The 112,989-nt window shown below is 62.4% G+C and carries 109 protein-coding genes, 1 tRNA gene and 1 pseudogene (2 of these 111 cut by a window edge); 57 read left to right on the top strand and 54 right to left on the bottom strand.

Annotated features, from left to right (window positions below):
• Positions 1-603, bottom strand: partial view of an RNA polymerase sigma factor RpoH gene (gene rpoH, locus AC13C2_RS06895; protein WP_092763964.1) — the 5' portion only. It extends 294 nt beyond the left edge of the window; only the first 603 of its 897 coding nucleotides appear in the window; it begins with the start codon at positions 601-603; its stop codon lies beyond the left edge, outside the window.
• A gap of 332 nt (positions 604-935) precedes the next feature.
• Positions 936-1,916: an RluA family pseudouridine synthase gene (locus tag AC13C2_RS06900; protein ID WP_092763962.1), complete on the bottom strand. Its 981-nt coding sequence runs from the start codon at positions 1,914-1,916 to the stop codon at positions 936-938.
• A 43-nt stretch (positions 1,917-1,959) separates the two neighbouring features.
• Between AC13C2_RS06900 and AC13C2_RS06905 the strand changes: the two genes are divergently transcribed.
• Complete coding sequence (locus AC13C2_RS06905; protein ID WP_245737628.1) at positions 1,960-2,259, top strand: DUF6476 family protein; 300 nt, start codon at positions 1,960-1,962, stop codon at positions 2,257-2,259.
• 39 nt (positions 2,260-2,298) lie between these two features.
• On the opposite strand, the gene AC13C2_RS06910 is transcribed toward AC13C2_RS06905, so the two are convergent.
• Positions 2,299-2,895, bottom strand: coding sequence for a LysE family translocator (locus AC13C2_RS06910; RefSeq protein WP_482886319.1), 597 nt, complete (start codon positions 2,893-2,895; stop codon positions 2,299-2,301).
• 72 nt (positions 2,896-2,967) lie between these two features.
• Here AC13C2_RS06910 and AC13C2_RS06915 point away from each other — a divergent pair, with 72 nt between their 5' ends.
• Together AC13C2_RS06915 and AC13C2_RS06920 are read left to right on the top strand one after the other, a co-directional pair.
• A complete protein-coding gene (locus tag AC13C2_RS06915; RefSeq protein ID WP_092763960.1) occupies positions 2,968-3,420 on the top strand; it encodes an Lrp/AsnC family transcriptional regulator in 453 nt (150 codons plus the stop codon).
• Positions 3,421-3,742: 322 nt separating this feature from the next.
• A complete protein-coding gene (locus AC13C2_RS06920; RefSeq protein WP_482886320.1) occupies positions 3,743-5,638 on the top strand; it encodes a PhoX family protein in 1,896 nt (631 codons plus the stop codon).
• A gap of 239 nt (positions 5,639-5,877) precedes the next feature.
• Here AC13C2_RS06920 and AC13C2_RS06925 read toward each other — a convergent pair whose 3' ends face one another.
• On the bottom strand, positions 5,878-6,444 hold the full coding sequence (locus AC13C2_RS06925) for a DNA-3-methyladenine glycosylase I (RefSeq protein ID WP_092763956.1): 567 nt from the start codon (positions 6,442-6,444) through the stop codon (positions 5,878-5,880).
• Between the two features lie 328 nt (positions 6,445-6,772).
• Between AC13C2_RS06925 and AC13C2_RS06930 the strand changes: the two genes are divergently transcribed.
• The 4 genes from AC13C2_RS06930 to phbB all read left to right on the top strand — a co-directional run bounded on the left by AC13C2_RS06930 (position 6,773) and on the right by phbB (position 10,591).
• Entirely contained in the window at positions 6,773-7,606 is an 834-nt protein-coding gene (locus AC13C2_RS06930) for an EAL domain-containing protein (protein WP_482886321.1), read from the top strand.
• A gap of 182 nt (positions 7,607-7,788) precedes the next feature.
• Positions 7,789-8,964: an acetyl-CoA C-acetyltransferase gene (locus tag AC13C2_RS06935; RefSeq protein ID WP_092763954.1), complete on the top strand. Its 1,176-nt coding sequence runs from the start codon at positions 7,789-7,791 to the stop codon at positions 8,962-8,964.
• Positions 8,965-9,006: 42 nt separating this feature from the next.
• On the top strand, positions 9,007-9,846 hold the full coding sequence (locus AC13C2_RS06940; RefSeq protein WP_482886322.1) for a patatin-like phospholipase family protein: 840 nt from the start codon (positions 9,007-9,009) through the stop codon (positions 9,844-9,846).
• A 22-nt stretch (positions 9,847-9,868) separates the two neighbouring features.
• Entirely contained in the window at positions 9,869-10,591 is a 723-nt protein-coding gene (phbB, locus tag AC13C2_RS06945) for an acetoacetyl-CoA reductase (protein WP_092763950.1), read from the top strand.
• Between the two features lie 84 nt (positions 10,592-10,675).
• Here phbB and AC13C2_RS06950 read toward each other — a convergent pair whose 3' ends face one another.
• A complete protein-coding gene (locus AC13C2_RS06950; protein ID WP_175495901.1) occupies positions 10,676-10,816 on the bottom strand; it encodes a hypothetical protein in 141 nt (46 codons plus the stop codon).
• 111 nt (positions 10,817-10,927) lie between these two features.
• Here AC13C2_RS06950 and gcvA point away from each other — a divergent pair, with 111 nt between their 5' ends.
• Positions 10,928-11,869, top strand: a complete 942-nt coding sequence (gene gcvA / locus AC13C2_RS06955) for a transcriptional regulator GcvA (RefSeq protein WP_482886323.1) — start codon at positions 10,928-10,930, stop codon at positions 11,867-11,869.
• Between the two features lie 89 nt (positions 11,870-11,958).
• Here the strand turns inward: gcvA and AC13C2_RS06960 are convergent, their stop codons facing one another.
• Entirely contained in the window at positions 11,959-12,135 is a 177-nt protein-coding gene (locus AC13C2_RS06960; protein ID WP_092763946.1) for a YdcH family protein, read from the bottom strand.
• Between the two features lie 172 nt (positions 12,136-12,307).
• Entirely contained in the window at positions 12,308-12,523 is a 216-nt protein-coding gene (locus AC13C2_RS06965; RefSeq protein ID WP_092763944.1) for a putative signal transducing protein, read from the bottom strand.
• Positions 12,524-12,570: 47 nt separating this feature from the next.
• Between AC13C2_RS06965 and AC13C2_RS06970 the strand changes: the two genes are divergently transcribed.
• On the top strand, positions 12,571-13,575 hold the full coding sequence (locus AC13C2_RS06970) for a polyprenyl synthetase family protein (RefSeq protein WP_339644119.1): 1,005 nt from the start codon (positions 12,571-12,573) through the stop codon (positions 13,573-13,575).
• 4 nt (positions 13,576-13,579) lie between these two features.
• Here AC13C2_RS06970 and AC13C2_RS06975 read toward each other — a convergent pair whose 3' ends face one another.
• The 3 genes from AC13C2_RS06975 to AC13C2_RS06985 all read right to left on the bottom strand — a co-directional run bounded on the left by AC13C2_RS06975 (position 13,580) and on the right by AC13C2_RS06985 (position 17,816).
• On the bottom strand, positions 13,580-14,395 hold the full coding sequence (locus AC13C2_RS06975; RefSeq protein WP_482886324.1) for a 4-(cytidine 5'-diphospho)-2-C-methyl-D-erythritol kinase: 816 nt from the start codon (positions 14,393-14,395) through the stop codon (positions 13,580-13,582).
• Positions 14,396-14,399: 4 nt separating this feature from the next.
• Entirely contained in the window at positions 14,400-16,079 is a 1,680-nt protein-coding gene (locus AC13C2_RS06980; RefSeq protein ID WP_482886325.1) for a tetratricopeptide repeat protein, read from the bottom strand.
• Between the two features lie 90 nt (positions 16,080-16,169).
• On the bottom strand, positions 16,170-17,816 hold the full coding sequence (locus AC13C2_RS06985) for an electron transfer flavoprotein-ubiquinone oxidoreductase (protein ID WP_482886326.1): 1,647 nt from the start codon (positions 17,814-17,816) through the stop codon (positions 16,170-16,172).
• Between the two features lie 209 nt (positions 17,817-18,025).
• Between AC13C2_RS06985 and AC13C2_RS06990 the strand changes: the two genes are divergently transcribed.
• The 3 genes from AC13C2_RS06990 to AC13C2_RS07000 are packed head-to-tail and all read left to right on the top strand — an operon-like array spanning position 18,026 to position 22,210.
• Positions 18,026-18,334, top strand: coding sequence for a DUF2834 domain-containing protein (locus tag AC13C2_RS06990; RefSeq protein WP_482886327.1), 309 nt, complete (start codon positions 18,026-18,028; stop codon positions 18,332-18,334).
• Positions 18,334-19,602 (top strand): diaminopimelate decarboxylase, encoded by a 1,269-nt coding sequence (gene lysA / locus AC13C2_RS06995; RefSeq protein WP_092763934.1) that lies wholly within the window; start codon positions 18,334-18,336, stop codon positions 19,600-19,602. Before AC13C2_RS06990 ends, lysA begins: the two co-directional genes overlap by 1 nt.
• A 40-nt stretch (positions 19,603-19,642) precedes the next feature.
• Positions 19,643-22,210, top strand: coding sequence for a DUF4175 domain-containing protein (locus AC13C2_RS07000; RefSeq protein WP_482886328.1), 2,568 nt, complete (start codon positions 19,643-19,645; stop codon positions 22,208-22,210).
• 19 nt (positions 22,211-22,229) lie between these two features.
• Here AC13C2_RS07000 and AC13C2_RS07005 read toward each other — a convergent pair whose 3' ends face one another.
• On the bottom strand, positions 22,230-23,255 hold the full coding sequence (locus AC13C2_RS07005; RefSeq protein ID WP_482886329.1) for a zinc-ribbon domain-containing protein: 1,026 nt from the start codon (positions 23,253-23,255) through the stop codon (positions 22,230-22,232).
• A 221-nt stretch (positions 23,256-23,476) separates the two neighbouring features.
• Here AC13C2_RS07005 and AC13C2_RS07010 point away from each other — a divergent pair, with 221 nt between their 5' ends.
• From AC13C2_RS07010 to AC13C2_RS07030, 5 genes are all read left to right on the top strand, one after another.
• On the top strand, positions 23,477-24,151 hold the full coding sequence (locus tag AC13C2_RS07010) for a cell division ATP-binding protein FtsE (RefSeq protein WP_482886330.1): 675 nt from the start codon (positions 23,477-23,479) through the stop codon (positions 24,149-24,151).
• Positions 24,152-24,177: 26 nt separating this feature from the next.
• Positions 24,178-25,047: a cell division protein FtsX gene (locus AC13C2_RS07015; protein WP_092764289.1), complete on the top strand. Its 870-nt coding sequence runs from the start codon at positions 24,178-24,180 to the stop codon at positions 25,045-25,047.
• A 26-nt stretch (positions 25,048-25,073) separates the two neighbouring features.
• Complete coding sequence (locus AC13C2_RS07020; RefSeq protein ID WP_482886331.1) at positions 25,074-25,859, top strand: lysophospholipid acyltransferase family protein; 786 nt, start codon at positions 25,074-25,076, stop codon at positions 25,857-25,859.
• Between the two features lie 19 nt (positions 25,860-25,878).
• Complete coding sequence (locus AC13C2_RS07025) at positions 25,879-27,330, top strand: cobyric acid synthase (RefSeq protein ID WP_482886332.1); 1,452 nt, start codon at positions 25,879-25,881, stop codon at positions 27,328-27,330.
• 79 nt (positions 27,331-27,409) lie between these two features.
• Positions 27,410-28,216, top strand: a complete 807-nt coding sequence (locus tag AC13C2_RS07030; RefSeq protein ID WP_482886333.1) for a lytic murein transglycosylase — start codon at positions 27,410-27,412, stop codon at positions 28,214-28,216.
• A gap of 236 nt (positions 28,217-28,452) precedes the next feature.
• On the opposite strand, the gene AC13C2_RS07035 is transcribed toward AC13C2_RS07030, so the two are convergent.
• The 4 genes from AC13C2_RS07035 to AC13C2_RS07050 all read right to left on the bottom strand — a co-directional run bounded on the left by AC13C2_RS07035 (position 28,453) and on the right by AC13C2_RS07050 (position 31,564).
• Positions 28,453-29,013, bottom strand: coding sequence for a L,D-transpeptidase (locus AC13C2_RS07035; protein ID WP_092763922.1), 561 nt, complete (start codon positions 29,011-29,013; stop codon positions 28,453-28,455).
• A 273-nt stretch (positions 29,014-29,286) separates the two neighbouring features.
• Positions 29,287-30,384, bottom strand: a complete 1,098-nt coding sequence (gene ychF / locus AC13C2_RS07040) for a redox-regulated ATPase YchF (protein WP_474520790.1) — start codon at positions 30,382-30,384, stop codon at positions 29,287-29,289.
• Positions 30,385-30,715: 331 nt separating this feature from the next.
• Positions 30,716-30,907 (bottom strand): hypothetical protein, encoded by a 192-nt coding sequence (locus tag AC13C2_RS07045; protein ID WP_482886335.1) that lies wholly within the window; start codon positions 30,905-30,907, stop codon positions 30,716-30,718.
• Between the two features lie 471 nt (positions 30,908-31,378).
• On the bottom strand, positions 31,379-31,564 hold the full coding sequence (locus AC13C2_RS07050) for a hypothetical protein (protein ID WP_092764287.1): 186 nt from the start codon (positions 31,562-31,564) through the stop codon (positions 31,379-31,381).
• An 82-nt stretch (positions 31,565-31,646) separates the two neighbouring features.
• Between AC13C2_RS07050 and AC13C2_RS07055 the strand changes: the two genes are divergently transcribed.
• The 3 genes from AC13C2_RS07055 to AC13C2_RS07065 all read left to right on the top strand — a co-directional run bounded on the left by AC13C2_RS07055 (position 31,647) and on the right by AC13C2_RS07065 (position 33,595).
• Positions 31,647-32,048 (top strand): VOC family protein, encoded by a 402-nt coding sequence (locus AC13C2_RS07055; protein WP_339646062.1) that lies wholly within the window; start codon positions 31,647-31,649, stop codon positions 32,046-32,048.
• Between the two features lie 164 nt (positions 32,049-32,212).
• A complete protein-coding gene (trpA, locus tag AC13C2_RS07060) occupies positions 32,213-33,004 on the top strand; it encodes a tryptophan synthase subunit alpha (RefSeq protein ID WP_092763917.1) in 792 nt (263 codons plus the stop codon).
• 75 nt (positions 33,005-33,079) lie between these two features.
• Positions 33,080-33,595 (top strand): NYN domain-containing protein, encoded by a 516-nt coding sequence (locus AC13C2_RS07065; protein ID WP_482886336.1) that lies wholly within the window; start codon positions 33,080-33,082, stop codon positions 33,593-33,595.
• Between the two features lie 6 nt (positions 33,596-33,601).
• Here the strand turns inward: AC13C2_RS07065 and AC13C2_RS07070 are convergent, their stop codons facing one another.
• Together AC13C2_RS07070 and AC13C2_RS07075 are read right to left on the bottom strand one after the other, a co-directional pair.
• Positions 33,602-33,949, bottom strand: a complete 348-nt coding sequence (locus AC13C2_RS07070; RefSeq protein WP_092763913.1) for a hypothetical protein — start codon at positions 33,947-33,949, stop codon at positions 33,602-33,604.
• 88 nt (positions 33,950-34,037) lie between these two features.
• Positions 34,038-34,727, bottom strand: a complete 690-nt coding sequence (locus tag AC13C2_RS07075) for a DUF599 domain-containing protein (RefSeq protein ID WP_092763911.1) — start codon at positions 34,725-34,727, stop codon at positions 34,038-34,040.
• 116 nt (positions 34,728-34,843) lie between these two features.
• Here AC13C2_RS07075 and AC13C2_RS07080 point away from each other — a divergent pair, with 116 nt between their 5' ends.
• The 7 genes from AC13C2_RS07080 (at position 34,844) to AC13C2_RS07110 (ending at position 41,576) form a co-directional block, all read left to right on the top strand.
• A complete protein-coding gene (locus AC13C2_RS07080) occupies positions 34,844-36,274 on the top strand; it encodes an FAD-linked oxidase C-terminal domain-containing protein (protein ID WP_482886337.1) in 1,431 nt (476 codons plus the stop codon).
• 68 nt (positions 36,275-36,342) lie between these two features.
• Positions 36,343-37,464: an FAD-binding protein gene (locus AC13C2_RS07085; RefSeq protein ID WP_482886518.1), complete on the top strand. Its 1,122-nt coding sequence runs from the start codon at positions 36,343-36,345 to the stop codon at positions 37,462-37,464.
• 3 nt (positions 37,465-37,467) lie between these two features.
• Entirely contained in the window at positions 37,468-38,871 is a 1,404-nt protein-coding gene (gene glcF, locus AC13C2_RS07090) for a glycolate oxidase subunit GlcF (protein WP_482886338.1), read from the top strand.
• A gap of 58 nt (positions 38,872-38,929) precedes the next feature.
• Entirely contained in the window at positions 38,930-39,766 is an 837-nt protein-coding gene (locus AC13C2_RS07095; RefSeq protein WP_482886339.1) for a trypsin-like serine peptidase, read from the top strand.
• Between the two features lie 107 nt (positions 39,767-39,873).
• Positions 39,874-40,683 (top strand): trypsin-like serine peptidase, encoded by an 810-nt coding sequence (locus AC13C2_RS07100; protein WP_482886340.1) that lies wholly within the window; start codon positions 39,874-39,876, stop codon positions 40,681-40,683.
• Positions 40,684-40,748: 65 nt separating this feature from the next.
• Positions 40,749-41,306 (top strand): tetratricopeptide repeat protein, encoded by a 558-nt coding sequence (locus tag AC13C2_RS07105; protein ID WP_482886341.1) that lies wholly within the window; start codon positions 40,749-40,751, stop codon positions 41,304-41,306.
• A gap of 184 nt (positions 41,307-41,490) precedes the next feature.
• Positions 41,491-41,576, top strand: a tRNA-Leu gene (locus AC13C2_RS07110).
• 168 nt (positions 41,577-41,744) lie between these two features.
• Here the strand turns inward: AC13C2_RS07110 and AC13C2_RS07115 are convergent.
• Genes AC13C2_RS07115 through AC13C2_RS07125 form a run of 3 tightly spaced genes read right to left on the bottom strand, consistent with a single transcriptional unit; the run spans position 41,745 to position 44,942 of the window.
• On the bottom strand, positions 41,745-42,659 hold the full coding sequence (locus AC13C2_RS07115; protein WP_482886342.1) for a dihydrodipicolinate synthase family protein: 915 nt from the start codon (positions 42,657-42,659) through the stop codon (positions 41,745-41,747).
• 18 nt (positions 42,660-42,677) lie between these two features.
• Complete coding sequence (locus tag AC13C2_RS07120) at positions 42,678-44,201, bottom strand: malonate--CoA ligase (RefSeq protein WP_482886343.1); 1,524 nt, start codon at positions 44,199-44,201, stop codon at positions 42,678-42,680.
• 42 nt (positions 44,202-44,243) lie between these two features.
• Positions 44,244-44,942 carry a GntR family transcriptional regulator gene (locus AC13C2_RS07125; protein ID WP_339644834.1) on the bottom strand — a complete coding sequence of 233 codons (699 nt, stop codon included), beginning with the start codon at positions 44,940-44,942 and terminating at the stop codon, positions 44,244-44,246.
• A 110-nt stretch (positions 44,943-45,052) separates the two neighbouring features.
• On the opposite strand from AC13C2_RS07125, the gene AC13C2_RS07130 reads away from it, so the two are divergent.
• Genes AC13C2_RS07130 through AC13C2_RS07140 form a run of 3 tightly spaced genes read left to right on the top strand, consistent with a single transcriptional unit; the run spans position 45,053 to position 47,538 of the window.
• Positions 45,053-46,267 (top strand): CaiB/BaiF CoA transferase family protein, encoded by a 1,215-nt coding sequence (locus tag AC13C2_RS07130; protein ID WP_092763897.1) that lies wholly within the window; start codon positions 45,053-45,055, stop codon positions 46,265-46,267.
• A 21-nt stretch (positions 46,268-46,288) separates the two neighbouring features.
• The gene (locus AC13C2_RS07135; protein WP_339644828.1) at positions 46,289-47,074 is read left to right on the top strand and encodes an enoyl-CoA hydratase; all 786 of its coding nucleotides are present in this window, start codon (positions 46,289-46,291) and stop codon (positions 47,072-47,074) included.
• Complete coding sequence (locus AC13C2_RS07140) at positions 47,074-47,538, top strand: PaaI family thioesterase (protein WP_482886344.1); 465 nt, start codon at positions 47,074-47,076, stop codon at positions 47,536-47,538. The genes AC13C2_RS07135 and AC13C2_RS07140 overlap by 1 nt, the downstream gene beginning before the upstream one ends.
• Here AC13C2_RS07140 and AC13C2_RS07145 read toward each other — a convergent pair.
• From AC13C2_RS07145 to AC13C2_RS07160, 4 genes are all read right to left on the bottom strand, one after another.
• Positions 47,535-48,596 (bottom strand): Ldh family oxidoreductase, encoded by a 1,062-nt coding sequence (locus AC13C2_RS07145; protein WP_092763891.1) that lies wholly within the window; start codon positions 48,594-48,596, stop codon positions 47,535-47,537. The genes AC13C2_RS07140 and AC13C2_RS07145 overlap by 4 nt on opposite strands.
• Positions 48,556-50,079 (bottom strand): tripartite tricarboxylate transporter permease, encoded by a 1,524-nt coding sequence (locus tag AC13C2_RS07150; protein ID WP_339644822.1) that lies wholly within the window; start codon positions 50,077-50,079, stop codon positions 48,556-48,558. Before AC13C2_RS07150 ends, AC13C2_RS07145 begins: the two co-directional genes overlap by 41 nt.
• Before the next feature lie 39 nt (positions 50,080-50,118).
• A complete protein-coding gene (locus tag AC13C2_RS07155; RefSeq protein WP_092763887.1) occupies positions 50,119-50,571 on the bottom strand; it encodes a tripartite tricarboxylate transporter TctB family protein in 453 nt (150 codons plus the stop codon).
• An 84-nt stretch (positions 50,572-50,655) separates the two neighbouring features.
• Positions 50,656-51,648, bottom strand: a complete 993-nt coding sequence (locus AC13C2_RS07160; RefSeq protein WP_482886345.1) for a Bug family tripartite tricarboxylate transporter substrate binding protein — start codon at positions 51,646-51,648, stop codon at positions 50,656-50,658.
• 476 nt (positions 51,649-52,124) lie between these two features.
• Here AC13C2_RS07160 and AC13C2_RS07165 point away from each other — a divergent pair, with 476 nt between their 5' ends.
• Together AC13C2_RS07165 and AC13C2_RS07170 are read left to right on the top strand one after the other, a co-directional pair.
• Positions 52,125-52,865, top strand: a complete 741-nt coding sequence (locus tag AC13C2_RS07165; protein ID WP_482886346.1) for an SDR family NAD(P)-dependent oxidoreductase — start codon at positions 52,125-52,127, stop codon at positions 52,863-52,865.
• 978 nt (positions 52,866-53,843) lie between these two features.
• The gene (locus tag AC13C2_RS07170) at positions 53,844-54,269 is read left to right on the top strand and encodes a hypothetical protein (RefSeq protein ID WP_482886347.1); all 426 of its coding nucleotides are present in this window, start codon (positions 53,844-53,846) and stop codon (positions 54,267-54,269) included.
• 90 nt (positions 54,270-54,359) lie between these two features.
• On the opposite strand, the gene AC13C2_RS07175 is transcribed toward AC13C2_RS07170, so the two are convergent.
• Entirely contained in the window at positions 54,360-54,749 is a 390-nt protein-coding gene (locus AC13C2_RS07175) for a hypothetical protein (protein ID WP_482886348.1), read from the bottom strand.
• Positions 54,750-54,900: 151 nt separating this feature from the next.
• On the opposite strand from AC13C2_RS07175, the gene AC13C2_RS07180 reads away from it, so the two are divergent.
• From AC13C2_RS07180 to AC13C2_RS07225, 10 genes are all read left to right on the top strand, one after another.
• Positions 54,901-56,418 (top strand): recombinase family protein, encoded by a 1,518-nt coding sequence (locus AC13C2_RS07180; protein WP_482886519.1) that lies wholly within the window; start codon positions 54,901-54,903, stop codon positions 56,416-56,418.
• Positions 56,415-57,329, top strand: a complete 915-nt coding sequence (locus tag AC13C2_RS07185; RefSeq protein WP_482886349.1) for a plasmid partitioning protein RepB C-terminal domain-containing protein — start codon at positions 56,415-56,417, stop codon at positions 57,327-57,329. Before AC13C2_RS07180 ends, AC13C2_RS07185 begins: the two co-directional genes overlap by 4 nt.
• Entirely contained in the window at positions 57,326-58,222 is an 897-nt protein-coding gene (locus AC13C2_RS07190) for a plasmid partitioning protein RepB C-terminal domain-containing protein (protein ID WP_482886350.1), read from the top strand. The genes AC13C2_RS07185 and AC13C2_RS07190 overlap by 4 nt, the downstream gene beginning before the upstream one ends.
• A 422-nt stretch (positions 58,223-58,644) precedes the next feature.
• Positions 58,645-60,900 carry an AAA family ATPase gene (locus AC13C2_RS07195; RefSeq protein WP_482886351.1) on the top strand — a complete coding sequence of 752 codons (2,256 nt, stop codon included), beginning with the start codon at positions 58,645-58,647 and terminating at the stop codon, positions 60,898-60,900.
• On the top strand, positions 60,897-62,189 hold the full coding sequence (locus AC13C2_RS07200; RefSeq protein WP_482886352.1) for an McrC family protein: 1,293 nt from the start codon (positions 60,897-60,899) through the stop codon (positions 62,187-62,189). The genes AC13C2_RS07195 and AC13C2_RS07200 overlap by 4 nt, the downstream gene beginning before the upstream one ends.
• A 280-nt stretch (positions 62,190-62,469) precedes the next feature.
• On the top strand, positions 62,470-63,375 hold the full coding sequence (locus AC13C2_RS07205) for a BrxR family helix-turn-helix transcriptional regulator (RefSeq protein WP_482886353.1): 906 nt from the start codon (positions 62,470-62,472) through the stop codon (positions 63,373-63,375).
• Position 63,376: 1 nt separating this feature from the next.
• On the top strand, positions 63,377-66,226 hold the full coding sequence (locus AC13C2_RS07210; RefSeq protein ID WP_482886354.1) for an SNF2-related protein: 2,850 nt from the start codon (positions 63,377-63,379) through the stop codon (positions 66,224-66,226).
• A gap of 29 nt (positions 66,227-66,255) precedes the next feature.
• Positions 66,256-69,636: a site-specific DNA-methyltransferase gene (locus AC13C2_RS07215; RefSeq protein WP_482886355.1), complete on the top strand. Its 3,381-nt coding sequence runs from the start codon at positions 66,256-66,258 to the stop codon at positions 69,634-69,636.
• 3 nt (positions 69,637-69,639) lie between these two features.
• A complete protein-coding gene (locus AC13C2_RS07220) occupies positions 69,640-72,888 on the top strand; it encodes a DEAD/DEAH box helicase (protein WP_482886356.1) in 3,249 nt (1,082 codons plus the stop codon).
• Between the two features lie 208 nt (positions 72,889-73,096).
• Entirely contained in the window at positions 73,097-75,907 is a 2,811-nt protein-coding gene (locus tag AC13C2_RS07225) for a UvrD-helicase domain-containing protein (RefSeq protein ID WP_482886357.1), read from the top strand.
• On the opposite strand, the gene AC13C2_RS07230 is transcribed toward AC13C2_RS07225, so the two are convergent.
• The 11 genes from AC13C2_RS07230 to AC13C2_RS07280 all read right to left on the bottom strand — a co-directional run bounded on the left by AC13C2_RS07230 (position 75,904) and on the right by AC13C2_RS07280 (position 85,201).
• Positions 75,904-76,152 (bottom strand): hypothetical protein, encoded by a 249-nt coding sequence (locus tag AC13C2_RS07230; protein WP_482886358.1) that lies wholly within the window; start codon positions 76,150-76,152, stop codon positions 75,904-75,906. The genes AC13C2_RS07225 and AC13C2_RS07230 overlap by 4 nt on opposite strands.
• A 162-nt stretch (positions 76,153-76,314) precedes the next feature.
• Positions 76,315-76,989: a YcbK family protein gene (locus AC13C2_RS07235; RefSeq protein WP_482886359.1), complete on the bottom strand. Its 675-nt coding sequence runs from the start codon at positions 76,987-76,989 to the stop codon at positions 76,315-76,317.
• Between the two features lie 72 nt (positions 76,990-77,061).
• The gene (locus tag AC13C2_RS07240) at positions 77,062-77,352 is read right to left on the bottom strand and encodes a DUF6127 family protein (RefSeq protein ID WP_482886360.1); all 291 of its coding nucleotides are present in this window, start codon (positions 77,350-77,352) and stop codon (positions 77,062-77,064) included.
• Complete coding sequence (locus AC13C2_RS07245) at positions 77,349-78,344, bottom strand: FscB (RefSeq protein ID WP_482886361.1); 996 nt, start codon at positions 78,342-78,344, stop codon at positions 77,349-77,351. Before AC13C2_RS07245 ends, AC13C2_RS07240 begins: the two co-directional genes overlap by 4 nt.
• Positions 78,341-81,682, bottom strand: a complete 3,342-nt coding sequence (locus AC13C2_RS07250) for a phage tail protein (protein WP_482886363.1) — start codon at positions 81,680-81,682, stop codon at positions 78,341-78,343. The genes AC13C2_RS07245 and AC13C2_RS07250 overlap by 4 nt, the downstream gene beginning before the upstream one ends.
• A gap of 1 nt (position 81,683) precedes the next feature.
• Positions 81,684-81,902 carry a hypothetical protein gene (locus AC13C2_RS07255; RefSeq protein ID WP_482886364.1) on the bottom strand — a complete coding sequence of 73 codons (219 nt, stop codon included), beginning with the start codon at positions 81,900-81,902 and terminating at the stop codon, positions 81,684-81,686.
• On the bottom strand, positions 81,899-82,147 hold the full coding sequence (locus AC13C2_RS07260; protein ID WP_172321706.1) for a hypothetical protein: 249 nt from the start codon (positions 82,145-82,147) through the stop codon (positions 81,899-81,901). The genes AC13C2_RS07255 and AC13C2_RS07260 overlap by 4 nt, the downstream gene beginning before the upstream one ends.
• Positions 82,148-82,388: 241 nt before the next feature.
• Positions 82,389-82,595 (bottom strand): hypothetical protein, encoded by a 207-nt coding sequence (locus AC13C2_RS07265; RefSeq protein WP_201455605.1) that lies wholly within the window; start codon positions 82,593-82,595, stop codon positions 82,389-82,391.
• Between the two features lie 67 nt (positions 82,596-82,662).
• Positions 82,663-83,154: an asparaginase domain-containing protein gene (locus AC13C2_RS07270; protein ID WP_201455604.1), complete on the bottom strand. Its 492-nt coding sequence runs from the start codon at positions 83,152-83,154 to the stop codon at positions 82,663-82,665.
• Between the two features lie 60 nt (positions 83,155-83,214).
• Positions 83,215-84,312 (bottom strand): o-succinylbenzoate synthase, encoded by a 1,098-nt coding sequence (menC, locus tag AC13C2_RS07275; protein ID WP_482886365.1) that lies wholly within the window; start codon positions 84,310-84,312, stop codon positions 83,215-83,217.
• Positions 84,313-84,328: 16 nt separating this feature from the next.
• The gene (locus AC13C2_RS07280) at positions 84,329-85,201 is read right to left on the bottom strand and encodes a MurR/RpiR family transcriptional regulator (protein ID WP_482886367.1); all 873 of its coding nucleotides are present in this window, start codon (positions 85,199-85,201) and stop codon (positions 84,329-84,331) included.
• Between the two features lie 146 nt (positions 85,202-85,347).
• Here AC13C2_RS07280 and AC13C2_RS07285 point away from each other — a divergent pair, with 146 nt between their 5' ends.
• The 7 genes from AC13C2_RS07285 to argE all read left to right on the top strand — a co-directional run bounded on the left by AC13C2_RS07285 (position 85,348) and on the right by argE (position 92,972).
• On the top strand, positions 85,348-86,889 hold the full coding sequence (locus AC13C2_RS07285; RefSeq protein ID WP_482886368.1) for an ABC transporter substrate-binding protein: 1,542 nt from the start codon (positions 85,348-85,350) through the stop codon (positions 86,887-86,889).
• A 76-nt stretch (positions 86,890-86,965) separates the two neighbouring features.
• On the top strand, positions 86,966-87,886 hold the full coding sequence (locus AC13C2_RS07290; RefSeq protein WP_057821003.1) for an ABC transporter permease: 921 nt from the start codon (positions 86,966-86,968) through the stop codon (positions 87,884-87,886).
• Between the two features lie 11 nt (positions 87,887-87,897).
• Positions 87,898-88,818: a nickel transporter permease gene (nikC, locus tag AC13C2_RS07295; RefSeq protein ID WP_082647549.1), complete on the top strand. Its 921-nt coding sequence runs from the start codon at positions 87,898-87,900 to the stop codon at positions 88,816-88,818.
• Positions 88,815-89,867, top strand: coding sequence for an ABC transporter ATP-binding protein (locus tag AC13C2_RS07300; RefSeq protein ID WP_236553397.1), 1,053 nt, complete (start codon positions 88,815-88,817; stop codon positions 89,865-89,867). The genes nikC and AC13C2_RS07300 overlap by 4 nt, the downstream gene beginning before the upstream one ends.
• Entirely contained in the window at positions 89,864-90,850 is a 987-nt protein-coding gene (locus AC13C2_RS07305) for an ABC transporter ATP-binding protein (RefSeq protein ID WP_482886369.1), read from the top strand. Before AC13C2_RS07300 ends, AC13C2_RS07305 begins: the two co-directional genes overlap by 4 nt.
• Positions 90,847-91,788: a DUF6963 family protein gene (locus AC13C2_RS07310; RefSeq protein WP_482886370.1), complete on the top strand. Its 942-nt coding sequence runs from the start codon at positions 90,847-90,849 to the stop codon at positions 91,786-91,788. The genes AC13C2_RS07305 and AC13C2_RS07310 overlap by 4 nt, the downstream gene beginning before the upstream one ends.
• A gap of 2 nt (positions 91,789-91,790) precedes the next feature.
• Entirely contained in the window at positions 91,791-92,972 is a 1,182-nt protein-coding gene (argE, locus tag AC13C2_RS07315; protein WP_482886371.1) for an acetylornithine deacetylase, read from the top strand.
• 97 nt (positions 92,973-93,069) lie between these two features.
• Here the strand turns inward: argE and AC13C2_RS07320 are convergent.
• The 8 genes and pseudogenes from AC13C2_RS07320 to AC13C2_RS07355 all read right to left on the bottom strand — a co-directional run.
• Positions 93,070-93,180 (bottom strand): annotated as a pseudogene (locus AC13C2_RS07320) (IS6 family transposase); the annotation flags it as partial.
• Positions 93,181-93,290: 110 nt separating this feature from the next.
• A complete protein-coding gene (locus tag AC13C2_RS07325; protein ID WP_482886372.1) occupies positions 93,291-94,139 on the bottom strand; it encodes a phage BR0599 family protein in 849 nt (282 codons plus the stop codon).
• A gap of 13 nt (positions 94,140-94,152) precedes the next feature.
• Complete coding sequence (locus AC13C2_RS07330) at positions 94,153-95,274, bottom strand: hypothetical protein (RefSeq protein WP_482886373.1); 1,122 nt, start codon at positions 95,272-95,274, stop codon at positions 94,153-94,155.
• Positions 95,267-97,753 (bottom strand): phage tail tape measure protein, encoded by a 2,487-nt coding sequence (locus AC13C2_RS07335; protein WP_482886374.1) that lies wholly within the window; start codon positions 97,751-97,753, stop codon positions 95,267-95,269. Before AC13C2_RS07335 ends, AC13C2_RS07330 begins: the two co-directional genes overlap by 8 nt.
• Complete coding sequence (locus AC13C2_RS07340) at positions 97,746-97,931, bottom strand: DUF7697 family protein (RefSeq protein ID WP_482886375.1); 186 nt, start codon at positions 97,929-97,931, stop codon at positions 97,746-97,748. The genes AC13C2_RS07335 and AC13C2_RS07340 overlap by 8 nt, the downstream gene beginning before the upstream one ends.
• Before the next feature lie 29 nt (positions 97,932-97,960).
• Positions 97,961-98,410 carry a hypothetical protein gene (locus AC13C2_RS07345; protein WP_482886376.1) on the bottom strand — a complete coding sequence of 150 codons (450 nt, stop codon included), beginning with the start codon at positions 98,408-98,410 and terminating at the stop codon, positions 97,961-97,963.
• Entirely contained in the window at positions 98,410-99,348 is a 939-nt protein-coding gene (locus AC13C2_RS07350) for a phage tail tube protein (RefSeq protein ID WP_482886377.1), read from the bottom strand. Before AC13C2_RS07350 ends, AC13C2_RS07345 begins: the two co-directional genes overlap by 1 nt.
• Positions 99,349-99,372: 24 nt before the next feature.
• Positions 99,373-99,792, bottom strand: coding sequence for an acyl-CoA transferase (locus tag AC13C2_RS07355; protein WP_482886378.1), 420 nt, complete (start codon positions 99,790-99,792; stop codon positions 99,373-99,375).
• A 99-nt stretch (positions 99,793-99,891) separates the two neighbouring features.
• On the opposite strand from AC13C2_RS07355, the gene AC13C2_RS07360 reads away from it, so the two are divergent.
• The 4 genes from AC13C2_RS07360 (at position 99,892) to AC13C2_RS07375 (ending at position 102,546) form a co-directional block, all read left to right on the top strand.
• Complete coding sequence (locus AC13C2_RS07360; RefSeq protein ID WP_482886379.1) at positions 99,892-100,143, top strand: helix-turn-helix domain-containing protein; 252 nt, start codon at positions 99,892-99,894, stop codon at positions 100,141-100,143.
• A 76-nt stretch (positions 100,144-100,219) separates the two neighbouring features.
• Entirely contained in the window at positions 100,220-101,941 is a 1,722-nt protein-coding gene (locus AC13C2_RS07365) for a SulP family inorganic anion transporter (protein WP_482886380.1), read from the top strand.
• Positions 101,941-102,189, top strand: a complete 249-nt coding sequence (locus tag AC13C2_RS07370; protein WP_482886381.1) for a winged helix-turn-helix transcriptional regulator — start codon at positions 101,941-101,943, stop codon at positions 102,187-102,189. Before AC13C2_RS07365 ends, AC13C2_RS07370 begins: the two co-directional genes overlap by 1 nt.
• 9 nt (positions 102,190-102,198) lie before the next feature.
• Complete coding sequence (locus AC13C2_RS07375; protein ID WP_482886382.1) at positions 102,199-102,546, top strand: hypothetical protein; 348 nt, start codon at positions 102,199-102,201, stop codon at positions 102,544-102,546.
• Positions 102,547-102,555: 9 nt separating this feature from the next.
• Here the strand turns inward: AC13C2_RS07375 and AC13C2_RS07380 are convergent, their stop codons facing one another.
• Genes AC13C2_RS07380 through AC13C2_RS07410 form a run of 7 tightly spaced genes read right to left on the bottom strand, consistent with a single transcriptional unit; the run spans position 102,556 to position 107,749 of the window.
• Positions 102,556-103,191: a DUF6441 family protein gene (locus AC13C2_RS07380; protein ID WP_482886383.1), complete on the bottom strand. Its 636-nt coding sequence runs from the start codon at positions 103,189-103,191 to the stop codon at positions 102,556-102,558.
• Positions 103,188-103,499 carry a head-tail joining protein gene (locus AC13C2_RS07385; protein ID WP_482886384.1) on the bottom strand — a complete coding sequence of 104 codons (312 nt, stop codon included), beginning with the start codon at positions 103,497-103,499 and terminating at the stop codon, positions 103,188-103,190. Before AC13C2_RS07385 ends, AC13C2_RS07380 begins: the two co-directional genes overlap by 4 nt.
• Entirely contained in the window at positions 103,499-104,512 is a 1,014-nt protein-coding gene (locus tag AC13C2_RS07390) for a major capsid protein (RefSeq protein ID WP_482886385.1), read from the bottom strand. Before AC13C2_RS07390 ends, AC13C2_RS07385 begins: the two co-directional genes overlap by 1 nt.
• A 25-nt stretch (positions 104,513-104,537) precedes the next feature.
• A complete protein-coding gene (locus tag AC13C2_RS07395; RefSeq protein ID WP_482886386.1) occupies positions 104,538-104,903 on the bottom strand; it encodes a head decoration protein in 366 nt (121 codons plus the stop codon).
• A gap of 4 nt (positions 104,904-104,907) precedes the next feature.
• On the bottom strand, positions 104,908-106,002 hold the full coding sequence (locus AC13C2_RS07400; RefSeq protein WP_482886387.1) for a head maturation protease, ClpP-related: 1,095 nt from the start codon (positions 106,000-106,002) through the stop codon (positions 104,908-104,910).
• A 4-nt stretch (positions 106,003-106,006) separates the two neighbouring features.
• The gene (locus AC13C2_RS07405) at positions 106,007-107,530 is read right to left on the bottom strand and encodes a phage portal protein (protein ID WP_482886388.1); all 1,524 of its coding nucleotides are present in this window, start codon (positions 107,528-107,530) and stop codon (positions 106,007-106,009) included.
• Positions 107,531-107,533: 3 nt separating this feature from the next.
• Positions 107,534-107,749: a phage head-tail joining protein gene (locus tag AC13C2_RS07410; RefSeq protein WP_482886389.1), complete on the bottom strand. Its 216-nt coding sequence runs from the start codon at positions 107,747-107,749 to the stop codon at positions 107,534-107,536.
• Positions 107,750-107,814: 65 nt separating this feature from the next.
• Here AC13C2_RS07410 and AC13C2_RS07415 point away from each other — a divergent pair, with 65 nt between their 5' ends.
• Entirely contained in the window at positions 107,815-108,708 is an 894-nt protein-coding gene (locus AC13C2_RS07415) for a DUF1186 domain-containing protein (RefSeq protein WP_482886390.1), read from the top strand.
• Between the two features lie 38 nt (positions 108,709-108,746).
• Here AC13C2_RS07415 and AC13C2_RS07420 read toward each other — a convergent pair whose 3' ends face one another.
• On the bottom strand, positions 108,747-110,747 hold the full coding sequence (locus AC13C2_RS07420) for a phage terminase large subunit family protein (protein ID WP_482886391.1): 2,001 nt from the start codon (positions 110,745-110,747) through the stop codon (positions 108,747-108,749).
• Positions 110,695-111,255: a hypothetical protein gene (locus AC13C2_RS07425; RefSeq protein WP_482886392.1), complete on the bottom strand. Its 561-nt coding sequence runs from the start codon at positions 111,253-111,255 to the stop codon at positions 110,695-110,697. The genes AC13C2_RS07420 and AC13C2_RS07425 overlap by 53 nt, the downstream gene beginning before the upstream one ends.
• Before the next feature lie 111 nt (positions 111,256-111,366).
• Between AC13C2_RS07425 and AC13C2_RS07430 the strand changes: the two genes are divergently transcribed.
• The 3 genes from AC13C2_RS07430 (at position 111,367) to AC13C2_RS07440 (ending at position 112,537) form a co-directional block, all read left to right on the top strand.
• Positions 111,367-111,636 carry a hypothetical protein gene (locus AC13C2_RS07430; RefSeq protein ID WP_482886393.1) on the top strand — a complete coding sequence of 90 codons (270 nt, stop codon included), beginning with the start codon at positions 111,367-111,369 and terminating at the stop codon, positions 111,634-111,636.
• Between the two features lie 14 nt (positions 111,637-111,650).
• Positions 111,651-111,869, top strand: a complete 219-nt coding sequence (locus AC13C2_RS07435) for a hypothetical protein (RefSeq protein ID WP_482886394.1) — start codon at positions 111,651-111,653, stop codon at positions 111,867-111,869.
• Positions 111,870-111,964: 95 nt separating this feature from the next.
• Positions 111,965-112,537 (top strand): DUF3489 domain-containing protein, encoded by a 573-nt coding sequence (locus AC13C2_RS07440; protein ID WP_482886395.1) that lies wholly within the window; start codon positions 111,965-111,967, stop codon positions 112,535-112,537.
• A gap of 57 nt (positions 112,538-112,594) precedes the next feature.
• Here AC13C2_RS07440 and AC13C2_RS07445 read toward each other — a convergent pair whose 3' ends face one another.
• Positions 112,595-112,989: the 3' portion of a class I SAM-dependent methyltransferase gene (locus tag AC13C2_RS07445; protein WP_482886396.1), read on the bottom strand. Its footprint extends 235 nt past the window's final position; only the last 395 of its 630 coding nucleotides appear in the window; the start codon falls outside the window, past its right edge — the gene reads right to left on this strand; it ends in the stop codon at positions 112,595-112,597.

A 112,989-nucleotide genomic window follows, 5' to 3' on the forward strand; every position in this document is an offset into this window, starting at 1 on the left:
CTGGGTCGAGCCTTCGCCGTCCGATCCGACCGTCACATTCAGCGAAGCATCGCCGCCCGACATGCGTCGGTTCATCGACGTCACCTCGGCTTCGGTCACGCCCAGGTCGGTGGCGATACGCTTGACGTTTTCGGGACGCAGATCGCCCTCTTCCAGCGCGCCGATACGGTTCTTGGCCTTGCGCAGGTTGAAGAACAGTTTTTTCTGCGCGGACGTCGTGCCCAGTTTGACCATAGACCAGGACCGCAGGACGTATTCCTGAATCGCAGCGCGAATCCACCACATGGCATAGGTCGCCAGACGGAAGCCCTTCTCCGGATCGAATTTCTTGACCGCCTGCATAAGTCCCACATTCGCCTCGGAAATCACCTCGGCTTGCGGTAGGCCATAGCCGCGATATCCCATCGCGATCTTGGCGGCGAGACGCAGGTGCGACGTCACCATCTGATGAGCGGCTTCTGTATCGCCCTCTTCGACCCAGCGCTTGGCAAGCATGTATTCCTGCTCCGGTTCCAGCATCGGAAACTTGCGTATTTCCTGAAGGTAACGGTTCAACCCGGCTTCGGGGTTGGGTGCCGGAAGGTTGGCGTATGTGGCGGCCATGTCTGGTCTCCCTAATGTTAACAGGCTTAACACCCCGTTTATCTGGATGTGGGGTCGGCCTGTCGGGACTTCAAGTTCGGGCTGGTCACGGGACGGTGATGCCGCCCCCGGACCAAGGGAATAGGTGTTTAGCATGCGTCGTGCCGGTGCGACAGGGCTGGAACGGCGGGGGGTCTGTGCTGCTTCGCACGACAAACGTAAAAAATGCGTCAACCGTTCCTTGCGGCAGGGAGGCCACCCGCCGCGATAGCCTGTGCCGCCTGGGAAAACCGCCATGCACCCCCCGTACACCCCCCGTACACCCCCCGTGCAGACGGGGCGTGCAGACGGTTTCAGGCCTTCAGCGCCTTCAGCAGCCCTGCCATGTCGTCTGGCAAATCCGATGTGAAGCGCATTGCCGAACCCGTCACGGGGTGGTCGAAGCCCAGCGTTTCCGCGTGCAGGGCCTGACGCGGGAACGCCGCGACAACCTCCGCCGCCGGGTGGTCGCGGGGCAGCCTGCGCGATCCGCCATAGGTCGGGTCGCCGATCAGGCCGTGCCCGGCATGGGCCAGATGTACCCTGATCTGATGCGTGCGCCCGGTTTCCAGCCAGCATTCGACGAGGGCCGCCCCGGCGAAAGCCTGTATGGTTCGGGCACGGGTCACGGCGTGACGACCGCCCTCCCAGCAGACGGCCTGCCGCTGGCGGTCGGTACGGTGCCGCGCCAGCCGGGTGGTGATCTTGAGGATGTCCCCTTCCTCCCAACTCACGCCCCTTGTGCCGCGCAAACGCGGGTCGCCTGCATTCGGGACGCCGTGACAAACGGCAAGATAGCGGCGTTCCACGCTGTGCGCCTCGAACTGTGCGGCCAGACCATGATGCGCGGCATCGGACTTGGCGACCACCAGAAGGCCCGAGGTCTCCTTGTCGATGCGGTGGACGATACCGGGGCGTTTCTCGCCGCCGACCCCCGAGAGCGCGCCGCCGAAATGATGCAGCAACGCGTTGACCAGCGTGCCACCGGGCGATCCCGGTGCGGGGTGCACGACCATGCCCGCAGGTTTGTCGACAACGATCAGATCGGCGTCTTCATGCACGATGGTGAGCGGTATATCCTCGGCCCGCGTTTCGGGATCGTCGGCCATCGGCACTGTCACGACGATCTGCGCGCCCCACTCCACCTTGTCACGCGCGCGCGCCACGCGCCCGTCGACGGTTATCCGCCCCTCCTCCAGCAGGCGGGCGAGGCGGGAGCGGGACAGATGTGCCTCGGCTGGCACGTCGCGGGCAATTGCCTTATCGAGACGCGACGGCGGATCGGCCGCAATCATGAAGGTGACGGTCGTGGCGGAAACGGACGTGGAGGAAATGGGCGTGTCGGACACTGAAAACTCCGTTGATCCCCGGTTGCCGCCGGACCTGCGCTTTCTGAAGGCACTGGTGACGGTTCTGACCGGCGTGATGATCGCCGGGCTGATAACGGTCGTGGCACTGCTTGTCACGCGGCTGCCGGGCAAGGCGATCACAATACCCGACCAACTGGCGGTGCCCGGGGACGCCAGCATCGTCGCGGTAACCCAGGCCCCGAGCTTCTGGCTGGCCACGACCGACGACAATCGCGTTCTGATCTTCAACCCGGACGGCAGTTTTCGCCGGGACCTGCCGCTGAACTGACGTCTTTGCACGGCAAATATTCCCGCCGGAGGCCCTGCGTCACAACAGGGGAGCGACCGAGGGCCAGAGCGATGCGACCAGCAAGACCGCCATCGTCCAGTTGAACGCGCGAAGCCGTGCCGGCGAGGTCAGGAACCGGCGTATTTCCCGCCCCAGAACCGTCCAGCTTGCGATGCAGGGAAGGCTCAGCGCACCGAACGTGCCCGCGACGATCGCCGCCGACAAGACACCGCACGATGCGTAGAGCGTGATCGCGGTCAGCGCCATCGTCCAGGCTTTCGGATTCACCCACTGAAACGCGGCGGCCTGCAGAAACGTCAGCGGCGTGCCCCCGGCATCGCCACCTTCAGGGGCCGCGGCGTGCGCGATCTTCCACGCCAGAACCAACAGGTATCCGACCGACAGCACGATCAGGACGACCCTTGCCCCGGGCACGCGCCCGAATACCTGTCCCAGCCCCAGCCCGACCAGAAGGATCATGAAAGTGAATCCGAAGGTGATGCCCAGAAGATGCGGCATCGTTCGCGCCAGCCCGAAGTTCGCGCCCGATGCCATGACCATCATGTTGTTTGGACCCGGCGTGATCGTGGAAACGAAAGCAAAGCCCGCGAGGGCAAGGAGAATCTCTAGGCTCATGATCTGAAATTCGCCGATTTTACACGGGATGTCCTTGCGAAATGCGCGCGGCAGCAGCATGTTTCGCAAGGTATGACCGATATTGACGAAATCGACGGCAAAATCTTGCGCGCCTTGAGGCGTGATGGCCGGATCACCAATCAGGCGCTGGCGGGTCTTGTGGGCCTGTCGCCCTCGGCGACCCTGCGCCGGGTGCAGACGATGGAAGCGGTCGGATTGATCCGTGGGTATCGCGCCGTTATCGACCCCGAGAAGGCCGGGATCGGCTTTACCGCCTATATCACGGTCGGTCTGAACGATCATACCAAGTCCGGACAAGAATCCTTCGAGCGCGCCGTGGCGCAGGCCCCTCTGGTCCGCGAATGTCATAACATCACAGGCAATGTCGAATACCTGCTGCGGGTCGAGGCGTCGGACCTGATCGCCTACAAGCATTTCCACACCGAGGTTCTGGGCGTGCTGCCGCAGGTGGCGCGGCTGACGACTTATGTCGTCATGGGCAGTCCGAAGGACGAACGGGCGTAACCGGACGCCGACACGCGGAGGCGAACCGGGGCCATATCCTGCATGCCGAACGCTGCCTTTCGGGTGGTCGGGTCAGCGACCGGGTGGCGGGGATCGCCCTGCCCCCCGCCGCGAGACGGGAAGGGCCACACCGATGATGACGCGAGGCCGGGCGCGGATCGGTTTGCCCGGCATGGACCTGCGGCAATCCGCCCGAAGACCGGGCTGCACCGTCAACAGACTGTCACGAATCTCTTTTAGTGGAGATGCTGGAACAACGGGCGGAACGGTCCATGCCGGGCCAGCTTCCGTTGTTTTACCCATTTTCAGAGAGAGAGCGATCATGACCGACCTTAGCCATCTCAGCGCCGACGATTGGGACGAAATCAAATTTCCGCGCCCCGACACGAACGAATTCGATGATGTCGTCGAGCGCGCCCTGTCGCGCCGCGGTTTCCTGTCGGGTGTCGTCGCCTTCGGGTCCGGCGCGGCAGTGATGGGCACCGGCGTCGGCAGCCTGCTGTCGACCACTTCGGCCGCGCGCGCCGACGCCCATGCGGCAAATTTCGCCTTCGACGGCATCCCGATCCAGACGGACGCCACGATCCACGTTCCCGAAGGCTACGACTGGAACGTGCTGGCCCGGTGGGGCGACCCGCTGTTTTCCGATGCAGAGCCGTTCGACCCGGTCAACGGTATCCCCGTCGCATCTTCCGACAGGGTGTTTGGCGAAAATACCGACGGCATGGAACTCTTCGCGGTCGACGGCAAGCAGCTGATCGCCGTGAACCACGAATATCCCAACATCGACACCAACCTGCCGAACAAGGGCGAGAACGGCTTCACCGCCGATGACGTGACCCTGTTGCAGAACATACAGGGCGTTACCGTCATGGAAGTGGCCGAAGGTGCGGACGGCTGGGAAATCGTGATCGACAGCCCCTACAATCGTCGCATCCATCACAACACGCCAATGACCTTCGCGGGGCCCGCCGCCGGTCATGACATGTTAAAGACATCGGCCGATCCTGACGGCATGACGGTGCTTGGCACGATGAACAACTGCGGATCGGGCATCACACCGTGGGGCACCTATTTGACCTGCGAAGAGAATTTCAACGGCTATTTCGGCGTCGCAGATCCGGAAGCGGAATTCTCGGCCAGCGAAGGCTTCGCGCGCTATGGTGTGGGGGCAGAAGGCCGCTATGGCTACGAGCTGCACCAGGCACGGTTCGACGTCTCCAGGGAACCGAACGAGCCGAACCGTTTCGGATGGGTCGTCGAAATCGACCCGGCGAACCCGGACAGCACCCCGGTCAAGCGCACTGCGATGGGCCGTTTCAAGCATGAGAACGCCGAAGTGGTCATCGCAGCCAGCGGGCAGGTCGTGGTTTACCTGGGCGACGACGAACGGGGCGAGTACCTCTATAAATATGTCTCGAACGGCACCTATACCGAAGGCGGCTCGACCGAGGGCCTGCTGGACGACGGCAAACTGTTCGTCGCCAGCTTCAACGACGACATGACCGGCACCTGGCTGGAGCTGACGCCCGAGGCGACGGGCATGGATGCGGGCGAGATCCTGATCCATACGCGCATGGCCGCCTCTGCCGTCGGGGGCACAACGATGGACCGGCCCGAATGGGTCGCCGTGAACCCGGTCGCCGCACAGGCCTATGTGTCGCTCACCAACAACAAGAACCGCGGCATCAAGGCGAATGCCGGTGGCGACGAGACCCCGGTGAACGGTCCCAACCCGCGCGAGGCCAACAACTACGGCCAGATCGTACGCTGGATGCCCGATGGCGACGACCATGCCGCACCCGGCTTTGCCTGGGACCTGTTCGTGATGGCCGGAAACCCGACCAATCAGGATGGTCTCTACAAAGGCTCGGACAACGTGAATTCAGGCAACCTGTTCAACTCGCCCGATGGCATGCAGATCGACACGACAGGGACGGTGTGGATCCAGACGGACGGCGACGACAGCAACGAAGATGAGTTCGACGGCATGGGCAACAACCAGATGCTGGCGGGCGATCCGGCAAGCGGCGAGATCCGCCGCTTCCTGACAGGTCCGAACGGGTCGGAAGTGACCGGCCTGACGTGGTCGAGCGATCTCAGGACAATGTTCGTCGGCATCCAGCACCCCGGTGCGCCCTTCCCCGATGGTCAGGGCTCACTGCCCCGGTCGACCGTCGTGACGATCAAGCGGTCGGACGGCGCGGCGGTCGGCTGACGCGCAGGTTACGGCGGTCCGGCTGTTCCCCCCAGCCAGACCGCCGGTAGGGCCGGCATTTGCCCGACATCCCCCCGGCCCATTGCGAAGGGGCGCCCCGAAGGGTGCCCCTTCTGCCTTCCTGCAGAGTCAGTCATGTCTGCCCTGTCGCCAGCACTGCCTGATCCGGCGGATGTCCTGACGCACCCGGTCCGGACCATCGGCAAGATGACCGACCTTTGTGGTTCTGATCGGAGACCTCAGCGAAGACGAGATACGCCTTCGTGGCAATGACAGGTCACCACATGATCGTTCACCATCCCGACAGCCTGCATGAAGGCGTAGACGATGGTTGGGCCGCAGAACTTGAACCCCGCCTTTTTCAGGTCTTGGGAAATCTGCCTCGACAGGGGTGTCTCGGTCGGCACCTCGGCCAATGATGCCCAATGGTTCTGGATCGGCGCGCCGCCCACGTAATCCCACAGGAAACGGTCGAACCCCTGCGCATCCCGGATGCGAAGATAGGCTTGCGCATTGCCGATGGTCGCTTCGATCTTGCCCCTGTGGCGGATGATGCCCGCATCCTGCAACAATCGCGCGACCTCGGCCTCGCCCCAGTTTGCCACGATCTCCGGGTCGAACCCGGCGAAGGCCGCCCGGAAATTGTCGCGCTTCCTCAGGATGGTGATCCATGACAATCCTGCCTGAAACCCGTCAAGGATCAATTTTTCCCACAGCGCCCGAGGATCGTGTTCGGGCACACCCCATTCGGTATCGTGGTAGAGTTCGTAGATCGGGTCGGCGCCGACCCAGCCGCATCTTTCCATCACGAAACGTCTCCTTGCGGTCCCTGCACGACGTCCGCCTGATTGAAGGCACCCGTCAATGCCAAGGAGCATAGACGTGCCTGCCATCCAAGATGGGCCTGCGCTGATACCTTGTGATTCATGTCTACGATGTGTCCCTGTCCGAGGGACACGCAAGCAGCGCGACGGATCATGCGGTTTGCGAAGGACACCGCCACCCGCCGTAAACCCCGATGATTTGAACGGCATTGTCGCCAAGATTGCCGAAGAAGGCGCCACGAATGGTGCAGCGATTAACGAAGCGTTCAATTTCTGCATGTCATCTGGTCCCAATCCCGAGGGGACAACGATGGCACGCAAATCCTTCTCCGAACCCGGAACCGAAGACCCGATCACCTTCGCCGTAACGGAGCGGGACAAATCTATCCTGCAAATGGTCCGGGAGGCGTTGGCCGACGGGCGAACGATGCTGGCCTATCAACCAGTCATCGGTTCCATAACGGGAGAGCCCGCATTCTACGAAGGCCTGATCCGCATCGCCGACGACACAGGCCGGATCATCCCGGCATCGCAATTCATGGAGGTCGTCGAGACACAGGACCTGGGGCGCGAAATCGATTGCGCCGCATTGCGTTGCGGGCTTGGCGCATTGGGACGCACGCCCGGACTGCGCCTGTCGATCAACATGTCGGCACGGTCGATCGGGTATCCGAAATGGATGCAGATCCTCAAACGCCACCTGGGGCGCGACGACACCATTGGCGAGCGCCTGATCCTGGAGATTTCCGAACGGTCGGCGATGCTGGTGCCGGAACTGGTCAAGACCTTCATGACCGACCTTCAGGACCGGGGCATCACCTTCGCCCTGGACGATTTCGGGGCCGGCCAGACCAGTTTCCGCCATCTCAAGGAATTCTACTTCGATGTCCTAAAGATCGACGGGTCTTTCGTGCGCAACTGCGATGTCGATTCCGATAATCAATGCATTCTGCATGCGCTGATCAGCATCGGACAGCAATTCGACATGTTCACCGTCGCCGGGGCCGTGGAAACCGGGGCCGAGGCACAGTTTCTGGTCGAATCGGGGGTCGACTGCATGCAGGGGTATTATTACGGCGCGCCCGAAATCCGCCCCGACTGGTTACCGCCCGCCCATCGCGACGGGCTGCGCGGGACTGGATAGATCATATGGCGGCGGCCTTCGGGCGAACGCTCGCCAGCCGGTCGAACCACAGGCGCGACCGGCTGGCGAACAGTATTTGCCCCGGTGCGCGCCTCAGGCTAGTCATGAGATGATACGCGGCGGGGGTATCCCGTCGGGGCCGATCGTCCCGCCCTCCGCCACGCGCCGAAAGGATACCTGCCATGACAAATGTTGTAATCGCCTCAGCCGCCCGGACCCCCGTCGGATCGTTCCTCGGAAGTTTCGCCAACATCCCTGCGCACGATCTGGGCACCGCCGTCCTTGAAGAAGTCGTGGCCCGTGCAGGCGTCGACAAGTCCGAGGTTTCCGAGACCATTCTGGGTCAGGTGCTGACCGCCGGCCAGGGCCAGAACCCCGCCCGCCAGGCGCACATCAATGCGGGTCTGCCGCAGGAATCCGCAGCCTGGGGCATCAATCAGGTCTGCGGTTCGGGCCTGCGCGCCGTGGCACTGGGCGCGCAGCACATCATGCTGGGCGATGCCGCGGTGGTCATTGCGGGCGGCCAGGAATCGATGTCGATGTCGATGCACGCCCAGTCGATCCGCCAGGGTCAGAAGATGGGCGACATGAAGCTGGTCGACACCATGATCAAGGATGGGTTGTGGGACGCGTTCAACAACTACCACATGGGCCAGACCGCAGAGAACGTCGCCGAAAAGTGGCAGATCAGCCGTGATCAGCAGGACGAATTCGCCGTCAGTTCGCAAAACAAGGCCGAGGCCGCGCAGACCTCCGGCAAATTCGCCGACGAAATCGTCGCCTACACGGTGAAGGGCCGCAAGGGCGACACCGTCGTCGACCAGGACGAATACATCCGCCATGGCGCCACGATGGATGCGATGCAGAAACTGCGCCCGGCCTTCACCAAGGACGGGACGGTGACGGCGGCCAACGCGAGCGGCTTGAACGATGGTGCGGCGGCGACACTGCTGATGTCGGCGGAAGACGCCGAAAAACGCGGGATCGAGCCGCTGGCCCGTATTGTCAGCTATGCCACCGCCGGTCTGGACCCGACGATCATGGGGGTCGGCCCGATCTATGCGTCGCGCAAGGCGCTGGAAAAGGCCGGATGGAAAGTCGGGGACCTCGACCTGATCGAGGCGAACGAGGCCTTTGCCGCCCAGGCCTGCGCCGTGAACAAGGACATGGGCTGGGACCCGTCGATCGTGAACGTCAACGGCGGCGCGATCGCCATCGGCCATCCCATCGGCGCCTCGGGCTGTCGCGTCCTGAATACGCTGCTGTTCGAGATGAAGCGGCGCGATGCCAAGAAGGGCCTCGCCACGCTGTGCATCGGGGGCGGCATGGGCGTGGCCCTCTGCGTCGAACGAGATTGATTTGACGGAACGGGGGCGGGCCATGCGGCCCACCCCATAACGATGGCACGCCTTCCATACGATCAGCTTGTCTTTTCCGGCGGCGGGCTTCGATGCTTCTGGCATGGCGGCTTTCTGTCCGCCCTGGAAGAAGTCCACGATCTTGCCCCGGTCCGCGTTACGGGCAGTTCAGGCGGCGCGCTGTCGGCGGCCGCCTGGATCGCCGGGGTCGAGCAGGAGCTTTTTGACCGCTTCAAGCGGGCGATCGCTGAACAGGATGATAATGTCACCCTGCGCGCCATGGGCGACGACCACGGGCGCTCCCCCCATCAACGGATATACGCCAGGATCATCACCGACGTTATCGATGCCGACGCCATGGCGCGCATCGCCGACGGCATGGCGTTCCAGATCAACCTGTCGACGCCCGGCGTATCCGTCGCTCCGACCTTGCGTGCGCTGATCGGCGGCACGCTGTATCACGCGGAACAGGCGGTTGCGGCCACCCCGCGTCCCCGGCTGGCCTCCATAACCGGCATGAAACAGAGACTGGTCGATGCGCGCGCTGCCGCCCGCGATGGCACCCTTCCGGAACTGATACGCATGGCAGCGACCGTGCCCCCCGCCTTTCGCGCGGACCGCTGGAAAGGCGAGGTCGTGTTCGACGGCGGTATGGTGAACAAGGCACCGTTGCCAGACCCCGACGATGGACAGACGCTGATTTTGTTGACCAAAAGGTTCCGCATTCTGCCGGACGATGACGGTGGGCGTATCACCTATGTCCAGCCATCGCAGGATGTCCTGTCTGGGGACAAACTGAACTTCACCGATCCTGAGCTGCTGGTAAAAGCCTGGAAGCAGGGCGAGGAGGATGGACGCCGATGGCGAAACAAGATTACCTAGAAGAAACTGAGGAGGAAATATCATGACCCGTATTGCACTTGTTACCGGAGGCTCGCGCGGTATCGGCGCTGCTATCGCGCAGTCGCTCAAGGCCCAGGGATGCGAGGTCGCCGCGACCTATGCCGGAAACGATGAGAAGGCCGCCGCCTTCACCAAGGAAACCGGTATCAGGACCTACAAGTGGAATGTGGCGGACTATGACGCATGCAAGGACGGCATCGCCCAGGTCGAGGCCGACCTTGGCCCCATCGACATCCTGGTGAACAACGCGGGCATCACCCGCGATGCGCCGTTTCACAAGATGACACCCGAGCATTGGCACGCTGTGATCGACACCAACCTGAACGGCGTTTTCAACATGACGCATAACGTCTGGGGCGGAATGCGCGAGCGCAAGTTCGGGCGCATCGTCACGATCAGTTCGATCAACGGTCAGAAGGGACAGTTCGCGCAGGTGAACTATGCCGCGACCAAGGCGGGTGACATCGGTTTCACCAAGGCCCTGGCACAGGAAGGCGCGCGCGCCGGGATCACGGTGAACGTGGTCGCCCCCGGCTATATCAACACCGACATGATGGCGACGATTCCCGAAAAGGTGATGGAGAGCATTGTCGGCGCGATTCCCGTCGGCCGATTGGGCGAGGCATCGGAAATCGCGCGCTGCGTAGCCTTTCTGGCCTCGGACGATGCCGGGTTCATCACCGGATCGACGATTTCCGCGAATGGCGGACAGTACATGTCCTGACCACCGATCTGGTCCGGGACAGACGATAAGCGACAAGCGGGGCATCGAAGGGTGCCCCGTTTTCGTGTCGAACTGGCGGTCCCGTCAGGTCGTCGTGGTAAGACGCAGCGCGTTGCGACGCGGCAGACGGAAGAACGAGAGCAGGACGCGGAAGGCTTCGGAGCGTTCCCGGCGGGCACGGGCAAAAGCTTCGTCATAGGTGGTGGAGATATGTGTTTCGAACATGGCAGCCATTCCTTGGGATCAATTATCTTTCATTGATAGTAATGTGTGCCTGCATGAACATTATTACAAACGAGACTTTTCATAATTTCACATAAGATATACTTACCTGTTATGTCCGATCGTCTCCCCCCGCTGACCGCATTGCGTGCCTTTGAGGCAGCCGCCCGCCATCTGTCGTTTCAGGCGGCCGCAAGCGAACTGAATGTTACGCCCGCCGCCCTGTCGTTCCAGATCAAGTCGCTAGAGGAACATCTGGGTGCGCCGCTGTTTCGCCGTCTGAACCGGCGCGTCGAACTGACCGATGCCGGATCGGCGCTGGCCCCGCAGGCGTCCGAAGGGTTTCAGACGCTGACGACGGGATGGCGGGCGGCGAAACGCGTCCTCGACAATGGCATCCTGACCATCACGGCAGGCCCGGCCTTCACCGCCAAATGGCTGGCCCCGCGCCTGTTCGACTTCGCCGGGTCGCACCCCGAGATCGAATTGCGCTTCGCTGCGACCCTGCGGATGCTGGACTTCGCGATCGACGATATCGACATCGCGATCCGGTTCGGGTCTTCCGATCAACCGGACGATCCCACGCTGCATCGGGCCCTGACAATCGCGGAATGGGTGACGCCGATGATGCACCCGGACCTTACGGCGCGATATCCGACGCCCGCAAGTCTGTTGGATGCGACGATCATCTTCGACGATTCAATCACTTTCCTGAAGAATTCCGTCAGCTGGGCCGACTGGTTCGCGGCCCACGACATCGCCTCACCGGACCTGCACGGCCCGCATTTCAGTCAGGCGGACCATGCCATCGACGCCGCACAATCGGGTGCGGGTGTCGTTCTGGGCCGGGTTTCGCTGGGCGAAGCGGCACTGCGACAGGGCCACTTGGTCGCGCCGTTTCCCATCGCACTGGTGCCGCGTGCGCAATTTCGCGTGCTCTGTCCGAAGGGTGCGGAAACACGACCCGCCACACGCGCGTTTCTGGACTGGCTTGAGCGGGAAGCCGGGCGCATGGAGAGCCATCGGGCCGGGCGGCGCATGGTCACAGCCACCTGAAAACCGCAGGCGACAGCCGCAGAGCGGAAAAACAAAAGGCCCGCTGCCGGACAATCCGGCACGGGCCTTCGCTAAAAAATCCAGAGAAGTCAGTGGGTCGCTGTAACGCTCAGCTTTTCGATCTGTTGCTTGATCGCGAGTTTCCGTTTCTTCATTTCGGTCAGCGCGATACTGTCGGTGGCGGGGTTTCGGGCCCCTTCCTCCACCTTTTGGGAAAGGACTTCATGTTTCTTGCGCAGTTCCGTCAGATGGGACGTGAGCGACATGGCATTCTCCTCTGGGTCATTGTGACAGATTCAGGACACCACATCATAGGGCGATCTGTCACGGTTTTTCACGGCGGGTCAGCGGATTGTTGCATCGGATTTGAAGGGTATCGGCGAAATTGCCCATGTCCAAAGCGTTCCTGCCTCGGCATCGGGCATGTTTGGACCGTTTTCAGGTGGTGATGGCAACGCCATTGTCGCGCATCGCGTTTTGCGCGTCCTCCAGGTCGGCCTCGGCAACCATCATGCGACGCGGCAGGATTCCGATCGATCCCTCCAGCACCGAGATGTTTGCATCCAGCACGAAGCAATCTATACCCTCGCCGTCCAGAAGGGCCGTGGCGAAGGCGATGACCGTAGGGTCGTTGGTGCGCAAGAGTTCTTTCATGGACAGACAGCTATGGGCGCACTCCGCGCTTGTCGAGGACCATAACCATGACTGACGCCACTCCGATCCAGCAAACCGCCCGTCCGCACGACCGTCTGGCCAACGCGCTGGCCGATGACATGGCGGCGGTGGGGCGGCTGATCTCGACCCGGATGGCCTCGGAACATGCCCCCCGTATCCCCGAAGTCACCGCCCACCTCGTCGGGGCGGGCGGCAAGCGCGTACGCCCGCTTCTGACGGTCGCGGCGGCGCGACTGTGCGGATACCAGGGCGACGATCACATCAAGCTGGCCGCGACCGTCGAATTCATTCACACCGCTACCTTGCTGCACGATGACGTGGTCGATGAAAGCGCACAACGCCGGGGTCGTCCCACCGCGAACCTGCTTTGGGACAATCAAAGCAGCGTATTGGTCGGGGATTACCTGTTCGCCCGGTCCTTCCAGCTGATGGTCGAATGTGGGTCGCTTCGGATTCTGGATATCCTGTCGGGTGCCGCCGCGACCATCGCCGAGGGCGAGGTGTTGCAACTGACCGCCGCGCGCAATCTGGCGACGACCGAGGAAACTTATCTCAAGGTCGTGCGCGGCAAGACGGCGGCGCTGTTTCAGGCGGCCTGCGAAAGCGGTGCTGTGGTCGCGGGCGCGCCTGAAGATCACGTCAGCGCGCTGGCGGAGTTCGGCGACGCCATGGGCATCAGCTTCCAGATCATGGATGACTGGCTGGATTACGGTGGCGCGGGAGACGCCATCGGCAAGGATCTGGGCGACGATTTCCGCGAAGGCAAACTGACCCTGCCCGTGATCCGTGCGCTGTCCAGAAGCAGCACGGAGGAACGGGTCTTCTGGCGCGATGCGCTGGAGCGGGGGCGGGCCGACGATCTGGATCGGGCTCGTGCAATTCTAGAGCGGCATGGAACGCTGGAGGAGACGCGGGCCGAAGCCCTGATCTGGCGTGACCGGGCCAAGGCGGCGTTGCACCGCCTGCCCGCTAGCGACCTGCGGGACATGCTGGGCGACCTGGCGGATTACGTGGTGGTCCGGGCGCTCTGACCGCTCAGGACAGGACGCAGGCGCGCACCCACCAGCCGGGGCGGTCCAGGCGTTTGGCAGCGGCCTTCGCCGCGGCGACATCGGGGTAAAGCCCGAAACAGGTTGCCCCCGATCCGGACATGCGCGTGACGGCGGCCCCGGTTGCACGGATCGCGCCCAGCACGCCGACGATATCCGGTGCCACCGTGATCGCAGGACCCTCCAGATCGTTGCGCTGCGGGATCAGCCAGTCGATCAGGGCATCCGTATCGGCCCAGCCGGGCAAATCGTCCATTCCCGCGTTTCGGGATGTTTCAAGTGCTGCAAAGACTTGCGGGGTGGCTACTGACAGGCCGGGGTTGACCAGAACGGCGTGGAGCGGTGGCAGGGTCACGGGCGTCACCCGGTCGCCGATACCCCGCATCCGGGCGCCGCGTCCAATGGCACAGACCGGAACATCGGCCCCCAGCGCCAGAAGGTCGCCGACCGGCAGGTCAGCCCCGACCAGACGCAGGGCTGCGGCCGCATCGGACGACCCGCCGCCCAGACCCGCCGGGTGCGGCAGTTGCTTATCGAGGGTGATCGCACGCGCGCTGCCTGCCAGCCGTAATGCACGGCGGATCAGGTTTTCGTCTCCAACAGGCACGCCCGCCGCAAACGGTCCCGTGACCGTCAGACCGTCGCCGGGCGCGCTTGTCAGATGATCACCGACATCGGCAAAGGCCACCAGACTGTCCAGCAGGTGATAGCCATCCGCACGACGCCCCGTGACATGCAGCGTCAGGTTGACCTTTGCCGGTGCGAAACCGGCTAGCCTGGCACAGGCGGGCCCGGCAGACACCGGTCTATTTGTCGGAAGTCTTGATAGGACCGACGCCGCCCTCTTCCTCAAGGACGACATCCAGACCAACGTCCAGCTTGCGGCGAATACGCTCCACCTGCTCCTGCGGGTCCAGAGACAGGGCGCGTTTCCACTGGAACCGGGCTTCGCGCTTGCGGCCGACGGACCACAGGACATCGCCCAGATGATCGTTGATCAGCGGGTCCAGCGGTTCCAGCTGCACAGCCCGCTCCATCGGTGCAACGGCTTCGTCGTAGCGGCCCAGCCGGTACAGGACCCAGGCCAGCGAGTCGGTGATGAACCCGTCGTTCGGGCGTGCTGCGACGGCGCGTTCGATCATTCCCAACGCCTCGTCCAGCTTGATCCGCTGTTCCACCAGACCGTAGCCAAGATAGTTCAGGACATTCGGGTTTTCGGGGTTCAGAGTCAGCGCCTGACGGAAATCGGCCTCGGCCCCCGTCCAGTCGGAAAGGCGTTCGCGGGCGATACCGCGCGTATAGAACAGCAGCCAGTTGCGCGGCGTCACCTCGGACAGCATGGCGATGGCGCGATCATAGGCCTTGGCCGCGGGGGCGAAACGTTCGAGGCGGCGCAGCGCATCGGCGTAGGCGGCCCAGACTTCGATCTTGTCCGCGTCCGACCGGGTCAGGGCCGCCAGAACCTCGAGCGCCGCCTCGTTCTGGTCTGAAGCCAGCAGGATTTCAGCGCGTGATATTTCCGCTTCATAGAAGGCCGGATCATCGCGCGGAACACCTGCAAGCACGTCCGCGGCCAACTTGTGTTGGTTCTGATCCTCAAGCAATTCGGCGGTCATCACCAATGCTTCGACATGATCGGGCCGAAGCGAAATGGCGGCGCGCGCATTGATCAGGGTGAAGGTGGTCGAGGAATCCGAGGCAAGCAACGCGGCGAACACGAAATAGGCTTCCGCCATTCCCTGCAACGGGGTCGCGACAATATCGTAGGCGATCGTTTCACCCGCGGTGATCCGCGCTTCGAGATCGCGCAGAAGCGCACTGCTCGTCGCTTCATTGGCTTTCTGCAGAAGTTCTGCCGCGGCATCCCGTTGGTCCAGTTGCACGAGGATCTGGGCGTGGGCCGCAACGCCCCGCGCCGTCGCATTCAGGACACCGTAGGCCCGCCCCGACAGGATATCGTCCGCCCCTTCGTAGTCGCCGACGGAAGCCAGGGCGTAGGCCTTGTGCAGATAAGCGAAAGGCGCAAAGGCCTCGGTCTGGCCCAGGGTATCGAACGCGGCCAGCGCATCCGAGGTGCGGCCCTGCGCCGCAGCAATCCAGGCCGTCAACAAACCATCCAGAAGCGGACCGGCGATGCTGCCCTCGTCCAACAGGGCGGCGGCATCTTCCCAGCGCTCATCGCTCAGGGCCTTGACCATGCGACCGCTTGCCGAAAACTGGCTCGATTGTCCCGTCGCGTCCAGCGTGTCGGCGACGGCGGTGGCGGCGTTGAAATCGCCCAGCACCGAATAGATGATCATCGCATTTTCAAGAATGCGGGCATCGTCTTCGCCTTGCGCCAGAAGATCGCGGTAATACTGGCCCGCGGCGCTGTAGTCGTTCGAAAAGCCGGCGATCCGCGCAGCCAGATAAGGGCCGGCAATTCCCTGTGACAGCGCCGGGAGCGGAGTCAGAAGCGTGGCGGCCAGAAGAAGCGAACGAAGCATGGCGAAATCCTTTTTGGCACGCTAAGCGCGCCGCGACGGGGATGCAACGCGCGCCATCGCCGATCCCCGGCCGAAAGCGAATTTCAGTCATCACATATTCGGGTAGTTCGGTCCGTCCCCACCCTGCGGCACCGTCCAGACGATATTCTGTGACGGGTCCTTGATGTCGCAGGTCTTGCAGTGGACACAGTTCTGGAAATTGATCTGGAACCTGGTGTCCGCCCCCTCGCCCACGAATTCGTAAACCCCCGCCGGGCAATAGCGTGTCGACGGCCCGGCATATTTCGGCAGGTTCACCGCCACCGGAATGGCGGGGTCCTTCAGCGTCAGATGCGCAGGCTGGCTTTCCTCGTGGTTGGTGAAGCTGAACGCCACGTTGGTCAGCCGGTCGAAGGACAGCTTGCCGTCGGGCCTGGGATAATCGATGGGCGTATGCTTCGATGCTTCCTCGGTCGCCTCGGCGTCGGATTTTCCATGCTTGGACGTGAAAGGCGACCAGCCGGTCAGGTTGTTGAGCCACATCGACGCGCCGCCCACCGTCAGCGACGCCGCCAGTCCATAGTTCGACCAGAGCGGTTTGACGTTGCGGACGCGCTTCAGGTCCTTGCCGATGGGACCGCTGCGGACCTCGGTGTCGTATTCGTCCAGCACATCGCCCTCGCGACCGGCCTTGATGGCGTCATGCGCCGCCTCGGCCGCGGCCTTGCCCGACAGCATGGCGTTATGGTTGCCCTTGATGCGCGGCACATTGACCATGCCCGCCGCACAGCCCAGCAGAACGCCACCGGGAAAAGCGGTCTTGGGCAGCGACTGCCAACCGCCTTCGGTGATTGCCCGCGCGCCGTAAGCCACGCGCTTTCCGCCTTCCAACAGTTCCGCCACCATCGGGTGATGCTTGAAGCGCTGGAACTCCATATAGGGGAACACATAGGGGTTCTTGTAATTCAGGTGGACGACAAAACCGACATAAACCTGATTGTTGTCAATGTGGTAGATAAAGCTTCCGCCACCCGCATTCTTGCCCAGCGGCCAACCCATCGTATGGACCACCTTGCCGGGTTGATGCTTTGCCGGATCGATCTCCCAGATTTCCTTCATGCCGAGACCGTATTTCTGCACGTCCGACTCGGCGTCCAAATTGTGCCGGGCGATAACCTGCTTGGACAGGCTGCCGCGCACGCCTTCGGCCAGCATGACGTATTTGCCGTGCAGTTCCATCCCCGGCTCGTACGACGGGCCCGGCGTGCCGTCGGAATTACGCCCGAATTCGCCCGCGACGACACCCTTCATCCTGTCGCCATCCCAGACAATTTCGGAACACGACATGCCCGGAAACACTTCGACGCCAATCTCCTCGGCCTGTTCGGCCATCCAGCGGCAGACATTGCCCATCGACACGACATAATTGCCGTGGTTCGACATCAGCGGCGGCATCGCGGCGTTCGGAACGCGCATGCGCCCGCCTTCGCCCAGAACGAAAAAACTGTCGGATGTGACCGGAACGTTCACCGGCGCGCCCTTGTCTTTCCAGTCGGGGATCAGCGCATCAAGACCGACCGGGTCCAGCACCGCCCCCGACAGGATGTGCGCCCCGACTTCGGATCCTTTTTCCAGCACGACCACCGACAGGTCCGCGTCCAGCTGCTTGAGCCGGATTGCCGCCGACAGGCCCGCCGGACCCGCGCCGACGATAACCACATCGTATTCCATCGCTTCGCGTTCGATCGCATCGGACATGGGCGGTTCCTTCTCAAGGCTCGTGCAAAATCTGACTTGGTATGGCCACGGCGCTCCCTAGGGTCAATCGTGACGCAACATCATATCGCGCTGCTCCGGTCATGCCTTCCCGGTCTCTTTGCTCCGGAAATATTCCTGCCGGAGGCTCCGCCAGTTTCCACCCGCGCCGACCTTGGCTAAAGAGGCGCGACCCTAAGCAGGAGCCGCCCATGTCCCCGATCCGCATCCTCTGGCTCATCCTCTGCGTGGCGGGGGTGATCCTGCCGTTTCGCTATTTCCTGAAATGGTTCGCTGAAAACGGCTGGGACATCGGCTTGATGGTCGACGCCTGGCACGCGAATGCCGCCTCGTCCGGTCTGGTCTGGGATCTGACCGTCGCCGCCGTCACGCTGACGATCTGGATCGTCTGGGACTGCACGCGCAAACGCGACTGGCCGGGTCTGATCGCGATCCCGGCGACCTATCTGGTGGGGGTCTCGCTGGGCCTGCCGCTCTACCTGTTTTTGCGGAGCCGCTGATGGATCATTTCCTGTATCGCGACGGCATACTTCACGCCGAAGATGTCCCCCTGTCCGAGATTGCGCGCACTGTCGGCACGCCTGCCTACGTCTATTCCGCCGCGACCCTGCTGCGGCATTTCCGTCTGTTCGACGAGGCGCTGGCCTGGGGTCCGCATCTGGTCTGCTATGCCGTCAAGGCCGCCAGCAACGTCGCCATCCTCAAGCTGCTGGGCGACGCAGGCGCGGGGATGGATGTCGTGTCCGAAGGCGAATACCGCCGCGCCCGTGCCGCAGGTATCCCGCCGGACCGGATCGTGTTTTCCGGCGTCGGCAAGACCGCAGCCGAGATGCGCCACGTCCTGCGCGAAGGGGTCCGTCAGATCAATCTGGAGAGCGAACCGGAGATGCGCTTGCTGTCGCGCGTCGCCAGCGAACTGGGCGTCGAGGTGCCCGTCACCGTCCGCGTGAACCCCGATGTCGACGCCAGGACGCACGAGAAGATCGCGACCGGCAAATCCGACAACAAATTCGGCATCCCGATCAGCCGCGCGCGCGCGGTCTATGCCGAAATCGCCACTCTGCCCGGACTGCGCGTCATCGGCATCGACGTCCATATCGGCTCGCAACTGACCGACCTCGAACCTTTCCGGCTGGCCTATCGCAAGGTCGCGGACCTGACCGAAGTCCTGCGCGCCGATGGCCATGCCATCGAACGTCTCGACCTTGGCGGCGGCCTCGGCATTCCCTACGCCCGCTCGAACCTCGCGCCGCCTGTGCCGCTGGAATACGGGCGGGTCATCCGCGAGGAAGTCGGCCATCTGGGATGTGAAATCGAGATCGAGCCGGGCCGCCTGATCGCGGGAAATGCGGGCATCCTGCTGACCGAAACGATCTTCGTGAAACACGGCGAGGGCCGCGACTTCCTGATCGTGGATGCCGCGATGAACGACCTGATCCGCCCCGCGATGTATGGCGCGCACCACGACATTGTGCCTGTCATCGAGCCCGCCCCCGGTGCGGATCAGCAGGCCTTCGATATCGTCGGCCCGATCTGCGAGACCGGCGATACGTTCGCTAAGGCCCGCCATATGCCGCCAGTGGCTCCGGGCGACCTGATCGCCTTTCGGTCAGCGGGTGCTTACGGTGCGGTGATGGCAAGCGAATACAACTCCCGTCCGCTGGTGCCGGAGGTGCTGGTGCAGGGCGATCAATACGCGGTGATCCGCCCGCGCCCGACCTTTGACGAGATGATTTCGCGCGATATGGTTCCCCATTGGCTCGAATGACCCTAGTTTGAAGCACAGGCATGCCAGCGGGGACAGCCGTTTGACCGACCGACAGCCACCTATCGCGCGCGCCATCGCGCTGACCCGTATCGGCCTGTGGGCCGAACGCATCACGCAGGCCTTCTGGCCCGCGTGGACGGCAGTGCTCGCTGCGGTCGCCGTCTGGGCGTCGGGCCTGGCCGGGCCACTCTGGGAATTCAGCCTGATCGGGGCACTGGCGATCCTGGCGCTGGTTCTGGTCGTGATCGGGATGCGGGGGTTCCGCGCCCCGACCCAGGCCGAAGCGCGCGCCCGCCTGGACGAAACGTTGCCCGGTCGGCCGCTTGCGACGTTGGACGACGATCTGGCGATCGGGTCCGGCGACGCCGGGTCCTCCGCCGTCTGGGCCGCGCATCGACGCCGCATGGCCGCGCGGTTGTCGGGTGCGAAAGCGGTGCCCGGCGATCTGCGGGTGGCACGCCGCGACCCTTATGCGCTGCGCTACATGGCGGTGTTGCTGGCCGCCATCGGCCTGTTGTTCGGCACCCTCTGGCGGGTGCCCGAAGTCCCCGCCCTGCCCGGCATCGGCGGACAGGTTGCCACCGGCCCCGCGTGGGAAGGATGGCTGGAGCCACCGCGTTACACCGGCCTGCCATCGCTCTACCTCAACGAGATCGAGCCGGGCACGGTGGATGTGCCCGAGGGCACGCGCGTCGTCCTGCGCCTCTATGGCGAGACAGGGGCGCTGTCGGTTACCGAAACCGTTTCGGGCCGCAATGCCACCACACCGGGCGAGCCGCTGCAGGACTTTACCGTCGTGCAATCGGGAACGGTTGCCATCGACGGCGCCCAGGGCGCGCCGGTCTGGACGCTGACCGCTTCGCCCGACACCGCACCGACCGTTGCGCCGGATGGCGATGCTGCGTTCGAATTCCCCGATCAGGTAACGCTGCCGTGGCGCGCCGCCGACGATTACGGCGTGACGGCTGCGGAGATCACCATTGCCCTGGATGCGGACGGCACTGACCGCCGCTATGGACTGGAGGTCGAACCGGAACCGAGACAGCCGCACGTTCTGGACATGGCCTTGCCGATTGCAGGCGACCGCAGCGATTTCACCGAAGTGTTTCGCGCCGATCTGACGCAGAACCCATTGGCCGGAATGCCCGTTATCGTGACGCTGAGCGCGACAGATGCCGCCGGTCAGGATGGCACCGCCGAGGCGCGGATGATCCTGCCGGGGCGCGCATTCTATGACCCCATCGCCAGCGCCCTGATAGAACAACGGCGCGATCTGAACTGGTCGCGCGCCAACCGTGTCCGGGTCGCCCGTCTGTTGCGCGCGATCACCTGGAAGGCAGACGGCACGTGGAATGCGCCGACAGCTTATCTGATTACGCGCATGGCGATCCGGCGTCTGGATCAGGGCCCCCTGACGCTGGAACAGCGGGACGAAATTGCCGAGATGCTGTGGCAGGCCGCCACCCGGATAGAGGATGGATCGCTCGACAGCGCGCTGGAACGCCTTCGCGAGGCGCAGGAACGGCTGGCCCAGGCAATTCGTCAGGGCGCATCCCCCGAGGAGATCGAGCGTCTGATGGCCGAAATGCGCCGCGCGATGGACGACTACACCCGTCAGCTTGCACAGCAGCAGGGTCAACAGGGCCAGCAACAGCAGCAGGCGCAAGGCGATACCCAGGAAATCACGCCCGACATGCTGGACGAGATGATGCGTCGTATCGAGGAGTTGATGCAGCAGGGCCGCACCGCCGAGGCGCAGGAATTGCTGCGCCAGCTTCAGGACATGATGGAGAACATGCAGGTCACCCAAGGCCAGGGCAGCGGTCAGGGCCAGCCCGGCGAAGGCGAACAGGCGATGGACCAACTGCGCGACCAGTTGCGCGAACAACAGGACCTGAGCGACGAAGCCTTCCGCCAGTTGCAGGAACAGTTCGGCAGGCCCGGCGAACAGGGGCAGCAGGGTCAGGACGGCCAGCAGGGACAACCCGGTCAGCAAGGGCAGCCCGGAGAGGGCCAGCAAGGCCAGGATGGACAAGGCCAGCAGGGGAACCAGCAAGGCCAGCGACCCGACGGCCGCGGCGAGAATGGCGAGGGTGGCAACGATGCCCAAAGCCTGGCCCGACGTCAGGAAACCCTGCGGCAAGGTCTGGAGACACTGCGCCGGAACCTGCCGGGTGCAGGATCGGAGGCCGGCGATGCCGCCCGCGAAGCCCTTGGCCGTGCGGAAGGCGCGATGCAGGACGCCGAGCGCGATCTGGCGGATGGCAACCTCGGCGGCGCACTGGACGATCAGGCCCGCGCGATGGATGCCCTGCGCGATGGAATGCAGGAACTGGGCCGCGCCTTGGCGGGCGACCGTCCACAGGGCATCGAGAACCAGCAACGGGGCGAGGCCGGAGGTCGCGACGGACGTGGCCTGAACCGCGATCCGCTGGGACGGCAATCGGGTCAGGGCGGGCAATTGGGATCGCAGGAAAGCCTGGGCAAAGGCCCGGATGCCGCCCGCCGCGCCCGCGATCTGATGGACGAAATCCGGCGCCGGTCGGGGCAACGCGACCGGCCCAAGGTGGAACTCGACTATCTGAAACGGCTGCTGGAACGCTTCTGACGGTTCAAGCGGTGCGCGATCAGCTTTCCGGCGTGATCCGGGCGGTCAGCGCCTCGGCTGCGGCGGCAAGGGCGATCCGCTGGGCATCCACCCAGGCGACATAGCGGGCCAGCGCGTCACCGGCCTGCGGCACCATCTCGGCGATCGGTCCGGCAAAGACATAGACACCGACGGCAATCGCGATACTGGCGGCAATCACCAGAAAACCGATGCGGAACCCACTGCTGCGGCGCATCTCGGCCGGGCTGTCATCGACCCCGCCATTGGCCTCGGCCTCGGCTTCGGCGGCGCGCTCGTCCGGTCGCAGGGACGAGTTGATCTCCTCGATATCGGGCAACAGCTCGCGCCGCGCCGACTTGGCCTCGGATGGAACAGCGCCGGACCGGGCCACCGGGAATGGCGTCTCGTCCTCCGCCTCGTCCTCGGTCGCGGAGGCATCGCGCAAAGTGGCTGCGATGGCGTTGCTGACATCGTCGTCTTCCGGCGGCGGGGGGGCCGAGTCCGGATCATTTTCATCGTCGAAATTTTCGTCGTCGAAATCGTCCTCCAGCGAGGGTGCGACGTCGGCATCGCGGGCGCGGGCCAGCGTTGCAGCGGCGGCCATGCGCGCACGCTCGGCCGCGGCCTGTTCACGCGGGTCGGGTTCGGTGGCCGGCTCGTCCGAGGTGACAGGCGCGGAGGCGCGAGTGTCCGTGCGCAGGCTGTCTTCCCGCTCCCGCTCCTTGCGCAGGACATCAAGGGTTTCATCGTCGATCGTCGGACGGCGATGGCGCGACGGGAAAACAGGTGCGACTTCGGTCTGGTCATCGGGTGTATCGTTGTCCGATGCTTCGGTTGCCGCGTCCTGCGCAGTTTCATCGACCTTCGGCTCCTTGCGGCCCGGACGGCGGACGGCACGCGCCTCGACCGCAGTCGCAGCACGGGGGCGGCCTTCCTGAAACCACGTGGTTCCACAGTTCGAACATTGCACGTCACGTCCCTCTGAAGGGATCATGTCGTCGCCGACTTCGTACTGAGCGTTGCAATTCGGACAGGTGATGCGCATGGGCCGGAAGTTCTCGTCCTTTGTCGTGCATGGTTGACAATTTCGCCTACCGCGCCTCATTGACTCCGTTCTGTCAACCCTGACGGCCTGCCTGGGACCTTCGATGTGACCTGAACGCAAGGATTGGCAGAGATTGCGTCGAAATGATGGCTGAGGCAGAAGGACCCGAAGCGGGATCGGGCGATGAAACAGACCCGAAACAAGCGTAGGGGCATAACCAGGTGATCGAGCTTCGGGGGGTCGGATATTCCTATGGCGGTGGCAATCTTCTGTCCGGGCTGGACCTTGAGCTGACGCCGGGATCGTTCCATTTTCTGACCGGCCCTTCCGGCGCGGGCAAGACGACTCTCCTCAAGCTGTGCTATGGCGATCTGAAACCCACGGCGGGTGCGGTGACGATCGACGGGCGCGACAGCCGCCGCATGGACCGGGACGCACTGGCGCGGATGCGGCGGCGGATCGGCGTCGTGCATCAGGATTGCCAGTTTATCGACCATCTGTCGATCCACGAGAACGTCGCCCTGCCGCTGACCGTCGCGGGCCGGGATGTGGCCGTCGAGGCCGCTAACCTGGAACAGCTTCTGGGTTGGGTCGGTCTGTCCCGGCGCGCCAATGCCCTGCCACCGGAACTGTCCGGCGGCGAGCGCCAGCGTGCCGCATTGGCCCGCGCGATCATCATGGATCCGGATGTCATCATCGCGGACGAACCCACGGGCAACATCGACTGGGACATGTCGAAACGCCTTCTGTCGCTGCTGGCCGAGTTGAACCGCATGGGCAAAACCGTGCTGGTCGCGACCCACGACCTGGCCCTGATACGGGCGGCGAAGGCGCAGGTCACGGCCCGTGTCCTGCGGCTGGCGGGCGGCACGCTGTCGGCGGGAACCGAGTTGTGAGGCGTCTGCAGGCCCTTCTGGACGCGATGTGGGGCGATCGCCAGGCCGACCGGGTCGTGCCGCCGACGGGTCACACCGTCTGGCTGACCGTGCTGACCTCGGGGGCGATGGCATTTCTGGCGGTCTTCGCGCTGGCGTTGTCACTGGCCACCGGGCGGCTGGCAGAGCGCTGGGGCGACAGTCTGGCGCAGGCCTCGACCATCCGCGTTTCCGCGCCTGCCGAACAGGCCGACGCGCAGGTCGAAGCCGTCATGGCCATCCTGGTGACGACCCCCGGCATCGCCGACGCACGCGCGCTGGACCCCGCCGAACAGGCCGCCCTGCTGGAGCCGTGGCTGGGCCCCGACCTGCCGCTGGATACCATTCCGCTGCCCCGCCTGATCGAGGTGACAAGCGATGGCAGTCTGGACGCAGAAGGCCTGCGCCTGCGCCTGACGGCCGAAGTGCCGGGCGCGGTCTATGACGACCACACCCGTTGGCGCGAACCGCTGGTGGCCGCCGCCGACCGCCTGCGCGCCCTGGGCTGGACCGCGCTTGCACTGATCGCGGGCACGTTGGCGGCAATGGTCACGCTGGCGGCACAATCGGCGCTGGCGGCGAACCGGCAGGTAATCCGCGTGTTACGTCTGGTCGGCGCGCGCGACGTCTATGTGGCCCGCGCCTTCACGCGCCGGTTCACGCTGCGCGCGGCCCTGGGCGCGACCCTGGGTGCCGCCTCCGGCGGGCTGGCCGTGGCCTTCCTGCCTGCGGCGGACGCGGCGGGCGGGTTTCTGACAGGCCTGGGGTTTCAGGGGGCCGGATGGTTGCTGCTGCCGCTGATTCCGATCTTTGCGGGCGGTGTCGCCTTCCTGGCCACCCGCAGTGCGGCGTTTCGCGCACTCGCCCGTTTCGAGTAACCGCGCGACCTGCTAGGACAGCCAGCATGCAATATATCCGATCTCTGTTCTTCAACATCGCCATGTACGTCTGGATGGGGGTGATTGGCCTGATCTATGCGCCCTGGGCGATTTTGTCGCCCGCCGGGGCGCGGGCGGCCTGCGACATCTATGCCCGCCATACGCTTTGGATGTTGCGTGTCTTCGTGGGCCTGAAGACGGAAGTCCGCGGCACGCCGCCCGTCGGTCCGGCCCTGCTTGCCGCCAAGCACCAGAGCTTTCTGGATATCATCTTGATCTGGGCGTCGATCCCGCGCGGGTTCTTCGTGATGAAATCCGTGCTGCGGTACGCGCCCGTCCTTGGACAGTATGCGCTGCGGCTGGGCTGCATCCCGGTTCACAGGGGCAAGCGGACCGAAGCGATCAAGTTGATGCTGACCGAGATACGCTCGGGCAAGCGCAAGGATGGCCAGTTGATGATCTATCCGCAGGGCACGCGCGTCGCGCCGGGTGCAGTGCGACCCTACAAGGTCGGCACCTTCGCAATGTACGAGATACTGGGCCAGCCCTGTTATCCGGTCGCTACCAATGTCGGACTCTTCTGGCCCAAACGCGGATTGCTGCGAAAGCAGGGCGTGGGTGTGGTCGAGTTTCTGGACCCGATTCCCGCCGGCCTGGACCGTCCCACGTTCATGACCGCGCTCGAGGAGCGGATCGAAACCGCCTCGAACAGTTTGATGGAGGAAGCGGGGTTTCCCGTCACGCTGCATCCGGAAATCATCGGCGATCCGGTGGCCAAAGCCGTGCGGGACGTCGCCCGGCCCAAGACCTGACCCGCGCGGGCGGCGGAGGATGGCGCGGGCGATCATGATACAGGGCGCGGGGTCCAACGTCGGGAAATCGATGCTGGTCGCAGGAATCTGTCGTCACTTCGCGCGGCAGGGTCTGCGCGTGCGTCCCTTCAAGCCGCAGAACATGTCCAACAATGCCGCCGTTACCGCCGATGGCGGCGAAATAGGGCGGGCGCAGGCGTTGCAGGCGATGGCCTGCGGGGTCGAACCTGTGGTCGATATGAACCCGGTGTTGCTCAAGCCTGAAACCGATACCGGCAGTCAGGTGATCGTGCAGGGCCAGCGACTGGCGACGGTGCGCGCGCGGGATTATGCGGCGCTCAAGCCGCAACTGCTGGCCGCCTGTCTCGACAGTTTTCGACGTCTGGCGCGGGACTGCGACCTGATCGTCGTCGAGGGCGCGGGCAGCCCGGCCGAGATCAACCTGCGCGCGGGCGACATCGCCAACATGGGCTTCGCCCAGGCCGCTGGCGTGCCGGTGGTGCTGGTGGGTGACATCGACCGGGGCGGTGTGATCGCGCAACTGGTCGGCACCAGGGCAGTGCTGGACGCAGGCGACTCCGACCGGATCAAGGGATTCCTCGTCAACAAATTCCGGGGCGACGTGACCCTGTTCGACGACGGCACCCGTCAGATAGCCGCGCGCACCGGCTGGACCGCGCTGGGCACGGTGCCGTGGTTCGCAGACGCATGGCGGCTTCCGGCGGAAGACATCATGGATATCCGGTCGTCACGGCGCGATGCGCCCTTCCGCATCGCCGTGCCGTGTCTGAACCGGATCGCCAACTTCGATGACCTGGACCCGCTCTCCGCCGATTCCGCGCTGTCGGTCGAGGTGATCGCGCCGGGCCGCCCCCTGCCCGTCTGCGACCTGATCCTGATCCCCGGCAGCAAATCCACCATCGCCGATCTGGCCAGCTTTCGCGCCAACGGCTGGGATATCGATCTTGCGTCGCATCACCGGCGCGGCGGACATGTTCTGGGAATCTGTGGCGGCTATCAGATGCTGGGCCGCACCATCGCCGACCCGGACGGACTGGAGGGTGCGCCGGGCGAAATCGCGGGACTGGGCCTTCTGGACGTCGCCACGATCATGCAGCCGCGCAAACATCTGGCCCGCGTCACAGCCACCGATATCGACAGCGGAACGCGTGTCGACGGCTATGAAATCCATCTGGGCGTCACGACCGGTCCGGACGCCGACCGTGGCTGGCTGCGGCGCGATGGCGTGGCGGTCGGTGCCGCCAGCGGCGATGGACGTGTGCGCGGCTGTTATCTGCACGGTCTGTTCGCGGGCGATGCCTTCCGCGCCGCCTATCTTGCGCGACTGGGCGCCACCGGCGCGCCGACGCAATACGGCAACGGGGTCGAGACGACGCTGGACGCGCTGGCCGATCATCTGGCCGCCGCACTGGACATGGAGGCCTTGAGCAGGATTGCCGTCGATATCTAATAGCGAACGCAAATCATTGCCGCGCTGCCCCGGCGTGTTAGCTTCAGCCAGAAGCCGCCGATCGAGTCAGGAGTTTTCGATGTTCCCCAAGTCCGTATTTCGTATTGCAGCCGTATTCGCCGCATTTATCGCATCCCCCGCTCTGTCCGCCCCATGCGGCAACGACGCGAGTGGGTTTGAGCGCTGGAAAAGCCAGTTCGCACAGGAAGCCGCCGCCGCCGGAATTCAGCAACCCGGCCTGAACGCGCTGGCCGGTGCGCGTTACGCCACCCGCACTATTGCCGCCGACCGCAACCAGAAGGGCGTGAAATATGCGCTTGACGATTTCATCCGCATTCGTCTCGGCTCGCTCGACAGTTTCGCCGCACAGGCGACCCGTCGCCTGAACCAGAACCGCGCATTCTTCCAGTCGCTGGAACAACGCTATGGCGTGCCCGCCGGTGTGCTTCTCGCGATCCACGGGATGGAGACCGGCTTCGGACGGAACATGGGCTCCGAGAACGTCGTCTCCTCGATTCTGACGGTCGCCTATGATTGCCGCCGCAGCGATTTTTTCACGCCACACGCGCTCGCGGCATTGCAGATGGTAGATCGCGGCATGTTGTCGCCCAGCCAGAACGGCGCGGCCCACGGCGAGTTGGGACACACCCAGTTTCTTCCCGGCAACGCCCTGCGCTACGGGCAGGACGGCGACGGTGACGGACGGGTCGATTTATACACCATGCCCGACGCCATGGCCTCGACTGCAAATTATCTGCGGCAGAAGGGCTGGCAACCGGGGCAGTCCTTCCAGGAGGGAACCGCGAACTTCCGCGTGCTGGACGAATGGAACGCTGCGACAGTCTATCAGAAGGCCATCGCCCTGTCCGCAGAACGCATCCGCTGACCGGGGTGTCAGGCCCCGGCCTTTCGAGCGACGGTGTGCAGGTGATCCCGCGCCCTCGGGATCGGTTCATACGGCCCGAAAGCGGGCTTGCGACGTTGCGCTGCCTTGGAGCGGTGATCGCCGCATTACGGAGATTGCTCGGGGCAGACAGCAGAACGCTCTCACCCGGTTCACAGGTGAGAGCGACGATTTTTACATAAGGTCAGCGCAGCCAAAAACCGCGCCTGTCCATCATGTCAGGCGGATTTCGGATACAGCACGACGCGCGATTTCATCGGCACTTTGGCGTAAAGCTCCTCGATCTGATCGTTTACCAGCCGGGCACAGCCATTCGATACCGCCGTGCCGATCGTGTTCGGCGCATTGGTGCCGTGAATACGCAGATAGGTGTCGCCACGGGTTGGCGTGAACAGATAAAGGGCACGCGCGCCCAGCGGGTTGTTGATGCCTCCGGGGACGCCGTCCGCGTATTTCGCATAGACCTCCGGTTCGCGGCGGATCATCGAGGGCGTAGGCGTCCAGCTTGGCCATTCCTTCTTGGCACCGACATAGAATTCACCAGGCTCGTACAGACCCGGACGTCCGACGCCGACCATATAGCGCATCGCGCGACCGCCGGGCATCGTCCAGAACAACATGAAACTGTCGGGCACCACGTGGATTTCGTTCGGGGCGATATCGGGGCGGATGGCAACCTCGACCGGCATGAATTCGGGGCGCAGGCCCTGGGCCATGACCGCGCTACTTCCGAACAGCGAAAGGGCGGCCCCTCCCAAGATCAGTTGACGTCTGTCCATCGTGAAATCTCCTTCAGCAAACTCTTTCCGGAACGAAGCATGGGTGCTCATTCAGTTACATAACGCACTCGCCCATAAATTTGGCCGTTTCTCAAGTTCACAACCCTGTGTGCGGGGCTTTCCCATGCCGACCGTTGCGGCGCGGTCCCGGAATCGGGGGGGCGTCTTGGACATTCCAAGCCGTCCGGCGGGACGGCCTTCGATCCGCCACCGAACTCGGGGCAGATCAGTGCAAACGGCGGAAAGGATTCGCGCGCCTGCCGCCCCGTCCGGTCAGGTGTTGAACAGGAAGTGCAGCACATCGCCGTCCTTGACGGTATAGGCCTTGCCCTCGGCGCGCATCTTGCCCGCCTCCTTGGCCGGCTGCTCACCGCCCAGCGTCACGAAATCGTCGTAGGCGATGGTTTCGGCCCGGATGAACCCCTTTTCGAAATCCCCGTGGATCACCCCCGCCGCCTTTGGCGCGCTGGTGCCGTGCCGGATCGTCCAGGCGCGGGCCTCTTTCGGGCCGACGGTGAAATACGTCTCCAGCGACAGAAGCTCGTATCCGGCTTGGATCAGACGATCCAGCCCCGGCTCCTCCAGCCCCATCTCGGACAGGAATTCGGTCGCCTCCTCGTCGGACAGTTGCGCGATTTCTTCCTCGATCTGGGCGCTGATGACCACGGTCGACGCGCCCTGCGCGGCGGCCATCCCGGCCACGGCGTCCGAGAACGCGTTGCCCGTCGCCGCCGATCCCTCGTCCACGTTGCACACATACAGGATCGGCTTCGCGGTCAGCAGTTGCAGCATGTTCCACGTCCTGCGGTCGTCGGCCGCCACATCGACGGTTCGCGCGGGCTTGCCGTCGTTCAACACGGCCAGTGCCGCCTTCAGCAGGCGTTCCTGTTCGACCGCCTCCTTCTCGCCGCCACGCACTTTGCGCGACAGGCCCTGAAGGCGTTTCTCGATGCTCTCCATATCGGCGATCATCAGTTCGGTCTCGATGATCTCGGCATCCTCGACCGGATTCACCCGATCTTCGACATGCGTGACATCACCGTCCTCGAAACACCGCAGAACGTGGGCGATGGCATCGGTTTCGCGGATATTGGCCAGAAACTGATTGCCCAGCCCCTCGCCCTTGCTCGCGCCCTTCACCAGCCCGGCAATGTCCACGAAGGTCATGCGCGTCGGGATGATCTGCTTCGATCCGGCAATCGCCGCCAGCTTGTCCAGCCGCGCATCGGGAACGGCCACGTCACCCACGTTCGGCTCAATGGTGCAAAAAGGAAAATTCGCGGCCTGCGCAGCGGCGGTTTTCGTCAGCGCATTGAACAGGGTCGACTTGCCGACATTCGGCAGACCCACGATGCCCATCTTGAAACCCATGTTCTCACCCCTTGCGCTGATCGCCGTCCGTCTACGTCGCGGCGCGCGGCACGGCAAGGTGGCGCATTTTCGAGACCGGGCGGCAGCTTCGATTGGGAATGAAGGCACGTCTGCCGGATCGACTGAAATGGCCGCTGGGAGCCCAGAGTGACTGATGCTGCGTGATGCTGCGTGATGCACGAATGCCCGCTAACGCAGGAGAGGCAAAAGCCTTCAACAACTGTTTGGGTTTTGAACGGGGTTTGTGGCGGCGGAAAACAGGCCTTTTCCAGCCTTCCAAAAACGAGGGTTTTTGGAGCATTTAGACTATAGAATTCTAAGCGAGCGCGACTTAGTCGCAGGCATCACATAGCGCGGCTTCGTAGCCGTCAGGAATATCACGCCCAAGGGGAGTGCCGCAATGAATACAGGTATTGCCACTCACGGAAAAAATTCCTGCGTCTGCATCGCCTTGGCTTTTGTGGCGGCGGTCATCGTGCCATGCGGCACGTTCTTTGTCTATAAAGTTACTTTTCTTTGTCATCGTCATCTCCTGCCGCCCGTTATGTGAATAAAAAAGCCTCTCGGTTCATAATTGAAAGACTACCCAAAAAATGGGTAGCCATAAGAGTATTACTTACCTTTGCCCCCGCTGGACGATCCGTTTGAACGGCCGCCTCCAGATGGGTTTCCTGTCTGACTTGGCCAGCCACCACCGTTACCTTGACCTTTTCCCATTTTTTAGTCCTCCAATTTCACAATGTCAGTTAACTGAATTTGGTGAGTATGGACGCCATCTACAATCCGAAGACCAAGAAACTAACTGTTTCGTAATCATAAGTTAGGAAGCGAGCGCAGCCTTCCAAAAAGGACCGTTTGTTGAACGGTTCCCCGAAAGCGGAAATTGGTGCTTTTGCAGAGAACTCACACTATGTCCGCACAGCGAACATTATATCGGTAACTAACGGACGACCTTCCGTGGCAAACGAAATCTCTCGGACCTGCCCTCCGCCAATCACGCCCGCTTGTTGCGACGCTCGAAAATGACGAACCACGCCAGCAGGATAAACATCGGGTGGGTAAGCCCGCCTGAAAAGAACAAGGCGGGAATCCAGATCAGGAAGGTGATGACCCCGAGGATCGGGCGACCGGCCAGAAGGATCGACAGAGGCGGCAGCAGGATGGCGAGAATATAGTTCATGCCATGCAAATGGGTCGGGCGGTGCTTTTGTTCCAGTCCTGTGGCATGTTTTGTCGACGGCCACGGGCGGGGAGGACCGGACATGCAGCTCAACACCTATCTTCATTTCGACGGCACCTGCGAGGCGGCGATGACATTCTATGCCGACGCGCTGGGCGGGACTGTCGTGTCCAGGATGCGATTCCGCGACATGCCCGATCATTCGATAGTACCCGAAGATCGTCTCGATCTCATCGCCAACATGGAACTTCGGATCGGGGACCGGACGCTCATGGGCTCCGACGGGATGCAGGCACCCAAGGGTGGCCACTCCGGCTATTCGCTGCAACTGGCCCTGGCCGATCTGGCGGAGGCAGAGCGGATCTTCACGGCCCTCACCCGCGACGGCAGCCAGATGATGCCTTTCGCGCCGACCTTCTGGGCGCGGGGTTTCGGCATGGGAACCGATCGTTTCGGCGTCGACTGGATGGTAAACTGCGACTGATGCAGAGCGCGCGCGGACCCGAAACTGCCTCCGACGCAGATCACCCGTAAATCACCCGTGGATCACCCGTCCATCCGTACCGGTTTTTTGCCGCATGCCGCGCGCCAAGGCGATTGACCTCAGGACCCGCCTGTCGCACTCCGGAGCCAGCAGAAAGAGGCCGCATGACCCGCATAGACGACACCTTCGCCCGCCTGTCCGCCGAAAACCGCAAGGCCTTCGTGACCTACGTCATGGCCGGCGATCCCGACGCGGCGACCACGACCGAAATCGTCAGGGGCCTCCCCGGTGCAGGCGTCGACATCATCGAACTGGGCCTGCCCTTCACCGACCCCATGGCAGACGGTCCGACGATCCAGCTGGCCGGTCAGCGCGCGCTGGAAGGTGGCATGACCCTGCAAGGCACGCTGGACATCGTGCGGGCCTTTCGCAAAGGCGACACCACGACCCCTATCGTGTTGATGGGATACTATAATCCGATCTATTCACGGGGCGTAGACCGGTTTCTGGCCGATGCTCGGGAGGCCGGGATCGATGGGTTGATCATCGTCGATCTGCCCCCCGAGGAGGATAGCGAACTCTGCATTCCGGCGCAGGCCGCGGGCCTGAACTTCATCCGTCTTGCCACGCCCACGACCGATGAAAAGCGTCTGCCGAAGGTGCTGCAGAATACGTCCGGCTTCGTCTATTATGTCTCGATCACCGGCATCACCGGATCGGGTGTGGCGGACGCCGCCAAGGTCGGACCCGAGGTCGCACGTATCAAGCAATCGACCGACCTGCCGATCATCGTTGGCTTCGGCATCAGGACGCCCGACGCCTCCCGCGATATTGCCGCGGTCGCCGACGGCTGCGTCGTAGGCTCGGCCATCGTCGACCGCATTGCCAAAGGCGACAGCGTGCAAGACGTTCTGGCCTATGTGAAATCGCTGGCCGACGGCGCTCATTCGGCCTGACAATATCCGGGGTTTCCGATACTTTTTCTGATCCTCATCGCGTTCGTCTCGCTCGTCGGAATCGCCGTCGCCTTCGTGGCTCCCGGCTGGTCCGACCTTTTGCTACTGGCCGGGCCCACCGCCTTGGCGGCCCTGTTCCTGCTTGTGCAACAAGTCCGTCGAAATCGGGCGAATACAAAGGCCGATTGGGTTGTGCTGGATGGCTCCAACGTAATGCACTGGAAGGATGGAACGCCCCATATCGACCCGGTGAAGGAAGTTCTTGCCTGCCTGACCGCACAAGGCTTCACACCCGGTGTCGTTTTCGATGCCAACGCCGGATACCTTCTGTCAGGCCGTTATCGCCATGACGGATGGTTGTCCCAGACGCTGGGCCTGCCGGAAGACCGCGTGATGGTCGTCAACAAGGGCGAACCTGCCGACCGCAAGATCCTGACTGCGGCGCGGGACATGGGGGCCTTCGTCGTCACCAACGACCGCTATCGCGACTGGGCGGAGGATTTTCCCGAAGTAAAGACGTCCGAGCATCTGGCGCGGGGTGGCTACCGCGACGGAAACCTGTGGCTCGATCTGCCGAAACGCCCGGCCTGAATGCGGTCAGCGCAGGTCCAGAACGTAATCTTCGCCCCAACCATGAACGTTGTCGTGAGCGCGGACCGTCACCTGCGCCACATCCTCGGGGACATCCACGCCTGACAGCGAACGGGTGAACGGCTGTTCGGTCTCGTGCGGATGCACAAGCTTGCGATAGCCCAGTTCCGTTCCATCCGGAGCGGAAACAGTCCAGCCATCGGCATAATGTTCCCATCCGGTATCGGCGTGACGGACGGTCACGGCAAAGGTCCAGTTGTCCCGCGCCTGCGCGGCGACGGCATCTTCGACTATCGGCAGATCGGCCAGCGCGGGCGTAACCAGCAACAGGACGAAGGAGAACAGGATGCGCATGACACTTTTCTGGGGTATTTGCCGGGGTCGTGTCGAGGCACGCTTTCGTGACGCGCGTGTCGGACAGAAAGACGCCAGCCGCATGCCGTCAATCCTCGAGCAACACGCCGCGCGAGGTCGAGGCGAATTCCCGCGACAGAACGCTCCATCCGGTCACGGCCACGGCCAGCATCAGACCCCAGGGCCCCAGGATCCACGCCAGCCCGGCCAGCGCGAAATAGACCGACCGCAGCCCGCGATTGAAGTTCGTCGCCGCCCGAATGTTGATTTCGGCGGCCTGACGGGCGCGCGGAATGGCGCGGGGGTCTTCGACTTCGTTGGGCACTGATGCCATGACCACCGCGCAATATCCGAACAGGCGGTTCGACCAGATGAACTTGAACACCGCATGCATCAGCAACAGCGCGACCACACCCAGCTTGGTCTGCCAGAAGATCACCGGATGGCCTTCTATTCCGACCCCCATGACCAGCGAATCCAGCGTCTGGGGCTGTCCGGCCAATGCCAGAACCCCACCGACAGCGATCATCGCCGCCGACGTCAGGAACGTGGTGCCCTGACGCAGGCTGCCCAGAATCGTCGCGTCGAAGATGCGCGGTTTGCGGGTCAGCATCTCGGTCATCCAGTCACTGCGGTACCGTCGCATCAGCACCGTAACCGAGGCCCGCGATTTCGGGGGATGTTCGATCACCAGCCCTGCTCCGACCCACGCGAACAAAAGCAGCCCGAGGGCTATGAAATCGAGAAGGGTGAACGAGGAGAGGAGGGGAACCAGCATGCCTCCCTCGTATCAAATGCCTTGGTCCTTGCCTTCCGCAAAATTGGTTATATTATTTTACCAATATCATCAGATGCCAGTTCAGATGTCAGTGTTGTCAGCCGGAGGACGCCGCGATGGAAATGCCGAACGTCGATCCCTTCACGATCGCCAAGAAGGACCGCCTGATCACGCGTCTTTTGCAGGTCCTGCCCGACGACGCCGTGATCCACGAACCGGAGGAGACGCGCGCCTATGAATGCGATGCGCTGACTGCCTACAGATGTCCACCGCTGGCCGTGGTTCTGCCCCGCACAACCGATGAAGTCGCCGCCGTCCTCAAGATTTGCCACGACATGGAAATCCCCGTCGTTCCGCGCGGGTCGGGCACATCGCTGGCCGGGGGCACCCTGCCGACAGCCGATTCGGTCATTCTGGGCGTCGCCCGCATGACCGATGTGTTGGAGGTCGACTACGACGACCGCATCATCCGATTGCAGACGGGGCGCACCAACCTGTCCGTCACCGGCGCGGTCGAGGCGGATGGATTTTTCTACGCCCCCGACCCGTCATCGCAGCTGGCCTGCGCCATCGCCGGCAATATCGGCATGAACTCCGGCGGGGCGCATTGCCTGAAATACGGTGTCACCACCAATAATCTGCTGGGCGTGACGATGGTGCTGATGGACGGCACGGTGGTTGAGGTCGGCGGGGCGCACATGGATGCGGGCGGGTTGGATCTGCTGGGCGTCATCTGCGGCTCCGAGGGGCAGTTGGGCGTCGTCACCGAGGCCACCCTGCGCATCCTGCCCAAGCCCGAAGGCGCGCGCCCGGTGCTGATGGCCTTCGACGACAACGAAACGGCAGGCGCCTGCGTGGCCGATATCATCAAGGCGGGCGTCTTGCCTGTCGCGATCGAATTCATGGACCGCCCCGTTATCCGTGCCACCGAAGCCTTCGCGCACGCCGGATATCCGGACGCCGAAGCCCTGTTGATCGTGGAGGTCGAAGGGTCCGAGGACGAGATCGACGAACAGCTGGAGGTGATCGAAAAGATCGCCCGCACCCACAACCCGGTCGAACTGCGCCGCTCCACGTCGTCGGACGAAAGCGCGCGCATCTGGCTGGGCCGCAAGTCGGCGTTCGGCGCCATGGGGCAGATCAACGATTACATGTGCCTGGACGGGACGATCCCGGTGTCGGAATTGCCGCGCGTCTTGCGTGGCATCCGCGAGCTGTCGGGCAAATACGGGCTGGATGTCGGCAACGTGTTCCACGCCGGTGATGGCAACATGCATCCGCTGATCCTGTTCGACGCCAACAAGCCGGGCGATCTGGAACTGTGCGAGAACATGGGGGCGGATATTCTGAAGCTGTGTGTCGAGGTCGGCGGCTGCCTGACCGGAGAGCACGGCGTTGGTGTCGAAAAGCGCGAGCTTATGGGACATCAGTTCAACGAGGGCGACATGGAAGCGCAATTGCGGGTCAAGGACGTGTTCGACCCCAAGTGGCTGTTGAATCCGGCGAAGGTGTTTCCGCTGTCCATGACCGAAAGCCGTCGGGTCTAATTGGCCTGAAGCTGCCGTCGGAGCCTCCGGCGGGAATATTTCGAAAGCAAAGAGAGGGCGCGGCCTTGCTGAAACCCGAGACCGAAGAACAGCTGGCCGACATGGTGCGGGGGGCGAATGGGCCGCTTGCGGTTCGCGGAGGAGGCACCCGGCATATGCCGGGTGATGGAGAAGCGCTGACCACCTCCGGTTTGACCGGGATCACGCTGTATGAGCCGGGCGCTCTGACGCTGGTGGCGCGGGCGGGCACGCCAATGGCGGTGGTCGAGAAGGCGCTGGCCAAGGAAGGGCAGCGTCTGCCGTTCGAGCCGATGGATCATCGCGCCCTGCTGGGCACCAAGGGCACACCGACGATTGGCGGGGCCGTGGCGATGAATGTTTCGGGTCCGCGTCGTGTGCAGGCCGGGGCGTGCCGGGATTCGCTGATCGGGGTGCGGTTCGTCGATGGCGAGGGCACGGTGATCAAGAACGGCGGGCGGGTGATGAAGAACGTGACCGGCTATGATCTGGTCAAGCTGGTGGCGGGTGCGCGCGGATCGCTGGGGGTGCTGTCGGAAGTCAGCTTCAAGGTGCTGCCGTCTGCTGCGACCAGCGTATCCCTGCTGATTGAAGGACTCGATGTGACGCGGGCGGTCGCCTGCATGTCGATGGCGCTCGCCTCGCCGTACGAAGTGAACGGGGCCGCGCATGTGCCTGTCGGTCTCGATGGGACGCCGGTCACGATGATCCGCATCGAAGGCTTGGAAGGCTCTGTCACCTACCGCGCGGCAAAGCTGCAAGCGCTTCTCTCGTCGTTCGGAACTGTGGTGGTCGAACGACGATCGGGCAGGGAAGGTGGACTGGGCGTCGAAGCCGGATGGGCATGGATTCGCGATGTTAAAGCCTTCGAAGGGACCGATGGCGACGTCTGGCGTGTGTCTGCTCGCCCGTCTCATGCACCCGATATCGTAGCCCGTGCCGGGGCGGAGGCGGCGTTGCTGGACTGGGGCGGAGGGTTGGTCTGGCTGCGCCTGCCCGAAGGCACCGACTTGCGCGCGCGTCTGGGTGATTTCGGCGGCCATGCAACTCGGCTGCGAGGCACGGGACCGGGCGCGCTGCCGCCGGAACCGGACGCCTTGGCGACGCTGACATCGGGCATCCGGGCGCGGTTCGACCCGCGTGGCCTCTTCAACCCGATGACGGGGGTCTGATCCATGCAGACGACATTCACCGATGCGCAACTGGCCGATCCGGCGATCAAGCGGTCGAACGAGATCCTGCGCTCTTGCGTGCATTGCGGGTTCTGCACCGCGACCTGTCCGACTTATCAGGTGCTGGGCGATGAATTGGATAGCCCGCGAGGCCGGATCTACCTTATCAAGGATATGCTGGAATCCGGCCGCGATGCCGACGAAAAAACGGTCAAGCATATCGACCGCTGCCTGTCGTGCCTGGCTTGCATGACGACCTGCCCATCGGGTGTGCATTACATGCACTTGGTGGATCATGCGCGGGAGCACATTGAAAAGACGTATAAGCGCCCGTTGATGGATCGGCTTCTGCGTTGGACTCTGGCAAAAATCCTGCCTTATCCGGGGCGGTTCCGACTGGCGCTGCTGGGCGCCAAGCTGGGCCGCCCGCTGGCCTTTCTGATGCCTGACGCACGCCTGAAAGCGATGCTGGAGATGGCACCCAGGACCATACCTCCGGTCAGCCGCAATGACGACCCCCAGACCTTCGCCGTGCCGGATCGAAAGATGCGCGTCGCTCTGATGACAGGCTGCGCACAGAAGGCCCTGAACACCGATATAAACGATGCGACCATCCGCTTGCTGACACGGTTGGGGGCCGAAGTCGTGATCCCCAAGGGGATGGGCTGTTGCGGAGCGCTTACGCATCACATGGGCAAGTCGGACGAAAGCCACGCCTTCGCCGCGTGCAACATCGACGCCTGGATGGCCGAGGTCGAGGGCGAAGGGCTGGACGCTATCGTCATCAACACCAGCGGCTGCGGCACGACGGTCAAGGATTACGGCCATATGTTCCGCAATGACCCGCTTGCCGACAAGGCGGCGACCGTTTCAGGCTTGGCCAAAGACGTATCCGAAGTGCTTATGGATCTGCTGCCGAAGGATCACGACTTCACCACACCGCCACGGCCCGCCCGCGACGGAGTGGGCGGAGTGCCTCTTGGCCGCGTCCCGGCCGATGCCGGGGGCGGACCGATGCATGTCGCCTATCACGCCGCCTGTTCATTGCAGCATGGCCAGCAGATCAAGGGCGCGCCCAAGGATCTTCTGAAACGCGCCGGGTTCACCGTGCTGGAGCCACGCGACGCGCATCTGTGCTGCGGCAGCGCCGGGACCTACAACCTTATGCAGCCCGAAATCAGCGGCGAGTTGAAGCGCCGCAAGGTCGCCACGCTGGAAGAACGCGCACCGGACGTGATTGCGGCGGGCAACATCGGCTGCATGATGCAGATCGGCAGCGCCGCTTCCGTCCCCGTCGTCCACACCGTCGAGCTTCTGGATTGGGCAACGGGTGGACCGATACCGCCTGCAATTGCGGGTTTCGAACCGTCGCGCGCACAAGTCACCGAACCGCCACGTTTGCGCTAGGGTTTCGCCCGATCCGTAGGTGATCCGTGGGGGAAGCTGACCTGCCGCGGAGAATCTCATGGTTCGAATCCTGCCGAATATCATTCTGCCAACTCTGGTTTTCTTGATGACAGCCGTCGGTGGATCCGCGATGGCGCAGCAGGGGTTGGTCCAACTGGATACCGCCTTGTCACGCCGGGGGCTGGAAGGTGTCGGTCGGATCGACATGGTGGGGCCAAACGGCACCGAAGGTTTCTGCACCGGCGCGCTTGTGTCGCCGACACAGGTGCTGACGGCCGCGCATTGCCTGTTCAACAAATCCACGGGCGAGCCGCATTCGATCGACAACCTGACGTTTCGGGCCGGGCTGTATGACGGACTGGAGAGCGCCAGCCGCCGCGTTCGCCGCGTGGTGATGCACCCCGATTATAAATATGGTCCCGATCCGTCGCAAAGCTCGTTACGTGCGGATCTGGCTTTGCTGGAGCTGGACCGGGCCTTGCAGATCGCCAGCGTTCAACCGTTCGACACGCGCGGACGCCTGTTCAGGGGCGACATCGTGCAAGTCGTCAGTTATGCGCGTGGCCGGGAAAATGCCCCGTCGAGCGAAGACGATTGCGTGGTTCTCGACCGCGACGATCGGGTTCTGGTCCTGTCATGCTCGGTCGACTTCGGGGCTTCGGGTGCGCCGGTATTCGTGCAAACGGATCAGGGGTTGCGGATCGTGTCCGTCATCTCGGCCATGACGACGTGGGAAAATCGCCCGGTTGCCTTGGCAGTTACCGTCGAAGAAGGTCTGCGTCGGTTGCAGCGCGAATTCGCGGCAAGCCCGCGCACAACGCCGGTGCGGAAGGTTGTTCGCGTCGGTCAGGGCGAGAGGACCGGAACTATCCGCTTCCTGCGGCCCGACGGCTGACACAATCCGACGTATCTGCCCACAAAGGGTCCAGAAGGGGTGCCAATCGCGTCCCCCTCTCGCCGCCATCGGCCAATAAACCGGAGGCAGTCGAATGAGGGGCCAAAATGATCCGAATTATCAAAACGATTGCCGCCGTTATCGTCGTCATCAGTGCGGGTCTGGCCCCGGCCTTCGCGGAATCTCCGCTGCACAGTCTTCGGACCGCAGATCAGAATCGCGGATGGGAAGGCGTCGGCCGTCTGAATTTCGGTGAGACCGGGTTCTGCACCGCCGCGATGATCACGGCGGACGTCGTCCTGACTGCGGCGCACTGCCTGTATGAACCGGACACGGGGGATCGGATAAATGCTGAGGATATTGAGTTTCAGGCCGGACTGCGTCTTGGTCGCGCCGAAGCCTATCGTGGCATCCGCCGTGTCGTGATCCATCCCGACTATGATTTTTCGGACCAGACGCGCCTGAACCGCGTCGGCTCCGATCTGGCCCTGCTGGAACTGGATCGTCCGGTCCGCCTCGGCCACGTCCGCCCGTTCCGCACGCAGGTCCGGGTCGAAGCGGGGCAGACGGTACAGGTCGTCAGCTATGGCAGGGACCGTGCCGATGCACCGTCGCGCGAAAGCGAATGCACGATCCTCGCGCGGGACGACGAAATCCTGGTGCTGAGTTGCGAGGTAGAATTCGGATCGTCGGGCGCGCCGGTCTTTGCGGTCTATGAAGACGAAATCCGGATCGTCTCGGTGATTTCGGCCAAGGCGCGCTGGGAAGGCCAGGATGTATCGCTGGCCGCCGTGATGGAGGGAGAGTTGGACGCGCTGATCGGTGAGTTTGCCCGGACACCTGCCTTCGGACCTGTTGGCAAACGCGTCGTTGCGGGCGGCAGCACCAATGGCGTGCAGGACACCGCCAGCCGCTGATCCACCCCTCCTCCACCCACAGGGGTGTGACTTGACGAATGCACCCGACGTGCCACCATTCCCTCATGTTGATGCGTATCGCTATTCCACTCGCCCTGCTGTCCGGTCCCGTCTTTGCGGAATGCCCGGCAGCCCCAGACATCACCGCAGATATGGACGGTTTGATCGCGCGGGCGCAGGAAGCGCGCAACGAAGGCGCGGCACGAGCCATTTCCTCGGAGATGTGGACATTTTGGGCCCAGGCCCCGGACGATCAGGCGCAGCTGTTGCTGGACGAGGGCATGACCAGAAGGTCGGCTTTCGATCTGGACGGGGCGATCACCGCATTCGACGCACTGATCGACTATTGCCCCGACTATGCCGAGGGTTACAACCAACGCGCCTTCGCGTATTTCATCCAGGGCGATTACGAAGCCGCATTGCCCGATCTGGACCGGGCCATATCTTTGCGACCGCGCCATATCGCAGCCTTGGCAGGCAAAGGTTTGACCCTGATCCAACTGGGTCGTATTCGCGAAGGGCAGGACGCGATCCGTGCGGCGCTTGCCTTCAATCCGTGGCTGAGCGAGCGGCAGTTTCTGACGCTGCCGCCCGAAGATGGGCCCGAACAGATCGACCTGTGATGCCTTGCCAACCCCGACCTTCTGCCCCTAATCCAAAGACCATAGGGTGTGCTGAGTAGTAGTCACATAGACTAAAACCCTTGTGTCTGCGCTAAAATCTACATATGGAACAAAGTGTTGCGACAAGGAGGCAAACTTAGGACCGATATAGGCCTGAAGCTGAAAATTGAAGACAACGCCAGATGCGGGCGTGATGGAATGGTAGACATACCAGACTTAAAATCTGTTGGGCGTATGCCCGTGTGGGTTCGACTCCCACCGCCCGCACCAAATTACCCTTTTTCCAGTGCCTTGACGAAAAGCTGTCGGCGCGTGCTCTCGCCTGATGATATTGGGAATATATGGCAGACACCCACCGCCACGGATTGATGCAAGCTGGATTTGAGATCACAGCAATTGATCTGCCCACCTAGGCCCGGTTTCCGCCGTCAGCCCCCTTTAAGCTTGCAAGCCGGACATCCCGAAACCCGCGGCCTCCAGCCTGGCAATAAGATCGCGGCGCGTCTCGTTTTCCAGAGGCTGGAGCGGCGGGCGGGTCATGCACCAGGTTTCATCGCCCGACCAATGCGCCACAGCCGCCTTGAGCGCCGGAATCATCGGGAAGGACTGGAAAATCGCGCGTATGCTGTCCAGTTCAGCCTGCTTCTGTTCCGCAGTCTCTGACTGCCAGTTCTCGTAAAGGGTATGGATGGCTGCGGGGTTGACGTTTGCCGTGGCTGAAATGCAGCCCGCGCCGCCCGCCTGCATGGTTTGGAGCAAGAACGTCTCGCTGCCGGCGAAGACATGGAAATCATCCCACTGGCGGTCAAGCATCCCTTTCGTGTTCTCCCAGTCGCCACTGCTGTCCTTGATGCCGACGACGGTGCCCGGATAATCCGTCACCAGCCGCTCGATCAAATCATGCGACAACCCAACCTGCGCGACCGGCGGGATGTGGTAGAGATAGACCCGCAGATCGGAAGACCCTACGCGTTCAATGACCTCGGCAAAGTTTCGGTAAAGTCCGTCATCGGGTACGCCTTTGTAGTAGAAAGGCGGCAACATCAGAGTGCCCCCGACACAAAGCTCAACTGCTTTCGCCGTTAGACGAACCGAGTCTGTTAGTGCGCAGCAGCCAGTTCCCGGCATCATCGCCAACGGGTCTATCCCGGCATCGACAAGGACCTCCATTAGTTCGATCTTTTCGTCCACTGACAAGGAATTCGCTTCGCTGTTGGTGCCAAAGACGGCAAGATTCACATTCTGCGACAGCAGCCATCTGCATTGGGCAATCAACCGCTCGGGCGAAGGCTTGAGATCATCCGTGAACGGCGTCACCACCGGTGTCAGCACGCCCGAAAAGCGATGCGGCATGTCTTGTTCTCCTGTCATCTAGCTGGCTGAGCGGCGAAAAACGGTCTGGACCTGATCGCGCAGTGTGTTCTTCTGGACCTTGCCCATGGTGTTGCGCGGCAGTGCGGTAAGAATTTCGAAATGGCGCGGTCGCTTGAACCCCGCGAGCTTGTCTCTCGCTTCGGCCTCGATCACGGCAATGTCGATTGTTGCCCCCGCTTCCGGCACCAACACGGCGACAACGCTTTCGCCGAAATCGGGATGCGGCGCGCCCACTACGGCGCTTTCAAATACGCCGGGAAGGTCATCCAGAAAGAGTTCGATTTCCTTGGGATATATGTTGTAGCCACCGGAAATGATCAGGTCTTTGCCACGGCCAACAATCGAGATGTATCCGTCCGAGTCGACTTTCGCCAGGTCGCCGGTGATGAAAAACCCGTTCTCCCGCAGCTCTTCGGCTGTCTTTTCCGGCATTTTCCAGTAGCCTTTGAATACATTGGGACCGCGAACCTCCAACACGCCAATCTCACCTGTCGGCAATGTTTCTCCCGTTTCGGGATTGCAGACCTTGGCTTCAACGTCCGGCAATGGAAAGCCGACGGTGCCCGCACGTCGCGGCCCGTCATAGGGGTTTGACGTGTTCATGCTGGTTTCCGTCATCCCGTAGCGTTCCAGAATGCGATGACCGGTCCGTGCGGCAAATCTGTCGTGGGTTTCCGCCAAGAGCGGCGCCGAGCCCGAGATGAAGACGCGCATGTGTTCGGTCAATGCACGGTCAAACCGGTCGTCATCCAGAAGTCGGGTGTAGAATGTCGGCACGCCCATCATCGCCGTCGCGGCGGGCAGACAGGCGATGACCGTGTCCGCGTCAAATTTTGGCAACCAGATCATCGCCCCCCCTGCAAGCAGGGTCACGTTCGACGCCACGAAAAGCCCGTGGCTGTGAAATATCGGCAAGGCATGGAGCAAGACGTCGCGGTCGGTGAAGTGCCAGATGTCAACAAGCGCTTCGGCATTGGACAGCAGGTTGCGGTGGGTCAACATTGCGCCCTTCGACCGCCCTGTAGTGCCCGATGTATAGAGCAAGGCCGCAATATCGTCGGCCCCGCGCGATGCTATCTCCTCGCGGACCGGCAGGGCTGATGCCTCGTCCTTGAGCGACCCGTGGCCTGTTGCGTCCATCGTTTTCAGAATGACGTCATTCTCAGATGTGATTGGCGCGACGTCATTCACCTCCTGAGGGTCGCAGACAAAGACAGACGCATCACTGTCGGCAATGAAATAGCTCAGCTCGGTCGGTGTATAAGCCGTGTTCAGCGGCAGGTAGACCGCCCCAACTTGTAGGCATCCGACATAAAGGGCCAACGCATCAGCCGATTTCTGGATGTGAACGGCCACACGATCGCCAGCTGCCACGCCCAGCTTGTCCAGAGCGCTGGCATAGGTCCCGGCAAGCGCGACGAAATCGGCATGCGTCAGGGTTGTGCCATCCGCCATGACCAGAAAAGGCGTCCCCTGCCCGCGATGGGGCGCGATCAAGGCGTCGTAAAGTGGATTGCTCACTTCGAGTGTCTCCTGAACATGTGAACGAACGGTCGACAGCGGTCAGGCATCTGCCTGCCTTTGACGCGTCGCCGTTGCCATATACCGGTCAAAGCCTTGGCGGATGTGCTCATTGGCGGCGTCCCGGGAGGCGTTCTCATCACCCGCGATCACCGCCTCGGCGATGGCACGATGTTCTTCGAGTGACCGTGCGATGTTCGACGCAATCGACAGGCCCCGCCTGCGGAACAGGTGCATTTCGCGTTTGACGTTGTCGTAAATCGCTTTGGCCTTGGGGTTGTTTGCCGCCGCCAGCAAAAGGTCGTGAAACTCAATGTTCAAGACGTAGTAGTTCGGCGTTTCCTCGGCCTCGCGCGCGGCGTTCATCTGTTCGATGTTGCGCGCCAAATCTTCCGCCAGCCGGGGTTCATCCCCTTGCCCGTACCGGCGCGCGGCAGCACCACAGGCCATGGCGAAAATCGCGCCTCTGAGCTCGTACAGGTTCTGCACTTCCGATAGAGTTGTTTCATGCACAAACGCGCCGCGGTTGGCGATCAAATCAACCAAACCCGACCCAGCAAGCGACCGGATGGCTTCTCGTACTGTGCCACGACTGACCCCCATGACAACAGACAGTTCGAGCTCGTTAAGCTTTTCGCCTGCGGTCAACTCACCTTCGGTGATCATCCGCTCAATCTCGGCCCGCGCCTCTTCGGCAAGCGTTGAACGCCCAACTCCGATCAATCTGGCTTTCATATTCATACGCTCTTTTCCATGGGTCTCGATATTTTGTCAACAATCTACATATTGTTGTCATTTGATGAGAACTATAGTATCCCAATAACAGACATAAATCGATCGCAGGAAGCAAAATGGTACAACCTGACAGTTCTTCCGCATCCGAAGCCTGCGCGCTTCCCAGTACAGCATTGAATGGCTTGCGTGTGCTTGACCTTACTCGTGTCCGGTCAGGTCCGACATGTGTACGTCAGTTTGCCGATTGGGGCGCGGATGTGATCAAAATCGAAGCACCGATCGATACCGCGCAATTCGGGGGTCCGCGCTCTGGCCCAGACTTCCAGAACTTGCATCGAAACAAACGCAGCCTGACGCTTGATCTGAAAAACAAGGCTGGTCTCGCGGCGTTCCACAAGTTGGCCGAAACTGCCGATATCATCGTCGAGAATTTCCGCCCCGGCGTGAAGAAGCGGCTGGGCATCGACTATGACACACTCTCCAAAACAAACCCCGGCCTGATCTACGCGTCGATTTCGGGCTTTGGTCAGGATGGCCCGCTGGCAGACCGCCCCGGTTTTGACCAGATCGCGCAGGGCATGGGTGGTTTGATGTCCATCACCGGTACACCGGGCGAAGGACCGATGCGGGTTGGCATCCCCCTTGCCGATCTGTGTGCGGGACTATTCGCCGCGCAGGGCATCATGATTGCGTTGCTGGAGCGGGCAACTTCGGGAAAGGGTCAGTGGATCCAGACCTCCCTGCTGCAAGCCCAGGTATTCATGCTGGACTTTCAGGCGGCGCGCTACCTCATGGACGGCGACATCCCCAAGCAGGCTGGCAACAATCACCCGACATCAATTCCCACGGGCGTGTTCCGCACTTCGGATGGTCACATGAACATCGCTGTCACCGGGAACAACATCTGGGCAAGTTTCGCCAGGATCCTGGGTCGGGAAACGTGGCTCACGGACGAACGCTATGCGACCGCCCCTGCCCGCTCGGACAACCGGGATGCGCTTGGCGCAGAGATTGAAGCGACCCTGAAGACCAATACAACAGCCCACTGGATCGAACTGTTGACTGGCGCGGGTGTGCCTGCTGGCGAAATCAATGACATCGGTCAGGTCTTTGCAGAGCCACAGGTCCGCCACCTTGGCCTTGCGCAACCGGTGACCAGCCAGGAACGCGGAGAGACAGAGCTTGTTGGCCAACCCATCATCATGAGCCGCACCCCAAGTCATATTGCTACACCGCCGCCATTGGCGGGCCAACACAGCGTCGAAATCCTGACCGAAATCGGCTTGTCCAGCGATGAGATCGAAGAAATGCGCGCATCAGGCGCAACCTGAACAGAACGAGGAACGCCCCCCATGACAGACAAGATCATCGTCGAGCAGTCGGGCAATATTGCCCGCATCATTTTCAATCAGCCGGAAAAGCGTAACGCCGTTTCCCTTGAGATGTGGGAAGCTGTCGAAGCCGCTGCAGCGCGGTTCGCAAAAGATGACAGCGTGCGCATCCTCGTCCTCTCCGGCGCAGGCGGCAAAGCCTTTGTCTCCGGGGCCGATATTTCGAAATTCGAAACCGAACGCGCCAGTGTCGAAGCGGTTGCCCAGTACAACGCGGCCACCAAGCGCGTCTATGACAGCATCGAGGCTTTCCCCAAGCCGACCATCGCGCAGATTGACGGGTACTGCATTGGCGGCGGTGTCGCCTTGTCGCTGAGCTGTGATCTGCGGATCTGTGGCGAGAAATCCCAATTTGCGGTGCCTGCCGCCAAACTGGGGCTGGGCTACGGATATGAAGGGATCAGCCGCCTGGCGAATGTGGTCGGTCCGGCGTTCGCGAAAGAGATCTTCTTTACCGCGCGCCGGTTCACGTCAACCGAAGCTAAGGACATGGGCCTCGTGAACAGAGTTGTCCCGGACGATCAGGTTGCCACCGTGGTGGAAGAAACCGCGCAGATGATTGCCGCAAACGCGCCGATGACGGTCGACTCTGTCAAGTACATTGTCAGCCAGATCGTTGCGCCTGAAAGCGAGACGAACCTCGAAGAATGTGCCCGCCGGGTACAGGCCTGCTTTGAAAGCGAAGATTACAAAGAAGGCCGCAAAGCCTTCATGGAAAAGAGAAAACCGAACTTCGTGGGAGCGTGATGAGCACCGATAACTCCAAGAAGATCGACGAAGCTCAGGCCCGCGCGCATTTCGACACGGCCCTCAACGATCACGAACAGTCGTTCGAGACGTTCTTCTTTGCGCGGTTTCTTGGTTTGAACTTCGAGTATTTGCCAGCCGAGGCAGCAGATGCCGATAAAGAAGTCTGCCGTCTTACATTCGAGATGACGGATATGCTGCGCAACCCTCAAGGCTCGCTTCACGGCGGTGCAATGGCGGCGGCAATGGATATCTCGATGGGGCATCTTGTGAACAAAATACAGGGTCCCGGCGCGACGATTGAGATGAAACTTCAATTCATGCGGCCGGTCATGCAAGGCCGCGTCACCTGCGAAGGGCGGTTCCTGAAACGCGGGCGGTCGATCTCGTTTATGGAAAGCCGTATGTGGGATGATCAGGGCAAGCTTGCCGCGATTGCGACCGCGACCTGGAAAATGCCCTAGACGCCAGCAAGGACTTCGAGTTTTGACAAAAGCGGCGGCGGCACCTCAAGCCCCTGCCGCTCTGACAGCCGCATCTGCGAAAGCGCCCGCGCTCCGGGCAGGCGCACGGGTGTCGCCGGATCAGCAGGTGCGCTTTGTTCGACCTGTTCCACTGCGTCTTTCAGGGCCGCGTTCGACGCGGCACCATCCCCCAACGCCTGCATGTCTATCAGAAGGAACATCAGGCCCAGTCCTTGTGTCCGGGACGGGGTCTTGTGCTGGTCGGCAATTTTACCCAGCGTCGTAGCCCCGGAAAGCCCCCCGGCCAACAGATCAAGACACAGTGCGAGGTTTGCACCCTTCGCTCCACCAATGGCCTGTAACACGCCTTTCAACGCCTCCGCCGGATCGGTCGTTGGCTGACCATGAACATCAAGCGCCCAATCCGCCGGGATGGCTGTACCTGCGTCCCGTGCCGCGCGCACGCGGGATCGGGCCACCACAGACAACGCCATATCAAGAAGCACCGGATCGCGCCCCTCTATCGGCACGCCAATCCCAATGGGATTATTGCCAATCAATGCGTCTTTCCCACCCGGCGGCGCGATCATCGGCGCGGCGACTGTGGTTATGATGGCGGCAAAACCGGATTGCGCCGCCCGCCACAGGTAAGGGGCAAGCGCCCCGATATGGGTCGCGCCTTTTACGAACACGGCGCCAACACCGGCAGCACGTGCGGCAGCTTGACCTTCGTCAAGCGCTCGCATGGCTGTGACGGGCCCCAGCCCGTTCCGCCCATCCACACGACGCAGTGCGAGCGCGGGCATCTGAACGTCGATCATCGCATGCGGGTCGACGCCCCCTGCGGCAATGCGGGTGCAATAGGTTTCAACGCGGTTCAGCCCGTGGGTCGAGATGCCCATCATCTCGGTTATCACAAGCACATCGGCGGCCGTGTGCGCAGCCTCCTCAGCTACTCCGGCACGGTGAAACGCGGTTGAGGCAAGCACGCGCGCGTGTTCCGCCTCAATTCGCAAGTCAGATCCCCGACTTCTTGGCGGTCTCCGCCTTCGATCCAAATCGGTTCAAGAGCGGCAGGAACACAACCAGGACAATTGTCACCACTATGATCCAAAGCGATGCTGGACGTTCAATGAAGATGCTAAACGACCCACGCGAGATCGCCAGCGTCTGGCGAAGCGCCTCTTCGGCCAAAGGCCCAAGCACTAGCGCCAGCACAAGCGCCGCGGGCGAGAACCCATAAAGACGCATGAAGAATCCTGCGATCCCTGCGGCGAACATGATATACAGTTCCACAAAAGACGCGTTAACGCTGAACGTTCCCAACGCGCAGATCACCACCACGGTCGGACCAAGTACGCGGTACGGAACCTTGATGATCTGAACGAAGAGCGGGATTGCAAAGATGCTGATCGCCAGAAGCGCCATGTTCCCAAGATACATCGAGGCAATTAGACCCCATGCCAGTTCCGGGTTCTGCTCCATGAACAATGGCCCCGGACGCAGCCCCCACAGCACAAACGCCGCCAACAACACAGCCGTCGAGGCCGAACCGGGTATACCCAGCGTAAGAAGCGGTATCATGGCCCCTGAGGACGCGGCGTTGTTGGCTGTCTCGGGCGCGACAAGACCTGCCATCTCGCCTTTGCCGAAGTTTTCAGGATGTTTGGAAAGCGATCGTTCGGTGGAATACGCCATCAGCGACGCAATGGTTGCGCCAGCGCCGGGAATTACGCCGACGACGAAACCCAAAATCGAATGGCGCACCATGGTCATGCGGGTCGAAATCCAGTCCATCCGAGTCGGCCAGAAGCGTTCCTCGGTTTCGTAATTCACGATGCCGCCGGTGCCCGTACGATGCAGGCCGCTGTAGAAGGCGAAGAACAGCTCGCCCAAACCAAACAAGCCGATGGCGATGGGAATGAAGTAGATGCCCCCGATCAGTTCGGCAGAGCCAAACGTGTACCGTCCTTGTCCGGTTTCGAGGTCGACGCCCACCGTGCCCAAGGCAAAGCCGATCAGAGCCGAGATGATACCAAGCCGCCAGTTCTCTCCAATCATCACGATCAGGGTCAACATTCCCATCAGGGCAAGCAGGAAATATTCCGGTGGCCCAAAACTGCGCGAGACCTGAGCAAACATCGGTGCGAGCAGTGTGATGAGGATGACACCCACTGTACCCCCCACAAATGACGCCACCGCCTGCATGACAAGCGCAGGACCGGCGCGCCCATTTTTCGCAAGCGGAAAGCCGTCAAACGTACTTGCGACTGTCGCGCTTTCCCCCGGAGTGTTCAGCAGAATGGACGTAATCGTCCCGCCATACATCGCGCCATAATAGATGGCCGCCAGCATCATGATCGCACCGATGGGATCCATGCCGAAGGTCATGGGAAGCAGGATCGCAAGTCCAGCCGAAGGACCAAAGCCGGGAATCACACCGACGATCATCCCGATTACCGCACCAATAAGAAGATAGAGCAGGTTGATCGGCGTGATCGCGATCGACAAGCCCATGATCAGGTCACTAAAGATGTCCATTCGTCTCGTTCCAGTCGGCAATATTTGGGGATGGGGGCGTTAGAAAGGCATGTCGAAAAGAGCGGGCGGCATGTTCGCGTTCAACAAGCTGTCAAACAACAGGTAGACGCCGCTCGGAACTGCCACGGCGAGAATGCCATTTTGCAGGTGACGTCTACGATTCAGGATCGCCAGCGCGACGGCAAGGTAAATGACTGTGGCCACAAACCCGCCGAACAGGCGAAGCAGAACAGCATAGCCAACGGCAAGAGCCATCAAGAGAATGGCATCCGACCAGGCAGAGTTTGACCCGCCCGCATCAGTGGAATCGCGGTCGCGCATGGCGTCAAAAACCGACCAGGCAATGAACAAGACCGCGATCACACCCACCAGACGCGGAAAGAATCCGGGGCCCAACCGGCCCGAGCGCGTCATGAACGACAGGTCGACAAAGGCAATATAAGTGTAGAAAATCGCGCCAGCTAAAACCACCAGCAGAAATGCAAGCCTCACGTCCACGCCTCCAGTATGCGATTAGCCGGTCGCGACGAACGCGACCGGCTGGGACCGGCATCGCCGGTTACGTCACCCAGATGATCAGTCGATGGCTCCGACTGACTTCAGCACGGTTTCAAAGCCGTTCTTTGTCTCAACAAGGAAGGAACGGAAGTCTTCGCCGTAAATAACAGTCGGCGTCAGCGTGTTGGACGCAATGTATTCCGCCCATTCTGGTGTTTCGACAACTTTCTGCATTGTGCCGATCCACCATTCCTGCGCCGCTGCCGGTACATTCGGCGGAAGGATGAGACCGCGCGGCATCGACACGCCAATTCCGAAACCGATGTCGCCCATGGTCGGAACATCACCCAGCGCTGCTGGCGTGCTGTTGCCAGAATAGACCAGCGGACGCAGCTCCCCTGCCTCGATCAGGCCAAGGATCTCACCAGGATTGCCCACCATCGAATCCAGGGCACCGGACAGCAAAGCCGTGGTCTGATCCGCCATGGAGTTGAACGACACATAGTCGAATTCGAAACCTGCTTTTTCAGCAAAAAGCGTCGGGACGATGAAGTCTACGTTCACGGTGCCGGTGCCACCGATATTCATCGGTTCGGCCTTCGCCGCTTCGATGAATTGGGCGATGTTCTGGATTTCGGAGTCGCCGTTCACAACCAGCACAAGATCATCCGTCGCAAGAAGGGCGACCGGCGTGAAGTCTTCGGGCTGCCACGGGGTATCAGCTTGTAGCGGCGTTGTCACAAAGCTTCCCGATGTGGTCGAGATGCCGTAAGGGTCACCGTCCTGAGCAAACAGGTAGCCCCAGCCAACAGCGCCTGATCCGCCAGCGCGGTTTTCAGCCGATATATCACCCGGATACAGATCGTATTTTGTCAGGATATCAATGATGGTGCGGGCCATGATGTCATTCCCGCCGCCCGGACCAAACGCGATCGTCCAATCCAGCGTGTCGTCGGTTGACGGATAAGTCTCTTGCGCCATGGCCGGTGCTGCAAGCGCAATAGAACAGGCCGTGAGTGTAGCAACTATGCCCTGCGGCAGCCAGTCGGCGACTTTGATTTCTTTTGTCATGGTGAAGTTCTCCCTGTGATCTTGTTTTGACGCTCAATGGTCAAATTGAAGTCCCGGCACATATGGTCGATATTTCTTGATATGCTCCGGTCGAAATACTCAGTCTTTTCACACCTTTTCTTTGAAGTGTTTTAGCATCCTGCAGTGTGCTTTGCCTGCAGTGGCTATGATCGGCCCCATACCTCCCACCGATCTCCTCCGTCGCTGCCGCGCGACATCTGCACCCGCAATCGTCAAACTGGGCGCGCCGCCAAACCCGTGCCTGATGCAGCGTGAATGAGTTCAAGGCAGACGACATCACTTGCCATTGGAAGATGAAAGCGTTGTTAACTGCCAATTGTCAACATTTTTCTACTGATTGACATACCCCCTTGACCAGTCAATCTGGTCTTTCCTGGCAAACCCTGCCGCGCCAAGCAACTTGGTGCGCGTGTTTCGTTGCCCGGCAAACAGGGCGGAATGAAGGGGAGCAGATCATGAACAATCGGGCGTTAGAGGGCAAAACAGCTTTTGTATCAGGCTCCGGGCAGAATATCGGACGCGCAACTGCGGTGCAGTTGGCCCGGATGGGCTGCAACGTGATCGTGAATGGCTCTTCCAACTTTGCCGCCGTTGAAGAAACGGTTGCGGCGGTTGAAGCCGAAGGTGTGGCATCGCTGATCGCCATGGGGGACATGGGCGAAGAAGACGCAATCCGCACTATCGCTGACGCGGCGCTGTCTCGGTTTGGTCGTGTTGATATCGTAGTGAATAACGCCGCACGTCGACCACACAAACCCTTCCTCGAAATGACCGAAGACGACTGGCACGGCGTCATGGACGTGGCCCTGACTGCGGTGTTCCGCACCAGTCAGGCGTTTTTGCCGGGGATGGTGGAGGCGGGCTGGGGCCGCATCATCAACTTTGCCGGCATGAAAGCCATCAAAGGTTATAACGAAGGCGCACCGATCTCGGCCGCGAAACATGGCGTCTGGGGCCTTACCAAAGCGCTGTCGACCGAGTTTGCGTCAAAGGGCATCACAATAAACACCGTATCCCCCGGCCAGATCCGCAAAGACAATAAAACTGAAGATGACCCGGCGCGCGCAGCGCGAATCCCGGCAGGAGTCATGGGACAATCGCAAGACATCGCGTCGATGGTGGGGTATCTTGCGTCACACGAAGCCCACTTTGTTACCGGTCAGATGATCGCGGTGAACGGCGGCGAAACAACCTGATCGAGGTACAACGCTGAGCAACAAGGACAGTACGTTGCGACGGGCAATCAACCGCTGGCTCTCAAACTGCACGTCGTGCCAATGGGGCTCACTATCATCTTTGCTCAGCCCATGAGCGGCAAATCCTGCATTCCTTTTTTATCTCTTCGCATCTTGCAGCGTTACGTCTGCCAATAAGCGCATTATGGCGAAATACTCTGACTATACGGTAAGAAAGCCACGAGCTTTCCCGCATCTGGTTTGACCCTCCCCGTGCTTTCTGCGCCATGAAAATCGCCAGCCCGGTCAGGACATTTCGTTCTGTGAGACATTCAGACTGTTGTGCATCTGGTGTTATCAGCCTGAGGAAGGCGAGGCGGAAATGGTAAACACCGTGTCTTGAAGTGGAAAAATAAGCCGACAGCGTCATGGGCTTGTGCTCCACATTGTATCGCACTTGTCTTCCCAACCTCTAAGTCATTGAACTAGAAGGCTCTGGCGGAGCAAATGACTCCGGCGACCAACTCTCTCTCGTGACTGTGTCGGACCCGGCGTGTTAGGCGCGAATTGCTGCGCAATTCTTGCAGACATCAGGTCCTGAAGTGCTGTCTTGAGGCAGAAGGCACAAAAGAGGTTTCTAATCCGAGGACGCTCAGCAAAGCATCAGGACTGGTCACCGACGAAGACTTCAAGCAAAACTAAAGGAGCTGACGCCGGACATTTGGGGGAATTATGTCGACTTGCAGCCGCTGCGGTCAACCCGTGGAGTTTCGATATGTCGGAGGGAGATGTATTCCTATCCATCCGTTCGGCGGCTGCAGTTCTGGAGGTGGTTATTCATCTGGCAATGATTTTACGGGATATCTTTCGAGCAACGAAAGCTCTTGCTTCCAAACTGACTGCCCTGAATGTGGTGACCGCGTCTTTTTCATCCGTCATAACGGTGGAAGCGTTTGGATCGATCCACCGCTCGGGCCACCATGGTACAAGCATGGGTGCATGGATACCGGCTCCGGTACAAAGTCGAAAACACGCAGCTCGCTGGCCTCCGACTACAAGCTTCCCGCGAGCAGTACGCAGGACGGTCTCATTGTCGGAGTTGTGACAGAGGCCGAAACCTCTCTGTTCAATGAAACAACTTTAGTAAATGTTCAAACAGGCGAGAAGGACAATTTCATGCTGCTCATAAAGAACAGCGCAGGATTTTTAGTCGGCCGAATCGCTGTTTTTGATCCCGCCTGTACATTTATCCGCTGGATTGAGGACGAAATGTACTCTTTCAAAATTTTGGCTCCAATAAGATTTCCGAAAACCTTTGAATTCCCCGAAGACGATATGATCGAATGTCCGGAGTGCAATACTCAGGTGAAGTCCAAAAATCTTGCGAAGCATTTCCGAAAAAAGCACAGCTTCATGATGTTGTGAACGGTGCCCATTTTTCGAGCGCCATCCACAATCGCAAAGCGTTGTCTAGCTAGGAAATACAGGTAAGTGTTCTGCAAATCGTTCGCTAAATCAGTTGCTTGGGTCGTCACTACCAAGCCTACGCACCGCATCAAGTAGATCCGAAATCGCATTTTCGGCCGTCGAGAGCTTGATGGCCACCATCAGATCCTCGCGTCCCGCCATGGCCAAGAACGTGGAGAGCACCTCGTCGGAGTGGCGCGCCAGCGCGATCAGGTGCGCACCGCTCGGACCGTAGGTGCCCGAGAACCAGTTCTTCACCGTTTTCTCGTTGGCCCCCGTCCAGGCCGCCACGGTCTTTACGCCCGCCCGACTATCTCCAAGCGACCGTTTCAAAGCAGCCGCGATTTCTTCAACGAAGCCGCCATTCGTGGGCTGCTCCGCTTTTCCATTATATCCGTTTTCCCTTGGAAAGAACTTGCCCTTTTTCGGAAACGACATTCCACCCTCCTTCGCTTTACATGGACGCGAAGAATTCAGCCGTTGATTCCGACGGGAGCGATGGATTTGCCTGGAATAATGAGGAGATACGGATGTGAGCGGTCGTTGGACGACCCCTTCGGACACGAGCGACGCGCCGCCTGAGAAGGATGTGCCGGCCGTCGCCTACGTGCGAATGTCGACCGATCACCAGAAGTACTCCACCGAGAACCAGCTCGATGTCATTCGCAGCTATGCCGAGGCTCGTGGCCTGACCATTCTGCGCACGTTTGAGGACTCCGGCCGGTCGGGATTACGGCTCGACGGCCGCGAGGCACTGCAAAACCTGATGGCCGAAGTCCAATCCGGTCACGCCGATTTCAAGGCGATCCTTGTCTATGACGTCAGCCGCTGGGGCCGGTTTCAAGATGCGGACGAAGGCGCCTATCACGAGCATGTCTGCTCCCGTGCCGGAATCCGTGTGCACTACTGCGGTGAGCAGTTCGAAAACGACGGCAGCATCGGCTCCAACCTGCTGAAGACCGTCAAACGCGTGATGGCCGGCGAATACAGCCGCGAGCTGTCGGTGAAGGTCTTTGCCGGGCAATGCCGCTTGGTGGAACTCGGCTATCGCCAGGGCGGCGCAGCGGGCTACGGGCTGCGACGGGTGTTGATCGACGAGCACGGCAACGCCAAAGGGGAGCTGTCGCGCGGCGAGCAGAAGAGCCTGCAGACCGACCGGGTGATCCTGGTGCCCGGCCCCGAGGCAGAACAGCGGGTCGTCCAGCGCATGTACGAGATGTTCGTGAATGAGGGGCGTCCCGAACGCGAGATTGCCGAAGTTCTGAACGCCGAAGGGCATCGCACCGATCTCGACCGGCCGTGGACCCGGGCGTCTGTCCATCAGGTGCTGACTAACGAAAAATACATCGGGAACAACGTCTTCAACAAGGTATCGTTCAAGCTGAAGCAGCGCCGCGTCGTGAACCCGCGGGATATGTGGATCCGGGCCGAAGGCGCCTATCCGGCCATCGTCGACAAGGCGCTATTCCTGCGCGCCCGGGAGATCGTGGATGCGCGCAGTCGCCATTTCACGGACGAGGAACTGCTCGACGCCCTGCGGGCGATCCTGAAACGGCAGGGCACGCTGTCCGGTCTGATCATCGACGAAGAGAACGATCTGCCCTCGTCCAGCGCCTACCGCAGCCGCTTCGGCAGCCTGCTGCGCGCGTACCAGCTCATTGGCTATGAGCCTGAGCGGGACTACCGCTACATCGAGATCAACAAGGCGCTGCGCGCGGCCCACCCCCAGGTCGTTGAGGAGATCATCGAGGGCGTGGCCGCCCAGGGCGGTCGCGTGGTGCAGGCCCCCGACACTCAGCTGTTGCGCGTGAATGACGAATTCACGGTGTCGGTCGTTCTGGCCCGCTGCCAGGCAACGGCAGCTGGATCCTTGCGCTGGCACATCCGGCTCGACACCGGCCTCGTTCCGGACATCACGATTGCGGTGCGGATGAACGAGACCAACGACGCGGCGCGCGATTTCTACCTTCTGCCCAGCATCGACATGACCGACGCGCAGTTGAAGATGGCCGAGCAGAACGGCCTGTGGCTCGATGCCTATCGAACTGAAACACTTGACGATTTCTACGTCCTCGCCGGGCGGGCGAAGGTGACGGAGGTGGCATGATGGCCAAAAGCGCGGAAGAAACTCACCAAACGGAAGTCACCTTGGTCCCAACCGACCGCATTCGGGTTCTCAATCCGCGGGTCCGAAACCCCAGGACGTTTGCGGACATGGTGGAGAACATTGCCAAGATCGGTCTGAAACGCCCAATCACCGTGACCCGCCGCACCGACACAGATCCGCAGGAGTATGATCTGGTCTGCGGCCAGGGTCGGCTCGAGGCCTTCGTCGAGCTGAAGCAGACAGCCATCCCGGCCATTGTCATCGATGCCGATGAGTCCGACTGCCTGGTGATGAGCCTCGTCGAGAATTGCGCGCGTCGCCAGCATCGCCCAATCGATCTGATGCGAGAGATCGGCACTCTTCGCGAACGCGGCTACAACGACCGACAGATTGGCGACAAGATCGGCGTCTCACCGGATTATGTCGGAATGATTGCTGGCCTCTTGGAGCGCGGCGAAGAGCGACTGGTCACGGCCGTCGAAACCGGCCTGCTCCCCCTGAACCTCGCCATCGATATATCGAAGACCGATGCCGAGGGCGCGCAGCGTGCGCTGATGGACGCCTACACGCAGAAAAAACTGCGAGGGAAGAAACTCGCTGCTGCCCGGCGCTTGATCGAACAGCGCGAGGCACGTGGAAAGAAAATCCATCCCAAACAATATGGGCGCGACGGCCGCAACCGCAGGCCGCTGACGAGCGAGGCGTTGGTGCGTGCCTACCAGAAGGAGGCCGACCGTCAGAAGCTTCTGATCAAGAAAGCGGAACTGACGCAGGGACGGCTGCTGTTCATCTGCCAGGCATTCCGGACTCTCCTCGAGGACGATCATTTCGTGACGCTGCTGCGCGCGGAAGGCCTGGAAACCATGCCCGGCTACCTGCAGGAATCCCTCACCGAGGGAGCTGCGCCATGATCAAGAAGGTTCAACTCGGTTTCGAGAACGATTGCGTCACCATCCCGGTCGCGGACATCCTGCCGGTCAGGGTTCTGAGCAAGTCGATCAAGTCCAGCCGGAAATACACCCAGATCACAGCGTCGATCCGGGAGATCGGATTGGTCGAGCCGCCGGTGGTTGCGCGAAACGGGGATGCCAGCGGCAGCTGGCTGCTGCTCGACGGGCATGTCCGGATCGAAGTCCTGAAGGATCTAGGCCGGGAGCACGTCGAATGCCTTGTGTCGACCGACGACGAGGCCTTTACCTACAACAAGCGCATCAGCCGTATCGCTCCGATTCAGGAGCATCGGATGATACTGAAGGCGATCGAGCGCGGTGTTCCGGAGGAGAAGATCGCGGCGGCGCTGGATCTCAATCCGCGCAGCATCCAACGTAAGGTCAAGCTGCTCGACGGCATTTGCCCAGAAGCCGTCGCGATCCTGAAGGACAAGGCCTGCACTGCGGCTGTGTTTACCACGCTGCGCAAGATGATCCCCTTGCGACAGATCGAAGCCGCCGAGCTTATGGTGAACGCCAACAACTACTCCGTCGCCTATGTCTCGGCGATCCTCGCCGGGACTCCGCAGACGCAGCTGGTTGAGGCGAACAAGCCCAAACGCATCAAGGGCGTGACGCCTCAGGCTGTCGCTCGAATGGAAAAGGAGCTTGCCCGGCTGCAGGAAGGGATCACCCAGATCCAAGACACCTACGGCCAGGACCATCTTCAGCTGACTGTGCTCCGCGGCTACGTCGCCAAGCTACTCGGGAACGCGCGCGTGGTGCGGTATCTGATGCAGACGCGCCCTGAGTTCCTGTCCGAGTTTCAGACCATTGCCGAGATGGAGTCGGTGGTGCCTGCCGAGGTGGAATAACCAGCCGGCCGATCCAATGGGGACCCGGACCCGATAAGCGCGGGGACCGCAGGAGACGCCGGACTGTGGGCCGGATCGAGCGCGGCGGTGGGGATGGCGGCGAACCCGCTCGGAGCCCACCAGGCTGGCTTGAGTTTTCGCCGGCCGCGCGGCCGCACAGCGGCGGCGATATTCGCAGGCGTGCCGAGGAAGCGCGGGCTCGGCACGCCTGCTTCGCCGCTAGCGGTCCGGTTCTGTTCACTCGAGCAAACCCCCGAAACATCGCAGGATTTCGATTGAACCCAACACGACTGCCCGCTAGCGTGCGGAGAGCACAAAAAATGGGCGCGTACATTTATCATGCGCTCCGAGTCGGGAGTGCGAGCCTTGGCGGGAAACACGAAATGAACGCAGCTCATTAATCGGAAGAGGAATCGTCGAGTTTGTCGAAGTACAATCCCAACCATTATGTCGACCCGATCTATAACGCGGCCCAGAAGTGGAGCGAGAGATCCCTTGCGAGCGGGTTGTCAGTTCTTTCCGATAAAGAAGAATTGTGGACCCGCACCTTTCTAGACGAGCTGGACCAACGCTTCGTAAACAACCTCGACGCAGGGGAAGGAGACTTCCTCTCGAAGCTGAAAGCACAGCTATCCGAAGGCACCAATGGGTGCCGTCAGCTAATGGCTGAGCTTTTGTGGATTATGCTTCTTTTCCCTTCCAACATTGGGGCTGCAAAGAAACGGGAGAATGTACGCACGATTTGGTCGTGGTCTGGCGAAGACCTCAGTGCGGACAGCGCACTGCTTTCAGACCAGGTGCTCGAGGGTATTGGCTCGGGCGGGGTCGCCTTCAATACCTACCGTTGGCTTGAGATCGGCTTTTTGATTGGTGCTTTGCGAGACTTTACGCAGCGAGAAGAGTTGGAGCGTAGATCGCTTCTCAAGGACCCATGGGCATTTTCAAGCTGGCTGAGTAGCCTTCCCGAAGCAAGGAAACGACAACTAATCCACATCCTACCACACTTGCTGTTTCCCGACACTTTCGAGCGGATCAGCTCCGAGGGAGACAAGCGCCAGATCCTCGCCGGCTTCGGAGACACGCCAGAGAAAGAAATCCGGAAGTGGAGCACTGTCGATATCGACCGTGCCTTGCTCGAACTGCGCCGTCGGCTTGAAGACGAGCATGGCGCGGACATCGATTTCTATCAGGAAGAGTTCAAGGCTCAGTGGAAGAACCAGTCGAAGAACTGGCTCCTCAGCTGGAACCCTTCCAAATGGAACTGGGATACGCTCGCGACCGACCGCGCCACAACCATCAATGGAGAGAAAGCTGACAACCGTTGGCGCTGCAGCTCGAGCAAGCCGCGCGAGGGCGACCGCGTCTTTCTTGTCCGTACCGGAAACCCTCCGAAAGGCGTCGTGGCAGTCGGAAAGGTCACGCGCGCACCTTATGAAGCCGAGCACTGGCAACAAGCCCGCGCCGACGCCGGCGAGACGACGCGTTTCGTTGACGTGGCGTTCGACTCCGTACGCGATGCAACAACGGACCAGATCGTCCCTCTGGAAGAACTGCAGAGCCGCGAACCCGGCCAGGAATGGAACCCGCAGTCTTCCGGGATCGAGATCAAGTCAAAGGCGGCCCGGACCTTGGAGCGCCTCTGGAAAGCTCTGCCGCCGATCGTTTCCGGCGCTACTAAGCCAAGGGATGGCGCCGGAACCGGAGACGCGTCTTCCAAGAAACTAGCGCCGCCCCAGAACCTTATTCTCTACGGCCCTCCGGGTACTGGCAAAACGTATCGCCTGAAGAACGACTATCTGCCGCGATACGAGGGCGAGACCGGAGATCGCTTCGAGTTTGTGACGTTTCATCAGAGCTACGCGTACGAGGACTTCGTAGAGGGAATTCGCCCTATCACGGAGAATGGCACCGTCACCTACGAGGTGCGGCCGGGGGTGCTGAAGCGGCTTTGCGATCGAGCACGCGTCGCACCGGACAAGCGGTTCGCCCTCTTCATCGACGAGATCAATCGCGGGAATACCGCCAAGGTCTTCGGCGAGCTGATCACGCTTGTGGAGGTGGACAAGCGGATCCGCACTGACGCCTCAGGAAACCGATTGGCGAACTGCAAGGGTCTGGAAGTGACGCTTCCGTACTCCGGCGAGCGTTTTGGCGTCCCCGTCAATGTCGACGTGATCGGCACCATGAACACTGCGGACCGATCCATCGCTCTTCTCGACAGCGCCCTGCGGCGCCGTTTCCGGTTCGAAGAGCTTACGGCGAAGCCGGAACTCCTTGACTCGATCGACGATGGCGAGGGCAACGCGATCGATCTGCGTCAGCTTCTGCAAGCTATGAATGCCCGCCTGTCCCGCCTTCTGCATCGCGACCAGACCCTAGGCCACAGCTACTTCTACCATGTGAAGTCGTTCGACGAACTGCGCCGTGTCTTTGCCCGGGAGATTCTGCCCTTCCTGCAGGAGGCCTTTTATGACGACTGGCGGCAAATCCGATACGTCCTCGCCGACCAGGCCGTGGAGGAGGAGCTGCAATTGGTCCGGGCGCGCACGCAGAGTGCTGCCCTTCTCTTTCCAAAGGCCGACCCGGCCGAAATCGGGGACGGTGAGGCGTTCGTGGTAATTCGGGAAGACGACATCACACCGGACGCAATCCGCAAGATCTACGAGCCACCAGAATGAGGCGCCTGACCTTCCGAGAGAGGGAAGGCGTCAGCATCGGTCCAGCCGGCGAGATCAGCGAGCTTGAGGCAGAAGGCATAGCGAAACTCGCAGGACGTCAGCCAGCGGGAGCCCTCGCGTGGGGCCACCGCACGCTGAAGTTCGGGCCGTTCTGCGGGGTCCTGCAAACCGAGCAGCTGGCGATCGAGGTACTTCCCAAAATCGACCATGGCAGCGATAGCAGCGATGACATGCGGGGCCTTCTGGTAGCCATGCTTGCTCGTGCTGGAGAGCTCGGATCGAAGCGCGTGGGCGATGCCGGCCTCGGGCAACAGCACAGCCACCTACTGGACGTCTTCATCGAGGATTTCTGCAGCCAGGTGAAATCCGCGCTGCGCGGCGGGGCCATTGCCCGTTATTCGGAAAGGACGGAGAACCTCAATGCCATCCGCGGACGGCTCGAGCTGACGGAGCATCTCCGTTCGAACGCATTCGACCGCTCTCATCTGCTTTGTCGCTTTGACGAACGCAGCATCGATAACCCATACAATCAAGCGCTGAAGGGCGTACTCCGGATCCTTCTCGGATTCGCGTTGAGCTCGCGGACCCGCGCGATGGTGACGGCGTTCCTGCACCGCTTTGACGAGGTTAGCGATATTAGGATCAGGGCTCGCGACATCGACGGTCTCCGCCTTGACCGGACCATCCGGCACTGGGAACCAGTATTTGCGCGGGCCCGCTGGCTACTCTCAGGCCTCTATCCGGATGTTCGCACCGGCGACGCTGCTGGTTCGGCGCTGCTGTTCAACATGGAGAAGCTCTTTGAGGCGGTTCTCGGACTGCGCATCCGGCATGCCTGTCAGACGCAGGATGGTGGTCGCCTTTCTGTGGGACTGCAAAGCCCTGTGAAGAACCTCGCGACGGCGGGCTTCCAGCTGCGCCCCGACATCACCATTCAGAGCGAAGTTGAGACCGTCGCCATTCTTGACGCCAAATGGAAGCGCCTAGATCTCGGCGAAGCAAACTCCGGCGTGTCGAGCGGCGACGCGTATCAGATGAACGCCTACGCCGCTCGCTACCGGTGCAAACAATTGGCGCTCGTCTACCCCGCTTCTAGGGACTGTCTACCTGGAAAGATTAACGAGTTCGTGCTCATGACTGAAGAGCGTCCAACGCTTGAGGTCATCGCGGTGGATGTTCGAGAGCTCGCTTTCGGCAGTGGGATGCCGGCCGGTATTGATGAAATGATCCCGATCGAGCCCCGATGGAAACAACGCGCATCACAGACAGCAATTCACGCAACGATATGAAAAACTGGAGGCAGACAAGTTCAGCACGTTCCAGGAACTGGTCGAAGCAGTCAGATTAGCTGAACGGCACGAATGCCGCCAGTTACGCTTGATCCTAAAGAACAAAGTGTGTTGCCCGGCACGCCTGCCTCACCACTAGCGGTCCGGTCCCATTCATTCGAGCAAACCCCCGAAAAATCGAAGGATTTCGATTGAACCCGATACGACTCCCCGCTAGCGTGCAATGAGCACAAAAAATGGGCGCGTACATTAATCATGCGCGCCGAGTCGGGAGTGCGAAGTGGACAACAGCAAGTCGGAGCTTCGTTGGGGGGTCGCACAGCGCCTCGAGTTCATCGAGTTCCGATTGTTTTGGGAGGGGCATGTGAACCGCAGCGATTTGATGGAGCAGTTTGGACTTTCGGTGAACCAAGCGTCCGCCGACCTGAACCGCTATATCGGTCTGGCTCCGGACAACATGGTCTACGACAAGAGTGCGCGGACGTACGTCCGAGGTCCCGATTATGTTGCTCAGTTCCTGAAACCAGATGCTAGCCGCTACCTAGCACAGCTTCGATCTCTGGCTGACGGTCTCATGGACAGCGACGACGCATGGATTGCTGAACTACCAGCCTATGACGCCGCGCCCACTCCGGCCCGTGGTGTGAACCCCGTGACACTGCGATCTGTTGTCGGTGCGATCCGCAGAGCCGAGGCTATCGAGGTCAAGTATCAGTCCCTCTCGCGACCCGAGCCAAGCTGGCGTTGGATCGCGCCTCACGCCATTGGGTTCGATGGCTTCCGATGGCACACCCGGGCGTTCTGTAAAACCGACGAAGTTTTCAAGGACTTCCTGCTTTCGCGCATCCTCCAGACACGGGGTATAGAAGCCAGCGAAACCACGGATGCGGCCGATGCCGATTGGCAAGAGCACGTCACGCTTGAGATTGCCCCCCACCCTGAACTCTCCGAAAACCAGAAGAAGGTGATCGCGCTAGACTATGGGATGCGCGATGGCAGGGCGAAGATCAAGGTTCGGCGCGCTCTGCTCTACTATGCTCTTAGACGACTAGGACTGGATACTGCCCCAGGCGCAAGAAAGCCGCAGGATCAACAGGTTGTGCTTCTCAATCGAGACCAAGTTAGTCTCCACATGTCATCCGTCGGCAGTGCCTTCGGTCCTGCCATTCAGGTTCCGGAGAGCTGATTTGGTCACAGAATATCACGCCAAGCTATTTGCGTATGAACTCAGCAAGCGGCATTCCGTTGCCGACAGTGAGAAACTCGCAGGCGCACTGTTGGACGCGCAGGTAGACCTCAATCCTCACCAGGTTGAAGCAGCACTGTTTGCGTTCAAGTCACCGCTCTCGAAAGGGGCGATCTTGGCTGACGAGGTGGGCCTTGGCAAAACCATTGAAGCTGGATTGGTCCTCGCCCAGAAATGGGCTGAGGGAAAACGCCGGATTTTGATTATCACGCCTGCAAGCCTGCGGAAGCAATGGTCGCAAGAAGTTGAGGAAAAGTTCTTCCTTCCGACACTTATTCTGGAAGCGAAGAATTATAAGAAGATGCTCAAGAACGGCGCGCGAAATCCATTCGATCAGCAGCGCCTTGTAATCTGCTCTTTTCAATTCGCAGCGCGGCACGCCGAAGATTTGTTGGTCATTCCTTGGGATTTGGTGGTAATTGACGAGGCGCATCGCCTCAGGAACGTGTACCGACCAGACAATCGGATTGGACGCACTCTGAAGGGTGCACTCATAAACGCGCCCAAGATTCTATTGACAGCCACGCCTCTGCAGAACTCGCTGATGGAATTGTACGGTCTCGTCAGTCTTATCGATGACTTCACCTTCGGTGACGCCAAGAGCTTTAGAGCCAAGTACGCGCGACTGACGGGTGATGATCAGTTCGAAGAACTTAAGCAGCGACTGCAAGCGGTCTGCCATCGCACTCTCCGTCGCCAGGTGCTCGAATACATCCGCTATACAAATCGAATTCCCATCACGCAGGAGTTTGTGCCGACAGAGGCCGAACAAGCTCTCTATGAAATGGTTTCGGAGTACCTGCGGAGGCCCTCTCTTCACGCGTTGCCGTCATCGCAGCGAACCCTCATGACGCTGATCATGCGGAAGCTGCTCGCATCCTCAACTTTCGCCATCGCAGGTGCTCTCGACTCCCTTGCGAGGAAGCTCGAGCGACAACTCAAGCAAGACACGGACCTCCGGAGTAAGCTCGAGGAGGAACTCGCGGAAGACTATGAGGAGTTCGACGAGCTGGCTGACGAGTGGCCGGAAGGCAATGATCAGACCGAATTGCTGTCCCCAGAAGATGTGAACGCGATCAAGACGGAAATCTTCGACCTACGCGAATTTCGCGACCTCGCGGTTTCCATTTCTGAGAACGCGAAAGGTCAAGCACTTCTGAGCGCGCTGAGAGCAGGCTTCGCCAAGACACAAGAACTTGGCGCCGCGCAGAAGGCTATAATCTTCACAGAATCGCGCCGCACCCAAGAATATCTAGTCCGCCTGCTATCCGACAATGACCTCGGCGATCAGCTCGTTCTCTTCAACGGATCCAACAACGACGCTGAATCCAAGGCGATCTATGAAGCCTGGCTCGAGAAACACAAAGGCAGCGACCGAGTTACGGGCTCACGCACTGCCGACATGCGTGCCGCATTGGTCGAGCATTTCCGTGAACAGGCCTCGATCATGATCGCGACGGAGGCCGCCGCGGAAGGCATCAACCTTCAGTTCTGTTCGATAGTGGTCAACTATGATCTACCGTGGAACCCTCAGCGGATCGAGCAACGGATCGGTCGATGCCACCGCTATGGCCAGCTATATGATGTAGTCGTTGTCAATTTCTTGAACAGGAACAATGCGGCGGACCAACGTGTTTACGAGCTCCTGGCCGAGAAGTTTCAGTTATTCTCTGGCGTGTTTGGCGCCTCGGATGAGGTCCTGGGATCTATTGAGTCTGGGGTCGAATTCGAGAAGCGGATCGTCTCCATTTACCAAAATTGTCGTACGTCAGAAGAAATCGAGGCCGAGTTCTCCCAGCTTCGGGGCGAAATGGATGAGAATATCAGCGCTGCTATGGAGGACACTCGGCGAAAGCTGCTGGAGAACTTCGACGCCGAGGTGCATGACCGCCTGAAGATCAATCTCGACAAGAGCAAAGAGTACATCGGGCGATACGAGAAGATGCTCTGGGCGGTGACGCGGCATGAGCTCCGCGACCGAGCTCAGTTCGATGACGAACACCTCACCTTCACGCTGAAGGAGCCGCCAGGTGGGCTTGCTGTGCCCGCTGGAGGCTATGGGATCGCCAAGAACGGTCTTAGCGAACACAGATACCGTTTGGGTCACCCGCTGGCGCAGCATGTCATCGAGCGCGCCAAGGGCCGAACCCTCGAAGTAGCCTCTTTGGCATTCGATTACTCAGCATGGCCAGCCAAGGCCGTCAGCATCGAACCGCTTGTGGGGCGCGGCGGAATCCTCGCTGCACGCTGCCTCAGCTTTTCAGGCTTCGATGCGCAGGACCACATCCTGTTCGCGGCGATGACCGATGAGGGCGAGCTGATCGAAGAAGATGTCGTTCGGCGCCTTTTCGACATGCCCTGCCGCATCACTGGCCGAGTGGCGACCACGGAAAACTCCCGATTGGAGGGTCCGCTCGCGACACGCGAACAAGCTGTGACCGACGCTCTGAAGCGCCAGAACGCGGAGTGGTTCTCGGCCGAGAGCCAGAAGCTCGAAAGGTGGGCCGAAGACAAGGTCTTCGCCGCCGAGAAAGAATTGAAGGACGCAAAGGCGCGGATCCTTGAACTCAAGCGTGAGGCGCGAACGGCCGAGTCCCCCGAGGATCAGCACCGGATCCAGATGCAGATTCAGGGCCTGGAGAAATCCAAGCGTCGGCTCCGCCAACGCATTTTCGAGGTGGAGGACGAGATCATCGACGAGCGTGATCAGATGATCTCGGACCTGGAAGCCCGCCTCCAACAGGATATCAGCAAACAAGAGCTCTTCGCCGTCCGCTGGGCGGTCGTGTGAGCCAACAGAACGCAGGAGAAACCCGTCACATGCCGAACGTCGAGAAACAACGAGAACGCCTGATCAGCCTGCTGAAGGAGCTGTTCCAGCTCGACCAGCCCGACCTGGACTTCGGCTTCTATCGCATCATGCATGCGAAGGCTGGTCAGGTGACCAAGTTTCTCGAAGAGGACCTGCTGGGCATCATTCGCAACGCCTTCGGCGAGGCGGATGGCGCCAGGGTCGAGCAGGCGAAGGCCGCCTACGAGGCCGCGCACAAGCAGGCAGAGGAATTCGGCGCACCCGATCCGGATGCCGCTCCGAAAGTGAAGGAAGCCAAGGCGGCCTGGGACGCGGCCAAGGACAGCGGCAGCAACGAGGGCGACGTCTACGACCACCTCTACCGCTTCTTCGAGCGCTACTACGACAACGGCGATTTCATGAGCCGCCGCTACTTCGCGCGCGAGACGGATGGCAAGGCGGCCCCCTATGCCGTCCCCTATGACGGGCGCGAGGTCTACCTGCACTGGGCCAACCGCGACCAATACTACATCAAGACGTCCGAGTATCTGACCAACTTCACCTTCGATCCGACGCAGGCGAAAGAATTCCGGGACAAGCACGGCGCGCTGTTCGAACAGAAACCGTTGAAGGTCCACTGCCGGATCGTTTCGGCGTCCGAGGGCGAGCACAACAACGTCAAGGCGTCGGAGCAGACTGAACGCTACTTCATCATCCACGAGCCGGAGCCGGTAAAGATCGAGACGGGCGACACCGGCGAACCGGAGCTGGTGATCCAGTTCCAGTACCGCCCGGACCCCGAAAAGACCGGCCAGGACGGCACCTGGCGCAAGAAGCGCCTCGGCGAGGCGGCAGACAAGGTGAAGGCGCTGCTGCCCGAACTGGACAGCGCCGACGACTACGTGACCGCGCTGATGACCCCGGCGCCGACCGAGGCCGAAAAGGACCGCACGCTTCTGGAAAAGTACTTGGCCCAGTACACGGGCCGGAACACGATGGACTACTTCATCCACAAGGATCTGGGCGGGTTCCTCCGGCGCGAGCTGGACTTCTACATCAAGAACGAGGTCATGCGGCTGGACGACATCGAGTCCGCCGATGCGCCGCGGGTGGAAGCCTACCTGGCCAAGGTCAAGGTGCTGCGCCGCATCGCGCAGCATCTGATCGACTTCCTGGCCCAGCTCGAGGACTTCCAAAAGCGGTTGTGGCTAAAGAAGAAATTCGTCGTCGACACCCAGTACTGCATCACGCTCGACCGCATCCCGGAGGAATTCTATCCGGAGATCGCAGCGAATGAGGCACAGCGAAAGGATTGGATCGACCTTTTCTGCATTGATGAACTAGATGGATTCCAAGATTCGCTTTCTGAACAGTTCTTGAAAGATAATGGTGGCTTATTTGTCGATACGGCATTCTTCAGCCCTGAATTTAAAGATGCCGTGCTATCGAAAATTGATATGGTCGATGAATCGATAGACGGAATTCTGATTCACTCCAATAACAGCCATTCCTCAAAGGGGGCCTTAAAAAAATACGCGGAGCAAATTAAGTGTATTTATAATGACCCCCCATACAACACATCGGAAGAAACGTTTGTCTACAAAAACAACTACAAACACTCATCCTGGCTGTCCATGCTCCTAAATACAGCCGGGGAATGCCGAGACCTGCTGTCTTCTGATGGAGGCCTTGTAGTGACTATCGATGACGAGGAGCTCTACCGGTTAAAGATGATGATGGATGGGGCCTGGGGAGAGGGCGCGTTTATTGGCAATGTTGTTGTCGAGACCAATCCAAGAGGACGTGGAATAAGCAGCTTCTTCGCCACCTCTCATGACTACGCGCTATTTTTTGCAAAAGCCCCTGAGAGATTGAAAATCCAGAACCAAGAACTTACAGACGAGCAGGCTGGCGATTTCAAGTTCGAGGACGAAACATCTGCATATCGACTGCTTCCGTTTCGCCGAAGCGGGGGGCTTTCGACACCTGACGACCGGCCAAATTCAGAATTCTGTCTGATATACGATGATGCGACAAGCGAGATAGTTGCGGTTGGAGGAGAGCGCTCAAAGCCCTACCCAGCTGAGTACGAGGCCAAATCGTATTTTTTGTGGGATAAAGCAACATCAGATGCTGTTGAGCTGTCCCTCGAGGAATTCACGCAGAGACGACGGAATAGCTGGATCCCGATAATGCCAGTTGACAGCGATGGTGAGCGTCGGGTCTGGCGGTGGTCAGACCGGTCGAAGATCCTTGAAGCGACGGCGTCCGGAGAATTTGTAGTCAAGAAGAATGGGGGAGAGTTTTCAGTACAGCTCAAGGATCGAATAAAGGATGGCAGAAAGCCAAAGACTGTTTGGAGCCAGCCATCTTACGACGGATCCTCACATGGCACAAACCTACTCAAGGCAATGATGGGTGGCCGAAAGGCATTCGGCTATCCTAAGTCCTTGTATGCGACGCGTGACACTTTGCATTGCATTGTAGGTGGAGACAAGCAGGCACTGATTGCAGACTTTTTCGCAGGGTCTGGGACAACGGCGCACGCTGTCATTGCGCTGAATCGACACGACGATGGTAAAAGGAAGTATCTTCTTTCCGAAATGGGAGGTTATTTTGATGCCGTTACTAGGTATAGAGTGGAAAAGGCCGCCTACTCCTCATCTTGGCAGGATGGAAAACCAGTCACACGCGACAGCATAAGTCACGCCTTCAAGTACCTTCGCTTGGAAACCTACGAAGACTGCTTGAACAATCTCACTTTCCTCAGCTCTCCGAGATTGCCTAGAGCAGATCAGCCATTTGGGCGCGACTACATGCTACGCTACTGGCTCGACTTCGAGACCAAGGGCAGCCCCTCGCTCCTGAACATCGAATGGTTCGACGATCCGACCGCCTACAAGCTGAAGATCAAGAAGCCGGGCACGGACGAGTATGCCGAGAAGGCCGTTGATCTGGTCGAGACGTTCAACTGGCTGATCGGCCTGCATGTCGAGCATCTGGACCGTTGGCGCGGCTATGACGCAGCATTCAAGCGCGAGGTTGATCCCGAGCTGCCGGGCGACACGAACACCCGGCTGATGCTCGACGGCGCGCTCAAGGAGACGGACGACGGCGCCTGGCGCTTCCGCAAGGTCGAGGGCTACACCCTGCGCACCCCAGGCGATCACAACGACCGCGAGAAGGCGCTGGTCGTCTGGCGCAAGCTGACTGGCGATCTCGAGAAGGACAACCTGATGCTGGACGAGTGGTTCCGGAAGTACCGCCTCTCGGCGCAGGACACTGAATTCGACGTGATCTACGTGAACGGCTCCAACAACCTGCCCAACCTCCGCCGGGACGAGGAGACATGGAAGGTGCGCCTGCTCGAGGAAGCATTCCATCAGGCGATGTGGGACGTGGAGGGCTAAGCGATGGCAAGAAAGCCCAAACCCAAACAAATCCCATTCGGCCACAAGTTGGTGCTCAACCAGTGGATCGTCAGCCTCTTCGGTTTCGATCCGTTGAAGGACCACAAGGACGGCAAGCGCACCCTTCGTCCCATGCAGCCACTGGCCAAGACCGTGAAGGACGCGCCGGAGGGCATGACGTCCGAGAACCTGCACCACTTCTACAAGGCGTTGGACCTGCACCTACAGGAAGGGGCTCAGATCACGCGGGCCGACCTGCTGCGCTATGAGCACAACATCGTCAGCCACACGCTGGCGATCAACGAGAAGCGCGACCGTCCGATCGTCTGGAAGTACTACCAGTGGCTCTCGCTGCTCTTCGCCGAGATTTATCTCGACCGGTTCTTCGCCGACCGCTCCGCGATGCTTGATGCGCTGAACGACTACGTCGATGCGTTCGACGCGTACTGGACTGGCGAAGGATATGTGACAGGCATTACGCCGTATGAGCACGACGACCTGAACAAGCTCTGCCTGCAGAACGCCACGGGTTCGGGGAAGACGCTGCTGATGCACGTTAATTTCCTGCAATTCCGGCACTACGCGTCGAAATCGCCGCTCAAGCACGACCTGACGCGGACTGTTTTGATCACGCCCAACGAGCAGCTTTCGCTGCAACACGCCCGCGAGATGAAAGGCAGCAACATCGTCGCGTCGCGCCTGCTGACGGACAGCGGCGATCTACTTTCCTCGGGCAAGAATGGGCTGCGCCAGGTGGACTACACCGAGGTGACAAAGCTTGGTGACACCGACGGGCCCAACGTCATTGCGACGCGCAATCTGGGCGACCAAAACCTGCTGCTTGTCGACGAAGCACATCGCGGGATGGGAAGTCAAGAAGAGCGCGGATGGTTCCGAAGCCGTGCCCGCCTATCGGAGAAGGGTTTCGTCTTCGAGTATTCGGCGACGCTGAAGGAGGCTGTTACAGCCGCAAAGCGTCCCGAAATTGAAGCGTCCTATGCAAAGACGATCCTGTTCGACTATTCGTATAGGTATTTTTACGAGGACGGTTACGGCAAGGACTACCGCATCTTCAACCTTCCGAGGACCTTCTCTCAGCTGGAGTTTTCTTATCTGACAGCGTGCCTTTTGAGCTTCTACCAGCAGCTCAAGCTCTATGAGGACAGGCATGGTGTCTACGCGCCCTACAACATCGAAAAACCGCTGTGGGTTTTCGTTGGCTCTAGTGTGACCAAGGCCACCGGAACCAAGGCCGAAAAGGCCACAGTCTCTGACGTAGGTAAAATTCTCGCCTTCATCGCTAAGTTCCTGAAGAGCGAGGGAACGTCGATCGCCGAGATCGAACGGATCCTTGCTGGCAACGCCGAAGAAACCGGTCTTCTCGACGAAAACGGCGGCGACATCTTTGCCGGAGGATTTGTCTATCTTCAGCAGCTCATGCTTAGGGAGGGCTGGAAGCCCGCCGACCTGTTTCGCGACATCCTCGAAAAGCTATTTCAGAACCGGGCCGGTGGTGAGTTGTCGATTGCCCGGATCAAGGGCGACGAGAATGAAATAATGCTTCGCGTTGGACAGGCCGAGAAGCCGTTCGGGCTCATCAACGTCGGCGACGCATCTGGCTTGGCGACCCATATTGCTGAGCAGGAGTTCGACAACGTCGCAGTCCAGGAATCCGAGTTTGCCGAAACGATGTTCGGGCAAATCAACCTATCCAGTTCCCCCGTCAATCTGCTCATCGGTTCCAAGCGCTTTGTCGAGGGTTGGGATTGCTGGCGCGTCAGCACCCTTGGTCTCATGCATGTCGGCAAGAGCGAAGGCGCGCAGATCATCCAGCTGTTCGGGCGCGGCGTCCGGCTGAAGGGGTTTGACTGGTCGCTCCAGCGCAGCGGCTTCGCCACACCCGCTCATCAACCGGAACTCATCCAGTACGTCGAGACCCTAAATGTCTTCGGGATCGAGGCCGACTTCATGGAGCGGTTCCGAAAGTTCCTCGAAGAGGAAGAGCTCCCCCGCAATGATCAGAAGCAAGTCTTCACAGTTCCGTTGACGGTCACATACGACTTCGGGCAACGGCTCAAGGTACTTCGTCCCCGAAAGAAACGGGGTGACGGGCGCGAGTACGATTTCAAGAGGGACGGCGCTGTGCCGGCCCTGACGATGATTCCAGAAAAGATACGCCAAAAGGGCGTCGCGATAGATTGGTATCCCCGAATCCAATCTCTCGAGTCCAAGAAGGGCACCAAGCTGGGCACCAAGGAGGAGGCCGTTTTCGAGGACGCTCACCTGAACTTCCTTGACTACGAGGACCTGTTCTTCCGGCTTGAGAAATTCAAGCGTGAGCGCACCTGGCACAATCTCAACATTTCCAAGTCCATGATCAAAACGCTGCTCACTGACCGGACCTGGTACAAGGTCGTCGTGCCTTCAGGAAAGATGAATTTCTCGGATTTTGGGAACGTCGCGCTCTGGCAGGAGATGGCGGCGGAGCTACTGCAGAAATTCTCGGAAGAATACTACAACTACTGCAAGGCAGCCTTTATCGAGCCACGTCTTGAACTCCGTGAGATCGAAGCCGGTGACGGAAGCCTGCCTGAAGCTGACGAGTACCAGCTAATCGTCGATGCCAGTGAGACTGCGCTGATTAACGACATCCAGAACCTTACCGGCGAGATAGCGACTCGAAAGGCCGGGATTTTGCGTGTTGGCGACCTGAAAGGTTGCCTGTTTGGCACGCATCTGTACGAGCCCGTGCTACATGCGGCCAAAGGAAGCAAAATCCAGATTGCACCGGTTTCATTGAATGAGAGCGAATTCCAATTTCTTGATGATCTGCGCCTCTTTATCGAAAGGGATCAAGCGCGGCTGGCTGCTGAAGGAATTGAACTGTTCTTGCTTCGCAACGAGAGCCGTGGACGTGGCGTCGGCTTCTTTGAGGCAGGAAATTTCTATCCCGACTTCCTCCTATGGCTCGTGAAAGACGGTAGGCAGCACTTGGCTTTCGTCGAGCCTCATGGCCTCCAGCATGAAGGCCCTGGCCACAAGAAGATCGAGTTCCATCAAGTCATAAAGGGCATCCAGGCGAGGCTGGCCAGTGAGAATGTCATACTGAACAGCTTTATCGTCACTCCGACACGCTTCGGAAAACTGAACTGGGGAAAAACGATCGAGGAACTGGAAGACATACATGTGCTCTTCATGGAGGATCAGCGCGATAGCTATGTTGCGTCAATCATCCGTCGTATGGCGGCGTGATCGACTGCAGCAATCATGGCACGTCAGAGACTTAAACCTTGTTCTGTAGCCCAACTATAGGACTGTAAGGTTCAGTGTATTGATTCAATTATATAATAGACCATTTCTAGCACTCTTTACCGATCCGCTCGGAAGGTCCGTGCGCAGCTTAGAACTCCACGGCGATGAGCTAAGAGCTAATTGGCGAAATCGAACGGCGAAGATTTCGATGCAGTCAGTGACGTGCTCACCGGCAATCAAGAAGGGAATTTTCGGCGCAACGCTGACTATTAAGACTGAAACTGATGACAACGTCATCCTGAAGTGGGCTGAATATCGGGAAGCCAGCGCGTTTTCAGAAGATCTCAAGAAAGCATGGGTCCGCTTCAATCTAGCCGCGTTGAAAAAGGAAGCGGCGCGCTTGGACAATATCTTCGCAGGAGTTCAGTCGCTGACAGCGCCGTCCCGTTACCCTGCCGCGTGTGCGGTCGCGCCCTTGCTGGACGACGCCCGAGCACTGGATGCTTCACTGCTGTCGAAACTGAATGCCGAAGCCATCGGCCCCGTGGCCGTCGAGCGCATTGTGCCCGTCCGAGAATTCGCAGCTGACCCGCGCGCGTTGCGGGCAAATGGAATAGCGGTGTTCGTCGCCGCTGAACTGGACCGCTGGAAGGAGTTTTTCGACACCATCGAAAGCAAGCCGCTGACGCCGGAACAGCGCCTCTCGGTTGTTGTCGATGAGGATGCGACGCTCGTCCTCGCTGGGGCGGGCTCCGGAAAGACCAGCGTCATCACCGCCAAGGCTGCCTACCTCGTCACGGCTGGCATCCGCCAGCCAGAAGAAATTCTGCTTCTGGCCTTCGCGAAGAATGCGGCGGAGGAGATGTCGGAACGGGTCGAGGCCCGATCCGGCGTGCCCATCGTCGCGCGAACCTTCCACGCGATTGCCTACGACATCATCGGCATCGTGGAAGGGTCGAAGCCCGCCTTGGCCGACCATGCCACCGACGACATGGCCTTCACCAACCTGATCAAGCAGATTCTGAAGGACCTGGTCCACCAGTTGTCAGAGGTGTCGAGGGCGATCATCCAATTCTTCGCGCATTTTCTGGTCGAACCGAAGACCGAATGGGACTTCCAGACCAAACACGACTTCTACACCCACATGGAAACCCAGGACCTGCGCACGCTGCAGGGCGAAAAGGTCAAGAGTTACGAAGAGCTGCAGATCGCCAATTGGCTGTATGAGAACGGCGTCGAATACGAGTACGAGCCGGTTTACGAACACAAGATCGCCAAAACCGGAAGACGTGACTACCAGCCGGATTTCCGCCTCGTCGAGAGCGGCATCTATATTGAGCATTTCGGGGTGCGCCGCCAGAAGATGACAGACGGCAGCGAGCGGCTGATTACGGCGCCCTTCGTCGACCGCGACGAATACCTGGCTGGCATGGAATGGAAGCGGCAAGTCCACGCCGAGCATGACACCAGCCTGATCGAGACCTATAGCTATGAGCGGCAGGAAGGGCGGCTGCTGACCGGGCTTGCCGAAAAGCTGGCACCCCATGTCACCCTGAAACCCCGACCGGTCGACACGATCTATGACCGGATCGTTGAGTTAAAGCAGGTCGACGATTTCTCGAAAATGCTTGGAACCTTCCTGCGCAAGTTCAAAAGCGGTGGATACAGCTTGCAGGACTGCGAGACCAAATCCGAACAGATGAAGCTGGGCAAGCGCGCCCGAGCGTTCCTCGACGTCTTCGCGCCGGTTTTCGAAGAATACCAGAAGCGCCTCGGTGGCCGGATCGACTTCGAGGACATGATCCTGCGCGCCGCCCACTATGCTGAAACCGGCCGCTACAAGAGTCCGTTCCGCCACATCTTGGTCGACGAGTTCCAGGACATCTCTCAAAGCCGAGCCCGGTTGGTTAAGGCGCTGAAGGCTCAGCATCCGGATGTGCGCGTCTTCGCCGTTGGTGACGACTGGCAGTCGATCTTCCGCTTCGCAGGGTCCGATATCCATCTGATGCGTCATTTTGGGCGAGAGTTTGGCGGCAGCTTCGATGGTGAGGCTAGCGTGCACCGGACCGTCGATCTCGGGCGCACCTTCCGGTCGGTCGATCAGATCGCCTTCGCCGCCCGAACCTTCGTTCTGCGGAACCCGGCCCAGATTCAAAAGCAGATCGTCCCGGCCGGGACCGCGACCGAACCCGCCATCAGGATCGTGACTGTGTCCAAGGGCGAGGATGAAAGGAAACTGTCTGAGGTGCTTGCCGCCTTGTCCGCCTCTGTGGCGCCGGAGGCGAAGCCTACGACGGTGCTGCTTCTCGGCCGATACCGCTTCGTTGAGCCAGACCTGCGGGTTCTTAGGCGACACTTTTCAAGGCTGAAGATCAGCTTCAGGACCATCCATGCGTCCAAGGGTCTGGAGGCTGACCACGTCATCCTGCTTAACGCCGACAGCGGGCGCACCGGATTCCCATCAGAGATCGTCGATGACCCCCTCCTGTCTCTGGTATCGCCGGAAGATGAGGCGTTCCAAAACGCCGAGGAGCGGCGCGTGATGTATGTCGCGATGACCCGAGCCCGCCACACGCTGACAATACTCGCCTCGAACGCGCGGCCGTCGTCTTTCGTGACCGAGCTTCGGAAAGACCCAGCCTATGGGATTTCGACAGCCCCCGGGGCTGAACCCGAAGCCCAAGTCTGCGGCGAATGCGGCGGGCGTTTACTGGGTGTGACCGGCAAGGACGGTCGCATCTGGTATCGCTGCGAGCATGTCCAGCACTGCGGAAACCTATTGCCTGCCTGTCCATCCTGCGGAACGGCCCTGCCACGCCACGTAGATGGAACTTCCGAGGTTCGATGTGGTTGCGGCGCCAGCTATCCTACCTGCACGGAATGCGAAGATGGCTGGCTTGTCGAACGCAGTGGTCCTTACGGCCGTTTCCTGGGTTGCGTTCGATATCCAGCGTGTGTCGGGAAAGCTCAGATTTCGTCAGTTCGGCAAAATTCCTCAACGGTGAAGGTCAAGCACTAGCATACCCGTGCCTGGTCCCGCATCACCGCGTAGTCGCCGATCATTTCGATGATTGCCGATCCATCCGGCAGCATCGCCAATTCTTCGGCCGCCCGCGCCTGAAACTCCCTGCTGTATTCGACGACCGGCGGACACGCTGCCACGCCGCCAGCTTCAAAACCCGCCGTCCCGCAACCGGTCAACCAGCTCGTTGCGATTGCGAGGACGGCGAGCCGCAGCCTCCAGCATCCTTCGCTGAACTTCATTGGCTTTCTCCCTGGTGTGTAGGCGTTCCGCCAGGCGACCAGCGCGCTCGCCGGAGCGGCGCAGGTCCAGCAAGAATAGAAGGATCGCGAAGGCGGCGACGCCGTAGCGGAGCGCCCTGCTTGCAAATGCCGATCCGGCGAGTGTGGCGAGGAGGTCGCCGATCATCGCCGCCCCCGCTTCCAGTCGTCGAGCCGGGCGTAGATCGTGACCGCGACGCCCACGAGTGCCACGGCGATGAACACCCAGCGGAGCGTATCGAGATACGGGACGAGTGGAAGGATCGCCTCCTGAGTTTCAGACAGCACCTGCTGCGCCACCTCCACGCCTGCCGCACCCAGCGCCGCCACTCCGGCCGCTCCGCCACCTTTCATGGTGCGGCTATCGGCCAAGACCTCGCGCGCGGGCTGGGTTTCCTCGGCGAAAGCCGTCGCCCGGATGGGGAACCGCTCACCCCACTGCCGCGCCGGGCCAAGATCGACATGCATGAACCCGGATCGCGGATAGAAGCCTAAGCCGAGGAAACCGACCTCCCGTGCCGCCGCCTCGAAGGCAACCGGATCATGGTTTGACATCGCGATGTCGAAGGCGGCGCCCTCCATGTGCTTCGAACGTTTGGCACCGCCGACGGCGCGGTTGTGCTCAGGGCTGCGATAGCCCGAACGGACGATCAGGGGTCTGCCCAGCCGGTCGCGCAGCGCCTGCAGCTTGTCGAGAGCGGGCTCGTTGATGAGCAGCTTGCCGGTGCCCCGACAGGCGATCTCGGCCGGGCTGAAGTTCGGCCAGCGCCAGGTGCCCACGGGCACGTCGCGCCAATGATCGTAAAAGGTCGTGGTCATGGTTTCCTCCAAAACGAAAAACCCGCCTCAAGGGCGGGTGTGGTTGGGCCGATAAATGGGGCTGGTGAACGGCTACGGGCCGCCGCCGAAGATTTTCAGCTTGATCGCGATGCCGGCGAGCAGCGCAAGCATGATGCCGGTGGTGATGAGATGGACGGCGGTCTGGACGGCGGTGCGGCGTACGAAGCGGATGCAGTCAAGAAGCGAGCGGAGATCGCGGATGTCGAGGGCAGCGTCCTTGCCGTCGATCCCGGCATCGGCGAGCGCACGTTTCGCGCCCGCTTCAGCAGCTTCGGACAGGAGTGCGCTGAACTCGGCTTCCGACATCCTGAGCTCGCCCTTTTCCGTGCGGGGCAGGATCATGACGACACGATCCCCGCTTCCGCCGGCAGCGTCGCCGCCGTCCATGGGCTGCTGTCGGCGGGGTTCAGATCCCAGCTCGAATAGACCGGCGATGGCAGGTCGGCCGAGGGCGTGCCGGGCGTCGCGTCGTAATCCACCCCGCCCATCCGGAGGAAGCCCGCGATGCCGGTCGGACCGGCGGTGCCGAGCTGGGCCAGCTGCTTGACGTGAACGCCGGCTATGGTCGTGGCCCCGGCCGGGCCGGTGGGACCCGCGAGCGAGAACGAGAGCCGCTGGCCCGCGATATCGCTCGCGGCCCGCGTGGCGATGTCGCCGTCCTTGATCGCGTCGATCCCGCCCGAGAAGGCGTCGTAGGTGCCGACCAGGTCCGGTGTGCGCCGCACGAAGCGCCGGCCGATGGTGGAGACACCATCGAGCACGGCGATATGGGCGTAGTACCATGTGGCCGGGTTGTAGAAATCGAAGAGGTGGAGATTGCGCCAGACACAGCGGACGGGCCGGCCCTTTCCGCCGGTATTGGTCGCGGTGGCGCTGCTGTGGAGCACACCATCGACATGGAACTCGAGGCTGATGTCGGCGCCGACGGCGATCTTCACGTCGATCCAGTAGGCCTGGTTCGTCGCGGCGACAAAGGAGGAAGCCCCGTCGACGCTGGTGTCGCCGACGGCCATCGCCCGGTACTTCTCGTCGTCCCGTTCGGTCCGCACGAGGCCGATCTGCCGGTTCGCGGCATCGTAGAACTCGAGGAAGATGCCATCGGTCGCGATGGCATGGGCGTTGATAGACGGCGCCCGGTAGCGGAAGCCGATCCAGACGTCACCGGTGGGCTCGGCCCATGTTGCCGAGAACGGCACGGACGATCCGTTGTTCGCACTGATCTTGACGGCGTTGACGTCATAGGCGGGATCGAACCCAGCGGCATCAGTACTGATCCGGCCCGCAACGCCGGAGAGGTCTGTCTCCTGGTGGCCGAGATGGAGGATGTGGGTCATGGGATCACCTCGATGTAGAGAGAGCTGGCGGCCGCAGTGAGACGCGCGTCCCCGCCCTTTTCGTGGAAGAAATCGGCCCGCGCCACGCTCAGCCGGTCATCGGCCCCGAAGCCAATCCAGAGCGCGGCGTCGGCCGCCGTCAGCTGAACCGCGCCGCCGAGCCCGAGGAAGACGACCGTCTCGGGCACTGTCAGCCGGGTCTCCGCCCCGAACTCGGTCCAGAGACTGGCCTCGGCGACCTTGATGCCGTCGGGCATGAAGAGCCGGATCGAGCGCGCGGCCCGAGCCTCATAGGTCGCGCTGCCGGCGACGCGCCGCGCCTGCACCCGCACCTCGAAATACTTCGTCCCCGTCGGTGCCGAGAGGATCGGCACGTCGTCCTTGGTCAGCGTGACGCTGGTGACGGTGCCGACCTCGATCACGGCCGCGGGCGGTTCGACGCCCGCATCCGTGTCGGGATCGACCCAGCGGATCTCGAGGACGTAGGCGACACCCGGTTCGGGCCCGATGTCGCCCGCGTCATAGGCATCGATCGCCACGCTCGTCTGCAGGAGCCGGTCGCGATGCGCCCATGTCAGGAGCACGGGGCCGAGGTTCAGGACGTTCGGGTTCACGACCGAAACGCCGTTGCCGCGGAGGTCGCCCGGCGGCAGCGGTCGGATGGCGCGCGAGGCAAGTGTGAACTCGTCCTCGGGTGCCTGGGAGAGCGGCAGGGTCCCGAACCCCGTCTCGGGCAGCATTCGAACCGCTACGGTCTCACCAGCCGCGAAGCGCGCCTCGCTCGCGTTGGCGAGGAGCTGCCAGCAGATCACCGGCGTGCCCGCGGGATGGGCTTGGGGCACGGTGTCGAGACAGCCCCGCCCGACGGTCAAGGTCGTGGCACTGACGCCATCGATGCGGACGAGCTCGTCCCCGATCGCGGCGAGCGTTCCGATGGTGACGTCCGTGAGCCCCGTCCAGCTGTCGACCGGCAACACCCGCTCGGCCGGATCGTCTGTCACATTCGCTGTGAGCAGCGTCGTCGGCACGAACTCGACGCCCGCCTCGAGCGCGTAGCCGGCGCCGCTGTCGGTCCACACCTGCGCCGAGAGGGCATCGGCCGAGGGGCGCTCGCCGGCGGCAACCAGCGCACCCGCGTCGGGGTCCTCGTCGAGGAGCGCGTCGGCCTGCGCATGACCGAGTTCCTGAACAAGAAGCCAGTATGGCGCCTCCGTCACCCAGCGGCGCGCAAGCGGCTTCGGCGGCAGGATGAGCCGCCCCGGGTCGCCGCTCTCGCCGCCGACGAGGGCAGTCTCACCAAGCCCGAAGACATCCTCGGCGACGCGGAGCCGCACGCCGTTCGCGCGCCCGTCGCCATGGTCGATCTCGACGATGCGGACCGCGACGCCCTCGAGGCCGCGGCGCGGGCTCACGAGCCGGATCACGTCGCCCGGATCGAGATCGGCGCCGACACGGGTGACGGTAATCTCGCCCGACAGGATCGGCGAGGAGAGTGCGCGCAGATCGCGCTCAGCCACCCGAACGGCGAGTGACTCGTAGCGGATCCCCGGATAATCGACCGTGGCGCTGACGACCTGGCCGAGGTCCTGGACGAGCGCGGTATCGGTGACGCTCACGGAACCGGTCTGGTCTGTGCGGGCATCCGAGAACTTCACGGTGACCGAGTTCACCAGATCGGCGGCCTCCCGGCGCCCGAGTTCGCCCCAGTCGACGACATTGGTCTCGTCGAAGATCGGCAACGTCTCTAGATCGTAGTCGGCCCGGATGAGCTTCAGCTCCCAGCGGCCCGAGCGGCGATCGACATAGAGGTAGGCGTCGATGTGCTTCAGCACGTCGGCGATGAAATCCTCGATCGTCGATTCCTGCTGCCAGAGGAGTGAGAGACCGAACCCCTCGGCGAAAAGCGCATCGGCGGCGGTGGCGAAGCTCGGGCCGATGTCGGTGAAGCCGTGGCCAAGGCCCCAGTCGCGGTTCGTCAGGCACTCCCGGATGATATGGGCCGGGTTCATGTCCGGGCCCTCGCCGAAGGCCGCGCGGAGCGAGGCGACAAGCACGTCGGGATCGCCCGCTGGCACGACCGGCACGCCGTCGACGGGCGTGTTGTCGATCTGGGAGGTCGCGCTCGTGTCCGGGAGTGCGATGTTGAAGGCGAAGACGTCGACCTCGGAAAGGCCCGCCAACGTTGCCTTGGCGCTCTCGAGGCTCGAGGCCGGGCTCGGCTCGCCGTCGGTCACGAAGATCAGGATCCGCCGCTTGCCGCCCGCGCCATTGAAGAAGGCCCCCGCCTGGCTCACCGCCGCCCCGAAATCCGTCCCGCCGCTCACGGTGGTCGGCAGCGCGTCGACCCAGTCCTTGAGTTCGCCATAGGCCGCGCCATCGGCGTTGCGGCGCAGGATCGTGCCGGAGACGGTCGAGTTCCAGGTGACGATCTGGATGTCGTTGGGCTCCAGAGCATTGGCGCCGATCTCGGCGATGAGCCGCGAGACGGCGGTCCGCTGCGCCGCCATGCGGCTGCCGGACATGGAGCCCGAGGTGTCCATGGCGATGTAGATCGCGGCGTCCCCGATGCGGACCTCGGGCACGATCTGCGCCTTCTCGGGATACCACTGCGCGTTGCCGTCCTCCGCGCGCAGGATGCGGGTCAGCCGGACGGCCCATGGCTTCAGGTAGGGATTGAGGCCGAGATAGACCTGCCGGAGGACGAGCGAGCAGATGCCACGATAGCCCGGCACGTTCGAACCCGCCTGCGCGGCGAGATAGTCGTTCTGCCCTTGGGTGGTCCCGCCCATCAGGACGTCGATGTCGCCGACGATGCCGCCCTCGCGGCTCTCGCCACCGAAGAGGTTCGGCTTGTTGATCCGGATGCGCCCCCCTGCGGCCCCACCGCTGAGGCTCGGCAGGCTCGCGGCATCGGAGACCGTGACGGACTGCGCAGCGAAGGCAGTGGCGGCGGGCTCGACGAGCCAGGTCGTGGCGCCCGCCCCGCCATCGTAGCTCACGGCCTGGACAGTGACGGTCCGCGTCGTGCCATCGAAGCCGAGCTTCAGGTCATAGCTCGCGCCGAGGCGGATCCCGGCGAGCGTGCCCGGAAAGGTCACCTCGGCCACGCTGTCGCCGACGGCCGCGGCGGTGGCCGACATTCCCGCGACAGTGCCGTAGCTTGCGAGCGCGCCGACGCCGGTGCCGGCGGCACTGCTCTGGCCGGTGCCGATCGACCAGGCGGTGCGGTCGTCGACCCGGATCTCGCGGATCGCATCGACCGGTCCGTGGCAGAGCGCGAGATGTGCCCCGAGGGAATACCTGTAGCCGACCGTCTGGGACTTGGAGCGACCGCCCATGTCAGGCCTCGGCCTCGGACCGAGCGGCGCGCTTCTCGGCCTCGGCGATCACGCGCAGCGCCAGCGCGTCGCCGGTGGCGGCCAGCACCTCGGCGGGCAGTCCTTCGGCGAGGAAAGCCTGCCAGTCGAACCCGTGGCGGCGGAACCAGGGACGCGCGCCCTGGAAGCAGAGCCGGGCTGCGCGGATGTCCTCGGCTCGGACGATGAGGGTCTCGCTCACTTCTTGCCCCCCTTCTTGCGGATCGGGTCGACCTTGAGATCGCCGGCCCAGACGACGTTCGGGCCGCGCAGCAGCACGGTGCCGAAGACGACCGGGATCGGCCGGCCTTCCTCGGCGGTCGGCAGATCGAAATCGTCGAGGCCGGCCGCCTTCGGCGCTTCGGTCTTCGGCTTCGGCGAAAGTGCATAGGAGATCGCCGTCAGCACCAGGCTGGCGACGATCTGGACGACGAAGTTCCAGACCATGGGGGAAGACTTTCAGGGATCGGTGGTTACTTTGGGGTCGGCCTGCTGGCACGTCTCTAAAGACGTTGACTGGAGGAAGGCAATCGCGATCCGTCTACGACGGCTTTCCCGGGACAAGCCGACTCAGACAGGGATTTGGCCTATGACGCCTCAGCGGGACAAAGCAGTCGCAGGCTCTGATTTGGGGAAAGACCCGTTAAGGGGAGCTGCGCGTGTTTTGCGCGGCGCCATTTTGCGGCTCCTACTTTTCCGCCGCTTCGCTGGGCAATGTTGAACCTACTGTTTTCGACCAGAGCAGGGCCGCCTCGTGGCTGACGCAGATATCGCGCTCATGCAGCAAGCCCTTTAAATTTCTGAGCGATAGCGAAAAGGGTACGCAGAGCATTATGGCCTGACGGATGATCTCGGGACTGATTTTGAACCACTTGCAACAACCGGTTTCGGGCATCACCAAAATGCTTGGCTGCGCCCTGTCCCGCCTCAAGCCCCGTCGTTCTGACGTTGCCTCCTCCGCATCAGACGTCGAAGCGGCCCTGTTCTGTGTTCTTCTCAAGCATCGCCGCCGGGAAAACGCGGCCATTCATGACGCCCCAAACACCGGGATCGAGTGTCTGGGCGGCGATCACTGCTCCGCCCAGATTGAACTCCCCGTCCGAGGCGAATAGCGAGAACGGCCGCATCGCGCCGGTCAACACAACGGTCTTCCCCGGGGTCCGCCCTTCGAGAAACCGCGCGGTCTCGCCCATCGTGCCTGTCCCATGGGTGACAACGATCCCATCCTCTGCGGCGCGGTCTATTGCCTCTGCGATCGCCTCGCGGTCGGCGTCCTCGAAAAGCAGACTGTCCTTCAGCATCAGAAGCTCCACCACCGGGAAATGGCATCGTCCTATGCGTAGCACCTCGGGAATATGCGTCGACCCGTCTTGAGCGAAGGCAAGGCCCTCGCTTTTTGCGTCGTGGACTTTGTCGATCGTACCGCCCGTCACGATGATCCGGACATCATTCAATAGCATCCTCCTCCGTTCACGTGGGGGTCCGAAAACCCGCTTTCGGTGGTTGCGTCCGGATCAGCCGGCGCTCACCGTTCTGGCGGCAAGCCTCTCGGGGTTCGGTGCGAAACCGTGGCCGGGGCGGCTCGGCGCGGTAATTCTTCCCGGTGCGCTCAAGGTGATATCGGGGTCCGCAAGCTCCTGCGCATAAAGTCGCCCCGCGGGGAAGATGTCGGCAGCGTAGGCCATGCCGGGAAGCGTCGCGAAGGCCAGCGAAACGCCTTGGCCAACATTCGACTCGAGCATCCCCCCGACCCAGCACGGCACGCCGGCATCCACGCAGTAGCGGTGGATTTCAATGGCGTTGGTAAGACCACCGACGCGCCCATGCTTGATGTTTACCCAGCGGGTGGCGCCTGTCTCGACTGCCTGTCGGGCGAAGTCGAGCGAAGTGATCGTCTCGTCGAGACAAAGCGGCGTGTCGAGTTCTGCCTGAAGTCTCGCGTGATCTATAAGGTCCTGCCAACCGAGTGGCTGTTCGATCATCACCAGGCCAAGGCTGTCCAGCCGCCGAAAGAGGTCGATGTCGCCAAGCGTGAAGCCTCCGTTACAGTCGATATGCAGAGGCATGTCGGGAAATGCTTCGCGGACAGACGCCACCATCTCAAATCCGCTGTCGGGTCGGAACTTGAGCTTCGTGCGGCAGAACCCACCATCGACCGCCGCGCGAACGCCATCATGGAGCGCATCGATACTGTCCTGCACGGGAATATCCGCCCCGACCGCGACCTCGGGCGCGACCCCGCCGATCAGTTCCCAAAGCGGCCGATCCTCTATCCGTGCGGCGAGATCCCACCAGGCGGTGTCGAGCGCGGCCTTGGCGAACCAGTTGCCCTTGAAGGGCGACAGAAGCTGCTGCAGCTCGGCGCCGCTGCCGATCTCGCGCCCCGTGACGAGGGGGGCGAAGACATCGCGGATCAGGATGAAGGCGCCGGCCGCCCATTCCGGGCAGAACTGCGGAACCGCATAGGGCGCGGCCTCGCCCCAGCCCTCGACGTCGCCGCTGCGCACGCGGACGAGAACCGTGTCGATGGCGGTCTCCACGCTGAAGGAGGTCTTCCAGGGCGCCTTGAGCGGCAGGGACACGTGGTAGACGGAAACCTCGTCGATCAGCATGGCGCGTGGTCTCCTCTCATGTGCCCGGGTCGAGTTCGCCGAGAGCGTCGAGCATTGCCTCGATCTCGCTCAGGCGCATGCGCCCGTCGCGTCCCGCGGCGTGATAGGTGTGCGTGGCGACGAAGTTCAGAAGGCTCATGACGCCAACATAGGAATCGAACAGCGACGTACCGCGCACCTGGCACGGAAAGACCCAGGTGGCGTAATCTCGTGTCCGCACGGCACGCCGGTCGGTAAAATAGGCGATCGGCACGCCCCGATCGCGAAAGAGTTCCATCGCCGGCGCGAGCTGGCTGGCGCGGCGTCGGAGGCCGATGGCGATGAGAAGGTCGTCGGGGCCGAGATCGCCGATATCCTCCATCACCATCTGACCGGCACCGGGCACGAGCGCCACGTCCTTGCGGACGAGGATGAGCTGCCGGCGCAGGTAGTTCGCGAAGATGTAGCTGTTCCGAAAGCCGAGGCACACGACGCGCCGGGCCGAGAGGATCTTCTGCGCGACTTCGGTGATCATCGTGGAATCGATCTGCTCGATCGTTTCGCGAAGCGTGGCCATGTCCCTTTCGAGGTGCTGCGAAAGGTTGCTCTGCCCCTTCTCAGGCTTGGCGGACAGGAAGATCGGGTCGCCAGTCATCTGGGCATGCCGGATCTCGCGCTGCATCTCCCGAAAGTCGCCGTAGCCGAGGCGCTTGACGAAGCGCGAGACGGCGGCCTTCGAGGCGCCCGCACGCTCGGCCAGCTCGGTCGCGGAATAGAGCAGGACCTCGTTGGGATATTCGAGAACGCGATCCGCCAGCGCCCGTTCGCTGCCCGGCAAATCATCGTACTTGGAGCGGATCAGCCTCTCGATTGCCCGTGGCTCTGCCGGATCTGACTTGTTCTTAGGCATCTCGTGTCTCTCGCTCCCTCCAAAGTAAAACACAAGTTTCACCTTGTTGACAACTTGAAATTTTAGTTTCAGTATTTCCAGTACAACAACCGGAGGCGCCGGCCGCGAAGCTGGCTATCTCCTACATTCAGCAGAGGAGAACAAGAATGAGATGGGGATATAAATCCTTGGCGGTCAGCGCGTTGGCGATCGCGCTTGGGTCCCAGGCCTTCGCCTCGGACATCGTCTGGGCGCGGGACGGCGATATCGACTCACTCGATCCGCACCGCGCGACCTCGACCCTTTCGCGGCAGGTCTGGTACCAGATCTACGACTCGCTCCTCGAGTTCGCCGACGACGGATCGGTCGTGCCCAATCTCGCCGAAAGCTGGGACGTCTCCGACGACGGGACCGAGATCACGTTCGCGCTTCACGACGACATCGTCTGCCACGACGGCACGCCCTTCAACGCCGATGACGTTGTGTGGACCGCGGAAAGGGCGCTCTTCAGCGACAACCCGAGCCTCACGAAGGCGAGTTGGGGGAACGTCACCTCGGTCGACAAGATCGACGAACTGACGGTGAAATTCGTCCTTGAGACGCCCTTCGGCGCGTTCGTGCCCTTCATGGCCGACCAGTTCACCTCGATGCTGTGCGACAGCAACGCCGAGGCCGACGACTTCGGCACCGGCTCGGCGATTGGCACGGGACCGTGGAAGCTCGCCTCGTGGACCAAGGGGTCGGAGATCGTGCTGGATGCCAACCCCGACTACGTCAACCGCGGCCGCCCCGTCGACAATCCCGGCGCGCCCAAGGCCGACCGGCTGGTCGTGCGCACCATGCCCGAAGGCCAGACCCGTGTGGCCGGTCTGCGCACCGGCGAGCTGAATGTCATCGTGCCGCCGATTCAGGAAGTGAAGTCGCTTCAGGAGGACGAGGCCGTCGAGGTTCACGTGGCGCAGGGCACCGGCCAGAACATGTTCCTGCAGTTCGCGGTGAACCGCCCGCCCTTCAACGATGCCCGCGCCCGCCGCGCGGTCAGCCACGCGATCGACAAGGACATGGCGATCAAGGTCGTCTACGGCGATCTCGTGGAGCGGCAGTATTGCCCCGTTTCGCGCGGCGTCTTCGGCAACGATCCCGAATTCTGCCAGCAATACGACCAGGACTACGACCCCGAGAAGGCCAAGGAGCTTCTCGCCGAGCTTGGATACGGTCCCAACAACCCGATGGAGGTGATCCTCGCCACCTGGACCGGCGACAACCGCGAGCGGATGCTTCAGATGCTTCAGAACCAGCTCAAGCAGGTCGGCATCGACGCCTCGATCGAGGTGATGGACATCGGTACGCTGAACGCGCGCGACACGCAGGAGAACAACAAGGCCGAGGGACCAGGCTACATGGATCTCATGGGCTGGACGTGGTTCGATCCGGACCTTCTCTATCTGCTTTGGCATTCGCCGGGCGCCTACGAAGGCTTCCACACGCCCGAGCTCGACAAGATCCTCGAGGCCACGCGCACGACGGTCGATCCGGCCGAGCGCGAGAAGGTGGTCAAGGAGGCCTTCAAGATCCTGCTCGAGGAAGCCGGCCAGGTGCCGATCTACACCCCCGGCTGGCTGTGGCTCTACGCCGTCTCGGCCGACACGCCGGGCTTCAAGATCGGGCCGTTCAACCGCGCCCAGTTCAGCGCGATGGAAGCCTCCTGAGACGTGCCGGGCGGGCGGCGATCGTGCCGCCCCCCGGTTCCCACACTTCTCCCTCGCCTGAGGAGTTGAAGCGCACATGGCCCGTTTCCTCGTCCAGCGCCTTCTTGCCGCTCTGCTGACGATCTTCGTCACCACCGTCGCGGTCTCGATGCTGATCCACCTCGTGCCGGGCGACCCGGTGCAGATCATGTACGCCCAGAGCCAGGGCACCACGCCCGAACAGCTTGAAGCGGTGCGCGAGCGTCTCGGCCTCGATCGGCCGCTTGTGGAACAGTACATCTCCTATCTCGGGCGCATCCTGCAGGGCGATCTGGGCGTCACGATCCGCGGCGAGCAGCCGGTGCTGGAGCTTCTTCTCCTGCGTCTTCCCAACACGCTGATCCTCGCCGCGTCTGCGCTTGTCATCGCCTCGGCCATCGGGCTGACCTTCGGGTTCATCGCCGCCTACAAACGGGGCACGTGGCTGGACACGACGCTCATGACGACAGCGATCCTCGGGGTCTCGATGCCGCATTTCTGGCTGGGTTTGATCCTTCTGTTCTATTTCGCGGTGCAACTCGGCTGGTTTCCAGTGGCCGGTACGGGGTTTGCGAACCTCGTCCTGCCGGCGCTGACGCTGGGGCTGACCAACGCGGCCATCATCGCGCGGCTCACGCGGTCATCGATGATCGACATCTTCGATCAGGACTTCGTCCGGACGGCGCATGCGAAGGGCCTGCCGAAGGCGGTCGTCCTTTACCGCCACGCGCTTCGCGCCGGGCTGGTGCCGATCGTCACGATGATGGGCCTGCAGTTCACCTACATGATGGGCGGCGCGATCGTGGTCGAGAACGTCTTTGGCTGGAACGGGGTCGGCCGCATGGCGATCCAGGCGATCTTCCAGCGCGACTATCCGCTGATCCAGGGCTTCATCCTGATGTTCGCCATCGTGGTGGTGCTGGTCTCGATCCTGATGGACGTGATTTATGCGCTGCTCGATCCGCGGATCCGGCACTGAGGAGCGGAAGGATGCAGGACCGGGTGAAAGCCGCAGTCGACCTTGCCGCAACCGTCGGAGACGGCGCCCCCCGCCGTGGCAACTTCGGCCGACGGATGTTGGCCGTCCTCGGCGCGACGACGGCCAACAGGGGGGCGCGGGTCGGTCTCGTCCTCGTGCTCGTCCTCATCTTCACGGCGCTCTTCGCCCCCTGGATCGCGCCCTACGGGCCGGATCAGATGGGCGCGGGGATGAGCCTCTCGCCGCCCTCGGCCGACCATTGGTTCGGCACCGACGAGTTTGGCCGCGACATGTTCAGCCGGGTCGTCTACGGCGCGCGCCTGACGATTCAGGTCGGGGTGATCGCGGTCGGAATCTCGCTGACGGTTGGCACACTCATGGGCCTCGTGGCCGGCTATGCGCGGGGCTGGACCGAGCGGTTGCTCATGCGCCTCGTCGACGTGGTTTTTTCCTTTACCGAGACGCTCATAGCGCTCGCCGCGGTTGCGGTGCTCGGGCCGAGCCTGACCAACGCCATGATCGCCGTCGGCATCGCCGCGATTCCATTCTATGCGAGGATCGCCTATTCCGTGACGCTGGTGGAGCGGAATAAGGCCTATTTCGATGCGGCCTACGTCGCGGGCGCCGGGCACATGCGGCTCATCTTCGTCCACCTGCTTCCCAACATCGTGCCACCGCTGATCGTCGTCGCGACCCTCGGTGTCTCGTCGGCGGTGCTTGCGGCCGCCGGGCTCAGCTTCCTCGGCCTCGGCGCCCAGCCGCCGTCGCCGGAATGGGGCGCGATGCTGTCGGCGGGACGCGACTACTTCACCCAGGCGTCCTGGATCATGATCTATCCCGGCCTCGCGATCATGATTACCGTGCTGGCGTTCAATCTTCTGGGCGACGGCATCCGCGAGGCGCTCGACCCCCGGCAGAAGGCGAAGCGATGACCGACATGACCGATATGGCCGAGACGGAGCGCACAGCTTCCGCGACGGCGACGGGCGAGACGGTCTTGTCCGTGCAGAACCTGTCGACCGAGTTCCGGAGCCGGAAGGGCAGCGTGCGCGCCGTCGACGGCATGTCCTTAGACCTCAGAAAGGGCGAGATTCTCTCGATCGTGGGAGAATCCGGGTCCGGTAAGAGCGTCACCTCGCTGTCGATCATGGGCCTTCTGCCCTATCCGGCGGGCCACATCGCCGGGGGACGGATCCTCTTCGAAGGCCGGGATCTGGTGACGCTGCCGGACCGGGAGATGCGGAAGCTTCGCGGTGCGGGTCTGTCGATGGTCTTCCAGGAGCCTCTGACCTCGCTCAACCCGGTCCTCTCGATCGGGCGGCAGATGACCGAAGGCATCATGCAGCACCTCGGCGTGGGCAAGGCCGAAGCCGAGAAGCGCGCCATAAAGATGATGCGCCGCGTCAGCATTCCCGCACCCGAGGCGCGGCTGAAGGATTATCCTCACCAGTACTCCGGCGGCATGCTTCAGCGGATCATGATCGCGATCGCCATGTCCTGCGATCCGCGCGTCCTGATCGCGGACGAGCCGACGACCGCGCTCGACGTGACCATCCAGGCCCAGATCCTGGAACTGATGCGGGAGTTGCGCGACCGCACAGGCGCTTCGATCGTGCTGATCACGCATGACATGGGCGTCGTGGCCGAAATGGCCGATCGGGTGATCGTGATGTACTGCGGCCGGAAGGTCGAGGAAGGACGCGTGGAGAAGGTCTTCGCCAAGCCGAAACATCCCTACACGCTCGGCCTGCTCGGCTCGCTTCCGGTACTGGGCCATGCGGGGCCCGTCGGGGACGCGGAACTTGCGGAGATCCCCGGGGTGGTCCCCGCGCTCGACGCGCTGCCGCCCGGCTGCCGCTTCTCGGACCGCTGCCGTTTCGCGACCGACAGATGCCGCGCCGAGGGTCCGCCTTTCGAAGAGGCCGAACCCGGACATTTCAGTGCGTGCTGGCACTGGGACGAACTGGAAGGCCGGATATGACCGACGCTCCGATCCTCGAACTCGACGCGCTGGTGAAGCGCTTTCCGGTCAAAGGCGGCCTGTTCGGCCCGAAGAAGTTCCTTGCGGCCGTCAACGGCGTCTCGCTGCAGATCCGGCCCGGCGAGACCCTGGCTCTGGTCGGCGAGTCGGGCTGCGGCAAGTCCACCGTGGGCAAGACGATCATGAAGCTCCACGACCCGACCGAAGGACGCATCCTGATCGACGGGTACGATATCGCGCCGCTGTCGCGGTCGGGCATGAAGCCGATCTGGCGCAAGGTGCAGACGATCTTTCAGGATCCGTTCGCGTCGCTCAACCCGCGCATGACGGCCGGCGCGATCGTCGGCGAGCCGCTGACGATCCACGGCCTGGCTTCCGGTGCCGACAAGGACCGGATCGTCGCCGAGACGTTTCGCAAGGTGGGTCTTCGGCCCGACCAGATGAGCCGCTTCGCGCATGAGTTCTCGGGCGGCCAGCGCCAACGGCTCTCGATCGCCCGCGCTCTGGTGACCGAACCCGATCTCATCATCGCCGACGAGCCGGTGTCGGCGCTCGACGTGTCGATCCAGGCATCGGTCATCAATCTGCTGATCCGGCTGCAAAAGGAGATGGGCCTCGCCATGCTGTTCATTTCGCACGACATGAGCGTGGTGGAGCATATCAGCCACCGCGTTGCGGTCATGTACCTTGGCAGGTTGGTGGAGAGCGGCCCGCGCGACAGGATCTTCCGCGCTCCGCAGCATCCCTATACGCAGGCGCTTCTGTCCGCCGTTCCCGTCGCCGATCCCGCCTTGCGCAACCGGGAGCGGATCGTGCTGACGGGGGATGTTCCGAGCCCCATTGACCCGCCCTCCGGCTGCCCGTTCCGGACCCGCTGTCCGCTTGCCGAGGACGTTTGCGCGACGGCCATGCCCGAGACCCGCGCCGTTGCGCCGGGACATGGCGTGGCCTGCCACGTCCGTGCGCGCGAGCTGGCGGCATGACGATCGGGATCGGTGCCGCCGGGCCCAATGCCGGACTGGCCGTCTTCCGCGCGCTCGCCGCGGCCGAGGCTGTGGGCAGCGGCGCCATCGGCGGCTTCGCCGTCTTTGCAGCCCTGACGGCAGACGGTCGGCTCTTCCGCGCCGAGACACAGCGCGGTGGCACCGCGACCCTTTTCACCGAGGGCGAGACCACCGGAACGCCGCCGCCGGCGCAGGTTGCGGCGGCCCCCTTTGCCGCGCTGATGTCGAGCGGACCGGACCGCCCCGAGCCGCTTTCCCAGTTTCTTGCGGCCTCCGAGACCGGGCTTGTCACCGGGCACCGCCTGCCGAACACGCCGGGGCCGGTCGGACGCCCGGTGAACGAGGCGGTCCTTCGGGCGATGGCGGAGGGACGGAGCGCGGAAGAAGCGCTGGACCTGGTTCTGGAGCGCTCCCCTCTGATCGACGCGGGGATGATCGCGCTTGGACCCGGCCGGGGACTTGCCGCGCGGAACAGCCGGCTTGTCGCCGCACGGCCGGACCTCGGCAGCGCGATGTACAATGCCGAAGGGGCATCGGTGGCCGTCCTTCACAACGCGATCACGCCGGCTGCGGAACTTGCGCCGCTCGTCGCCGCCGTGGCCCTGGGTGTCATGGCGCCGCCGCATGCCATCGCAGGTCACGCGGTGGTGCGGGCCGGCACGCCGCTGGCCGGCGGCGACGCCCACCGTGTCATCCTTGGACCCCACGGCGTCGCGACGCTGGTCGAAACGTCGGACCCGATGATCCTCTCCGGCCGGCACGTCTGCGCCGCGATCTATCTCGGCGCCCTCGTCGTGAGGGACGGGACCCTGCTTGGCCGGACCGTGATGGAGCCGAACGTGCTGGTCGAAGACGGCCGCATCCTGCGCCTGAGCGGGAAGGACGAGGTTCGCATCCCCTACGCGCGGGCCGAGTAGGCATGGAAACCGGAGACATCCTCAAGCAGCTTATCGCGTTTCCGTCGGTCTTCACCGCCGAGGACTATAGCGGGATAACCGACTATGCGATCTCGCTGCTCGCACCTCTCGGCATCGCCTGTCATCGGATCGAGGCGCCCGGCGGAGGGCGGGCGGGTCTCTTCGCGGCCACAGGGCCTGCGGGTCCTGGCGGCATCATGCTCTCGGCGCATCTCGACGTGGTGCCGGTGACCGGCCAGAGCTGGCAGACCGATCCCTTCGTCGCCACGGAACGAAACGGCAGGATCTTCGGTCGCGGTACTTCGGACATGAAGGGCTTCGCTGCCGCCGCTATCCGCGCAATGGCCAACGCATCGCGCCGTCGCCTTGCACAGCCAATCAAGCTTGCTCTCTCTTACGACGAAGAAGCTGGCTGCGTTGGAATCTCTCAGATGGTCAGTTCACTCGAAAAAACAATCGGCCTGCCAGATCTGTGTGTCGTAGGGGAGCCGACCGGAATGCAGATCGTGACTGGGCATAAGGGCAAGGTCTCTCGCCGGATCGAGTTCCGCGGGTCGGCCGGTCACTCCGCCGGCGCCCCCGGCCATGTCAACGCCCTGCATCTCGCCTGCGATCTGGTTTCCGCGCTCAGAGTGATGCAGGAAGGCATCGCCGCGAAAGGCCCTCGAGCCGAAGGCTACGGCGTGCCCTACTCGACCATTCATGTCGGCAGCCTCAAAGGTGGCGGCGCCCTCAATATGATCCCCGAAACCGCGACGCTCGAATTCGAGATCCGCCACCTCGCCGAGGAAGACATTGACGGCCTCCTTCATCGAATTGACGCCCTCGCCGCGCAGATCGCCGGAAAAGCACGCGACACGAGGCCCGAGGCTGCCGTGCAGATCACAGAATTCAATCGCTATCCCGGCTTCGACATCGCGCCCGGGCCGGAAACAGAACTTCTTGCAGCCCTCGGCGCGCATTTGCCAGCCGGCAAGGTGGATTATGGAACCGACGGCGGAGTAATCGCGGCACAAGGTATCCCGGTCCTGGTCTGCGGCCCGGGCGATATCTCTCGGGCCCACCGTGCGGACGAATACGTGACCAACGCGGAACTGTCCGAATGCGACGCCTTTCTGGAGCGTCTGACAGAAAAGCTGGAAACCGGCCTGCCGGTCACGCGGCCAACTTCGCCGCCCGCCTGATGCTTTGGAGAATTTGCCGGTACTCTGCGAACAGCGCTTCGCCGGGCGCTGGCAGACGAACGCAAACCAGTCTCCATTGGGTCAGGATGGTTGTCCCTTACCCCGCGCAGAGACCGCACCACTCGGCAAGAGCGGCGGCGCGGTTGGCTTTGAAGAGAGTTCGTCTGGAGAGGCTGCGTTCCTGGTTGAAGTGGTTGAAGACAGCCGACCCGAAGCGTCCGTCCGTTTCGGGCTCTCTGCCGTCATCTGAGTATTTTCATCGGATGTCTGCCCTCCACCAATGAGCAGCCTTTGGCGGTCCGAAATTCTGGTGCAAACTCAGACGATGCTGGTGCGGCCGAAGGGATTGCGGCCGGGGATGTCGGGGAAGCCCCCGAAGTTCAGGAGATTGCCGAACTTGGCGGTGCAGGTGTCACGGCGGAGATCGCAGCCGGGTGCCATGTCGATGACGGCGACCGTCTCCGGATCGTCGATCGCAGTCTCAAGCTCCGGCATGCGTCCCGCGAGCGTCAGCCTGTCCCCGACATGACCGGTGATGAACCCGAGAAGCCCCGCGTGGCGCAGGACGCCGCCGCGGAACCAGCCATCGGGCAGAAGCGCGGCCTCGGCCACGGTGATCTCGAGCCCGGATCGTGCGGTCGCGGTCCCGCCCACGAAGAAGGTCTCGATGTCGAGGCGGCAGCCGCGGGAATAGAGCGCGTGGCGGCAGAGCCGCTGGTACTTCGCTCGCACGCCTTCCCGGCGCATCGAGGTGAAGAGCGATTCCGCCCGCAGCGTGATGCGTCGACCCTCAACTCGGGCCGAAACAACGCGTCCTTTCCAATGCGCAACCACCTCGGCTGGCACCTGTTCGTGGCCGCGAAAGATGGTGAGCGTCGTGAGTGCCTGACCGCGGGGCCCGAGATAGCGACGGGCGAAGGGATCGGAGAGCGGAAAGGAGACGCTGAGATCGACCCGTCGTGGATCGCTGCTCTGAACGACGGACCCATGACTGACGGGCGAAGGGTCCCAGAGCAGATCCTCAGTCTCATCAGCAATCGCCCCCGCAGGCGAAGTCCAGATCGCCGTGCGGCTCGTGAACCGCCAGACCTGATCGCCTTCTGCAAAGAGATACAGGAAATACGGCCGCCCTTCGGCGGTGGAGGTTTCGGCAAGATCATAGGTCATCCGGGTACCGTGGTCATACTGGGGTCTCGATCAGGCTGGCCGCGAACTCGGACCGATTGCCGAAATGCTCGATCTCGATCCGGTCGGCATCGAGCCGCACCTTGGTGAGCAGATGAACCGGCGTTGTGACGGGCACGCTTTTGCCCGGTGCCGTGATGGTCAGCCGGATCCCGAACGCGTCGTAGGCGGCGTCGGTGATCTCGCGGAACACCGGGCCAGAGGCGATCTCGAACATCACGTGCCGTCCGATCCAGACACCGGGATCGGCGGTGCCCGCGATGACCAGGGAGGTGGCCGAAGTCGTTAGAGGTGCCTGCAGGACCAGTTCCCGCCCCCAAGTCGGAAGCCAGAAGGCGTGTTGGCGGCCGCGCAAGGCATGCAGCCAGCGGCGGCGCGCCCAGCGGGCCGTGCCTCGGTCAACAAGGGTGATCGTCGATCGACGCTGGACATGAGTCAGCACCGGTTCGATCACGATGGGACCGAAGCCGTTGTCGATGTACTCGACAGATTGCGCGATGCTTTCGGCCAATGGCTGGCGGAGCACGGCCGGTTCGGTCAGCACGTCGAGCCCAAGGTGGCTTGGATAGCTACTTGCCGGTATCGCCAATGTGTCCTGCAGGGTGAAACGCGCCGTAACTGTCCCCAACCTCTGGCGGCGTCGGTCGATCTCGACGGGCCGCGTCAGGATCCCGATGCCAACCGGGGCGACAATCGGATACACAACCGTCACACCTGCAGGCGCGGCCAGCTCCAGCCGGTTCGGCAGGACCGCGCTGACCTCGACGAGAAGTGCCTCCCCACCATCGGCGGCGATGACGGCCTGTCCCGGTGCCTCGAAGGTTCCCTCGCTGATATCTAAGAACACGGTCAGGTCAGCGGCATCGATCGGCGCCGTCGCCGGACGCGCCAGATGCCAGAGAGGCAGGATCCAATCGGCAAGCGCCCCCGCCCGGGCGAGCTCGGCAGCACGCGCTAGACCGGTCCCATCAAGTAAATGCGTATAGGTCAGGATCGACCGCGGGTCCGTCCGCAGCGCGATCCTTTGCTCGGCTGCTTCCGTGACAAGTGTGTCGGTGTTCCACTCCAGCACTTCAGAGACCGGTTGGCGCACTGGGAAAGGCCAGAGGTCAGGCATCGAGGCCTCCTCGATTGCGCCGGATCACGTTGACGATCAGTCGTTCGCCCGCAGGCGTCGCCAGATAATCGCCGACAATCGAAGGGTCCAGAACGTTGACAATGCGGGTTGCGGACTGAGCGCCTTGAGCCTCCCCACTCGCCTCGACGCCAAGTCGACCGCCTCGGCCTCGTCGCAGCGGCAGGATAGCCTCCGGGCCCGCTTCGCCCATCAGCCCGATGCCGCGCGCAAAGGGAAACACCGTCGGGCGTGAGACCACACCACCGCTGGCAAAGGCTGTGATCTCGCCCGCCTGCCCAAAGGCACCGCCGCGCGCAAAGGTGCCGCCAATCCCGAACAGACCGCCGAGGGCGCTGGTCAGCCAGCCAAAAAGGCCGCCACCTCCGCCGGTACCCGCGCCCGAAAACGCGCGAAACAACGCGTCCTCGATCGGTTTGAAGGCGTTATCAATCAGACGGTTGGCCAGGTTCTGCGCGATCCCGGAAATTGCACTCGCGAAGGTTTGCCAGCTCAGTTCGCCCGACTTCAGAGCCTGCTTGATCGGCCCAGTGATATCGTCGGCAAGCCCTCGCGCGATCTCCTGCGTGCGCTCAACGGCAGCACGGGCCGCGTCCCAGGACTGGCGCGCAACATCGGCGGCGCTCTGCATCGCCCCCCCGGCACGACCAGCGGCGGCTGCTGTTTCATCAAGCGCGGCTGCCGGACCACCGGTTCCATCTTCGGCCAAAGCAGCGTCGAAGCGATCCGCAGCTAACGTGGCTCCATCGAGGGCGGTCTCTGCCTCGGCCCCGGCAGCACGCATCGCCGTGCGCAAAGCCTCCATAGCTTCGAGGGGCTGCAAGGCCCCATCTGCGAGCGTTGCGGCGCTCTGCCTCCAGGCCTCGGCTGAGGCGGCAGCATCGGTAGCAGCGCCGGCAAGACCCAGATCCGGAACAGCCAGCAGGTTGTCGGCGAACGCTCCAGCAAAGGCATCTTGCGCCGCAGTCGCCGCCTGTGTCGCGGCACCCACAAAGTGGTTTTCAAGCTGTCCCAGATCGAGATCGGCGATCAGGCCAATCCGCCGCTCAACGCCAAGCGCTTCAAGACCAGAATTCACGCCATCGATGAAACCGTTGATCCGGGATACGACGCCGTTCAGCATCGCTTCGACACCCTCGATCAGGCTGTTCGCCGCCTGAAACGCGAGATCTCCAATAGCGGCGGGCAAAAGCCCCCAGACAGCCTTGATCGCCTCGAATGCCCCCTCAAAACTGTTCACGGCGGCATTGGCAAAACCGACAACGCCCTCGAGCGCGCCCTGCATGGCGGTGGCGGAGGCGGCCTGCACATCGGCAAATGCGGCCATCGCAGAGGCTGCAAAGCTGCCAGCCCCCATCTTGATCCGCTCCCAGACCTCGCTCACGAGGTTGCCCAGCAGCGCCATTGCGTTTCCGAAACCACCTGCTCCGGAGACAAGCTGGCCGAACTGGTAGATCAGTTCACCCGCACCAACGATCAGCGCCCCGATCCCGGTGCGAATGAGTGCGCCGCGCATCACGACGAGCGCGGTTGCAAGGCCGCGTACGGAAATCGCCGCAGCTACCATTCCGGCCACCCAGCGCCCGGCCAGGAGGGCCGCGAACGTAGCGGCGTAGGTGGTCAGACGGCCGATATTGTCGAATAGGCCCCGAATAGCGATACCAAGCGGCCCAGTGCGACTGGCCACGGCTGCCATGGCATTTGCGACGGCTTCGAGCGCAGGGGCTGCGGCAACCGCCAATTGGTTTGACAGCCCGCGCCAGACGAGGCCGAGCCGCGAGAGCGCGTCATTGGTCCGCTCGATCTGGTCTGCATCCTGTTCGGAGACGACCACACCAAATGCCAGAACGTCCTCGGTCGCCTGGCGCAGCGTCGCGGTGTCGATGCGCGACATCGCGATGGACCCTTCTTCGCCAAAGAGCTGACCGGCGACAGCGGCGCGCTCGGCGACCGGCACGAACGCCTCGATGGCGGCGTTGATTGCCCCCACCCGCTGATCCAACGGAAGGGCAATCAGGTCGGTGGCCGATAGTCCCAGCCGGTCTAGCGCGTCGGCGGCGGGGCCTGTCCCCGCAGCCGCTTGGCTGAGGCGGCGTGTCAGATCCTTGGTCGCCTGCTCGATGCCCGATATCGAAACGCCGGCGAGTTCACCCGCGCGCTCGAGGGTCTGGATCGAGGCGACGGTGGTGCCGAGCGACTGAGCCAGCTTCGCCTGCGCGTCGACCGTCTGCAGCCCGGAGCGGACCATGGCCACGCCCGCCGCCGCAGCTGCGGCAACCGCAGCAGCAGCCGCGATACGGACACGACGGGAGAATGCCGCAAGCCGGGCGTTGGCCGCTTCCATCTCCCGGCTGAGCCGCCCGAACCCACGAGCACCGGCCTCGCCGACACCTTCCAGTTCAGCGCGCACCTGTCGGCCGCCGACCGCGGCAAGGCGGACAGAAACGCGCTTCTCAGCCATGGGAATGATCCATCTGTTCGTTGAGTTTCGCGACCATCACCGCTTCGATGACGGGCAACAGTTCGGCCATGATCAGCGGCGAGATGCCGAGGGCATCACCAAGTGACAGTGCCGCCGACATGTCCCAACCAATCACTGCACCGGGCAGTAGGCGGAGCTGACCGCCGAGGCGACCCACCAGATCCCAGACCTGCCAGCCCTCATGCGTCAGCGGCCGGTTGGTGCGGCCCGGGCAGTCCGGGCACGGCCCTTCGCAGGCTTCACAGTATCGCTCGCCCCCGCCGAAGGACCATTCGGCGAGAGCGCGGAGACGTTTTTTTCCTGTTCCAGCAGCAGGCCCTTGGACACATAGGTCAGCTGAAAGGCCTCGAAGATCGGCCAGATATCGAGAAGCGCGTCGATGGCCTCTGGGCTTGGGTCGATTGCGGTGCCGTCGACGTCGCCGATGCCCTCCCAGGCGAGCACGGCCTTTCGCGCGAGCGCCTTGGCGAAGGCGACGGCGCGCTCCTCGTCGGACGCCTCCTCGGGCACAGCCTCGACGCCGGCATCGCTACGTGTCGCGACCATCAGCGCCGTGGTCAGCGGTCGCAGCTGCACCCGGACGCCTGGGGCAAGGTCATGCCATCGGGGCGCGTTGGTCAGGTCCAGCGAGAGCATCAGTAGGTCTCCACATCGTTCACGAGGGTTGCAGTGCACATCCGGCCGACCACGCTGTCGCGCGCCGCCTGCCAGTCGAAAGTGGCCTGCACGCCTTGAGGGCCGGATATCTCGATCCGGGGTCGCGGCAGGTAGACGGCGTGAACGGTAAAGGTGAAACTCTCGCCCGACGGCAGCACATAGGCGAACTCCAACTCACAGGGATCGCCATTGATCGCCTGTGTCACCAGCGTCTGGTCGGCGAAGCGGACCTCAATGGAGCCGGTCAGCGCGGCAATAGACGGGTCTGCTCCATCGATCCGTCCGTCCGAGCGGATGGTCTCGATCCGGTCGAGGTTGTTGGCATAGGTGATGTCGGCCGAGACGACGTTGCCGAGGGTCGATCCATTACGGGTGATCGCCCCGTTGAAATGGCCGAAGCGCTGCAATTCGAGAGCGGCAGGTGTGCCTGCACTCGTCGTCGTGCCCACGGTCTCGCCCTGCGCCACCAGCCGGGCGGTGGCCGTCAGCAGGCCAGATCGCTGCATCTGCCAGTTGATCTGGTCGAGCACGCATCCCGAATACATCGCAAAGCGCGGCACCTCTGGCATGCCGGTCTCGATGGACATGCTGGGCAGCGTCCACACCCCCGACTGGAATTCATGCGTCCAGGGGCCGGTGCCGGTCGTGGTCGGGTCGCCAAAGGCCGCCTTCAGCCAGAACCCGAAGGCCTCGGCGTCGAGCGGCACCACCACATCGCCGTCCGCCGTCACCGCATCCTTGATCGGCGCCAGCGGATCGCGGCCGTAACCCAGCAGTTCGGAATTGAGCAGCGGCTGCTCCGCCCCCAGCGAAGTGCTCGCAAAAGGCAATTTCGTGAAGCCGCCCACGGGGGGCGTTCCATAGGTTGTCTCGAACGCAAGCGCCATCTGCGCCCGCGCCCCTTGGGCTCGTGCCATCGTGTTCTCCTCGGATTGTCGGGGTCAGGCCAGCGGGTCGGCCGTTGAATAATGCAGCACAACCAGAATGACGGCGGCCTTTAGACTGGCCGCGCCTTCGACGGGCAGATCGACCGGACGCGGTGCCTCAGCCTCGACCCAGTCGCAGAGGCCGCCAAGTGTGCGGTCAGCGGCAAGTGCCATGCCGATACTGCCGGTCAAAGTGTCGAATGCCGCGTCACGCCCAGTGCCTTGCACGACTGCTTCGATCTCGGCGCGGTGCTGGTAGTGGTAGGCAAGCGGTGACAGCGTCACCTCGGGCTCCCCCGGCTCGCCGTCGCGCAGGATCAGCAAGCCTTCGGCCGGAACCCGTTCGGGCAGTACCTCACCGCGCAGAGCGGTGGCCGCCAGCGCCGAGAGCCGCGCGTATAGCGCGGTGAGGATGGTTTCGCGAAGGGTTGGCATCAATTGTCCCCACGGGTACGACTTGGAACTTCGCAACTGATGTTTGACATATCTATTTGCATGTTTTAGATGCTCTTTATACCATTTAGGATATGCTTCATGATCACTGGACCTCAGATGCGCGCCGCCCGCGCCTTGCTCGGCATCGACCAGAAGACTCTGGCCGAACTTGCGGGGCTTTCCGTGCCGACGATCCAGCGCATGGAGTCTAGCCACGGTAACGTGCGCGGCGTCGTCGACAGCCTGACCAAGGTCGTGGCCGCGCTCGAATTCGCCGGGGTCGAACTCATCGCAGAAGGCACGGCAGGCGGACGGGGCGTGCGCCTGAAGGTCCCCCCACCCAGACACTGATCCCTCAACCCGCGACGGCGACCGCCGACGACATGCCGACGATCCCGCCGCTCCCTTCCCAAAGGTGCGGCCACAGATGAAAGACCAGACCACCAGACAGAGCGACGCTCCGAACTTCGCCGAGCTCTTCACCCCGAAACTCGTCACCGTCCTGCGCGAAGGCTACGGGCTGACGCAGCTGCGCACGGACGCAATCGCCGGGGTGACCGTCGCCATCGTGGCCTTGCCGCTTTCGATGGCCATCGCCATCGCGTCCGGCGCGACCCCGGCGCAGGGGCTCTACACGGCCATCGTCGGCGGTTTTCTTGTCTCGCTCCTTGGCGGATCGCGCTTCCAGATCGGAGGACCGGCCGGGGCCTTCATCGTGCTGGTCGCCGCCACCGTGGCCCAGCACGGGATGGAGGGGCTGATCCTGGCAACGTTCCTCTCGGGGCTGATGCTCGCGGTCGTGGGGTTCCTGCGTCTGGGCACCTTCATCAAGTTCATTCCCTTTCCGGTCACGGTGGGGTTTACGGCGGGGATCGCGGTCATCATTTTCGCCAGCCAGGTCAAGGAGCTGTTCGGCCTGACGCTGGCGAATGAACCGGGCGAACTGCTGGAAAAGATCCCTGCGCTCTGGGAGGCTCGGAGCAGCCTGACGCCGGCGGCGTTCGGCCTGTCCGTGGCAACTGTCGCGGTCATCCTCGGGCTACGGCGCAGGCGTCCGCACTGGCCGGGGATGCTGATTGCCGTCGGCCTTGCCGCGGCGGCGACCGGGTTGCTGTCCCTGCCGGTGGAGACCATCGGCACGAAGTTCGGTGGGATCCCCTCGTCTCTTCCGGCGCCAAGCCTCCCGTCCCTTTCGATGGAAGCGATCCTCGCGGTCCTGCCGGCCGCCATCTCCTTCACTCTGCTGGGCGCCATCGAGTCGCTCTTGTCGGCCGTCGTCGCGGATGGCATGACCGGTCGCCGCCACCGCTCGAACTGCGAACTGGTGGCGCAGGGCGCGGCCAATATCGGGTCGTCCCTGTTCGGCGGCTTCTGCGTGACGGGCACCATCGCGCGGACCGCCACCAATGTCCGGGCCGGGGCGCATGGCCCGGTGGCCGGCATGCTGCACGCCCTGTTCATCCTGCTGTTCATGCTCGTCGCGGCACCGCTCGCCTCCTACATCCCGCTGGCGGCTCTCGCGGGGGTGCTGGCCGTCGTGGCCTGGAACATGATCGAGAAACCGGCCATCGCCATCCTCGTCCGCTCGGGCTGGGGCGAGGCGACCGTGCTGGGTGCAACCTTTTTCCTCACCATCTTCCGGGACCTGACCGAGGCCATCGTCGTCGGCTTCGCCCTCGGCTCGGTCCTCTTCATTCATCGCATGAGCCGGACAACGGCGGTTGCTACGGACGGTGCCTTTGTTGGCGGCGACGAAGCTGATGCCGCCAACCCGCGCGGTGAATACCACGAGGAGCAGGCCGCGAATCCCGATGTCGTCATCTACCGGATCACCGGTGCACTGTTCTTTGGCGCGACCGCCTCGATCGGGTCGGTCCTCGACCGCATCCAGGACACCCACAAGGCGCTGATCGTGGATTTTTCTGCCGTGCCGTTCCTCGACTCGACCGGCGCCAACATGATCGAGGGCCTCGCGCACAAGGCGCAGAAGCAGGGCGTCTCGCTCTGGCTCACCGGCGCCACCCGGGACATCCAGCGGGTGTTCGTGACCCACGGCCTGAAGCGTCCGCTGGTCCATTATGCCGCCATGGTCGACGAGGCTTTGACCAAGGTGCGCGATGGTGCCGACAGCGATCAGGAGGCCGCCTGATGCCCGGTGCCCTCAGGGACAAGCGTCGACCGCAGCGCCGCCGGAACGGCCCGGCCGAAGCGCGCAGGCGCTTCGTCCTCGACGCGCTCGAACGTCCGCGGACGCAGGCGGAACTGCGCGACGCGTTGGGCATGAGCAACAGCGGGATCCTGCACCTTCTGCGCCGGATGGAGCGGGACGGGCTTGTGCGACCCGCCGAACGGGTGTGCTGGACCCGGATCTGGGAACGGGCCAAAGATCGCGGTTGAACCGACCCCATGGACGCGCAGCACACATTACCGGTTGATCCAGCCTACCTTCCATCCGGTTGGAACGAAGTGCTCGCGCGAGCCGCGCGCGCAGAGGGAACGGGTCTCGATCTCGCGAGCCTCGGAGATGCCGCCGCAGACATCGAGCCGGTTGCAGAGCGGGTGACCGATCTCGGCCTGCTTCGTGTAGCGCGCGCCGGCCACTACGAGATCACGCCCATGGGCCGGGAGGTGATGACGGTCCGGATCGGGGAGGAACACGGACGCCGGAACGGCAGGGCGAACGCATCTCGCATATTTTTCTTGGCGTTTGTCGTGTTGTCGCTCGGCCTGTTCGCATGGCTCGTTTGGGGTTGACGAGCCTCATCATCGCCAACTGCTCCCCTCCACCCAATTCGCCACGATCAACCCCGGCACGCTGTCCAACGCACGGTCTGCATCCCGCGCGAGGTTCAGCCGCTTCGACAGTTTCACCTGCGGCACAAGCAGGAAGATCGGCGCGGTGACTTTGCCGCGCCCGGTCTTCGAGCGTGACACGACAGCTTGACCCTTCGTATTCAGCCGCCCCTCTGCCACCAGCAGGCTCGGGCCCGTCCGTCGATAGACGAACCGCAGGCGTAGCCCGCGCCGCCGTTCCCATTCGCCGGGTGTGATCCGACCGCCGCGTATAGACTTGCCTGCAGCAGGCAGCGGGATCGCCAGCCAAAACCCGTCCTTCGAGCGGATCAGTGGGCCGGTGTCGTGCGCGCCGACGATGACCGGGGCCTTCGACCAGACCAGAGCGGCCGCGTCGAGGCTTTCGCCCGACCGCGGGAAATTCTGGTTGCGGATAGAATTTGCCAGCCGTCGACCAAGTCCCGCACCAGTGATCTGAGTGCGCCAGGCGGTCTTGAGTCCGGTCCCGGCCTCACGCATAGCGGCCGTCACCGCGTGTTCGCCCGCCGCGACCTCGGCCGCCATCATCGCGACGATGTCGGAATCGATGTCGAGCTTCAGTCTCACGCGGGCCTCAGATCAACGGTCCAAACCAGCCGCTCGCGGTCACGCACGGGCTCGCCCTGAATGAGGAAGGCATCGCCGTCCATTTCCAAGCGGTCGCCCGGACGCGGGGTCGGAACCTCAGCGATACGCAGGTCAATCCGGGTCGTTTCCGACCAAAGCCGTGTATCGCCGAAGTCGGTGATCGCATCAGCCTGCCGCGAGACGACGCGCACCAGCATGGGCGCGCCGCCATCGGAGGTGTAGACCGCCTCTCGCCCGATGTTTGGGTCGGCGAATAGCAAGTCGACGGCGGCGTCGAAGGCAGACATCAGGTTCGCCTTGCCGAGCGCAGAACCTGCGGCCGGGTGCAGATCGGCAGCGGGTTGCTCTCGATTTCGAGCCGCACCCATTCGTCGCGGTCCCGGTCAGGGATCGTGCGGGCGTAGAGCGGCAGTCCCAGAGTATTGACCGTCTCGAACGTGTCGGCGGGGGCATGGTAGATCTCGAAGAGCCCCTCGACTCCTTCGGGATAGAAGAAGGCCTTGTCGGTCGGCACACCGAAGCCAGCCCCACCTCGGTAGCGACGGAATGTAATACCGCCAAAGCTGACCTCGTCAGCAACCCGGCCGCGCAGATCGGCAGCTGCGGCGGTGTTGAGATAGGTCTCGCGCACCTCCTTGTGGGCAATGAGATCAGCGAAGAAGGCCGACCCGCATTCAGCGCGGACCTGCACAGCCCCGGCCGCGAGCCCGCCCATGCTGTCCTCGACGCTTTCGATCAGTGCCTGGCAGCGTTTGCGCAGCGCCCCGGAGCCCGGAGTCGCGTTGTCGAGATCGAAGTCGATTTCGGTGGCGGGCGTGATGGCGAACTCGGTGAAGTAGTTGATCACGGTGGCGCTGTCCTTGGGATCCTTCACGATACCCTGAATGCCGTTCAGGAGGTGATATTCGAACGTCGCCTCTGCATCCTGGCGCAAACGGCCAAGCTTGCGGGCGACCTCGCTTTGCACTTGCTGGGTGGCGCTTTCCGAGCCGAAGTCGCGGATGCCCTGAATTTCAGACGCCCAGAGCACGTCCTGCTTCTTGAACTGGCGGCAGACAAAGGCCCGCATGTCACGACGCTCTGGCACCTGTTGCTCGGCCGCCGAGCCGCGTTCGGAGAACGGGATCAGCGACAGTGTGCCGTCCCGGCTCTCGATCACGACGGTGCGCGAGCGCACGCCGCGCGGCGAGAACAGGCTCGCGCCCGACAGGATCGCGGGCTTGAAGGGGATGTTTTCCAGAGCACGGGTGAGTTCGATGATGGTGAAGGCATCGCCTTCGAAGATATCCATGGTGGTCATGGGAATGCCTCCTTTGAGGGTTTGATCAGTGGACGAGAATGCCGACCGCCAGCAGCGCGGCATGGGCGGCGGTGATCTCGCCCTCGCTGGGGGTGCCGACAAAGACGAGATCGTTGCGATTGACGACGGCGGGGCCACGGACCAGCGCGACGGCTGGCACATCGCCGCCCGCAGCGTCGGACTTGCCCCAGAGCACCGCCACGGCGGTTTCCGTGCCATCAACGGCGGCGGGATCATGGGCAGCGTATTTGCCAGACGTAGTGATTTTGCCCAGCACGGTGCCCGGATCGAGCGTGCCGGAGGCAACGGTGATGGTTTCGCGGGTGTAGTCGCGGAAGGCTTCCCAGACGAGGAAGCCTCCGGAATGGGTGGTCTCGGTGAGCGTGGTCACGTGGTTATCCTTTCAGCTTGAAGGTGCGGGCGACGATCTCGCCCCAAGGACGGGCTGTCGTGCTCCGGCCGGGTTGAGGGTGATGGGCAGTGATTTCGGGTTCGGCCTCGGCTTTTGCCGCCAGAAGGGCCATGCGCACCTCGTCGAGACTGGCGTCCTGTTCGAGGAACCGCCCAGCCATCTGTGGTTGGCCCGCAAGGCGGCAAAGATCGACGACAGCGCGGGCATGGCTGATCGCCTCGGCGCGGATCGCGGCGGCATCGGGCAGTGCACCATCCGGAGCCGGGGCGGGATCCGAAGGGCTGGGCATCTCGTCGGTGACCCCATGCCCTTCCGGCTCGACAGGCGCTTCGTCGCTGCCCGCCTCGCCGGTGCTGTCGGCAGGTTCGACATCGTCGTCCAGGATGCTGTCGGTCTCTCGGCGCGCGTCCGTGCCTGTCTCTGGGTCGCTTTCGTCCGGATCGCCCTCCGCCTCGGTCGGAACACCCTCCTGGCCAGTGGCTTCCACAGCCTTGACGAGGTCGGGCGGCGTATTGCGGAACCGACCAATGTCGAACTGTGCAGCCATCCTCACAGGGTCCGCCAGCCGGTCCGCAAAACCCGCCGCCACCGCGTCGGCCGCATCGAACCAGGTCTCAGCCGCCATCAGCGCTTTAATCTCGTCATCGGGTTTTCCGGATTTGGCGGCATATCCCCGAACGAGGCTGCCCGCGATCTTGTCCAGCGCCTCGGCCATGGCGCGCATGTCGCCCGCTGTGCCCATTGCCAGACCCGATGGGTCGTGGATCATCAGAAACGCGTTTTCCGGCATGACGATCTCGTCACCCGCCATGGCGATATAGGACGCGGCCGAGGCGGCTATGCCGTCGATCCAGACCGTGACCGTGCCCTCGTGCCGCTTCAGCGCATTGTAAATCGCGACCGCATCGAAGACTGACCCGCCCGGGCTGTTCAGCCGCAGATCGACCGGCGTCCCGTCGGGCAGTGCGCCGAGTTCGGCAAGGAACCCCTTCGCCGAAATCCCAAAGGCGCCAATTTCATCATAGATCGCCACTTCCGCACCTGTTCCCCGGGCGCGGATCGCATACCAGCTTGTCATATCGTCACTCCTGTTCGGTGGTGGGATCGGTGGAGGCGGATCCGTCGCCTGTGTCTTCGCCTGTGCCATCACCCGGATTTGGCCGCGCTGCGGGCGTTGCCCGCGCGCCTTGCGTTTCGCCGGGGCTCGCGCGGTAGCTCAGACCCAGATCAGCAACGCGTTTGGCATCTGCCGCATTCTCACGGTCGACTTCTTCGACGTCATAGCCGGTGGCCTCGACCACCTTGCGGCGCGAGGTGATGCCCGCTTCCATCGCCAGCACCTGCGCCTGGATGTCCTTCAGCGGGTCGACCCAATCCCAGCGTGGCGGGATCCATTGCACCGGCCGCGCGACGGCGGGATTGCCGATATCCAGCGCCCCCGACAACACGGCCGTCTCAAGCCAGCGCCGCCAGATCGGCCGACACAACTGGTGTGCGATCACCCCGTGTTGCAGCTGGCCGATGCGGCGGCGGAACTCGACCAGCTCTGCCCGCAAGCTTGAATAGTTCGCCTGCCGCACATCGCCGGTGACCAGATGATAGGGAAGCCCCAGCGAGGCCGAGACCGACAAGAGCGTCCGATATTGAAACGCCTCATAGCCACCACCCACGTCGGCAGGGCTCGAGAACTTCACATCCTCGCCCGGCAGCAGCACCTGCATCGTGCCGGGTTCGAGGCTCGCAATGGCGGTGCCATCGAGATCTGCCTCCGTCTCACCCATCATCGGGTCTTCCGGCGCGGTCTTGGTGATGAACCCAGCGAACATCGCTGCGGTTTTCTTCCGGTCCAGTTCAGCGTCGTCGTACTGGTCCAGCAGAAACAGCCGCACCATGGCTGGAGCCACATGAGGCAAGCCCCGGATCTGGCCTGCATCAATTGGGCGGTAGATGTGCAGAACATCTTCGGCTGGCACGCGCACCGTCTCCGGGATCACAGCCCCCTGATCGGTGCTGTCGCCCGGATGGCGACGCCGAAAGTGATAGGCCACCCGGCGACCGATGCCGTCGAACTCGATGCCGCAGCGGATGCGATTGCCGTTTGCCGCCGTCTCGGTCTTCTCGAACGGCAGCATCTCCGACTGCAGCAGCTGCAGTTGCAGCGGGACAAGCAGGCTGTCCTCGGCGCGGCGGGGACGCAGACGCACGAAGCACTCGCCCGCCACGAACATCTCGCGCGCCACCATGGCCTGCAAGCCGTAGAAGTCGGTCAGACCGTCCGCGTCAGCCTCGTCGGTCCATGCGAGCCAGAGCTGCTGAACACTGTCACGCAACGCCGCATCTGCGATCAGCGACGACGGCTTGATCCCGTCGCCGACCATGTTCGACGCAAATGCCTCGCAGGCATTGGCGGCATAGCCGTTGGTGACGACTAACTCGCGCGACCGCGCCAGCAGGCGGGGGCCGCCCGAGGCGACCAGCGAATTGATGTTTTCCATCGGCGGTTGCCAGCCCCGCAAGCGTCGCTTGGCCAGAGCGCCTTCCAGACGCGCGGACACGGCGGCGGGACCGCCGGGGACCCGGCGGCGAAAGTGATCGAACAGCCCCATGGATCAGAGCCCCTTCGTCGTCGTTACACGCACCTGCCGAACGATCCGTCGTCCCTCTGCAGTCGCAATCTCGCGGTCGAGCGCCTCGATGGCCCGGTCGATTTCCGCGACGCTACGATAGTCCACCGTCTTTCCGTCGTAACTGACGCGCGCCACGCCAGAGGAACGCTGAACAGCCAAGGTCTCGCGGCGACTAAGGAGTTCCGTCAATGTCGGCATCTGAATTGACCTGACCTGCGAATATGTTTCATTGAGCCAACCGAATCCCGAGTGAGGGCAAAACCATGACCCCGACCGAAATCATGCGCGATCTCGCGCGCGCCGACATTTTTCCGAAAACCGCCATGGCCGAAGCAGGCACCCGGCGCGAAGAAATGGCGCCAGTCTTCGTCGATCTCGTAACCCGCCTCGCACATCAGCCTATCCCGGCGATGAAAGACGCTGATCTGATGGCTTTTATTCCGATCTTCCACATGCTGGGCGAATGGCAGGATCCTCGTGCCTATCGCCCGTTGGTTCAGATGCTCCGTCGTCCTACCAAGGTCATCGACCATCTCCTCGGGGACGCTGTCACCGAAACAAGCTTTCGCGTCGTCGCTGGAACATTCGACGGTGACCTGCAGCCCGTTTTCGACGCGATCGAGGACAGGAAGGCAGATGAATTTGCGCGTTCGTCGCTGATCAACGCTCTCGTCTTGATCGCGCAACAGCACCCCGCAGAACGCCACATGATCGAGGATTACTTCCGGACCTTTCGCCAGCGCTGCCCCAAATTACCCACGGACGTCCTGACCGGCTGGATGGACGCCATTGCCGCCCTCGGGCTCGAGGACATGTCCGAACCCGTGCGCGAGGCTTTCGACAAGGGCTTGATCCCGAGAGAGTATTGCGACTTCGGGCATTTCCTTGAGGATCTGGAGGCCACCCTCAACGAAGGTGTTTCTCCCGCAAACCGTCGTTACCAGAAAGCCCTTATCACCGATGCCATCGAAGAGTTGTCGAATTGGCACTGTTATACTGATGAGTTTCTCGCCCAGCAGAAGACCCGCAAAGTTGACAACGCCTTGCGCGTGGCCCCATGGACAGAGGCCCTCACAAAGACACCTGACAAACTTGGCCGCAACGATCCCTGTCCTTGCGGCAGCGGCAAGAAGTTCAAGAAATGCTGCCTGCATTGAACCGACCCGGCCAACATGACCCTGCGTTTCGAGCCCCTTCACCTCATGTAACTTGAGCGCACGGTCCGCCGCTGTGGTCCCGCGCGCCGAGAAGCGGGCGTGGTGTTTCCCGCCCCGTCCTCAGCCATATCCTCCGCCGTGATCCCGACCTGTGCCTCCAGATCAGTCCACCGCGCATCGGACCAGCGGTCAGCGCCCAATATCCAAGCGGCTGCTCGGGCATAGACCCGACAATCCAGAGCTTCGTTGCGTTCGCGCAGCTTCTGCCATTCGAGCCGGGCAAAGCCGCGTTTGGTGCGCACCGTGATCAGTTGTTCGGCGGTGAATTGCTTCAACCACTCGCCGTCCGCCCAGTTTGGCAGATGGATGGTTCCGGGCGGGCAAAGATGCCCAGCCTCGATTTCCTCCCGCGTCGGCTGGTCCTGGCGCAAATAGCGATAGGTCTCGGTCTTGAAGGTCGAGGTAGCGACCGTCCAAAGCCGCGCCCCGCGCCGCAGCCGTTTGCCTGCGATGGTCGCGTCCACATACGTCGGGCCAGTGACCGGGCTCGAGCGGTTGAAGCCCTCGACGCCTTTGACCGGAGCCACCTGCGCGAAACCGACCTGTCGCGACCAGGCATACACAGCACTCGTCTCGTAGCCTGTGTCGATCGCCAGCCGTGCCAATGTCATCGGTTGACCTGAGGCATGCTCCCATGTCTGGCCGAGCAAATTGGCCAGCTTCTGCCAGCAACCCGGATCGCCGGGCCCGCCCTCAATGACCACGTGATCGATCAGCCAACTCTCCAGCCCGCGGCCCCAGGCCCACACATCAACCTCGATGCGATCCTTTTGAACGTCCGCCCCGGCGGTCAGGAACAAGCCCCGCTCTGGAACAGTGCCTCCGTCCCAGGTCTCGCGCCGGTCCGCCAAGCGCTGCCAGTCCGGCGCCTCGCCGGTTTCGACCCATGTCTCGCCGAGGATCGTGTTGCGAAACGCCTTGATAGCCTCGTCCGACCCTTGGGCCGCGTCCCATGCGCGCACGATCCGCTCCCAACTCAGCCACCCGATCGGCGAATAGAGCGCCGAGAGGTGATAACCAACCGTGGTCGGATCTGCGGCCACAGCGGTCGCGCGCCATTCGCCAGCCTCCAGCATTGCTGTCTTGTGGTGCTCTGCGATGGGCTGGTCGCAGCCCTCGCAGTGATACTCCGCCGTTTCCGGACGACCCTTCTGCCAGCGCAGCCGCTCGAACTTGAGCCACTGTTCCTGACCGCAGTGCGGGCATGGCACAAAGAATCGCCGCTGATCGCTTGCCTCGAACTCGCGTTCGATCCGGCTCAGCCCCCGGATCGTCGGCGTCGAGACCAAGAACACTTTGCGCCGGTGCGCGAAGGTCAGCGACCGTGCCTCGGCCAGCGTGACCGGATCGCCTTCATCGTCAGCGGAGGCCGGATAGGCGTCGACCTCATCGAGGAAGATGTAGCGCGCGGGTGTCGAGCGCAGCCCGACCGCCGAGTTGGCCCCCGTCATGATCAGGATGCCGCCCGCGAATTCCTTGGACAGCATGGTGTTGCCCGCGTCGCGCGACCGGGCCGGTTTGACCCGTTCGCGCAGTTCAGGGCTCTCGTCGATCAGCGGGTCGATCCGCTGCCGCGAGTTGCGTTTCGCCAATTCCACTGTCGGCTGGACCGCCAGCATCGGGCCCGGTGCCTGGTGGATCGCAAAGCCAATCCAGTTGTTTCCGGCCTCGGTCGCGCCGACCTGCGCCGCCTTCATGAAGACGATCCGCTGCGTCGGATCGCCGGGTGAAAGCCGATCCATGATCTCGCCCATGTAAGGCGTGCGCGCAGTGCGATACCGGCCCGGCTCGGCCGACCCGCGCCCCGACAACATCCGGTGCCGGTCCGCCCATTCCGACACGGTCAGGTCCGGATCGGGCGTGAGGCCAGCACCCCAGGCGCGCAGGATCTCTGCCGCGCCGTCGAAATCCAGCACATCGTCCGTGTCACCGGAGATCGGGTTTGACCTCGGCAAGATCGTCGAGCTGGGCACGGACATGTTTCTCCAGAACCTTCTGCATTGCGGCGGGCTCGACGCCCAGATCGGCCGCCATCAACGCCGCCGCTCGCGACGGCCAGTTGACCCAGACGTCGCGCTCCTGCCGTGCCAGCCGGAAAACCAGCGACAACGCGCGGGCCCGGTCGATCAGCTCGCCCTTCAGCTTTTGCAGCCGGAGACGGCGTTCCTGCGCCTTCAGCACCTCGTTGGCCGTCTTGGCCTGCAGAAAGGTGGTGCCGCTTCCAATGGACGGGGCATTCATTCCCTGTTCGCGCAGGGTTTCGCCAACGGCGGATACGGCCGCCTCGGGGACGGGTTTGAGCTTCGGCTGTGGCGCTTTTCGGGTTTTGGACGGATCGGTTGCTTCAGCGCGCAAGGCATCGCTGGCCACCGCGTCAATGCTGCCATCGCCGTACAGCACCAGCCGCCCTGTCGCCTTGGCCTTCTGGATCGCCCCGCGTGAAAGGCCGACGCGGGCAGCGTATTGGCGCTCGCTCAGCCCCTCCATTGCGCGCTCCGATTATCATTCAAAATCATGTGCTTATGGTGTTGATAAGCCTCCGAACCAGAGCGAACGTGGTTCCACGAAAACGATGCAACTCACCACGGAGCCGCCACCATGACCCGCCTGAACCCGATCACCACACCCCGCCACCAACTGCGCGCCGAGAAGGCCGCGCGGAGCAAGAAGGCAGCACTCAACGCCTTCATCGGCAAGAAGGCCGAGATCGACGAGATGCTCGCCCGCTTGGCAAGCCTCAGCGCCGAGCATTTCAACGCCCACCCCGACGAGATCAACTGGGGCCATGTCGGTACCCTTGAGCATTACGCAAGCCTCCTGAAGCGCATCACCGACAGCGCCTTCAGCGAAGGCGAGCACGCGGAATGACCGGAGCCAGCACCATGGAAACGAGCACCATCCGCATCGCCATTCGCGGCCTCAACGAGCCTTGGGATACGAGCCGCATACCGGCCGTCCTCGACGAAATCGAAGCATCGCTCCGCGAGGAAGCCAACGTTCCCGCGCGCCTCACCGCCGACAGCATAACCATCGCAATCGACGTCGCCACCGACCGACTGCCCGAAGCCGCAGCGCTCCTGCGGGATCTCGGGCTGATCTGACCTCGGACCTCCGCGCGAATTCCGGCCGCGCGCCCTGCGCGGCTTGGGGTCGTAGAAGACCGCGACGGTCGCGGTCCGAACACGGAGACGACCCCATGACCAAGCTTTCCGACACCCAGACGATCATCCTGTCACGCGCAGCCCAGAACGAGGACCGCATTGCCCTGCCACTTCCCGAGAGCTTGCGCGGCGGAGCCGCCGCCAAGGTGGTCAGCGCCATGCTTGCCAAGGGCTTGCTCGAAGAGGTCGACGCAAACCTGCGCAACGGCGAGCACGTTTGGCGCGAGACCGGCGACTGCCACGGCGTCACGTTGATCGCCACCAGCGCAGGGCTCGCCGCCATTGGAATTGAGACTGACAGCGCGGACACTGCGCCTGCGGGCGCGACCGACGCGCCGACCGAGGAGCCCACGCCAGACACCCCCACCGAGATCGAGGCCGCACCCAAGGCGCGGACGCCGCGCGAGGGCACCAAGCAGGCTACCCTGATCGCCATGCTGCGCGCGCCGGACGGCGCGACCATCGAGGAGATCATGGTCGCGACGAACTGGCAGTCGCATACGGTGCGCGGGGCAATAGCAGGAGCGCTGAAGAAGAAACTCGGGCTCGAGGTGACCTCGGAGAAGGTCGAGGATCGGGGGCGCGTTTACAAACTCCCTGCGGCCTGACGCATCCATGCCCGACAAGATGGTGACTGCCGTCCAACCGGGGCGGCGGTTTTCCTCTCAGGGGCCCACCTTCCGAAACACGCTGTACTGAAGGCTCTGCCGGTTGCCCTTCGGCGTGATGTGCATATGTCGTTTGGCATCGATGGTCTTAAACTGGCCCGGAAGCAAACGCTCGAGTTCCCGCGTCAGATCCTCGGGCGCGTAGCGCACAATCGGCAACCCCGAGCACTTTTCGGGCCCGTCATCGGCGAAGGTTGCGATGATCGCGATCCCACCGGGAGGGAGGGCCTCGGACATCGCGCGCCCGTAACCGGCACGATCCCCGGCCCGGGTCAGAAAGTGAAACACCGCGCGGTCGTGCCAGACCGCGTAGTCCTGTTCAGGCTCCCACGTCGTGATGTCCGCTTCGATCCAGGTGACCTCGCTACCTTGCGGACGGAGGCGTCGCCTGC

Source organism: Jannaschia sp. L-14R, from assembly GCF_056857695.1.

Excerpts from the sequence above, each read along its gene's own strand:
- AC13C2_RS07235 (WP_482886359.1), bottom strand. The coding sequence starts at position 76,989 with ATGACCACGACCTTTTACGATCATTGGCGCGACGTGCCCGTGGGCACC.
- AC13C2_RS07400 (WP_482886387.1), bottom strand. The coding sequence starts at position 106,002 with ATGACAAGCTGGTATGCGATCCGCGCCCGGGGAACAGGTGCGGAAGTG.
- AC13C2_RS07170 (WP_482886347.1), top strand. The coding sequence starts at position 53,844 with ATGGATACCGGCTCCGGTACAAAGTCGAAAACACGCAGCTCGCTGGCC.
- AC13C2_RS06940 (WP_482886322.1), top strand. The coding sequence starts at position 9,007 with ATGGCACGCCTTCCATACGATCAGCTTGTCTTTTCCGGCGGCGGGCTT.
- AC13C2_RS07140 (WP_482886344.1), top strand. The coding sequence starts at position 47,074 with ATGAGCACCGATAACTCCAAGAAGATCGACGAAGCTCAGGCCCGCGCG.
- AC13C2_RS07020 (WP_482886331.1), top strand. The coding sequence starts at position 25,074 with ATGCAATATATCCGATCTCTGTTCTTCAACATCGCCATGTACGTCTGG.
- AC13C2_RS07080 (WP_482886337.1), top strand. The coding sequence starts at position 34,844 with ATGGAAATGCCGAACGTCGATCCCTTCACGATCGCCAAGAAGGACCGC.
- AC13C2_RS06900 (WP_092763962.1), bottom strand. The coding sequence starts at position 1,916 with ATGATTGCGGCCGATCCGCCGTCGCGTCTCGATAAGGCAATTGCCCGC.
- phbB (WP_092763950.1), top strand. The coding sequence starts at position 9,869 with ATGACCCGTATTGCACTTGTTACCGGAGGCTCGCGCGGTATCGGCGCT.
- AC13C2_RS06985 (WP_482886326.1), bottom strand. The coding sequence starts at position 17,816 with ATGTCCGATGCGATCGAACGCGAAGCGATGGAATACGATGTGGTTATC.
- ychF (WP_474520790.1), bottom strand. The coding sequence starts at position 30,384 with ATGGGTTTCAAGATGGGCATCGTGGGTCTGCCGAATGTCGGCAAGTCG.
- AC13C2_RS07135 (WP_339644828.1), top strand. The coding sequence starts at position 46,289 with ATGACAGACAAGATCATCGTCGAGCAGTCGGGCAATATTGCCCGCATC.
- AC13C2_RS07055 (WP_339646062.1), top strand. The coding sequence starts at position 31,647 with ATGCAGCTCAACACCTATCTTCATTTCGACGGCACCTGCGAGGCGGCG.
- AC13C2_RS07075 (WP_092763911.1), bottom strand. The coding sequence starts at position 34,727 with ATGCTGGTTCCCCTCCTCTCCTCGTTCACCCTTCTCGATTTCATAGCC.
- AC13C2_RS07070 (WP_092763913.1), bottom strand. The coding sequence starts at position 33,949 with ATGCGCATCCTGTTCTCCTTCGTCCTGTTGCTGGTTACGCCCGCGCTG.
- menC (WP_482886365.1), bottom strand. The coding sequence starts at position 84,312 with ATGCTGATCGACGAGGTTTCCGTCTACCACGTGTCCCTGCCGCTCAAG.
- AC13C2_RS07310 (WP_482886370.1), top strand. The coding sequence starts at position 90,847 with ATGACGATCGGGATCGGTGCCGCCGGGCCCAATGCCGGACTGGCCGTC.
- AC13C2_RS07215 (WP_482886355.1), top strand. The coding sequence starts at position 66,256 with ATGCCGAACGTCGAGAAACAACGAGAACGCCTGATCAGCCTGCTGAAG.
- AC13C2_RS07405 (WP_482886388.1), bottom strand. The coding sequence starts at position 107,530 with ATGGGGCTGTTCGATCACTTTCGCCGCCGGGTCCCCGGCGGTCCCGCC.
- AC13C2_RS07025 (WP_482886332.1), top strand. The coding sequence starts at position 25,879 with ATGGCGCGGGCGATCATGATACAGGGCGCGGGGTCCAACGTCGGGAAA.
- AC13C2_RS06950 (WP_175495901.1), bottom strand. The coding sequence starts at position 10,816 with ATGTTCGAAACACATATCTCCACCACCTATGACGAAGCTTTTGCCCGT.
- AC13C2_RS07130 (WP_092763897.1), top strand. The coding sequence starts at position 45,053 with ATGGTACAACCTGACAGTTCTTCCGCATCCGAAGCCTGCGCGCTTCCC.
- AC13C2_RS07260 (WP_172321706.1), bottom strand. The coding sequence starts at position 82,147 with ATGGTCTGGAACTTCGTCGTCCAGATCGTCGCCAGCCTGGTGCTGACG.
- AC13C2_RS07365 (WP_482886380.1), top strand. The coding sequence starts at position 100,220 with ATGAAAGACCAGACCACCAGACAGAGCGACGCTCCGAACTTCGCCGAG.
- AC13C2_RS06915 (WP_092763960.1), top strand. The coding sequence starts at position 2,968 with ATGACCGATATTGACGAAATCGACGGCAAAATCTTGCGCGCCTTGAGG.
- AC13C2_RS07420 (WP_482886391.1), bottom strand. The coding sequence starts at position 110,747 with ATGTCCGTGCCCAGCTCGACGATCTTGCCGAGGTCAAACCCGATCTCC.
- AC13C2_RS06960 (WP_092763946.1), bottom strand. The coding sequence starts at position 12,135 with ATGTCGCTCACGTCCCATCTGACGGAACTGCGCAAGAAACATGAAGTC.
- AC13C2_RS07430 (WP_482886393.1), top strand. The coding sequence starts at position 111,367 with ATGACCCGCCTGAACCCGATCACCACACCCCGCCACCAACTGCGCGCC.
- AC13C2_RS07160 (WP_482886345.1), bottom strand. The coding sequence starts at position 51,648 with ATGACAAAAGAAATCAAAGTCGCCGACTGGCTGCCGCAGGGCATAGTT.
- AC13C2_RS07240 (WP_482886360.1), bottom strand. The coding sequence starts at position 77,352 with ATGATCCTGCCCCGCACGGAAAAGGGCGAGCTCAGGATGTCGGAAGCC.
- AC13C2_RS07105 (WP_482886341.1), top strand. The coding sequence starts at position 40,749 with ATGTTGATGCGTATCGCTATTCCACTCGCCCTGCTGTCCGGTCCCGTC.
- AC13C2_RS07375 (WP_482886382.1), top strand. The coding sequence starts at position 102,199 with ATGGACGCGCAGCACACATTACCGGTTGATCCAGCCTACCTTCCATCC.
- AC13C2_RS07290 (WP_057821003.1), top strand. The coding sequence starts at position 86,966 with ATGGCCCGTTTCCTCGTCCAGCGCCTTCTTGCCGCTCTGCTGACGATC.
- AC13C2_RS06980 (WP_482886325.1), bottom strand. The coding sequence starts at position 16,079 with ATGCTTCGTTCGCTTCTTCTGGCCGCCACGCTTCTGACTCCGCTCCCG.
- AC13C2_RS07095 (WP_482886339.1), top strand. The coding sequence starts at position 38,930 with ATGGTTCGAATCCTGCCGAATATCATTCTGCCAACTCTGGTTTTCTTG.
- AC13C2_RS07425 (WP_482886392.1), bottom strand. The coding sequence starts at position 111,255 with ATGGAGGGGCTGAGCGAGCGCCAATACGCTGCCCGCGTCGGCCTTTCA.
- AC13C2_RS06970 (WP_339644119.1), top strand. The coding sequence starts at position 12,571 with ATGACTGACGCCACTCCGATCCAGCAAACCGCCCGTCCGCACGACCGT.
- AC13C2_RS07300 (WP_236553397.1), top strand. The coding sequence starts at position 88,815 with ATGACCGACATGACCGATATGGCCGAGACGGAGCGCACAGCTTCCGCG.
- AC13C2_RS07030 (WP_482886333.1), top strand. The coding sequence starts at position 27,410 with ATGTTCCCCAAGTCCGTATTTCGTATTGCAGCCGTATTCGCCGCATTT.
- AC13C2_RS07390 (WP_482886385.1), bottom strand. The coding sequence starts at position 104,512 with ATGACCACCATGGATATCTTCGAAGGCGATGCCTTCACCATCATCGAA.
- AC13C2_RS07035 (WP_092763922.1), bottom strand. The coding sequence starts at position 29,013 with ATGGACAGACGTCAACTGATCTTGGGAGGGGCCGCCCTTTCGCTGTTC.
- AC13C2_RS07050 (WP_092764287.1), bottom strand. The coding sequence starts at position 31,564 with ATGAACTATATTCTCGCCATCCTGCTGCCGCCTCTGTCGATCCTTCTG.
- gcvA (WP_482886323.1), top strand. The coding sequence starts at position 10,928 with ATGTCCGATCGTCTCCCCCCGCTGACCGCATTGCGTGCCTTTGAGGCA.
- AC13C2_RS06935 (WP_092763954.1), top strand. The coding sequence starts at position 7,789 with ATGACAAATGTTGTAATCGCCTCAGCCGCCCGGACCCCCGTCGGATCG.
- AC13C2_RS07330 (WP_482886373.1), bottom strand. The coding sequence starts at position 95,274 with ATGCCTGACCTCTGGCCTTTCCCAGTGCGCCAACCGGTCTCTGAAGTG.
- AC13C2_RS07245 (WP_482886361.1), bottom strand. The coding sequence starts at position 78,344 with ATGACCCACATCCTCCATCTCGGCCACCAGGAGACAGACCTCTCCGGC.
- AC13C2_RS07220 (WP_482886356.1), top strand. The coding sequence starts at position 69,640 with ATGGCAAGAAAGCCCAAACCCAAACAAATCCCATTCGGCCACAAGTTG.
- AC13C2_RS07005 (WP_482886329.1), bottom strand. The coding sequence starts at position 23,255 with ATGCGCATCACCTGTCCGAATTGCAACGCTCAGTACGAAGTCGGCGAC.
- AC13C2_RS07265 (WP_201455605.1), bottom strand. The coding sequence starts at position 82,595 with ATGCCCGAAACCGGTTGTTGCAAGTGGTTCAAAATCAGTCCCGAGATC.
- glcF (WP_482886338.1), top strand. The coding sequence starts at position 37,468 with ATGCAGACGACATTCACCGATGCGCAACTGGCCGATCCGGCGATCAAG.
- AC13C2_RS07250 (WP_482886363.1), bottom strand. The coding sequence starts at position 81,682 with ATGGGCGGTCGCTCCAAGTCCCAGACGGTCGGCTACAGGTATTCCCTC.
- AC13C2_RS07370 (WP_482886381.1), top strand. The coding sequence starts at position 101,941 with ATGCCCGGTGCCCTCAGGGACAAGCGTCGACCGCAGCGCCGCCGGAAC.
- AC13C2_RS07045 (WP_482886335.1), bottom strand. The coding sequence starts at position 30,907 with ATGACAAAGAAAAGTAACTTTATAGACAAAGAACGTGCCGCATGGCAC.
- AC13C2_RS07230 (WP_482886358.1), bottom strand. The coding sequence starts at position 76,152 with ATGAAGTTCAGCGAAGGATGCTGGAGGCTGCGGCTCGCCGTCCTCGCA.
- AC13C2_RS07345 (WP_482886376.1), bottom strand. The coding sequence starts at position 98,410 with ATGCTCTCGCTGGACCTGACCAACGCGCCCCGATGGCATGACCTTGCC.
- AC13C2_RS07415 (WP_482886390.1), top strand. The coding sequence starts at position 107,815 with ATGACCCCGACCGAAATCATGCGCGATCTCGCGCGCGCCGACATTTTT.
- AC13C2_RS07100 (WP_482886340.1), top strand. The coding sequence starts at position 39,874 with ATGATCCGAATTATCAAAACGATTGCCGCCGTTATCGTCGTCATCAGT.
- AC13C2_RS07125 (WP_339644834.1), bottom strand. The coding sequence starts at position 44,942 with ATGAATATGAAAGCCAGATTGATCGGAGTTGGGCGTTCAACGCTTGCC.
- AC13C2_RS06930 (WP_482886321.1), top strand. The coding sequence starts at position 6,773 with ATGGCACGCAAATCCTTCTCCGAACCCGGAACCGAAGACCCGATCACC.
- argE (WP_482886371.1), top strand. The coding sequence starts at position 91,791 with ATGGAAACCGGAGACATCCTCAAGCAGCTTATCGCGTTTCCGTCGGTC.
- AC13C2_RS07350 (WP_482886377.1), bottom strand. The coding sequence starts at position 99,348 with ATGGCACGAGCCCAAGGGGCGCGGGCGCAGATGGCGCTTGCGTTCGAG.
- AC13C2_RS07410 (WP_482886389.1), bottom strand. The coding sequence starts at position 107,749 with ATGCCGACATTGACGGAACTCCTTAGTCGCCGCGAGACCTTGGCTGTT.
- AC13C2_RS07165 (WP_482886346.1), top strand. The coding sequence starts at position 52,125 with ATGAACAATCGGGCGTTAGAGGGCAAAACAGCTTTTGTATCAGGCTCC.
- AC13C2_RS07115 (WP_482886342.1), bottom strand. The coding sequence starts at position 42,659 with ATGCCGCATCGCTTTTCGGGCGTGCTGACACCGGTGGTGACGCCGTTC.
- AC13C2_RS07190 (WP_482886350.1), top strand. The coding sequence starts at position 57,326 with ATGATCAAGAAGGTTCAACTCGGTTTCGAGAACGATTGCGTCACCATC.
- nikC (WP_082647549.1), top strand. The coding sequence starts at position 87,898 with ATGCAGGACCGGGTGAAAGCCGCAGTCGACCTTGCCGCAACCGTCGGA.
- AC13C2_RS06990 (WP_482886327.1), top strand. The coding sequence starts at position 18,026 with ATGTCCCCGATCCGCATCCTCTGGCTCATCCTCTGCGTGGCGGGGGTG.
- trpA (WP_092763917.1), top strand. The coding sequence starts at position 32,213 with ATGACCCGCATAGACGACACCTTCGCCCGCCTGTCCGCCGAAAACCGC.
- AC13C2_RS06925 (WP_092763956.1), bottom strand. The coding sequence starts at position 6,444 with ATGGAAAGATGCGGCTGGGTCGGCGCCGACCCGATCTACGAACTCTAC.
- AC13C2_RS07355 (WP_482886378.1), bottom strand. The coding sequence starts at position 99,792 with ATGCCAACCCTTCGCGAAACCATCCTCACCGCGCTATACGCGCGGCTC.
- AC13C2_RS07440 (WP_482886395.1), top strand. The coding sequence starts at position 111,965 with ATGACCAAGCTTTCCGACACCCAGACGATCATCCTGTCACGCGCAGCC.
- AC13C2_RS07305 (WP_482886369.1), top strand. The coding sequence starts at position 89,864 with ATGACCGACGCTCCGATCCTCGAACTCGACGCGCTGGTGAAGCGCTTT.
- AC13C2_RS07200 (WP_482886352.1), top strand. The coding sequence starts at position 60,897 with ATGAGGCGCCTGACCTTCCGAGAGAGGGAAGGCGTCAGCATCGGTCCA.
- AC13C2_RS07325 (WP_482886372.1), bottom strand. The coding sequence starts at position 94,139 with ATGACCTATGATCTTGCCGAAACCTCCACCGCCGAAGGGCGGCCGTAT.
- AC13C2_RS07225 (WP_482886357.1), top strand. The coding sequence starts at position 73,097 with ATGCAGTCAGTGACGTGCTCACCGGCAATCAAGAAGGGAATTTTCGGC.
- AC13C2_RS07435 (WP_482886394.1), top strand. The coding sequence starts at position 111,651 with ATGGAAACGAGCACCATCCGCATCGCCATTCGCGGCCTCAACGAGCCT.
- AC13C2_RS07335 (WP_482886374.1), bottom strand. The coding sequence starts at position 97,753 with ATGGCTGAGAAGCGCGTTTCTGTCCGCCTTGCCGCGGTCGGCGGCCGA.
- AC13C2_RS07175 (WP_482886348.1), bottom strand. The coding sequence starts at position 54,749 with ATGTCGTTTCCGAAAAAGGGCAAGTTCTTTCCAAGGGAAAACGGATAT.
- AC13C2_RS07280 (WP_482886367.1), bottom strand. The coding sequence starts at position 85,201 with ATGCCTAAGAACAAGTCAGATCCGGCAGAGCCACGGGCAATCGAGAGG.
- AC13C2_RS07385 (WP_482886384.1), bottom strand. The coding sequence starts at position 103,499 with ATGTCTGCCTTCGACGCCGCCGTCGACTTGCTATTCGCCGACCCAAAC.
- AC13C2_RS07185 (WP_482886349.1), top strand. The coding sequence starts at position 56,415 with ATGATGGCCAAAAGCGCGGAAGAAACTCACCAAACGGAAGTCACCTTG.
- AC13C2_RS07360 (WP_482886379.1), top strand. The coding sequence starts at position 99,892 with ATGATCACTGGACCTCAGATGCGCGCCGCCCGCGCCTTGCTCGGCATC.
- AC13C2_RS07150 (WP_339644822.1), bottom strand. The coding sequence starts at position 50,079 with ATGGACATCTTTAGTGACCTGATCATGGGCTTGTCGATCGCGATCACG.
- AC13C2_RS06910 (WP_482886319.1), bottom strand. The coding sequence starts at position 2,895 with ATGAGCCTAGAGATTCTCCTTGCCCTCGCGGGCTTTGCTTTCGTTTCC.
- AC13C2_RS07015 (WP_092764289.1), top strand. The coding sequence starts at position 24,178 with ATGTGGGGCGATCGCCAGGCCGACCGGGTCGTGCCGCCGACGGGTCAC.
- AC13C2_RS06965 (WP_092763944.1), bottom strand. The coding sequence starts at position 12,523 with ATGAAAGAACTCTTGCGCACCAACGACCCTACGGTCATCGCCTTCGCC.
- AC13C2_RS06920 (WP_482886320.1), top strand. The coding sequence starts at position 3,743 with ATGACCGACCTTAGCCATCTCAGCGCCGACGATTGGGACGAAATCAAA.
- AC13C2_RS07285 (WP_482886368.1), top strand. The coding sequence starts at position 85,348 with ATGAGATGGGGATATAAATCCTTGGCGGTCAGCGCGTTGGCGATCGCG.
- lysA (WP_092763934.1), top strand. The coding sequence starts at position 18,334 with ATGGATCATTTCCTGTATCGCGACGGCATACTTCACGCCGAAGATGTC.